The following is an 81,890-nucleotide window of genomic DNA, read 5'->3' as shown; positions in this document are numbered from 1 at the left end:
CCGCCGTGATCTGGCACAACTGGACCATCGGCGCCCCAGTCAAACGGTCCCTCATCGCCTACGACCACTGAATCTTCAAGGCATCAATCATCTAGGCGGTGCGGACCTTGCGCATGCGCTTGTCGTACGCCCGCTTGCCGAACAGGTTGTGCGCCAGCCGGGCCGCGGTCGGCAGCAGGGCCATGAAGCGCGCGGTCTCGTCCGGCGTGGCCTCCTCCAGCAGCGCGCCGAGCACGAACAGCAGCTGGTCCTTCGGGGTCTTCGCGCGGGAGTGTTCGCTCAGCTCGTTCCACTCCTCGACGGTGATGTGCTCGTGGATCAGCGGCAGGACGTGCTGTTCCTCCTCGTCGAGGTGGACGAGCAGGCCCGCGCGGTGCTGGTGCAGTTCGGCGGCCAGGGCGTCGCGTTCGGCCGCGCCGGCCGTGCGCGCCCATGCGGCCAGGGCGTACTCGACCCGGTCGAGTCCCTCGGCCACGACACGGTGCTGCTGCTCCATGCGCAGCACCATGTCGGCGTCGAGGTCGACACGGGCCAGCAGCTTGGGCCACAGCAACTCGTCCTCGCTGGTGTGGTGATCGTGCAGACCCGTGAGGTAGCCGCGGGCCATCTCGGCGAGGAAGGCGGCGCGCGTGGTGTCGCCGGGGCGGCAGGCGGCGACGGCGAGCGGCAGGTTGCGCGACTCCCGGCGGAAGACGCGGTGCACGACGACCATCTCCTGGACCCAGGGGCGTTCGACGGTGGTGGTCATATGGGTGGCTCCTCACGTTCGAAAGGTGACAGGCCAACCGTCGCCGGACTGTCTTGTAGTGGTCTTGGAACCGGCTTGGGTGCGGATACCATGGCGCGTCATGCTGATCCGGGTGCTCGGGCCGTTCGAGGTCGAGGTCGCACACGGCGGGCCGATCGACATCGGCGGGCCCCGCCAGCGCGCCGTGCTCGCGCGGCTGCTCTCGGCCCGGGGCGAGGTCGTCTCCGTGGACCGCCTGATCGAGGACCTCTGGCGCGGCGAGGCCCCACCACGGGCGATCGCCTCGCTGCAGGCCTACGTCTCCCACCTGCGCCGCCTGCTCGAGCCATCCCGTGAGCGCCGCGCCCCCGCGCGACTGCTGGTCAGCGCCGCACCCGGGTACGCCATCCGGCTGCCCGCCGAAGCCGTGGACGCGTGGAGCTTCGAGCGCCTGCTGGCCGACGCCCGCGCGGCCGCGGCGTCCGACCCGCACCGCGCCCGCCGGCTCGCTCACGCGAGCCTGCAGCTGTGGCGCGGCGACGCCTACGCGGAGTTCGCGGGGGAGTCCTGGGCCCAGCCGGAAGCGGTACGCCTGGAAGAGCTCCGCCTCGCCGCCCGCGAGCTCCTGCTGGACGTGACCCTGCGCACGGGCGGCGCGGCGGAGGCGGCAGCGGAGGCCGAGCCGCTGACTCGCCAGTACCCGCTGCGCGAGGAGGGCTGGCGCCTGCTGGCCCTGGCGTTGTGGACGATGGGGCGCCAGGCCGACGCGTTGGCGGCGCTGCGCCGGGCGCGCACGCTGCTCGCCGAGGAGCTCGGCCTGGATCCGGGGCGCCCGCTGGTCGACCTGGAGTCGGCGATCCTCGCCCAGCGCGTGGACCTCCTCCCGCAACAACGCCCACCCACAGCGGCGGCACCTGAGCCGGCGATGTTGCCGGATATGTCCGGCACGGAGGCACCGGACCGGGCCGCGCGCATGGCCGCCGCGATCGGCGGGAACACGCACCGAGCCGCGGGCACCGCGGTCCCGGCGGGCGAGGACGCCCGCCGGGACACCGCCGGGTCGAGCGGAGAGGCGGACAGGGAAGCCGGCGCGACGCGACCGGGTGACTCCGGGGCCGAGCTGTTCGTCGGGCGCGACGACGAGCTCGCCACCCTGCGCGTCGCCGCCGTCGAGCGGCCCCGCATCGTGCTGCTCACCGGGGAGGCCGGGGTCGGCAAGACCAGCCTGCTCGGTCGCTTCCGGCGCGAGCTCGAGGACGACGGCTGGCTCGTCCTGCTTGGGCGCTGCCCCGAGGTCGAGGGCGCACCGCCCGCCTGGGCCTGGGTCGAGGCGCTGCGCCGCCTCGAGGAGCACGCCCCGCCCGGCGAGCTGCGCCCGGCCATCGCCCCGCTGCTCGACGACGCCGGGGTCGCCGCGCGGCCCGGCGAGCAGGACGTCGCGGCCGGGCGGTTCCGGCTGCATCGGGCGGTGATCGCGTGGCTGCGCGCGGCCGCGGGCGGCGAGCGGCCGGTCGCGATCGTGCTCGACGACCTGCACGCCGCGGACGTCGAGACGCTCATGCTGCTCGGCAGCGTGGCCGAGCTGGTCGAGGCCGGCGGGCCGCGGGTGCTGCTCGTCGCCGCGCTGCGCCCCGCCGACAACCGGGAGCGGCTTGCCGGGGCGATGGCCGAACTGGCCCGCCGCTCGCCGGTGCGGGTGCACCTGGACGGGCTGGCCGCCGCGGACGTGGCGTGGCTCGTCGAGACGTTCGCGAGCACCAGCGTCGACCCGGCGACCGTGGCCGCGCTGGCCGAGCGGACCGGCGGCAACCCGTTCTATGTGCGCGAGTCCGCGCGGCTGCTCGCCTCCGAGGGCGCCCTGGTCGCCACCTCCGACGTGCCCGAGGGGGTGCGCGACGTGCTGCGCCGGCGGCTGTCCCGGCTGCCGCAGCCCGCGGTCGCGGTGCTGCGGCTGGCGGCCGTCGTCGGGCGGGAGGCCGACGTCGAGACGCTGGTCGAGGCGGCCGACGCCGACGAGGGCGCGGTGCTCGACGCGCTCGAGGCGGGGCTCATCGCGGGGCTGCTGACCGAGCCGGCGCCCGGGCGGGTGCGGTTCGTGCACGGGCTGGTGCGCGACACGATGTACACGGACCTCTCCCACCTGCGCCGCACGAGGATGCACGCTCGCGTGGCCGCGTGCACCCGCCGCCGCCGGCCCGACGACTACCCGGCCCTGGCCTACCACTACGCGCGCGCCGCGTCCTCGGACACCGCCGGGCTCGCCGTCGAGTACGCGATCCGGGCCGCCGAGCTGGCCGAGCGGCGCTACGCGTATGACGCCGCGGCCGAGCTGCTCGAGGGCGCCCTCGCGACCGCGGACGCGGTGCCCGGCGACCGCGACGCCCTGCTCGTGAACCTGCTCGGGCGCCTGCTGCGCGCCCAGGCGTCCGCGGGCGCGGTCGCCGCCGCCCGGGCCACCCGCGCCCGGGCCGTGGACGTCGCCGTCGCGTCCGGGCGGGAGGAGCTGCTCGTCGCGGCGTTCACCGCGTGGACCGTCGCGACGCCGTGGCAGATCCGGGAGTACGAAATCCGCGACGACCGGATCGTCGACCTGCTCACCCGGCTGCTGCGCCGCGGCGACCTCGCCGCCGCGGACCGCTGCCGGTTGCTCGACGCGCTGACCAGCGAGCTCGACGGCGACGCCGATCCGCGCGGCGAGCTTGCCGGCCGGGATGCGCTCGAGCTGGCCCGCGGCCTCGGCGACCCGGCGCTGCTGGCGCTCGGGCTGGCCGCGCGCCTGCGCACCATGCGCTACGACCGGGACGTCGAGAGCCGCGCGGTGCTCGGCGCCGAGCTGCGCGAGGTCGCGCAGGAGCACGGCCTGGTCTCGTACCTCTGGGTGGCCGAGCAGGTGCTCGGCAACTGCGCGGCGGCGGGCAACCGCCCGCAGGAGCTGTCCCAGTCGATCGCCCGGCAGCGCGCGATCGCGCGGACGTACCGGCTGGCCGAGCCCCTGGCGATCAACGCGGCCGCGCACGGCGTGCTGGCCCACGTGGCGGGCGACTTCGCCGCGGCGCAGGGCCACTACGACGAGGTCTGGGACCAGCTGCGGCGGACGGGCTCATTCCACGCCGACGGGTTCCACTTCCTGGCGACCGCGACGCTGATGATCAGTCAGGGGCGCATGGCCGAGCTCGTCGAGCCGACCCGGGTGATGCTCGAGCGGCTGGGCCCGCGCGCCGCCGACGCCCACGCGCTGGCGCTGGCCACGGCCGGGCGCCTGCGCGAGGCGGCGGCGGTGCCCATCGGCACGTACCCGATCCGGCCCGACTACTTCGAGATCGGCTTCTACACCGTCCGCGCGCTGGCGGTGTGCGCGCTCGGCCGCGCGGACCTGGCCCCGGCGGTGCTCGACGCGCTGCGGCCGGTGCGCGACCAGCTGGCCGCAGTGTCGAGCACCTCCATCGTCATGCGCCCGGTCGCGCTGACGCTCGGGGAGCTGTACGCCCTGCTGGGCCGGGCCGGGGAGGCGGCCGAGCACTACCGGCTCGCCGTCGAGGTCGCCACCCGGTGGGGCGCGCCGCACTGGCTGGCGGAAGCGCGGGCGGCGCTGGCCGGTGTCTGAACCCGGCTACCACGACAAGCCCGGCCGCGCCCGCGCGGCGAGGGCGGCGTTGCCGGCCGGGCGCACCGCCTCACCCGGCTCGGTGAGCCGGGCGACCGGCCGGCCGCTGCTCAGCTCGGCAAGGATCGGCCGGCTCCGCCTTCCCGGTGGTGGCGGCGGCGGGCCGGCGATCCAGCACGGCCGTGGTCAGGCTTCTCCGGTGAGTGCCGCGTAGGCGGTCGCGTCGAGCAGATCCGGCGTGCCGGTGATCCGCATCCGGAACAACCAGCCGGCTCCGAACGGGTCGGAGTTGATCACGGCGGGGTCGGCGACCGCGGCGTCGTTGATCTCGACGACCTCGCCGTCCGCGGGGGCGACCAGGTCGCTGACGGACTTGGTCGACTCGATCTCTCCGCAGGGCTCGCCGGCCTTGATCGTGTCGCCGACGGCGGGCACGCTGAGGTAGACGACGTCGCCGAGCGCGTCGGCGGCATAGGTGGTGATGCCGACGGTCGACAGGTCGCCGTCGGTCGCGAGCCACTCGTGGTCGCGGGTGTACTGAAGGTCTGCGGGCAGGCTCACGATGTGTTCTCTTCTCTTCTCGAAGTTGGGTCAGGCCTGGCGGCGGTAGAAGGGCAGCTGGACGACCGTGGCTTGCTGCTTGCTGCCCCGGATGTCGACGAGCACCTCGGTGCCGGGCTCGTTCCGGTCCGGCGGCAGGTAGGCCATCGCCACGGGGTGGCCGAGGGTGGGGGACAGGGCGCCCGAGGTGATCTCGCCGATGCGTTCGCCGGTGTCCGGGTCGAGCACGGCATAGCCGGTGCGCGGAGCTCGTCGCCCGGTGGAGGTCAGGCCGACCAGGACGCGGGCCGGGCCCTCGTCGCGCCGGGCGGCCAGGGCCGCCTCGCCGACGAACCCGCCCGGCTTTCCGAACGCCACGACCCGGCCCAGTCCCGCCTCGAACGGCGTGGTGCGAACGGTGAGCTCCTGGCCGTACAACGGCATGCCGGCCTCGAGGCGCAACGTGTCACGGCAGGCCAGGCCGCACGGGACCAGCGCGTGCCGGGCGCCTGCCGCGCTGATCGCCCGCCAGAGGGCAGCGGCGTCCTGCGGGCGGCAGTAGACCTCGAAGCCGTCCTCGCCGGTGTAGCCGGTGCGCGCGAGGAGCACGTCGCGCTCCGCCAGCCGCGCCGGGTCGACCGAGTAGTACTTCAGCGAGGGGACGTCGACATCGGCGAGTTCGCCGATGATCGCGGCGGAGTTGGGGCCCTGGACCGCCAGCAGCGCCCACTCGTCGGAAGCGTCCCGGATCGTGGCGGCGTAGCCGTCGATCCGGTCACGCAGGCAGGAGAACACGATCACCGCGTTGCTGGCGTTGGCGACGATGAGGTACCTGTCCTCGGCCAGACGGTAGACGACGAGGTCGTCGAGCACGCCGCCGGTCTCGTGGACCAGCATGGAGTAGCGGGCGCGGCCGACGGCGATCTTCGACGGCTGGCCGACCAGGGCGTGGTCGAGAGCCCGGCCCGCCTCTGGACCGGACAGCTCGATCTCGCCCATGTGGGTGAGATCGAAGATCCCGGCACTGGTCCGCACGGCGTGGTGCTCGGCCAGCTCGGACGTGTAGCGCAACGGCATGGACCACCCGGCGAAGTCGGTGAACGACGCGCCGAGTTCGGCATGAATGTCGTGCAAGGGTGTCTGTTTCGACATGGGAATACCTCTCAGCTCGTGACCGCTCGGGTCACGACTCGTACGACTCGATGGGCGGGCACGTGCAGACCAGATTCCGGTCGCCGTGCGCCTGGTCGATCCGGCCGACCGGCGGCCAGTACTTGTCGGGGGTGACGCCGGCGGGGAAGACGGCCAGCTCGCGCGAGTAGGCACGGGTCCACTCGCCGGTGATCGCGGCCGCGGTGTGCGGCGCCCGCCGCAGCGGGCTGTCCTGCAGGCTCCAGACGCCCTCGGCCACCCGGTCGATCTCAGCGCGGATCGCGATCATCGCCGCGCAGAAGCGGTTCAGCTCCCCGAGGTCCTCGCTTTCCGTCGGCTCGATCATCAGCGTTCCGGCGACCGGGAAGCTCATCGTCGGCGCGTGGAAGCCGTAGTCGATGAGCCGCTTGGCGATGTCGTCGACCGTCACGCCCGTGGCGGCGGTGATCGGGCGGACGTCGAGGATGCACTCGTGCGCGACCAGGCCCGCCGCCCCCGCGTACAGGACCGGGAAGTACGGTGCGAGCCGGCGGGCCACGTAGTTGGCGCTCAGCACCGCGGTGCGGGTGGCCTCGGTCAGCCCGTCCGCGCCCATCATCCGGATGTACGCCCACGGGATCGGCAGGATGCCGGCGCTGCCGAACGGTGCGGCGCTCACCGCGCCGATCCCCGCGCGGCGCCCGGCGTCGGGGTGCAGCGGGTGGGTGGGCAGATACGGGATCAGGTGTTCGGCCACCGCGACCGGCCCGACGCCCGGCCCGCCGCCGCCGTGCGGGATGCAGAACGTCTTGTGCAGGTTGAGGTGCGACACGTCGCCGCCGAACTCGCCCGGCTTGGCGACCCCGAGCAGCGCGTTGAGGTTGGCGCCGTCGATGTAGACCTGGCCGCCGTGCTCGTGCACCAGCTCGCACAGCCGGGTGATGCTCTCCTCGTAGACGCCGTGCGTCGAGGGGTAGGTGACCATGATCGCGGCCAGGCTGGCGAAGTGCTGCGCGCACTTGGCTTCGAGGTCGTCGAGGTCGACCGTGCCGTCGGGCAGGGACGCCACCACGACGACGCGCATCCCGGCCATGACGGCGGAGGCCGCGTTGGTGCCGTGCGCGCTGGCCGGGATCAGGCACACATCGCGGTCGGCCTGGCCGTTGCCGTGGTGATAGGCGCGGATCGCCAGCAGGCCCGCGAGTTCGCCCTGCGATCCGGCGTTGGGCTGGATGGAGACCTTCGCGTAACCGGTGACCTCGGCCAGCCACGCCTCGACCTGCTCGACCAGGGCCACGTACCCGGCCGCGTCCGCAGCCGGTGCGAACGGGTGCAGGTCCGCGAAGGCGGGCCAGCTGACGGGCTCCATCTCGGTGGTCGCGTTGAGCTTCATGGTGCAGGACCCGAGCGGGATCATGCCGCGGTCCAGCGCGAAGTCACGGTCCGAGAGCCGGCGCAGGTAGCGCAGCATCGCGGTTTCGGATCGGTGCTGGTGAAAGACCGGGTGGGTGAGGAAGGGGGAGGTCCGGCGCAGTGCCGGCGGAAGCGCCGCCGAGGTGTGCGCCGCCGGTTCGTCCGGGGCGTCACCGGCACAGCCGAAGGCCTTGAGCACGAGGCGGACGTGCTCCCGCGTGGTGACCTCGGAGCAGGAGACACCGACGTGGTCGCCATCCACCTGCCGCAGCCGCAGGCCCTCGCCGTGTGCGGCCGCGACGACCTCCTCGGCGCGGCCGGGGACGCGCACCAGCAGGGTGTCGAAGAACTCGGGGTGTACCACCGTGACTCCGCCGGCCCGCAGGCCGGCGGCGATGAGGGCGGCGTGCCGGTGCGTCCGCCGGGCGATCTCGGTCAGGCCGTCGGGGCCGTGGTAGACGGCGTACATCGACGCGACCACGGCGAGCAGCACCTGCGCCGTGCAGATGTTGCTGGTCGCCTTGTCGCGCCGGATGTGCTGCTCGCGGGTCTGCAGGGCGAGGCGGTACGCGGGCCGGCCGGCGTCGTCCACGGACACGCCCACGAGCCGGCCGGGCAGGTGACGTTCGAGCCCGGCGCGGACCGCGATGTAGCCCGCGTGCGGCCCGCCGTAGAACAGGGGCACGCCGAAGCGCTGGGACGATCCGACGACGATGTCGGCGCCCTGTTCTCCCGGCGGCGTGAGCAGGGTGAGCGCCAGCAGGTCGGCGGTCACGGTGACCAATGCCCCGCGCGCCTGTGCCGCGGCGGTCACCTCCCGAAGGTCGCGGACCGCGCCCGAGCAGCCGGGGTAGGACAGCACCACGCCGAAGAAGTCGTCGTCCGGCAGCGCTTCGCCGGGGTCGATGTCCACGACCTCGATACCGACGGCGGCGGCACGGGTGCGCAGGACGTCGAGGGTCTGCGGCAAGGTGTCCCGGTCGACCAGGACGCGGGCGGAGCCCTTCTTGGCCGCGACACGGCGCATGACCGTGACGGCCTCGGCGACCGCCGTACCCTCGTCGAGCAGCGACGCGTTGGCGGTCGGCAGTCCGGTGAGGTCGCCGATCATGGTCTGGAAGTTGAGCAGTGCCTCGAGCCGGCCCTGGCTGATCTCCGGCTGGTACGGCGTGTAGGCGGTGTACCACGCCGGGTCCTCCAGCACGTTGCGCCGGATCACCGCGGGCGTGATGGCCGGGTGGTAGCCCAGGCCGATCATGGGGACGGCCACGGTGTTCCGGCTCGCGAACTCCAGCAGTTCGGCACGTGCCTCGGCCTCGGTGGCCGCCGCCGGCAGGTTCAGGTCGCCGGTGCTGCGGATGCCGCTCGGGACGGCGGCGTCGATGAGCTCGGCCAGGCTCCGGTAGCCGACTTCCGCCAGCATCTTGGCCCGGTCCGCATCGCTGATGCCGATGTGCCGGGCGGCGAACTCGCCGTGAGCGGCGGGTATGGGAGAGGTCATTGAGGGAGGCTCCCTGCTGGGGGCACCGTGACGCGGCGCCGTGGACGGGTGACCTCCCCGCTCTGTCATCGGTACCTGAGAGGTTCACCACCGGTCGGGTGGTTTGCACCTTGGGTGCAGGACGTGACGTCCTGGCTTTCCAGAGTCGCCTCACCGGAGCGGTCGCTGGGCCTGAGAGATTCTGGGGAGTGTTGCTCCTTCGGCGCCTCGCCATGGATGGGCGAGGGCTCTCCCGCCCCGGTTCGAACAGCGTGATGTTGAGTTGTCAGGGGTGAGCGAACGGTCAGGCCGCGCTCCGCGGGCGGCCGCCCGTCATGACGCTGCGGCCGCGGCCGTCGACGGTGTGCTCAGCATTCGACGATGTTGACGGCCAGGCCACCACGGGAGGTCTCCTTGTACTTGGTGTGCATGTCGTACCCGGTCTGCCGCATGGTCTTGACCGCCTTGTCCAGGCTGACGCTGTGGTTCCCGGTGCCGTGCAGGGCGAGGCGGGCGGCATTGACCGCTTTGACGGAGGCGATCGCGTTGCGTTCGATGCAGGGGATCTGCACGAGGCCGCCGATCGGGTCGCAGGTGAGGCCGAGGTTGTGTTCGATGCCGACCTCCGCGGCGTTCTCGACCTGCTCCGGGCTGCCACCGGTCACCTCGCACAGCCCGGCGGCCGCCATCGCGCAGGCGGACCCGACCTCGCCCTGGCAGCCGACCTCGGCGCCGGAGATGGAGGCATTCTCCTTGATGATGATGCCGATGGCGGCGGCCGTGAGCAGGAACCGCACGATGCCGTCGTCGCTTGCGCCGGCCACGAAACGTACGTAGTAGTGCAGCACCGCGGGGATGATGCCCGCGGCGCCATTGGTCGGCGCGGTGACGATGCGGCCGCCCGCGGCGTTCTCCTCGTTGACGGCCAGCGCGTAGAGGTTGATCCAGTCGACGGCACGCAGCGGGTCGGTCGAATCGTGGCCCGTCGAGAGTTTGGTGAAGAGGCCGGGTGCGCGGCGCGGCACCTTCAGGCCTCCGGGCAGCACTCCGCTGCGGTGACAGCCGCGCTCGACGCACTCGGCCATGGCCTGCCAGAGGGACAGCAATCCGGCCCGGATCTGCTCCGTCGTTCGCCACGCACGCTCGTTGGCGAGCATGATCTCCGAAATCGGCAGGCCGGTCTCATGGCAGTGGGCGAGCAACTCGGCGGCCGTGGTGAACGGGTAGCGCACGACGGTGTCGTCCGGCACCAGGGCGATCGTGCCGTCCGCGGCGGCGTCGACGACGAAGCCTCCGCCGATCGAGTAGAACGTTCGCTGGTCGAGGATCGTGCCGTCATCCGCGTAGGCGGTGAAGGACATGCCGTTGGGGTGGGCGGGTAGCGTCCGCCTGCGGTGCAGGGTGATGTCGCGGTCGGGCTCGAAGGCGATGACGTGGCCGCCGGGCAGGGTCAGCGTGTGCCGCCTGGTGATGGTCTCCACGCGCTCGTCGATGTGATCGATGTCGACGGTTGCCGGGTCATCGCCTTCCAGGCCGAGGATGACGGCCTTCGGCGTTCCGTGCCCGCGACCGGTCGCGGCGAGCGATCCGTACAGATCGGCCCGCACGCGGTGCACGAGGGGCGTGCGCTGATCGCGGACCAGCGTGTCGGCGAAGATCTTCGCCGCGCGCATGGGTCCGACCGTGTGCGAGCTGGACGGACCGATGCCGACCGAGTACAGGTCGAAGGCGCTCAACGCCATGGCTGTTCCTCGGCTGAGCGTCGGCCGTCCGTGACGCTCATCAAGATCTTGTCGATGTTGCAGGGCACGACGGGAGGCTCCTCTCGACCCAGACCGAGGTCTGGGACAGGTCTGCCTCCCCGCTCTGTCATCTTTGCCTGAGAGCCTCACCGCCGGCTGGGACGGTTTACACCTTCGGCGCGGGAAGCTCCCGACTTTCCAGAGTCGCCTGTCCGAGCGGTAACTTGGGCCTGAGAGATTCTGGGGAGAAGTTGCTCCTACGGCGGCCGGCGTCAGCGACGTCGGCACTCTCCCGCCCGGCATAAACGGCGAATATTCACATGTGGCCCGAAGGATAGCGGCTCGGCGGGCACCTGTCCACCCGGTCACGGGCAGCTCGAGCAGGTCGGTCGTGGTCGCGACCGCGTAGAGCGGCGTCCGGCTACCGCGAGAGAGGGTCGGACAGCAGGGCCTCGAACGCCAGCTCGGCCGCGCCGACCAGCGGGGCGTCGTCGCCGAGCTGCGGGGTGCGCAGGCCGACGTGGTCCCGGCACGCCGGCAGGGCCATGGCGGAGAGGCGCTGGCGCACGTGGTCGGCGCCGGTGAGGTACAACTCCCGCAGCGTGCCGCCGAAGACCACGACCGTGGGGTTGAAGATGTTGACCAGGTTGGCCACGCCGAAGCCGAGCCAGTCGGCGGCGTGTACGACCGCGGCGAGGGCGTCCGGGTCGCCCTCGCGGGCGGCGCTCACGGCGCCAGTGACGGCGGCGCCGGCAGTTGGTACGGTGCGGCCGGCGAGGTGCAGCAGCGCCCGCTCGCCGATCTCGGTCTCCCAGCAGCCGCGCGAGCCGCAGCCGCACAGCCGGCCGGCCGGGTTGACGACCATGTGGCCGACCTGGCCGCTGTGGCTGCCGTAGCCGGTGATGCGCCGGCCGCCGGCGATGATGCCCGCGCTGATGCCGGCGTCGCCGTGCAGGTAGATGACGTTGGCGACGCCGGCCGCGGCGCCGCGGGTGTGCTCGGCGAGGGCGGCCAGGTCGGCGATGCCGCCCAGGATCGGCGGGCGGCGACCGCCCGGGCGCGGGTCCAGGCGGTGATCGTCGAGCGCGGCGGCGAGCGCCGGTTCGATCGTTTCGTCCGCCCAGCCGAGGTGGTGGCGCACGGAACCGGAGACGGCGACGCCGTAGCCGACGAACACGCCGTCGGCGGGGGCGGTGCGCCGCATGTCGGCGATGAGGGCGGCCAGGCCGGCGACGGTCGGGCCGGCGTCGGTGCCGGGCGGGCGGAGGGCGGCGCGGCCGTCGAGGACCTTGCCGCCGAGGCCGACGCGTGCGGCGCGGAGGCGGTCGAGCTCGATGCTCAGCGCGTATCCGTAGACGCGCGACGACCGGGGGCGCACGACGATGGAGGGTCGGCCGGCGCGGCCCGTCTCCTGCGGTACACCCTCGTCGATGAGGCCCGCGGTGGCCAGATCGGCCGTCAGGGCGCCGATGGTACTGCGGTTGAGGCCGAGCTGGCTGGTCAGCTCGGCGCGGGACGTCGCGCCGCGGACGTGGACATAGCGCAGCAGGGCCCCCAGGTTCTGCCTGCGTACGGACTCCTGCGGGCTGGTGGACACGCGCGGTCCCTTCGCCTCGAAACGATCGTGGGCCCCCGGAAAGCAGCTCCGGGGACCCACGACGTCGGTGCCGGTGTGTTACTTGGTGAGCGGGGCGAGCTTCGGGTCGTTGGCGTAGGCCTCGGCCGCGTTCGCCTTGGTCACGATGGCCGGAGCCAGCAGGTACGACGGGACGATCTTGGCCTGGTTGTCGTACGACTTGGTGTCGTTGATCTCCGGCTCGTTGCCGGCCTGCAGCGCCTGCACCATCTTGATGGTCTCGGCCACCAGCTTGCGGGTGTCCTTGTTGATGGTCGAGTACTGCTCGCCGGCCACGATCGACTTGACCGACTCAACCTCGGAGTCCTGGCCGGTGACGACCGGGACCGGCTTGCCGGCGGCCTTCACCGAGGTGATGATCGCGCGGGCCAGGGTGTCGTTCGGGGACAGCACGCCGTCCAGCGTCTTGCCGCCGCTGTAGGTCGAGGTCAGCAGGGCGTCCATGCGCTGCTGCGCGCCCTCGGCCTTCCAGCCCTGGATCGCGGTCTGCTTGACGTCCTTCTGGCCCGAGCCGACGATGATGTCGCCCTTGTCGATGGCCGGCTGGAGCACGTCCAGCGCGCCCTTGAAGAAGACGCCGGCGTTGTTGTCGTCCGGCGAGCCGGAGAACAGCTCGATGGTCCACGGGCCGGTCGGCTTCTTGGCCTTCAGGCCGTCCAGCAGGGCCTGGCCCTGCAGCTGGCCGACCTTGAAGTTGTCGAACGCGACGTAGTAGTCGAGGTCCTTGGTACCGGTGATGAGCCGGTCGTAGGCGATGACCACCGCGCCGGCGTCCTTGGCCTGCTTGACCTGGGTGCCCAGCTGCGCGGCGTCGGTCGCGCCGATGACGATGACCTTCGCGCCCTTGGTGATCATGGACGAGATCTGCGCCTGCTGGTCCGCGACCGTGGTCGAGGCGCCGGCGTACTGCACGTCGGACTTGAACCCGGCGTCCTTGAGGCCGTTGGTGAACAGGTCACCGGCGAGGACCCAGTTCTCCGAGGTCTTCGACGGCAGGGCGACGCCGATGAGCGCGTCCTTGGCGAAGCCCTTGGCGGGCGCGCCGGCCGACGGGTTGCTGGAGGCGTCGCGGTCGCTGCCACCGCACGCGGCGGTGCTCAGCGCCACCAGCGCGACAGCGCTGACCGCGAGGCTCCGGGTGAGGAACTTGCGCATGGCTGGGAAAGCCCTTTCTTTCAGGATGTTACGGGGAATAAGGGGGCGTCTGCCGCGGTAGCGGCGGGGTGGATCAGCCGGCGACCGGGGTCTTGATCGATTCCTGTCCGGCTTGGTTTCCTGCGTCCGGCGGGGTGGGTTCCTGCCGGCGGAAGGGCCTCGTTATCGATCCGATGATCGAGAAGCGACCCTGGCTCTTGTTGTAGACGTCCAGCGCGACGGCGGCGAGGAGGAAGAAGCCCTTGACGATCTGCTGGGTGTCGGTGCCGATGCCCTTGAGCTGCAGGCCGTTGTTGAGCACGGCCATGACCAGGCCACCGACGATGGCGCCGGACACCGTGCCGATGCCGCCGGAGACCGCGGCGCCACCGACGAACACGGCCGCGATCGCGTCGAGCTCCCAGCTCAGGCCGTCCTGCGGGCCGGAGGCGCCGGAGCGGGCCACGAAGATCATGCCGGCCAGTGCGGCCAGGATCGACATGTTCATCATGACGAGGAAGTTGACCCGCCGCAGCTTCACACCGGAGAGCTCCGCGGCGCGGGCGTTGCCGCCGACCGCGTAGATGTGCCGGCCACCCGCGGTGTTGCGGGTGTAGAAGGAGTACAGGATGACCAGCACGGCCAGGATGCAGCCCGAGATCGGGAAGCTGGTGCCGACGCGGCCACCGGCGAAGCGCAGCGTGGCGAAGACGATGACGGCGAGCATGATGACCAGGCGCAGCGCGGCGATCCAGACCGGGGCCGGCTCCGCGCCCATGTCGCGGCGGGTCTTGCGGGCCCGCAGCTCACGCCAGATCACGGCGAGACAGGCGACCACTCCGAGCAGCAACGTGGAGTTGTTGTAGCCGGTGTTCGGGCCCCACTCGCTGAGGTAGCCCGCGCCGATGTTCTTGAAGCCCTCGGGCACCGGGATGGTCTCGGCGTCGCCGATGAACTGGTTGCCGCCTCGGAAGAGCAGCATGCCCGCCAGGGTGACGATGAACGCCGGGACCCCGATGTAGGCGACCCAGAAGCCCTGCCAGGCACCGATGATCGCGCCGACGACCAGGCCGACCAGGATGCCGACCTCCCAGGGGAGGTCCCAATCCCGCATCGTCTTGGCGACGATGATGCCCGTGAACGCGGCGACCGAACCGACGGAGAGGTCGATGTGGCCGGCCACGATGACCATCAGCATGCCGATCGACAGCACTGAGATGTAGGCGTACTGCTGGGTCAGGGCGATCAGGTTGGTCGAATTGAGCGTCAGCCCGTCGGTCCACACTTGGAAGAAGATGATGATCGCCACGAGCGTGAAGATCATGCTGAACTGGCGGGCGTTGGAGGTGGTGCCCCCAAAGAGGTTCTTCTGCAAGTCTTTGATTCGGCTCATCGCGTCAGCATCTTCTTCGTAGAGGTCATCTGCTTCATGAGGAGTTCCGGGTTGGCCTCCGCGCGCGGGACCTCACCGGTGATGTTGCCTTCGAACACCGTGTAGATGCGATCGCACAGGCCCAGCAGCTCGGGCAGCTCCGAGGAGATGACGATGACGCCCTTACCCTGGTCGGCGAGCCGCTGGATGATGCCGTAGATCTCGTACTTCGCGCCGACGTCGATGCCGCGCGTCGGCTCATCGAGGATCAGCAGGTCAGGGTCGGTGAACATCCACTTGGCCAGGACGACCTTCTGCTGGTTGCCGCCGGAGAGCTTGTTGACGCCCTCGTCGACGGTCGGCGCCTTCACCCGCAGCATCTGCCGGTATTCCTCGGCGACCTTGTGCTCGGCGACCTTGTCGATGACACCGCGCCGGGTGATCTTCGACAGCTTGGCGGCCACCATCGAGGTTTTGATGTCGTCGAGCAGGTTGAGCCCGATCGACTTGCGGTCCTCGCTGACATACGCCAGACCGTGCTTGATGGCGTCCGCGACCGACTTGAGCTGGATCTCCTGGCCGTCCTTGAAGATCTGGCCGGACTGCCACACGCCGTAGGAGCGGCCGAAGAGGCTCATCGCCAGCTCGGTGCGCCCGGCGCCCATCAGGCCGGCGAAGCCGACGATCTCGCCCCGGCGGACGTTGAAGCTCGAGTTCTTGCAGACCAGGCGCTCCGCCGAGATCGGGTGGCGGACCGTCCAGTCGCGCACCTCGAAGAAGACCTCGCCGATGTGCGGGGTGTGGTCGGGGAAGCGGCTCTCCAGGTCGCGGCCGACCATGCCGCGCACGATCCGGTCCTCGTTGACGCCCTCGGCGCCGACCTCGAGGGTCTCCACCGTCTTGCCGTCGCGCAGGATCGTGATCGAGTCGGCGATCGCCTCGATCTCGTTGAGCTTGTGCGAGATCATGATCGACGTGATGCCCTGCCGCTTGAACTCGCGCAGCAGTTCGAGCAGATGCTTGGAGTCGTTCTCATTGAGCGCGGCGGTCGGCTCGTCGAGGATGAGCAGCTTCACGTCCTTGGCGAACGCCTTGGCGATCTCCACCAGCTGCTGCTTACCGACGCCGATGTCCTTGATCAGGGTGTCGGGGTCGTCACGCAGGCCGACCTTCGCGAGCAGCTCGTTGGCCGTGCGGTTGGCGCCCTTCCAGTCATAGGCACCGTTGCGCCTCGGCTCGTTGCCCATGAAGAGGTTCTCGGTGATGGACATGTGCGGCACCAGGGCGAGCTCCTGGTGGATGATCACGATGCCGGCCTTCTCGCTGGCCCGGATGTCGCCGAAGCGGCTCTCCGTGCCACGGTAGAAGATCTGGCCACTGTACGACCCGTATGGGTAGACGCCGCTGAGGACCTTCATCAGCGTCGACTTGCCTGCGCCGTTCTCGCCGCAGATCGCGTGGATCTCGCCCTCGCGGACCACCAGGTTGACGTCGCTGAGCGCCTTGACGCCCGGAAACTCCTTGGTGATCGACCGCATCTCAAGCAGGATCGGTGCGGTGCTCATGAAGCGAGCCGCCTTGTCACCGACATCACGTTGCCTCCGGGGGAGCCTTGCCGTCAGCCAGTTTGTTGTGACGACCAACTTATTCCAGTGTGGCGATCCTGCCCAGTCTCATCCCGTCGCTTCTCGGTAACAATCTGGCAATGATCTAGCGCCTGGGCGGTCGCCGAAGGCCCGGGGAAGCGCTCTCACGTGCCCGGGGTGTTAGGTGTTCGTTTCGAACTCTAAATCCAATTGCTTTACTAAGTCAACGCCGGGAGGCATCATGTAGGTAACGGACCGTAGGTGGGAGGCCGGGTGCGGCAGGTCGGGACAAATTTGCCCAAAGTGGGGCAATACAACCGTGCGGTGGTGCTGGACCAGATCCAGCTCGCCGACGGGACGAGCCGTGTGGAGATCGCGGAACTCACCGGGCTGACCCCGCAGACGGTCTCCGGCATCGTGCGCCGGCTGATCGACGAAGGCATCGTGCGCGAGGACGGCGCCCGCTCGTCCAGCGGCGGCAAACCGCGTACCGTGCTGCGCATCAACGCCGACGCCGGGCGGGCCGTGGGCCTGCACTTCGACCCGGTCGAGCTGGCCTGCGTGGTGGTCGACCTGCTGGGCCGGCCGCTGGTCACGAAGCGCCGGCCGACACCCCCCAGTATCGACCCGGCCGGGGCCACGGCGGCGATGGCCGGGCTGGTCGAGGAGGTTCTCGCTCAGGCGGGCGTCGGCCGGGACCAGGTGCTGGGTGTGGGCCTGGCCACCCCCGGACCGATCGACCAGTCGCTCGGCGAGGTCATCTCGCCGCCGCAGCTGTCGGACTGGACGCGGGTGCCGCTCAAGCAGATGGTCGCCGACGCCACCGGCCTGCCGGTCACGCTGGACAACGACGCCACGGCGGCGGCGATCGGCGAGCGCTGGGCGGGCGCGGGTCGCGGGGTGGCCAACTTCGCGTACTTCTTCCTCGGCACCGGCGTCGGCGGCGGCCTGGTGCTCGGCCACCAGGTCCACCACGGCGGGTCGATGAACGCCGCCGAGTTCGGGCACACGTCGGTTACGCAGAGTGGTCCTCCCTGCTACTGCGGCAATCGGGGCTGCCTTGAGGGCTACATCAACCCCGCCGCGCTCGTCGCCGACGCGCACCGTCGGCTGGCCGCCGGCACTGAGAGCGCTCTCACGAGGGCCTTCCGAAAAGATCCGTCCACTGTGGACCACGGGGCGCTGTGCCGGGCCGCCGCGGCGGGCGACGAACTCGCCTCGGGAGTGATCGGGCGGGCCGCGGAGCACCTCGCGACGGTGGCCGTGAACGTGGTGAACATCGTCGACGTCGAGCTGATCATCCTGGGCGGGCACGGGATCCGGCACGTGGAGTCGCAGTTCCGGCAGGCGGTGTTGCGGGCGCTGGGGGAGCGGGCCATCGCGCGGCGGATCCGGCGGGTGGACGTGGCGCTGTCCCCGCTGGGCGACGACGCGGCGGTGGTGGGCGGGGCGACGCTGGTGCTGCACTCGACGTTCTCGCCCCAGGTCTCGGCCCTGCTGGCCGGCTGACCGGGCGGCGGCCGGCGCCGGATAGGGGCCGCGAGTCGGACGCCTCGGCGAGTAAGTCCGAAGTCGTTCGGGGCGGCGGGTATGGGTGTTGAAGATCAGTTTGTGACGACTGACGGTTGGGCAAGGCCCGCAGGCCCGGGCGTCCACCCAGGCTGTCCGACGCTGCATTGCTCACCCTGGCCCGTGGCCCGGGTCCTGCTCGGCGTACGGTCTGAGGCGCGCGGGCTGCGGTACGTGCCCTGCCACCTGCCCGGACGATCCGGCTACGACAAACGCCTCCGATCGGCTCTGCCGTTGCTGCTACGCGCGATTCGCGCCCTGGCCCGCGACACCGGTCCGGCCGGGTCGCCGCCGCAACGATGCCGGGGCCGGTACTACGCCGGACCCGCATCGAGGACACCGTGCTGGACCTGACGGACCTGGCCGGTGACATCGAGACCGCGGTCGGCTGGATCACCACGGCATGCGCACGCCGGCTCACCACCCCGCGGCGGCTCGCAGAGGCCATGGCCCGGCGCAAACAGATACGGCGGCGACCGCTGCTCGCCGCAGTGCTCCACGACACCGCCACCCGGGGCGCACTCCGTGCTGGAACGGCGATACCCGCGCGACGTTGAGCGCGGACACGCCCCTGCCGCGCGGCAGGCGGCAGGCCAGGCGCGCCGGTGCCGGCGTGAGCTTCCGGGACGTCGAGTACGCGGCGTTCGACACCGTCGTCGAACCCGACGGCCACGCGTACCACCCCGCGGAGCATCGCCGCCGTGACAGGCTGCGCGACAACGAGTCGGCGGCGGAGGGGTACCGGACGCTTCGGTACGGCTGGACGGACGTGGCCGCGCCGTGCTCCACGGCGGCGCAGGTCGCCCGGGCGCTGCGAGCGGGCGGCTGGAGCGGCCGACCGCGGCGGTGCACCCGGCCGGGCTGCGCGGTCCGGCGCTCCACCCGCCGACGGACACCTTGATCACGGAGCGCTTGTGCACCCCCTGGTACACGAACACTCCGTGATCAAGGCGAACTGCGAAACGCCACGCTCCGGCCGGCCACTGCTCCGCGCCGTGCGGCAGAACATCGAGTCCGTCAACCAGACCCTCAAAGGCCAGCTCGACCTCGAACACCATGGCGGCCGGACCGCCGCCGGCGTCGCCGTCCGAATCCTGCAGCGCATCCTGGCCATGACCGCCGCGATCCGGCACAACTGGCACACCGGCAAACCCCGTCATGCGATCCCTGATCGCATACGACCCCTAATTTACGAGCAGGTCGGCATGGCAGCTCTCCTGCATGGTCCAGCCTACGAGCGCCACCACCGCTCAGTGGCGCATCCCACCTCGAAGTTCCACCAGCCGTTCGACTCGCCCTCCGCCAGCACCCGTTTGATCTCTACGAAGTCGGCGTTGGCAGGCACAGTCGGACCAACCGCCATCACCGAGAAACCGGCAGATCGGCAAAACCGAGGGCCGTGAGCCGGGCGCTACAGGAAGCGGCGTGCGCTCGCGGCCTTCGCGACGGCGTCGGACAGGGCCGCGGCCACCTCGTCGATCGTCGTGTCGGTCACCCGCGTGCGCGGGATCGACAGGCTGATCGCGTCCACGGCCGGGTCGCGCGTCGGGACCGTCCGGGCCACGCACACGATGCCCTCGGTGTTCTCCTCCCGGTCCACCGCGTAGCCGCGCTCGCGGATCGCAGCCAGCTCGGCCCGCAGCGCGGCGCGGTCGGTGATCGTGTGAGGCGTCAGTGCCGGCAGCGGGTCGGGGAGCAGGGCGTCGACCTCGGCGTCGGGGCGGGCCGCCAGCAGGGCCTTGCCCAGGGCCGTCGCGTGGGCCGGCAGGCGGCGGCCGATCGCGGAGTACAGCCGCAGCGGGTGCACCGACTCGCGCTTGGCCACATACGTGATGTCGGCGCCGTCCAGGCGGCCCAGGTGCGTCGTCTCGCCGAAGCGTGCGGCCAGGTCGTCCAGGATGCCGGCGAGCAGGCTCACCGTGTCGTCGGCGTCCAGGTATGCCGCGCCGATCTGCAGCGCGCGCAGGCCCAGGCGGAAGCGGGTCTCCTCGGCCTCGATCCAGCCGCGCGCGGCCATCGTGCGCAGGATGCCGTGCAGGCTGCTCTTCGGGATGTCGAGCAGCCGGGTCAGCTCGGAGAGGGTCGACGGGCCGGCGACGGCGAGGGTCTCGAGGATGTCGAGCGTCCGGTCGGCGGACTTGACGAGGTTGGTCACGCGGCTCCCATGCACTAGGGTCACATATGTGACCGTCGTTCATCATACTGAACAACCCGCCGTTGTCGAAGTCATCGCCGCCGGGAAGGTCGTTCCGGTGGTCGTGCTCGAGGAGGCCGCCGTCGCCGGGCGGCTCGCCGACGCCCTCGTGGAGGGCGGGCTGCACTGCGCCGAGGTGACGTTTCGCACCGCCGCCGCGGTCGACGCCATCCGGCGCATGGCCGAGCGGCCCGGCATGCTCGTGGGCGCGGGCACCGTGCTCACCGCCGCGCAGGTCGACCAGGCCGTCGACGCCGGCGCCCGGTTCGTCGTCAGCCCGGGCTTCAGCGCCGCCGTCGTGCGGCGCTGCGCCGAGCACGGCGTGCCGGTGTTTCCCGGCGTCGCCTCGCCCAGCGAGATCATGCAGGCCCTGGACGCCGGCCTGGACACCGTGAAGTTCTTCCCCGCCGAGCAGCTCGGTGGCGTACCGATGGTGAAGGCCCTGTCCGCCCCCTTCCGCTCGGTGCGGTTCATCCCCACCGGCGGCGTCAACGCCGGCAACGTCGCCGACTACCTGGCCGTGCCCTCGGTCCTGGCGGTCGGCGGCACCTGGATGGTCGCGCCCGACCTGCTCGCCGCTCGCGACTGGGACGCCGTCACCAGCCGCACCAGGACCGCATTGGAGAAGCTCGCATGATCACCGTCCGTCCGGCGGCCGAGTGCCGCTACGATCTGGTCTCGCTCGGGGAGGTCATGCTGCGGCTCGACCCGGGCGAGGGGCGGATCCGCGCCGCGCGGCAGTTCCGCGCGTGGGAGGGCGGCGGGGAGTACAACGTCGCCCGCGGGCTGCGCCGCTGCTTCGGCCTGCGCACCGGGCTCGTCAGCGCGTTCGCGGACAACGACGTCGGCCGGCTGCTGGAGGACCTGATCCTGCAGGGCGGGGTCGACACGACGTTCGTGCGATGGGTGAAGTACGACGGGATCGGCCGCACGGTCCGCAACGGCCTCAACTTCACCGAGCGCGGCTTCGGCGTGCGCGGCGCCGTCGGCGTCTCCGACCGCGGCCACACCGCCGCCGGTCAGCTGCGCGCCGCCGACGTGGACTGGGAGCACCTCTTCGGCGAGCTCGGCGTGCGCTGGCTGCACACCGGCGGCATCTACGCGGCGCTGTCGCAGACCACCCCCGACACGATCGAGGCCTGCCTGAGCGCGGCCCGCCGGCACGGCACCGTGATCTCCTACGACCTCAACTACCGGCCCAGCCTGTGGAAGGCGATCGGCGGCCAGGAGCGCGCCCGGGAGGTCAACCGCCGCCTCGCCGGCTACGTCGACGTGATGATCGGCAACGAGGAGGACTTCACCGCCTGCCTCGGCCTCGAAGTGCCGGACACGGACATCCACGCCGGGGCGCTGGACGCCGCCAACTTCCGCACGATGATCTCGGCGGCGGTCGAGGCGTATCCGAACTTCCAGGTCGTCGCGACCACCCTGCGCGGCGTGCGCACGGCGACGGTCAACGACTGGGGCGCCATCGCCTGGGCCGACGGGGACTTCGCCGAGGCGACGCACCGCCCCGGCCTGGAGATCCTCGACCGGGTCGGCGGCGGCGACAGCTTCGCCTCCGGGCTGATCTACGGCCTGATGACCTTCGGCGAGCTCAAGACCGCGGTGGAGTACGGCGCGGCGCACGGCGCGCTCGCCATGACCACGCCGGGCGACACGTCGATGGCCAGCCTGCAGGAGGTCGAGGCACTGGTCGCCGGGGCCGGCGCCCGCGTCCAGCGCTGACCCGGCGCGCGCTCGCCGCGACGGCGGCGGGGCCGGCGGTGACGGTCATCGAGTGCTGACCGGCTCGGCCGCGCCCGCGCCGAGGTCTGCCGGCAACGTCGCCGCCGGCGCGCTGCGGCTCACCGCGGGCGACCTGGCCGCCCTCGACGCGGTCCACGGTTGAGCGCTCAGGTCAGGCGGCGGATGTCCATGAGGTGGTGCTCGCCCTCGTGGACGGTGTGCCGGCCGAGCCACAGCATGGTCCGCTCGACCGGCTCCGGCCACGGGTAGCGGCCGACCCGGTCCAGCTCCCGCGGGCCGAGCGCGCCGAACGCGCCGGAGAGCAACGCGGCGTTCGTGCCGAGCGTCCCGAGCACCACGGCCGGGTCCTGGGCGTTGTACGCGGCGCTCACCACCAGCTCTTCGCGGCCCATCGGCGCGAACTCGGGGGCGTCCGCGCGCAGCGCCAGGTCGAGCCGCTCGGCCTGCACGCGCAGCACGTCGCGAAAGTGGCAGGTGTACTCCAGCGCCGACCACACGTCCGGGGCCGGCCGCCGCCGCACGTCGGGCACGGCGCCGAGGGCCTCGGCGTAGCGCGCGGCGAACCCGCCGAGCCGCTCGGGCACGTCACCGGCGCCCAGGCTCGCATAGACGAAGTCGCACTCCTCGCAGCGATCCACGCCGCAACGGTACCGCGAGCGTCAGCTGACCAGGCGCCCGACGAGACGGTCAGCCGCTAAATCGATCGACGTTCCTGTCCCGTCGTGTGATTCTGCCCGCAGGAGCGACGGTCTGAGGCAACGGCCGTCCAGTCCGTGAGGTCAGATCCGGCGTTCGCGCGACCTTCGAAAGGACGATCCGCATGAGCGGAGATGCGGTGGCCGCGGACGAACGCGAACCCGCACCACGGCACAGACCGGTGGGCGGGCTGCTGCGGACGCGGAACTTCGCCCTGCTGTGGATCGGGCAGTCCACCAGCGCGGTCGGCTCCGCGATGACGACGGTGGCGCTTCCGTTGGTGGCCCTCTCGACCCTGCATGCCGGTCCGGCCATGGTCGCCTTACTCACCGCCGCCACCTGGTTGCCGTGGCTGCTGATCGGGCTGCCGGCCGGTGTCTGGGTCGACCGATGGCCGCGTCGGCGCACACTCCTGATCGCCGACATCGCCTCGGCCGTGGTGCTCGTCGTGATCCCGGTCGCGGCCTGGACCGGCGTATTGACCATGACCATGCTGGTGGTGGCCGCGCTGCTCGCCGGGGTCGCCGGTGTCTTCGCCAACGTCGCGTTCAACGCGTTCCTGCCCCACCTCGTCGGCGCGGAAGACCTCATGGAAGGCAACGCCAAGCTGCAGACCAGCGCATCGCTCGCCCTGGTCGTCGGACCGGGCCTCGGCGGGCTGGTCGCCCAGGCGGCCGGCGCGGTCAGCGGAATCCTCATCGACGCCCTCACCTTCCTGGTGTCGGCGGCCTGCCTGCTCGGCCTACGGCCCGAGCCGGAGCCGTGCCCATCCGCGGGCGATCGCCCGGGCATGCTGCGCCAGATCGCCGAGGGCATCGGTTTCATCATGCGCGGACGCCTGCTGCAGGCCATGTTGGTGGTGGCGGCGGTGACCAACTTCGCGATGCTGGGCATCACAGCACTACGCGTCGTCTTTCTGGTGCGTACCGAAGGCACCGCGCCGGGAACCATGGGCCTGGTGATCAGCGTGGGCAGCCTCGGCGCCATCCTCGGCGCCGCACTCGCCTCGCGTGCGTCCCGGCGCTTCGGCAGCGCCCGCACCTATCTGGTGGCGAACGTCGCGGCCGCCCCGTTCGTGCTGCTGCTGCCGTTCGGCGGCCACGGCTGGCGCCTGTCACTGTTCGCGGCGGGCTCCTTCATCGCTCTGGCCGGAGCCACGATGTCGAACGTGATGACCATGACGTTCCGCGGCAACTTCGTTCCCGCGCACCTGCTCGGCCGGGTCACCGCGGCATCGCGGATCTTCGTGTTCGGCACCATCCCGCTCGGCGCGGCAACCGCCGGCCTCCTGGCCTCGGCGCTCGGAGTCCGGTCTGCCATGTGGGCGCTCGCCGTCCTCTACGTCATCGCCCCCCTGCCCCTGCTCGCCACCGAGGCCCGCACGCTGCGCGACCTCCCGGCCCAAGGCACGTGACATTGCCGGACCGGCGGTCGACCCCATCGGCGGTACGCTCGCGAAGTGCGGCCCCTTCGGTACTCCATCACGGGCCGGCGTTGTTCACCGGGCTGTCGAAGCATGTCGATTTGAAGCTCGTAAGCCGGCTGGAGTTCGACTCGGGGGCGGTGGTGATGCGGTACGAGCCGGCGCATGAGTGCGCGACGTGATCGATATATATCGATCTGTTACCAAGTCATTTGTGGGAAGGGCGGGACCGGGGCCGCGCGATGCAGCACAATCGGCCGGGTCCCTACCGGCCTTCCCTTTGGAGCGCTTGGCAGCATGACGGGCGATGAGACGATCGGGCGCGTCAACACCCTCGAAGACCACGCCGCCCGCCTCGGCGGCCTCGGGCGCGCACCGCACGTGCGGCAGCGCTGCCGCATCCTGTTCCTCAACACCCAGGAGCAGGGGCCGTTGCGGGAGATGGGCCTGACGTCGTACCGGGACTGGATCGCCGAGGTGACCCGCCTGCACCCGGACCAGATCCACGCGGTGAACGTGGCCGACGGCGAGGCGCTGCCCGACACTATCGAGGCGCACGGCATCATCGGCGGCGGCTCCGGCCACTCCTCCTACGAGGAACTGCCCTGGATCCGCCGGGTGAAGCAGTTCCTGATCGAGGCCCAGCGCCGCGGCGTGCCCGAGCTGCACATCTGCTGGTCGCACCAGGCGAAGGCGGAGACCGTGGGGGCGGTGTGCAAGGTCGGCCACCACGGCCGCCGGTTCGGCATCGAGCGGCTCACCCTCACCCCGGCCGGGCGCCGCGACCCGCTCTTCCACGGCCTGCCGGACGCGTTCGACGTCTTCACCTCGCACGTCGACGCCGTCTACGACCCGCCGGCCGTCTCGCCCTTCGGCCCGGTGACCGAGCTGGCCCACGGCGAGGTCTACCGCAACGAGTCCCTGGCGATCGGCGCGACGGCCCGCACGCTGCAGGTTCACCCGGAACTCACCTCGGGTATCGCCGCCGCCCTGGCCCGAGTGCGCCGGCCCCAGCTGATCGCCGAGGGCCACCTCGGTCCGTCCGAGGCCAACTACGCGGCGTTCCTCGAGACCCTGGACTGGGCCGACCGCGAGATCCGCGCCCGGATGCGCACGCTGCTGGACAACTGGCTGCGCTACTACGTCGCGCCGGGGATGTCACCGCAGGCGCAGGCCGCCGCCCACAACTGACGCCGAGGGGGTCGGCGGCCGAGCACCTCCAGGTTGTCCCGGACGACGAGGATCGCCGGCAGCGGCCCCGGCCCGCGTCAATCCAGGGCGAGGGCCTGGGTGACGACGAGGTCCTCGATGCCGAAGAGGAAGCGCTCCATGTCGGGGCGGGGCAGCACCGCGGCGTCGGCGGTCATCGCCAGTTCCAGGCTGCCCGGGGCGTCCTGAGCGTCGAGGGCGAACGTCGTGTTGTGGCGCGGGGCGTGCTCCAGCGGCCACGTCAGCGTGGTACGCGTGCGGGCGTGGTGGAGCGGCTCCGCCGGCGGCTTGGCGTAGCCGAGGATCGGTATCAGGCCGCGCGTGTCGTTGACGAAGCACGAGTGGTCGCACGCGGCGCGCAGGTCGGCGATGTCGCGGTCCAGGGCGAGCTTGTCGTAGTACGCGTGGCGCTGCGCGGAGAGTGCGGCGCCGAACGTCCGGCGGACCAGGGCGGCGAAGTCGCCGGCGGTGCCGGGCAGGTACAGCAGGCCCTCCTGGGCGATGGTGTTGACCGCGCCCGCCATGCCGGGCAGGAAGCGGTTGTTCACCACGATCTGGAAGACCGCGTCGGGCGCGCCGCCGAGCCGGCCGGCCGCGGCCGCCGCGGCGGCGAGCAGCACCGCGCCCTGGTTCACGGCCAGGCCGGTCGCGACCCGGTCCAGCGCGAGGGCGAGGGCGGGGGAGTTGAGTACCGCGTTGGGGAACGCGGTCGCGGCGGGGCGGCCGGCCCGGTCCGGGAACTGGCTCGCCGGGCCGCGGCGTAGCTTGTCGACCCAGGCCCGGCGCGCGGCCGCGTCGCGGCGGCGGCCGCGGTCCGAGGCCTGGTACGCCGCCTCCTCCAGGGGCTGCTGCCGCTCGTCACCGGGCGGCTCGCGGCCGGCGACGAGCGCGGCGCAGTCGGCGAGCAGGTTGCGCAGGCCCCAGCCGTCGGAGGCGGTGTGCGACAGCGACAGGATGACGTATCCGGCCCGGCCGTCCGCGACGACCACGCCGACACGGACCGGCAGCTCGCGCTCGGTGTCGAACGGGATCGCCTGCAGTTCGTGGTACAGCGCGTAGGCGGTCTCGGTCACGTCCGCCGGCTCGCACTCGCGCGCGTGCACCGGCACCGCGCCGGCGGCGTGCACGACCTGGGCGAGCCGCTCGCCGTCGGGCGCGAGGACGGTGCGCAGCGAGTCGTGGCGCAGCAGCAGTGCGCGGACCACGGCGGCGAGCCGGTCCAGGGGCAGCGGAGGATCCAGCGGCATACCGCCGGAGACGTTGTACCGCGCCGCGTCGTCACCCAGCCGTCGCACCACGTCCCAGATCGCGCTCTGTCCCCAGGTGGCCGGCCCGGTGCCCGGCCGCGCCCCCGCGAAGGCGAACTCGGACTCCACGCTGAGAGTCTCATGGAAACATGGATGATTGTCGACGCCAGCTGCGGCGCCATATAGCGTGTGCCGAAGTATGTCCCCGGTTGCGTCGCGGGCTTGGTCGCCTCGGCGTGACCCGATCTTAAGCTGTGGCCCTGACCTGCGCGGCTGGTTCGCCGGGCAGGTCGGGGTCTAGTGTGCGAGGAGCGGGGCACGTCGCGGTGTCGAGCCGGGAGGTTGGCATGCAGGCCCAGGACCGGCCCGATGTTCCGATCCCCGCGACCGCCGCATCACCCTCCGTGTCCGCTTCGACACCGGCGCCGCTGCGGCCCTCGTCGTTCCGCTCCCGGGTCTCGTGGGTGGGCCGCACGCTGGCGCCGCGCTCCAGGCGGGCCGCCGCGTCCGGCAAGACCTCCGGCACGACCGAGGTGTCCGCATCACCGGCGACCGCCGGACCCGGCACGCCTGCGCCTGGCACGGCGGCGGCGCACGGCGGACCCGAGGTGTTCGGCGGGCTCGCCTCGTCCGCTGCGTCCGGGCTGTCTGGGTCGTCTGGCGCGACCGGGTTGTTCAAGACGGCGGTGTCCGGTGCGGGCGTCGGGTCGGCGTCGCGGGGGCGGGTCACGCCGTGGGACGGGCCCGGCGGCGAGCTGATCCACCGGGTGATAGCCGAGCGGGCCGTCGAGCCATTCTTCCAGCCGATCGTGGAGCTGCGGTCGCTGCGGCCGGTCGGGGTCGAGGCGCTCGCCCGCGGGCCGGTCGGCAGCGAACTGTGGCAACCGCGGGCGCTGTTCGCGGCGGCGGTGGCCGCCGGGCGGCTCGCCGAGCTCGACACGCTGTGCGCCGAGCGGGCCCTTGAGGTCGCGCGGGGCGCGGACAAGCCGCCGCCGCTGGTGTTCGTCAACGCCGAGCCGGCCGTCGTCGACCAGCCGCTGTCGCCGCGGCTGCTTGAGCTGATGACGGGCGGGCCGCCGTTCCGGATCGTGCTGGAGTACACCGAGCGGGCCCTCGCCGCCCGGCCCGCCGCGCTGCTGCAGCTGGCCGCCGCGATCCAGTCGCACGGCAACTGCCTGGCCCTCGATGACGTCGGCGCCGACCCGATGTCGCTGGCGTTCCTGCCGCTGCTGGAGCCCGAGGTCGTCAAGCTCGATCTGCAACTGCTGCGCGCGCCGCACGCCCCCCGGACCGTCGAGATCGTCGCCGCGGTGAGCGCCGTCGCCGAGCGGACCGGCGCGGTGATCGTCGCCGAGGGTATCGAGACCGCCGCGGACCTCGCCAACGCCCGCGCGCTGGGTGCGCACTGGGGCCAGGGCCTGCTGTTCGGGGGGCCCGCCCCGATCGCGCGGCTGGCCCCGTTCGACAGGGACTGCAGCGGCGGGCAGGATCGCACGGCCGGCGCGGCGGCGTTGCGCCCGTCCAGTCCGGGGCTGCACCTGCCGGCGGGCACGCCGTTCGAGGCCGCGGCGGCGCTGGGGAAGGTGCGGGCCGGCACGCCGGAGGTGTTCGCGGCGCACCTGGAGCACCTGTTGCGGCGCGCCGGCACCGGCGCGGTCGTGCTCGCCTCGTGCACCCATCCCGCCGCCGCACGCTCCTGGCTGCCGTCGCTGACCGGCCTGGCCGAGCGGGTGGCGTTCGTCGGGCTGGTCGCCCCGCTGCACCCGGCCGCGATCGCGCCGGGTGTGCGCTTCGCGCCGAGCCCGGGCGCGGACTTCGAGGAGTGCGCGGCGGTCGTGGTCGCGCCGCGGTACACGGCGGCCCTGTGCGGGCGCGGTTCGCACGGCACGCTCACCTTCGCCCACACCGAGGACAGCGCCCTGGTCGCCTCGATGGCGCGCATGATCCTGCAGCAGCTGCCCCGCTGACGCTTTCGTTCTTGGCACCGCGGGCCTGACAGGGAGGCCCGCCAGGGCCGAGTGTTTCGCCCAGTCTGGCTCGATGAGGCTGCGCGGCGACCGACCCAGACCAGGCGCTCACGGGAGGAACGGTCCGCCGGTGGCGCGGACCCGAGTCATGGCAACGCCGCGCGCCGTCCGGCCCGGCGAGACGAGCCGCTATTTCAGGTGTTCGTTGAGCCCCTCGACGAACTCGAGCACGCCGGGCGGCCCGTCGACGATGAGGTCGGCCCGGGCCGCCAGCTGCGGCACCTCGTCGGAGCCGCTGCACACCTTCAGCCCGGCCGTGCCGGCCTCCCGCAGCCGCTCGACGGCGTCGAAGGCGGCCAGGTCGCCCAGGTCGTCGCCGAAGTAGGCGACCGACCGGGCCCCGTGCCGCTCGACGATCGCCCGCAGCGCTTGGCCCTTGTCGACGCCCGGCGGGCGCAGCTCCAGCACCATCCGCCCCGGCTCCAGCGCGAGTTCGTGCCGCCCGGCCAGCTCGCGCAGCGGGGCCCGCAGCGCCGCGAACGCCCGGTGCGGGTCGTCGGCGCGGCGGGTGTGCACGGCCACGGACATCGCCTTGTCCTCAACGGTCACGCCCGGCTCGCCGACCGCCTCCAGCAGCGCCGGCAGCTCCGCGCGCGCCCCCGCGACCCCGGCCGGCACCGGCTCCGACACCACCGCGCGGCCGGCCGGGTCCCAGCGCTGCATGCCATACAGCCCGAAGATCGAGAAGTGCTCGAGCGCGGCCAGTCCGCCCAGGTCCCCGAGCCGCAGCACGTCCGCGACGGGCCGCCCGGTGATGATCGAGACCGATCCCACCAGCTCGGCGAGGCGCCCGAGCGCCGCCACGACCCCCGGATACGGCCGGGACAGGAGGGGGTCGGCGACGATTGGCGACAGCACGCCGTCGAAGTCGAAGGCCAGGGACGCCTCCTGCGGGCGGTCCAGGATCGCGGTCAGCCCGGCGGCGCCCGCCGCCGACTCCGGGGTCCTCAGCACCATGTACCGAAGGCTACCGGACGCGTCCCGCCCGTGACGCGGCGCGCGGCGTCGCACACCGTTCGGCTAAGCGCACGAGAAGAAGGCGGGCGCCGTGTCCGGGCCCCGATCCACCCGGCCGGCCAGCAGGATCGTCGTGGACTCACCGGGGCGAAGCCGCGAGTGCCACGGGGTCACCTCGACCGACGCGGCCGTCTGCCGCGCCGTGGCGTTGAACGCCCAGGTGACCGTCTGCGTGCCGGTGTAGGCGTACCGGAGCTTCCAGTCGTGCAGCGTCTGCCCGCTCGTGCCGCGGACCGTGACCATCGCGAGGAACTCGTGTCCGAAGCCGAACACCACGCCGTACGACACCGAGCACGCCGGACGCGGGAGCGGGCCGGCCTCGCCCTGGTCGGCCAGGAACGACGCCACCCACGCGAGGGTCGCGTTCCAGTTGATCGCGACCTCGTTGGTCGACCATGCCTGGATGTCGTCGATGTAGCAGGACTGCGGCGCGCAGCCGCGCAGGCTGTTCGACGCCACCGGGTCCTGGATCGAGGAGTTCGGCCCGCCGGCGAGCGAGCCGGCCGGCGGGCTGGGCAGCGCGGCGTCGAGCTGGTGCGCGTACATGCGGGAGTGCTGGTTGTGCGACGAGCGCGCGCCGAAGCCGGTGACGTAGGACTGCTGCAGCGCGTTGCGGCCGAGCAGGTAGTCCATCCCGCGCACCACGCCGTCGCGCAACTGCCGGTCGCCGGTGATGTCGAACGCGGTCGCGATCACCATGAGGTTGCTCAGCACCAGGTCGTTGGAGCCCCAGTCGAACTTGCCGTCGAGCGGCGCGTAGGCGATGTCGTACGGGTTGGCGCGCATGATCGCCAGGTACTGCTTCGCTCCGTCCGCCACCGACTGCCGCACCCGGGTCCGGTCCGGCAGGGCGCTGGGCACGGTCGCCAGGTCGAGGCGGCCCGCGGTGGCGGTGAACTGCCAGCCGAAGCCTTGCGGCCGGAACACGTCGGCGGTGTGCCACGGCGAGGCCATGACCGCATCCCGATAGGCCTGTTCGCCGGTACTGAGGTACAGCTCGGCGGCCGCCCAGTAGAACTCGTCGGACACGTCGTTGTCGTCGTACGCGCCGCCGCCGACGTTGTCGGAGCTCGGGGCGTAGATCGCCGGGTGGGCGGCGGCCGCGGTCCAGGCGTTCCGTGCCGCGGCGAGGAGCCTGGCCGCGAACGCCCCGTCGTAGGGCTGGAAGAGGCGCGCGCCCTGCGCGGCGGTCGCCGCGAGGTCGAGCGTCGCCGCTGTCGACGGCGGGTGCAGCTCGCGTGGCTGCGGGTCGGCTGCCGGGTCGAGGGGCAGGGCGGTCCAGGCCCGGTCGTGGACCTTGTGGTGCACCATCCCGGCGAGCGGTTGCCCGGCCGGAACCCGCATGCGCAGCATGAACTCGAGCTCCCAGCGTGCCTCGTCGAGGATGTCGGGGACGCCGTTGCCGCGCTCGGGGATCCGCAGCGAACCGTTACCCAGCCGGCCCGGCTCGGCACGAGCCAGCTTGGTGTGCTCGAAGGTGCTCATCAGCTCGTAGACCGCGATCGCGCCGTTCACCACGTACTTGCCTTGATCGCCGGCGTCGTACCAGCCCCCGCGCACGTCGAGCCGGTAGTCGCAGACGCCTGGCTGGCAGGGTACGTCGGTGTCACCCCGGTTGGGCGGTACGCCCAGGTGGCCGGCGGCCCGGCCGTAGCCGGGCGCGATGCTGCCGAGGATCTTGATGCCGCTGCGCTGCGTGTAGAAGAACGACAGCGCGTCGACCCGCATCCGCTCGTAGGCGGCGTTGACCCCGACGTCGAACGGGACGCTGGTGTCACCGTCGGCGGCCAGGGTCAGCCCCGTGCCGGCGATGTGGTAGGCGCTGAAGTCGGCGGTCTGTACGTTCTGCCCCGAGGTCGCGTCCACGCCGCGCGGGGTGGTGCTGCCGCGCGCCACGACCGTGCCGGCGGCGTCGCGCAGCCGCCAGGGCAGCGGCGTGGTCTTCGTGGTGACAACCGTCGCCTCCTTCGGGCCGTCGGTGAGATAGCCGACCTGGTTGACCCGCACGCGGGAGTTGACGTCGCCGAGGCACAGCGTCCGCGCGGTGGTGCAGGGCGGGCCGGCTTCGGCGGGTGTGGCGATAGTGGTCACCGGGACGACGAGCAGTACCGCTGCCGCGGCGATGAGCAGAGAGCGCTTCACGAGGACCTGAGCAGGGAAATCATGGATTTGTGGGAGCGCTCTCACTATAGTCCGGGTAAAAGGGTACTTTCTATAAAAATCGGTATTTACTGACTCATGTACTGCGGTCTAGGGTCGAGATCAGGAACCGCTCGCCCCGCGAGGGGCGCCGCACGGCTCCAAGGTCCCCAGGCGCTCAAAGGGGGTCCGATGCGCAAGGCGGTAGTCATGCTGGCGCTGTGCTGCCTGGCGATCGGCACGGCGTTCGCCGCGTGCGGCTTCACCGGATCGGGCGGCAACCAACTCGTGGTCGAGACGTTCGGCGACTTCGGGTATCACGACCTGTACGCCCGGTACGAGCGGAGCCACCCCGGACTCAAGATCGTCGAGCACGTCGTCTCCTACGACGACCATCACAAGAACCTGCAGGCGCACCTGCTGGGCGGATCTGGGACCGGCGACGTCGAGGCGATCGAAACCGGCTACATGGCCCAGTTCAGGGTGATGGCGGACAAGTTCGTGGACTTCAAGGCCCAGGGCGTCGACCCGGGCCGGTGGCTGCCGTGGAAGGCGCAACAGGCGACCAGTGACGACGGGAAGCTGATCGGGCTGGGTACCGACGTCGGCGGGCTGGCGATGTGCTACCGCAGGGATCTGTTCGCGCAGGCCGGCCTGCCGACCGCCCGTGACCAGGTTTCGGCGCTGTGGCCGGACTGGCGGTCCTACATCGCGACCGGCAAGCGGTTCATGGCCGAGGCATCAAAGGACCCCAAGGGCCCCAGGGACCCCAAGGACGTGGCCTGGTTCGACTCGGGGGCCAACGTCTTCAACGCCATCATGGGCCAGGCGCCGGTCGCCTACACCGACCGTGGCAACAACGTGGTCGTGGCGAGCAATCCCGCCGTCAAGCAGGCGTTCGACCTCGCGGTCGACGCGGTGCGGGCCGGCGAGTCGGCGAAGCTGACGACGTTCAGCCAGCAGTGGAACGCCGGCTTCCAGCGGGGATCGTTCGCGACCGTGGCCTGCCCGGCGTGGATGACCGACACGATCAGGCAGAACGCGCCGCAGACCAGCGGCAAGTGGGACATCGCCACGATCCCCGGCGGCAGCGGCAACTGGGGCGGCTCATTCCTGACCGTGCCCAAGCAGAGCAAGCACCCCAAGGAGGCCATCGCGCTCGCCGAGTACCTGACCGCGCCGGAGCAGGAGAGCTGGATCTTCCGGACGCAGGGGCACCTGCCCAGCGAGCCCGCGCTCTACAGCGACCCGGCCGTGACCGGGTACACCAACCCGTTCTTCAGCGACGCGCCGACCGGCCGGATCTTCACCACGGCGGCCAGGAAGCTGCGGCCGCAGTACCAGGGCCCCAAGGACGGCGACATCGGTCCGCTCATCGGTCAGGGGATCAATCGGGTCGACAAGGGAAGGCAGGGACCCGAGAGAGCCTGGCGACAGGTGCTGAAGGACGTGGCAAACGCCACCGAGCCCTAGCGAAGCGGATTCGGAAAGGAGCCAGCAGCCCGATGGCAGTCCGCACACCGCCGCCGCCCGACCGGTGGTCCCGCCTGCGCTACAGGCTCGACGTGAAGGCCACGCCGTACCTCTACATCGCGCCGTTCTTCCTGATCTTCTTCGTTTTCGGGCTGTTCCCGATCCTCTACACCGGTTGGATGGCCACCACCCGGTGGAACCAGGACATGCCCGGAAGCGACGACGTCTTCGTCGGGCTGGGCAACTTCGTGCGGCTGATCCACGACGACTACTTCTGGAACGCGGTGCGCAACACCGCCGCGATCGGCCTGCTGGGCACCGCACCCCAGCTGTTGCTCGCCATGTGGATCGCTCACCTCCTGCATCGCCGCTTGCGCGCCCGCACGCTGCTGCGGATGGGTGTGCTGGTGCCCAACGTCACCTCGGTCGCCGCCGTCGGACTGATCTTCGCCCAGCTGTTCGGGCGGGACCTCGGCCTGGTCAACTGGGTGCTCAGCCTCGTCGGCGTGCACAAGATCGACTGGCAGGAGGGCACCTGGCAATCGTGGCTGGCACTGGCCGCCATGATCACCTGGCGGTGGACGGGCTACAACGCCCTGATCTACCTCGCCGCGCTGCAGGCGGTGCCGGACGATCTCTACGAGGCGGCGGACCTCGACGGCGCCGGCGAGCTGCAGAAGTTCCGCCACATCACCATCCCGGCGCTGCGGCCGACCATCATCTTCACCGTCATCATGTCGACCATCGGCAGCATCCAGCTGTTCACCGAGCCGCTCATGTTCAATCCGGGACTGAGCCCGACCGGTGGTGACTCCCGACAGTTCCAGACCCTGGCCATGTACGTCTACGAGCAGTTCTGGAGCCACGGCAAGTACGCCTACGCGGCCACGGTCTCCTGGGCCATGTTCATGATCATCATCGTGGCCGTCGGCGTGAACTACCTGCTCTCCCGGCGTATCCGGAGCGCCACATGAGCGTGACGCCGCATGTCCGCGCCCGCCGCGGGTCCCCGGCTCCGGGGCGGCGCCGCGCCGGGCCGGCGACCTGTCTGCTGCTCGGCGCGATCGTCGTGCTGTCGGTGTTCCCGCTGTACTGGTCGATGGTCGCGTCCTCGCAGGACGACTCCGCGGCGGGGCGCTGGCCGCCTCCGCTGCTGCCCGGAGCCCACCTGTGGACCAACCTGCGGCACGCGTTCGCTCAGGGCGCCTTCGGCCTGGCGCTGCTCAACTCGACGATCATCGCGAGCACGGTCACGTTGTCCGTGGTGCTCACCAGCACGCTGGCCGGTTTCGCGTTCGCGAAGCTGCGCTTCCGCGGCCGCGACGCGATGCTCGTGTTCCTGGTGGTGACGATGATGGTCCCGGCGCAGTTGGGCATCATCCCGCTGTACATCATGATGGCCCAGTGGCTGGGCTGGACCGGCCATCTGCAGGCGGTGATCGTCCCGGCGGCCACGTCCGCCTTCGGGGTGTTCCTGATGCGTCAGTACCTCTCCGAAGCATTGCCCGACGAACTGCTCGAGGCCGGCCGGGTCGACGGATGCTCGACGACCCGGCTGTATTGGCACGTCGTGCTGCCCGCGGCGCGGCCCGCCGCCGCGGTGCTCGCGCTGTTCACCTTTATGGGTGCCTGGAACGACTTCTTCTGGCCCCTGCTGGCCCTGGGGCAGAGCAACCCGACCGTCCAGGTCGCCTTGTCGAAGCTGGCCGGCGGCTATTACATGAGCTACACGCTCGTGCTCGCCGGGACCCTGATCAGCACCGTGCCGATCCTGCTGGTGTTCGTCGTTCTTGGCAGGCAGATCATCGGCGGGATCATGCAGGGCGCGGTCAAGGGGTGAGCGCCGTCGATGTATGACGCGGGCCGGCATACCGATAGAGGGTGACCCCGGGCAGCGAGAACACCTCCCACAGGTGCGGCGTGACGTGGACGAGGTTGCTGAACACCTCGACGCGCATCCCCCGGTTATCGCCGACGCGGGCACCGACACACGGCGCACCGCAAGGCCGCACGCCGGTCCAGCCGCGCGTAGTTCCCTTCGGCGAATTACCTATGTGTGCGTACTACCCGACAAGTAACGACCCCATCGTGCTCACACACGCGCGGGCGCTGCTGACCAGCGCGCCCGGGGGCGTCAACGCCTACCTCGACGCCGACCTGCGCGAGCCCGGCAAGATCCTGTCCCACCCGGACCTCGCCGCCACGCTCGACCTGTCCCAGCCGGTCGGGCTGCTGCTCGTCGCCGTGCTGCACTTCGTCCGCGAGGACGAGCACCCGCAGGAGCTCATCGACAAGCTCGCCGGCGCGCTCGCCCCGGGCAGCTTCGTCGTCGCGTCCCACGCCACCTGGGAGTTCCTGCCGGGCGAGGCCATCGCGCAGCTGACGGCCAACAACCCCGACGGGCGGTTCCAGGCCCGCACCGGCGCCCGCTTCGCCGAACTGCTGTCCGCGTTCGACCTCGTCGAGCCGGGCATCGTCTCGGTGGCGCACTGGCACGCCGAGGGCGTGCCGGGCCAGCGTCCATCAGCCGAGGACGTCGCCTGCTACGGCGCGGTGGCCGGCATCCGCTGATCCGCCCTTTCCCGCTCCGGCGGGCTTTCCCACTCCGCTGATTCGTCCGTCTCGGCTCCGGCGGGTCCTTATTCCTCGCGGGTATATACCGGGTGTATATCCGCGGTGTATGGTTGGCCCATGAGTGTTCCTCTCACCCTTCTCGGGCTCCTCGAGCGCGAGCCGAGCCACGGCTATGACCTCAAGCGCGACTACGACACGTTCTTCGGCCGGGGCCGGCCGCTGCCGTTCGGGCAGGTGTATTCCACGCTCGGCCGGCTCGCCCGCGACGGCAAGGTCGTGATCAGCGAGGTCGAGGCCGGCGACGGGCCCGACCGCAAGCGCTACGTGATCACCGAGCTCGGCGCCACCGAGGTCGACGCGTGGCTGACCCAGGCCGTCGAGCCGGAGCCGCACCTGCAGACCGTGCTCTTCTCCAAGGTCATGCTGTCGCTGATGCTGGACCGCCCCGCGGGGGAGTATCTCGACATGCAGCGCGCCGCGCACCTCAAGCGGATGCGCGAGCTGCACGAGATCAAGAAGGGCAACGACCTGATCGAGGCGATGCTCGCCGACCACGGCCTGTTCCACCTGGAGGCGGACCTGCGCTGGATCGAGCTGACCGTGGCCCGCCTGGACCACCTCGCCGGGCTGGTGCGGCGATGACCGGCCCGGTCATCGAGGCGCGCGACGCCGTGCTGTCCTTCGGCGAGACCCAGGCCCTGCGCAAGGCGTCGTTCGAGGCCGGACCGGGCGAGATCGTCGCCGTGATGGGGCCCAGCGGCTCCGGCAAGACCACGCTGCTGCACTGCCTGGCGGGCATCCTCGTGCCCGGCGAGGGCGAGATCCGCTTCGACGGCCGGCGCATCGACACGCTGAGCGAGCACGAGCGCAGCACGCTTCGCAGGGAGCGCTTCGGGTTCGTGTTCCAGTTCGGCCAGCTCGTGCCGGAGCTGACCGTCGAGGAGAACGTCGCGCTGCCGCTGCTGCTCGGCGGTCTCAAGCGGAGCGAGGCGCTGCGGCAGGCCCGCGGCTGGCTGGAACGGCTCGGCCTCGGCGGCATGCAGCGCCGCCGCTCCGGTGAGCTCTCCGGCGGGCAGGCGCAGCGGGTCGCACTGGCCCGCGGCATGATCAACCGGCCGCAGGTGCTCTTCGCCGACGAGCCGACCGGCTCGCTCGACTCGCTCACCGGCGAGCAGGTCATGGACCTCATGGTCGGCGTCGCCCGGGAGCAGGGCACCACGGTCGTGCTCGTCACCCACGAGCCGCGGGTCGCCGTCTACGCCGACCGCGAGGTCATCGTCCGTGACGGCACGGTCCACGCCCTCACCGCCGAGCGGAGCGGGTCGTGATCGGTTTCGGCCTGCGCCTCGCGGTCGCCAGTGGCCGCGAGGCGCTCGTGCGGTTCGTGGTCATCGCCGCCGCCGTCGCGCTCGGCGTCGGCCTGCTGCTGTCCACCGTCGCCGGGGTCCGAGCCCTCGACGCGCAGGTCGGCCGGATCGGCTGGCTCAAGCCGCAGCCGGCTGCCGGCGCCCCCGCGGCCGACCCGCTGGTGTGGTCGACCCGCTGGGACTACTTCGGCGGCAAGACCATCGACCGCGTCGACGTGGGCCTCACCGGGCCCCACCCGCCGGTGGTGCCCGGGCTGCCGCGGGTGCCAGCCCCGGGGGAGTACTACGTCTCCCCGGCCCTGCACGACCTCATCGCGTCACACCCCGCCGACGAGCTCGCCGCGCGGTTCCCCGGGCGCGAGGCCGGCATCATCGACGACTCCGCACTGGCCTCGCCCGACTCGCTCGTCGCCGTCGTCGGTCGCCCCGCGGACGAGGTCGCCGCGATCCCCGGCGCCCGCCGGGTCGCCTCGATCTCGACGGACGCGCCGCCGATCCCGGTCGCCGCGCTCGACCTGGTGTTGTCGGTGATCGCAGGCGGGCTGCTCTTCCCCGTGCTCATCTTCATCAGCACCGCGACCCGGCTCAGCGCGGCCCGGCGCGAGCAGCGCTTCGCCGCGATGCGCCTGGTCGGCGCGACCCCGCGGCAGGTCTCCACGCTCGCCGCCGTCGAGTCCACCGCCGCCGCCGTGATCGGCACCGCGGCCGGCTTCGCGCTGTTCCCGGCGCTGCGGGCCCTCATGGCGCAGTTCCCGTTCACCGGCATGCGCTTCTTTCCGGACGACCTCTCGCCCGGCTGGCTCGCGGCCGTGCTCATCGCGCTCGGCGTCCCGCTCGCCGCCGCCCTCGCGGCCCGGCTCGCGATGCGCCGCGTGCGGATCTCGCCGCTGGGCGTCGCGCGGCAGGTCACGCCCCGGCCGCCGCGAGCGTGGCGGCTGATCCCGCTGGCCGTGGGGCTCGCCGAGCTGACGTACTTCATCGGCCGCAGGCCCCCCACCTCCAACGGCCAGGTCGCCGCCTTCCTGCCCGGGTTCCTGGTGATCATGGTCGGCCTGGTGCTCGCCGGCCCGTGGATCACGATGGTCGGCGCCCGGCTCATGGCGCGCCGCGCCCGCCGGCTGCCGACGCTGGTCGCCGCCCGCCGGCTCGCCGACAACCCGCAGGCCGCGTTCCGCGCCATCAGCGGCGTGGTCCTGGGCCTCTTCGTGGTCAGCGTCGCGACCGGCGTGATCACCACGATCGTCGACCAGCGCGGCGCGCGCGAGAGCCCGCTGGCCGCGGTCACGATGCTGCGGCATTTCGACCGCGACAGCGACCAGGTTCCCGGCGCGCTGCTGGCCCGGCTGCGCGGCACGCCCGGCGTCACCTTCACGCTCGTGACGCGGGAGAACCCGGACGACACCCCCGACTCGCCGGCCGGCGTCGCCGAGTGCGCCGAGCTGGCGCGGATTCCGCAGTACGGCCGGTGTGCCCCCGGCGCCGTCGTGGCCGGGGTCCCGTACGGCCTGGCGTCCGTGTGGAATCGGGACGCCGAGCAACCGGGCCCGGACATGATGTGGCCCGCGTCCCCGGTCACCGTTGAGGAACTCGCCGCGCTGCCGATCCAGACGCTGGTCGTCGGCCTGGACGGCACGCCGGCGGCGCACGAGCGGGTCCGCACCGTGCTCGAGCTCGCCTATCCCGACCAGCGGGTCCCGCCGGCCACCGAGAACGACTTCATGGGCAACTCCCGGACGCAGCTCAACCAGTTCCAGCAGCTGGCGAACGTCGTCATGCTGTTCAGCCTGCCGATCGCGGGCTGCAGCCTGGCGGTGAGCGTCGCGGCCGGCATCGTCGACCGCAAGCGCCCGTTCAGCCTGTTGCGGCTCACCGGGGTACCGCTGCGGATGCTGCGCCGAGTCGTGGCCCTGGAGAGCGCCGTGCCGCTGCTGGCGGTCGCGGTGCTGGCCGCGGTGACCGGCTTCGCGGCGGCGCAGCTGTTCCTCAGGGCCCAGTTGGAGTACACGCTGACCCCGCCGGGCTGGAGCTTCTACGTGCTGACCGCGCTGGGCCTGGCGGTGTCGCTGGCGATCATCGCCTCGACCCTGCCGCTGCTGGAGCGCGTGACCGGACCGGAGACGGCCCGCAACGAGTGACCGGAACGCACGGCCCGTAAAGCCCCGGCGCGGGCCCAGGCCGGTGCGGCTGGTGCGGGAGATGTTCTCCCGGCATCGAGTGTCGTCCCGGCCGGCGCGGCGAAAACCGAGCCGGCCGGGGCGCGACGACCGCGACGGCGGGCGCAGCAGCCGGGACGGTCAGGCTTAGCGGGCGTCCGCGTCGGCGGCGCTGGCGCTGTCCGGCTGCGTCAGCAGGGACTCGGGGATCTGGCGGACCGCGACCTTCGGGTATTCGCCCGTGTCGGCGCCGCCAGCGGCCGCGGCCATGACGGCGGCGGCGGCCAGGTCGGCCACGCGCTTCGCCTCGCGCTGGACGCGGGCGCGGACCTCCTTGGCGTGCCGCTCGGCCGAGTCGGCGGCCTGGCGCGCGTGCTCCAGCCGGGTCAGCTCGCTGGCCAGGCTCTGCTTGGTGTCGGCCAGGCGCTGCTGCAGCTGGCTGACCTCGCGGCTCAGCGTCGTGGACTCGCGGCGGGTGTCGGCGAGTTGGGTCTGGGTCGCCTCGAGCTCGGTCTGCAGCTGGGCCAGGGCCTTCTGCCGAGCCTGGATGTCCTGCTGTACCACGGAAAGCTGCTGCTGGTGCCGCGTGTTCTCCTCGTCGGCGCGCTTGCGCAGGTCCGAGGCGTACTTCTGGGCGTCAGCGTGCAGCGCCGCGTTCTTCTGGTCGGCCGCCTGGCGCTGCTGGGCCAGCTCGCGATCGGTGGACGCACGCAGCTCGGCCAACTCCCGGTCGCAGGTGGCCTTGAGCTCCTCGATCTCGCGCTGCGCGGTGGCCTTCCACTGGTTGATCTCCTGCTGCGCCTGGGCGCGACCGGCCTTGACCTCCTGCAGCACCTGCTGGCGGGCCGCCTCGGCGAGCGCGTCGGCCTCGGCGCGGGTCTTCTCCATGTGCTCGATGCTCTGCTCATTGATGCGCTTGGCCTCGGCCTGGGAGCGCTCATGCGCGGCCTCGCCGTCGGCGATGAGCTTCTCGGCCCGCTCCTTGGCCTCGGCCAGCAGCTTCTCGGCGTTGGCCTGGTGCTCGGCCGCCTTCTGCTCGGTGTTGTCGATGATGACGCCGGCCTGCTTCTCGGCCAGGGCCAGAATCTGGTCGACCATCGGGCCGAGGTGGCGGAACGAGGCGCGGTCGACGCGGGCGGGGCGCTGGCGGGCCTCGGCGACCTCGGCCTGCAACTGCTTGAGCTGCGAGGTGAGGTCCTGGACCTGGTTGGCGAGGTCCTGGGCCTGGCCGGTGGCGCGCTTGCGCTCCGTGGTGAGGTTGTTGATCTGGCGGTCCAGCTGGTTGAGGTACTGGTCGACCTGGCGCTTGTCGTAGCCGCGGACCTGCTGGGTGAAGTTGGGGCGCGCGCCGGCGTCCTCGCGCTGCGTCAACAGGTCCCCGCCGTGGGTCATGGGTCGATCCTCCATAATCGGGAAGCTGGTGACGCCGGTGCTCACGGACGGTGGCGTACGGGTCCGCCAGCACATCCAAAACGCTACTGAGCCCTTGCGCAAGTCTGCGCTTTGCTAAGAGGCTGTTTCGGGCGGGATACGCGTTGAGCCAGTTTTAACCGGATTTTTCGTGACATGTCATGGTGAGCTCGGGCAATGAGCCCCGCCCGTGCCCGCCTGCGCCTGCCTCTGCCCATGGCTGCCGCCCGGCTGCCTTCCCGGCGCCGCCCGTCCGGGTGCTGGGGAAGGCACCGGGGAAGGCAGCCGGGAAGGCACCGGACCGGGGCGCCGCGGCCCCCGCCGGGGCCCTAGGCTGTTCGCCATGGCCGACCTCCCGGAACGCTTGGACCCACGGCAGCTGCGCGCCTCTGACGCCGACCGGGAGCGCGTCGCCGATGTGCTGCGCACCGCCGCCGCCGAGGGCCGGCTCGACCTCGACGAGGTCGACGAGCGCCTGCACGCCGTCTACGCAGCCCGCACGTATGCCGAGCTCGAGCCCCTCGTCCGCGACCTGCCCAGCGCGCAGGCCTCCCCGGTGCCCATGCAGGGCGTGCCGCCCCGCCCCGGCGAGGTGCCGGCCAGCGGCACCGCGATCGCCGTGATGAGCGGGTTCACCCGCCGCGGCCCGTGGATCCCGCCGCGACTGCTGACCTGCTTCGCGTTCTGGGGCGGCGGCACCATCGACCTGCGCGAGGCTCGGATGCTGCACGGCGAGATCAAGATCCGCGCGTTCGCCGTCATGGGCGGGGTGCAGGTCATCGTCCCCGAGGACGCCGAGGTGCACGTGACCGGCAGCGGGGTGATGGGCGGCTTCGGCCAGGACGCGGCGGGCCCGGGCCGGCACGGCGCACCGCGGATCGTCATCACCGGCTTCGCCTTCTGGGGCGGCGTCGCCGTCGAGCGCCGCCGCCGCAAGCGCCGCGCCGTCGAGGGGCCTTCGGCCGACCAATAGGCTGTTGCCATGACGACGGTCGCGGTGCGTGGGGAGTCAACCCGGGAGGCCGAGCCCGAGCTCGCCGAGTTCACGGTGGTCATCACCGCCCGGGACAAGGACCGGTCGGCGACGCTCGGCCGGCTGCGGGAGCGCGCCGACGCGCTGCGGCAGTTCCTCGACCGCTACGACCAGGCGATCGAGCGGCGGGAGACGGGCGGCGTGCACGTCTATCCGGAGAGCGGGCGGCGGGGCGAGCGCGTCACGGCGTACAACGGCAGCGTTTCGACGACGGTGACCGTGACGGACTTCGCGGCGCTCGGTGAGATGATGCTCGCCGTGGCCGGGCAGGACCAGACCCAGGTCCACGGCCCCACCTGGTCGCTGCGACCTGGCAGCCCGGTGCACCGGGAGGCGAGGCACGCCGCGGTCGCCGACGCGATCGCCCGGGCGCGGGAATACGCGGAGGCGCTCGGCGCCGAGGTCGTGGAGCTCGTCGAGCTGTCCGACCCGGGCCTGAGCCGCGGTGCGGAGGGGATCGTGTCCTTCCAGGCGTATGACGGGGGGATGCGGGGCAAGTCCGCCGGCGTGCCGGAGCTCGAGCTCGATCCGCAGCGCCAGCGGGTGTACGCGGCGGTCGAGGCACGGTTCACCATCACGAGCCCGACCCGCCTGTAGCCCCGCTCAGGAGAACGCCGGCTCCTGCTCGGCCTCGATCTGCGCGTTCCAGGCGCGCTTGGAGACCTGCCAGCCGTCCTCGTCGTGGCCCAGCCGCCAGTATCCGGACACGGACATCCGCTCGCGGGGCATGCCGCGCTCGACCCGCAGGTAGCGGCGCAGCTCCTTGACGAACGACGCCTCGCCGTGGACGAACGCGTGCAGGTCGGCCGGATCGGCGCCGGCCGGGAACGGGTGGGCGAGCACCGCCGGCACCAGCGCCGAGCCGACCGGCCCGGCGCCCCGGCGCAGCCAGGTGACGCCCGGGATGTGCTGCACGTCGGCGGGGTCGCCGACCTCGACGAACGCGGCGCACGTCGCGCCGGCTGGCACCCGCGGCAGGGCGGCGGCGATGGCGGGCAGCGCGCTCTCGTCGCCGGCCAGCAGGTGCCAGCCGGCGGCCGGGTCCGGCGAATACGCGCCGCCCGGCCCGCCGAAGTGCAGCACGTCGCCGGGCCGGGCGTGAACGGCCCACTGCGCGGCGAGCCCGGTGTCGCCGTGCAGGACGAAGTCGAGGGTGAGCTCGCGCGCCTCCGGATCCCAGAACCGCACCGTGTACGTCCGGGTGACCGGCCAAAGCTCGCGCGGCAGGGTGGCGCGCATCGCGGCCGGGTCGAACGTCGCGTCGAAGGGCGGCGGGTAGTGCACGCCAGGCCGCGCGAACATGAGCTTGACGTAGTGGTCGGTGTGCTCACCGGCGGAGAACCGGGACAGCCCGTCGCCGCCGAGCACGACGCGGTGCATGCTGGGGGTCAGTCGCTCGGTGCGGACTACCCGGCCGGCGTGGATCTGCGGTGCGGGCCGCTGCGGCGGCTTCGGCGGAACGGACACTCGATCAGCCTAGCCCGCCGCCGGGGCCGCACCTACCGGGTCCTGGGAGGCACGCCCGTCAGCGCGCCGATATCGCGGCCTCCAACTGCTCGCGCAGGTTCGCCTTCGGGCGGGCGCCCACCTGCTGCGAGACGACCTCGCCGCCGCGGAAGACCGTCAGCGTGGGCATGCTCAGCACGCCGTACGCGCGGGCCGTGCGCGGGTTGTCGTCGGCGTTGAGCTTCACGATCCGGACGCGGCCGGCGTACTCGGCGGACAGCTCCTCGAGCATCGGCGCGATGCGGTGGCAGGGCGGGCACCACTCGGCCCAGAAGTCGACGAGCACGGGCACGTCGCTCTTGAGCACCTCCGCCGCGAACGTCTCGTCGGTCACCTCGGTCGTCATGAAACAATCCTCGATTCCAGTTCGGCGGCCTCTTCGACCGCGTGGGCCAGCTCGCGCTCCACGACCCTGCGCACCGCCTGCAGGCGCGCGATGCACCCGTCCAGGTCGGCGAGCTTGCGGCCGAGCACCTCGATCGAGCCCGGGCACTCGGCGCCGGTCGCCCGCCCGGAGCGCAGGCACTCCACAAACGGGCGGGTGTCCTCGAGGTTGAAGCCGATTTCCAGCAGTGAGCGGATCTCGCGGACCAGCCGCAGGTCGGACTCGTCGTACTCGCGGTAGCCGTTGGAGGTGCGCCGGGCCGCGAGGAGCCCGTGCTGCTCGTAGTAGCGCAGCGCACGGGTGCTCGTCCCGGCCAATTCCGCCAGCTCGCCGATCCGCATGACGTCGACGGTAAACCTTGACGCCTGTGTCAACGCTAGTGGCGGACGCCCGCCGGCCCGGCCTCACGGTGGAGGCCGGGCCGGCGACGGGCGAGCATCGAGGTCAGGCGGCGCGGCGCAGCCGCTCGGTGAGGTGGTTCGCGGCCCGCACGGCGGCCAGGCGGCCGTGGCGGATCAGCATGAGGTCCTCGACCGTGCACGCCGGCGGCGCGTGGTTGAGCGCCGCGGCCAGCTGCGGGTTGGCCCGGGCCCACTTCAGCATCGCCGAGGTCACCTCGGCCTCCAACGCCTCCGGCGACGCCGGGCCGGCGTTCGTCACGGCGTCGATCATTTTCTCCCGGTACGGCCAGTAGGACCAGACCTTCGCCTCGTCGAGCAGCTGCGCGACGGCGTCGGGGCGGCGGTAGTACAGCGCCAGCTGGATGGAGTCCATGCGACCGTCGTCGATGAACGCCTCGATCAGCGGGTGCCGGGCGTGCGCGCCGGCGACCTCGTAGAACGTGCTGCGACTGCCGTGGGGCGCGGCGGCCTCGACGATGCTCTTCCACGTCAGCTGCGCGGCGGGCGTGCCGGCCACGAGGCTCGCGACCGCGCGGAAGTAGACGGTCTTGGTCCGCCAATGGCTGCGCTTGGCCGTCGGGTTGGCCGACAGCCGGCGATGCCACCGGCTTACGACGGTGTTGCTCAGGTTGTCCGGGTCCGGGGTGGCCGTCAGGGGCGCCAGGGTCGTCATGCTCTTCGGTCCTGTTCTGCCTGTCGGAGGGTTCAAGCGTCCATCGAGCCTCGCCGCACCCCGGGGGCGAGGACCATCACGTATTCACGTGGTCTTGCCACTGATCAGGTTGAGCACGGCGTCCCAGTCGCCCGGGACGGCGTCGGCGCACCACGCGACGTGCCCGTCGGGGCGCACCAGGGCCAGCGGCCGGTCCCAGCCGGCGCGCACCGCGGCGTCGGCGACCGGCAGGTGCCGCACCGGGATGCCGCGCTCCTCGGCCGCGGCGGCCAGCGCGGCGCCGGCCGCGTCGCCGGTGAGGTCGACCAGGGTCAGCCCGGGCCCGAACCGGTCGGCGAGCGGGCCGCCGTCCAGGCGCACGTCAGGGGCGCGCCCGCCCGGTCGTACCGCCGCCGTCGCGGGCGGCACCCCGTTGTGCCACACGACCGCCGAGGTGGCGTGCCGGGCCGGCAGCCCGCCCGCGTCCGCGCGGTGCGCCTCCTGCCGCAGCAGTCCGGCGAGCAGCTCGGGCGCGGCGCCGGCGGCGATGAGCCGGCCGAAACGTCGCCGGGTCTCCAGGTCCCGGGCCAGCAGCTCCCGGTCGAGCAGGGCGCGCGAGCGCCGCTCCGACTCGTAGCTGGCCAGCAGCGCCGGGCCGCCCCAGCCGTTGATCTCGGCGGCGAGCTTCCAGCCCAGGTCGACGGCGTCGGCCAGGCTGGTGTCGGCGACCTCGCCGGCCGGGTGGAAGCGGTGCGCGGCCTCGCCGGCCAGGAACACGGGCCCGCGCCGGTACGCCGTGGCCACCGTGAGGGCGTCGTCCCACTGCGCGACGCCGAGGATCTCCAGCACGTCAAGGTCGGCGCCGAGCCGGGCGCGCAGCAGTGCGACCGGGTCGGTGCTCAGCGGCTCGTCCGCGCCGACCGGCAGGCGGGCGACCCAGCTGTCGCCGGCGGCGCGGCTCACGCTGGTCACGCCGCCGACGACGACCGTTGCCCGGGCCTGGTCGCGGGCCGGCAGCCGCGGGTCGGCGCTGCGGAAGAACACCGAGCAGTGCGGCGCCGGGTGCCCGAGGCCGTCCATCGATACCTCGACGCAGCGCCGCACCGTGCTCTGCCCCCCGTCGCAGCCGGCCAGGTGCCGCGCCGCGACCGTGTGCCGCATGCCGTTGCGCACGTCCAGCAGGTTGGCCACGGCGCCGTCGGGCTCGATGCGCAGCCCGGTGAAGGTCCAGCCTTCGCGCAGCTCGACGAGCGGGTGTTCGCGCAGCTCGTCGCGCAGCCGGCGGGTCAGCTCGGCGGCGCCGATACGGTGGTCGGGCTCGTTCGCGGGCCGCGGCGACACCAGCACGGGTGCGCCGTCCAGGCTGGTGCGCCACTCGACGCAGGCCGGCTCCTCGGGGCCCGCGCCGTACTCGCGCACCAGGTCGGCGAGGCCGAGCCGGCGCAGCAGGTCCATCGCCGGCCCGGTCAGCAGTGCCATGCCGGCGTGGCGGGGCGGCGCGGCGGCGCGCTCGACGACCAGGCACGGCACGTTGTGGTGGGCCAGCTCGAGCGCGAGGACGGCGCCGGTCGGGCCGGCCCCGACCACGAGTACCTGCGTGCGCAGCGTCGGCGTCGTCACCGATCTCCCCCTCGTTCGACCGCGGCGACCGCTCGTCGCCAAGGGTCATGCTGGAGGCCCGGCGGCGCCTGGGTACATCACGTGTTCAAGCGATCCCGCATGACGAGGTTGGCGAGCTCCACCCGGCTGCGGAGGCCGAGCTTGGTGAAGATCTTGCGCAGGTGACTGTCCACGGTGTGCCGGGACAGGAACAGATCGCTGGCGACCTGCCGGTTGGTGCTCCCGTCGGCGACCCGTAGCGCCACGCCCCGCTCGGCCGGGGTGAGCTGATACAGCGGCGAGCCGGGGCGGAACATCGGCTCCTCCGTGGTGGTCTTCGGCCCGCCGAGGCTGAATTCGAGCCGGCGCCGGGCGCGTTCGGCCCGGCAGTCGGTGACGATGCCGATCGCCTCGGCGGCCCAGGCGCTGCCCTGCGCGGGGTCGGTGGCGCTGAGCGCGGCGTCCTCCAGGGCCGCGGCCAGGGCGAGGCGGCGCGGGGTGCGCCGGAAGCGTTCGACGGCGGCGCGCAGCAGCCACGGGTCCGCGGTGAGCACGCCTTCGGCGTGGTCGGCCGCGGCGGCCAGGGACACGACGCCGGGGTTGCGCTCGGCGAGCCGGCGGGCGACGGTGACCACGAGGCGGGCGCGGTCGGGGTCGTCGGCGCGGGTGGCGATGTGGACGAGGGTCGCGGCGGCCGACGGGTCCGTCGCGATGAGCACGGGCCGGTCGGGCAGGGCGTCGCACATGCCGGCGAGCGTGGCCAGGGCCGCCCCGGGGCCGGCGATCGCCTCCTGGAGCACGCCCTCGGGCCAGATGATGTCCTCGGGAGCGGCGCTGATGCCGGCGGCCGTCCGCCGGTGCATGTGGGTCAGGTGGGCCTGCGCCTGGGGCAGGTCGCCCTGCAGCACGGCGAGCCGGATCAGCGTGCCCAGCAGCGGCACGGCGAGCGCGTACGCGGTCAGGTTGAGCGCGACGGCCACCCCGGCCTCGGCCTCGGCGACGGCGTCGTCGAGCCGGCCGCGGGCGGTGAGCAGGTTGGCGTGGTAGTAGTGCCACAGCGGGGTGGACCAGGAGGTGCCGAGCCGCTCGGACTCGCGCCGGCCGCGGCGGTAGGTCTGTTCGGCCTCGTCGAAGCGGTCCAGGGCACCCTGGGCGTCGCCGAGCCAGATCCGGGGGTGGCGGTGGGCGGCCTCGCCGCGGACCGTGTCGGCGATGCCGGTGGCGCGCTCGGCGTGGCCGTAGGCGTCGTCGAGGCGCCCCTGGGCCTGCGCGACGAGGCTGCGCGCGGTCAGGCCGAAGACGGCGGCGGAGTGCTCGCCGGTGCCGAGCCCGGTGGTGGTGGCGGTCTCGCCGTCCTCGTCGGCGCCGGGCATGTCGCCGCAGTAGAAGCGGGCGTGGGCGCGGATGGCGCAGAGCTTCGCCCGCACGGCGCCGGGCACGTCGGGGATGGCCAGGCCGCGCCCGGCGTACTCCACCGCGGTGCGGTTCTGCCCGGCGTGCTTGAACGCCTCGGCCAGGCCGTGCAGCACCGTCGCCTCGGTGCGCGGGTCGAGCCCGGCCTGCAGCGCGGTCTCGCCGAGGTCGTGCGCCTGCTCCAGGCGGCCGGCGGAGGCGAGGAGCCCGACCGTGTCGGCGGCGAGGGCGACCCGGCCGGGGTCGTGCTCGCCGAGCGCGCCCAAGGCGTGCACGATCAGGTCGGCGGCGGTGCTGGGCGCGACCGGCGCGACCTCGAGGGCCGCCTCGTGCAGGATCGTGACGGCCTCGCGGCTGCCGGAGCGGCCGGTCTTGAGCAGGTGCCCGGCGACCTCGACGGGGGAGCGGCCCTCGGCGCGGGTGATGGCCGCGGCCTGGCGGTGCAGCATGGTGGAGACCGCGTCGCCGAGCGTGCCGTAGACGGCGAGGCGGACGAGGTCGTGCACGAACGCGAGCCCCTCGTCCTCGTCGACGAGCACGCGCGCCGTGGTCGCCTCCCTGACCTGCTTGAGCAGGGTCGCGGGGCGCACCTCCAGCAGCTGCGCGGCGGACTCGATGCTGAATGGGCGGCCGAACACCGACGCGGCCTGCAGCAGCTCCTGGGTGTCGCTGGACAGTCCGTGCAGCATCTGGTCGACGATCGTGATGAAGCTCGACGGCAGCTCCTCGCCGACGACGGTGGCGATGCCGTCGGCGACGACCAGCTGCCCGGTCAGGTGCAGGGTGTGGACCAGTTGCTCGACCTGCAGCGGGTTGCCGTCGCAGCCGCCGGCCAGCGCCAGCACGGTGTTGTCCACGTCGGCGCCGACGACCTGGGCGCACAGCCGGCGGACCGCGTCGTCGTCGAGGGTGCCGAGCGTGACCTGCTCGTGCCCGTCGCGGATGAGCCGCTCCATCAGCTGCTGGCCGGGGGTGCCCGTGGGCGCGGGCCGGTGCGCGAAGAGCCAGTGCACCGGCGAGGATGCCAGCGCCGGGACGAGCTCGGCCACGGCGAGGGCGGACAGCTCGTCCATCCACTGCGCGTCGTCGATCGCGATGACCAGCGGCCGCTGCGCGGCGTAGTCCTCAAGCGCCGCGCCGAGCCGCTCGATGGTGCGATACTGCGCGTCGTCCTCCTCGCGCACCCAGCCCACCGGCGGCTGCGGCGGTCGCAGCTGCTGCAGCGCCGAGGCGAGGGTGATCAGCGGCGCCGCGCGGTCGAGCTCGAAGGCGGCCCGGGTCGCGACCGACACCCCGCGCGCCTGCGCGCACCGGGTGGCCGCCCGCATCAGGTGCGACTTGCCGATACCGGCCGACCCGGTGACGATCGTGCAGCCGCCGATTCCGTCCGCCGCGCCGGACACCGCCCTGCGCAGGACGGCGAGTTCGCTGTCGCGCCCGAAAGTGTCCGTGCTCGTCAGAACGATCACCCTTGATGTCTGGAATTGGATTGGGGCCCGCGGTGATTCTCGCGGCCATTGAAGATCGACTTTAACAGCCTTTCGGGGGACCCGGACGAACCCGGACGGCATCGGCCGTCTCCCCGATGCGTTCCTGCTCCCGGCCCGCCCGGCGGCGCGGTGAGGATTTCGGTCAGCAGCCGGCGCAGAATCGCCGGACCGTGCTCGGTCATGACGGATTCGACGTGGAACTGTATTGACCGCACTCGCGCCAAACGCATGGCGTGCACTGCGCCGGTGCGCGCGTCCCGCGATATCCCGATCCGCTCTGGCATGCCGTCACGCGCCGTTGTCACCTGATGAGTATTCACTCTATGTCCCGGTGCGTCACTCACCGCGACGAATGTGTTATAAAAGCCGACCCGGCCGAATCCGGGAATGCGACGCGGCACGCCCTGGGCCGGACTCGGCAGGCGGCGGATCGGCAGGCCGAGCTCGTCGGCGAGCACCTGGTGGCCGAGGCACACGGCGAGCATCGGCGTCCGGTCGGCCAGCAGGCGCCGGGTGATCGCGTGCAGCCCGTCGATGCGCGGGTCGGTGCGGTCGCGCGGATCGCCGGGTCCGGGGCCGACGACGACCGCGTCGTAGCCGTCGCGCAGCTTCGTGTCGACGTCGACGTCCAGGCCGAGTGACTCGGTGAGGCGGGCGAGCATCGCGGTGAAGTCGTCCTCGGCGTCGACGATCAGCACCCGGCCGGACAGCGGCGGCAACGCCTGCGGGCGCCCGAGCCAGAACGGCGACAGCCCGGCGTTGCGCCGGCGCAGCGCGCGGGGCACGGCGGGGAGGGCTCTCGGGGGTACCGTCGCCGGGGCCTCGCCACCGAGGGCGGCGAGCAGGGCCGCGGCCTTGGACCGGGTCTCGGCCGCCTCCGCCGCGGGATCGGACTGGCGCACGAGCGTGGCGCCGACGCCGACGACCACGCCACCGTCCGCGTCGATCTCGGCGGTGCGGATGATCAGCGCCGCGTCCAGCGAGCCGGGGCCGAGCAGCGCGAGCGCCCCGCCGTAATAGCCGCGCCCGGCGCCCTCCCGGGCAGCCACGGTGCGGCAGGCGGCGGCGAGCGGGCTACCGGTCACCGTCGGCGCCGGCATGGTGCGCCGCAGCACCTCGCGCGGGCCGAGGCGGGTCGGCCCGTCGATCACGTACTCGGTGTGCGCCAGCCGCGACATCGGCCGCAGCCACGGCCCGCGCAGCCGGGCGCCGCCGTCGCAGACCTGGGCCATCATCTTGAGCTCCTCGTCGGCCACCATGAACAGTTCCTCGGTCTCCTTGCGGTCGGCCAGGAACGCGCGCAGCCCGCGGGCGGTCGGGCCGCCGGGCGGGTAGCGGTAGGTGCCGCTGATCGGGTTCATCGCCGCGATGCCGCCGGCCAGCCGCGCCTGGCACTCCGGTGTCGCACCGACGAGCGTCGTGCCGCGGCAGTGCACCAGGAACGTCCAGTAGGCGCCGCGCTCGGCGAGCAGCAGCCGCCGGAAGACCGCCAGGGCCGCGCGCCGCGAGAAGTCCGGGATCCGCGCCCGGTAGGCCCGCCGGATCACGAAGTTGGATCCGGTACCGCCGCCGATGTCCTCGGCGATCACCCGCCGCACGACGCCCTCGTACTGCGCGTCGGTGACGTCGAACGCGCCGCCGTCGATCCGCGTGGCGTCGCTGGGCAGCACCCGCAGCGCCTCCTCGATCGGCAGGTCCGCCCGCTCGGCGACGGCGAACGCCAGCAGCGGCGCGCCGTCGTCCACGCAGGGCAGGCCGCGCTCGGCGATCGTGCGGAAGGGCAGTGCTGCCATGACCTCGCCAGCCACCACCTCGCCCGGCTCGTCCGCCAGGTCGTCCGGCAGGTCATCCACCGGCACGCCCGTGCGCAGCTCCACCCGGCCACCGCGGCACAGCAGCGCGAACGCCTCGGCCTCGAAGATGCGATCCAGCAACGGTTGCGTCATGACGCAACCGTCGCAGCGCCCCCGCGCGGGCGGCCACTACCCATTGAGGTAGTGGGAGGCGCACCGGCGCGCGGCTAGCGTCCGAAGCGTGGCTCACAACGACACCTTCGCTCGCCGGGTGCGGCTGGATCGGCTGTACCGCAACGGATCCGGCGGCCTGCTCGTGGTCCCGCTCGACCATCCGGTCAGCGCCGGGCCGATTATCCACAGTGGACGCAGCGGCGGCCTCGACCGGCTCGTCGGCGAGCTCGCCGCGAACGGCGCCGACGCCGTGGTGCTGCACAAGGGCGCGCTGCGGCACGTCCAGGCCCGCCGGTTCCGAGACCTGTCGCTCATCGTGCACCTCAGCGCCGGCACCGGCCTGCCCGCCGACCCCGACGCCAAGGTGCTGGTGTGCACGGTCGAGGAGGCGCTGCGCCTCGGCGCCGACGCGATCAGCGTCCACGTCAACGCCGGTTCCCCGACCGAGCCCCGGCAGCTCGCCGACCTCGGCGCCGTGGCCGGCGCCTGCGAGCGGTGGGGTGTGCCGCTGCTGGCGATGGTCTACGCCCGCGGCCCCGGCGTCACCGACGGGCGCGCGCCGCGGCTCGTGGCGCACGCCGCCGCCATCGCCGCCGAGCTCGGCGCCGACCTCGTGAAGACGGCACTACCGCGCTCGGCCGCTGAGCTCGAGGCGGTCAGCGCCGCCTGCCCGATCCCGGTGCTGGCCGCCGGCGGCGACGCCGCGGACGGACCGGTGGCGCTGGCCCATCTCGCCGACGCCATGCGGGCCGGCGCCGGGGGGATCGCCGCCGGCCGGCTCGTCTTCACCGCCGCGGACCCGGCCGCGATGCTGCGCCGCCTCTCCGCCATAGTCCACGACCGCGCGGTCGTCCACAGCCCGGCGCACAGCCGGTGAGAAGGGAAACCGACATGAAGCAGTGCTGGCTCGACATCCGCGCCGCCGGCGCCCTGAAGTCCGCCCTGTGCCAGGAGGCGATCCACCGTGGCTTCGACGCGATCGTCGCCGCCGACCCGGCCGACCTGGCCGTACTGCCGCCGACCGTGACCCGGGTGCTGCTGCCCGGCCGGGACAGCGCGCAGCTGCCGGACGGGTTCGGCGACGCCGACCTCGTCGTGGTCGATCCGGCCGTGCACGGCGAGCCGGCCCGCCTCGCCCAGTGCCACCCGGGCACCCGCTTCGGCGGCTACGTCGAGGTGACCGACGCCGACACCCTCGCCGCCGCCTGCGCGAGCGTGCGCCACGACCCGTGCACGGTCCTGCGCTTCACCGACCCGACGAACATCCCGCTGGAGATCGTTCTCGCCGCGGCGGCCGACGCACACGGGCTCATCATCACCACCGTCGAGCGGGCCGACGACGCCCCCGTGCACCTCGGCGTGCTCGAGCACGGCCCGGACGGGCTGATGCTCGCGCCCGGCGCGCCCGGCGAGGCGGGCCGGCTCAAGGACGCCGCCGAGCGCCGCTCGCCGGACCTGGAGCTGACCGAGCTCACCGTCACCGCCGTCACGCACGCCGGCATGGGCGAGCGCGCCTGCGTCGACACCTGCACCTACCTGGCCAAGGACGAGGGGATCCTGGTCGGGTCGCGCTCCCGCGGGCTCGTGCTGTGCGTCAGCGAGACGCATCCGCTGCCCTACATGCCGACCCGGCCGTTCCGCGTCAACGCCGGCGCCATCATGTCCTACACGCTCGCCGACGCCGAGCACACGCGGTACCTCAGCGAGCTGCGGGCGGGCGCCATCGTGCTCGCCGTCGGGGCCGACGGACGCACCCGGCCGGTGGTCGTCGGGCGGGTGAAGATCGAGACCCGGCCGCTGCTGTCGATCGACGCCGTCGCCGAGACCGGCGAGCGGGTCAACGTGATCGTGCAGGACGACTGGCACGTGCGGATCCTCGGGCCGGGCGGCGCGGTGCGCAACTCGACCGAGCTGCGCCCTGGCGACCGCATCCTGGGCCACCTCCCGCAGCGCGACCGGCACGTCGGCTACCCCATCGACGAACTGTGCTACGAGCAGTGATGCTCTTCGACTTCCATGCGCGCCTGAGCCCGGGTGGCGCGGCCGATCTGCTCGCGGTGATGGACGTCGCCGGCATCGGCCACGCGGCGGTGTGCGCCGGGGGACTGGTCGACCTCGACCGGCTGTCGGAGCAGATCGTCGACGGCGGACGCAGCGAGGCGCGGGCCGACAACGAGGGGGTCCGCCGGGCGTGCACCGCGTCCGGCGGACGGCTCGTGCCCTTCTTCTTCGCCGACCCGCGGCGCGACGTCGCCGCATACCGCGCGGCGGCGTCGCGGTACCGAGGCCTGGAGATCTCCCCGGCGGTGCACGGCTTCCGGCTCGACGACCCCGGCGTCGACGCGCTCGCCACGCTCGCCGCCGGTGCCGGGCACCCCGTGTACGTCGTGTGCCTGGGCCGTCCCGGCACCCGCACCGAGGACCTCGTCGCCCTCGCCGCGCGCCACCCCGCCGTCACCTTCGTGTCCGGCCACTGCGGACACACCGGCCTCGACGCGGCCGGCCTGCACCGGATCGCGGCGCGGCCCAACATCGCCGTGGAGCTCTCCGGCTGCTTCACCGCCGTCGCCCGCCTCGCGGTGCGCCGCCTCGGCGCCGGCCGGGTGCTGTTCGGCACCGAACACCCGCTGCAGCACCCGGCCGTCGAGGTCGCCAAGCTGCACGCCCTCGGCCTCGCGCCGGACGACCTCGCGCTGGTCGCGGCCGCGAACGCGCGCCGCCTGCTCGCCTTGGAGGAGCTGTGAGACTCCCGCAGATCGGGGACTGGAACGACTTCGCCGGCCTCGCCCGGCTCCAGCAGGACCGGCTGCCGGCCGTGCTCGCCGCGGCCGAGCGCTCGCCGTTCTACCGCAAGCGCGGCGTCGCGCCGCTGCCGCAGCAGCCGCTGACCACCAAGCAGGACCTGCGCGACGCGTACCCGTTCGGGATGCTCGCCACCGCCCGCGCGGACCTGGCCACCTACCACGAGTCCAGCGGCAGCAGCGGGGACGCGACCGCGTCGTACTACACCGAGGCCGACTGGACCGACCTCGCCGAGCGCTTCGCCCGCAAGTGGGTCGGCATCACCGCCGCCGACACCATGATGGTGCGCACCCCCTACGCGCTGATGATCACCGGGCATCTCGCCCACGCGGCGGCCCGCCGCCACGGCGCCACCGTCGTGCCAGCCGACAACCGCTCGCTGGCCACGCCGTACTCCCGGGTCGTGCGGCTGCTGCACGACCTCGACGTCACGCTGACCTGGTCGCTGCCCACGGACACGCTGCTGTGGGCCGCCGCCGCCCGGGTCGCCGGCTACCGCGACTTCCCGGCCCTGCGCGCCCTGTTCGTCGGCGGGGAGCCGCTGGGCGCCGCCCGCAAGGCGCGCATCGGCCGCGTCTGGGGCGTCCCCGTCGTGCAGGAGTACGGTGCCACCGAGACGGGCAGCCTCGCCGGCGAGTGCCGGCACGGCACCATGCACCTGTGGGCCGACCGGGCCGTGTTCGAGGTGCAGGACCCGGCCACGGGTGAGCTGACCCCCGCCGGGCGCGGCCGGCTCGTCGTCACGCCGCTCTTCCGCGAGGCGATGCCCCTGCTGCGCTACGCCATCGAGGACGAGGTCGAGGTCTCGTACGCCGCGTGCCCCTGCGGCTGGCACCTGCCCACCGTGCGGGTGCTGGGCCGCACCGACTTCGCCGCCGGGGACCTCAGCCAGCTCGGCCTGGAGGAGCTGGTCTTCGGGCTGCCCGACGAATACGGGGTGTGGTTCTGGCGTGCCCGCGCCGACGGCGACCGGCTGCGCGTGCAGATCGAGGTCGCCGACCGCTGGCGCACCGACGCCGCGGGCGCGCTCACCGCCGCGATCCGGGGCGCGTACCCGGACATCGACGCGCACGTCGCCCCCGTCCCCGCCGGCGGCCTGGTCCCTTTCGGGCTGCTGACCGCGCGGGCCGAGGTGATGAAGCCGCGCGGCCTGTTCGCCGCCGGTGAGGACTGGGACACCGCCCTGCGGTACTACTAGGAACGGAGAACCTCGATGGCACAGCCGCGTGTCGCGGTCGCCGGCGCGGGCGTCGGCGGCCTCACCACCGCGCTCGCGCTCGCCGCCAGGGGCGTGCGCTGCACCGTGTTCGAGCGCTCCGCGCGGCTCGCCACGGACGGCTTCGGCATCCAGCTCCCGCCGAACGCGACCCGCGTGCTGCTCGGGCTCGGCCTCGGCCCGGCCCTGGACGCGGTCTCGCTGCGCCCGGCCGCGCGCGAGGTGCGTCGCTGGTCCGACGGCGCCCTGCTGGGCCGGGTGCCGCTCGGCGACGCGGCCGCGGCCCGCTACGGCGCGCCGTATCTCGCGCTGCGCCGCGCCGACCTGGTCCGGGTCCTGCACGAGGCGGCCGAGCCGGGCACCGTCCGCTTCGGCGCGCGCTGCACCGCCGCGACGCCGCACGGCGCGCTGCACCTGGCCGACGGTTCCGTCCACGAGGCGGACGCCGTCGTCGGCGCGGACGGCCTGCGCTCGGTCGTGCGCGCCGCGCTGCGCCGCGGCGAGCCCCGCTTCACCGGCTACACCGCCTACCGCGCCGTGCTGCCGATGCATTCCCCGATCACCGGCCCGGCGCCGGTGGTCACCGTCTGGCTGGGCCCGGGCCGGCACGTGGTCGCCTACCCGGTGCCCGGCGGCCTCAACCTCGTCGCCGTCACCGCCGGGCGCCTCGAGGGCGCCTTCGACGGCTGGCACGCCCCGGTCCGCGACCTGGTCCGCGCGGCCGGGCCGGCCGGGAGGGCGAGGGGGCACGCGCTGTTCGCCGGGCCAGCGCTGCCGGCCTGGCACCGCGGCCGGCTGGCCGTGCTCGGCGACGCGGCGCACGCGATGCCGCCCTTCCTCGCCCAGGGCGCCGCCCAGGCCATCGAGGACGCGGCCGCCCTGGCTGAGGCCGGCCCGGGCGGCCCGGGTGGCCTGGCGCGGTACGAGGCGCGGCGCCGGCCACGGGCCGAGCGCGTCACGGCGGCGAGCGCGGCCGGCGGGCGCGAGCACCACCTGCCCGACGGCGCGCGGCAGCGCCGCCGGGACGAACGGATCGCGGCCTGCGGGCTGCCCGAGCAGGATTGGCTCTTCACATGCTGCCTCTGATGCCCACCATCGACCCCTACCCGATGCCCGAACCCCCGCGCGACGGCCCCGCGCCGTGGCGCGTCGACCCGCGCCGGTGCGTGCTGCTGGTGCACGACATGCAGCGGTACTTCGTGGACCGCTTCCCGCCCGACCGCTCCCCGGGGCGGGAGTTGCTCGCCAACGTCGCCGCGCTGCGCAGCGCGTGCGCGGCCCGCGGGGTGCCGGTGCGGTACACGGCGCAGCCCGGGCGGATGACCCGGGCGGAGCGCGGCCTGCTGCACGACGTGTGGGGGCCGGGCATGACCGATGACGAGGACAGCCGCGGGATCGTCGCCGCCGTTGCGCCGGGGCCGCACGACGCGGTGGTGACGAAGTACCGCTACAGCGCCTTCCACCGCACGCCCCTGGCCGCGATGCTCGCCGAGCTCGGCCGCGATCAGCTCGTCGTGTGCGGTGTCTTCGCGCACCTGGGCTGCCTGCTGACGGCCGGCGACGCCTACGCGCACGACATCGAGCCGTTCCTCGTCGCCGACGCGGTCGCCGACTTCACCGCGGCCGACCACGCGATGGCCCTGGACTTCGCGTCGCGCAGCTGCGCGGTCACGCCGACCACCGCGCGGGTCCTGGCCTGGCTGGAGGCCTGATCGGCGCGTCGCGAGAGGCTTGCAAAGGCAAGTGCAAGTATTTCTGTATTTCAGTCAGTATCTTGCGTCGCGATGTCGGGCAAGTTACGGTTCCGTCGACCCTGGAGCCGCCGCCAACCTCCGGAGTCCCGTCGTCATTCCCCCGCCCCCTCGGGAGCAGTCATGTCCGCACGCCGGCTGACCGCCGCACTCCTACCACCCCTCCTCGCGATCGGCGCCGCCGTCGCGCTCGTCCACCCCGCCGCCGCCGACGTGACCACCGTGTCCGTCGACAACCTGCGCACGGGCTGGGACCCGAACGAGCCCGCGCTCGGGCCGTCCGCCGTCTCCGCAGCCGACTTCGGGCAGCTCTTCGCCACCAACCTCGACGGGCAGATCTACGCCCAGCCGATCGTCGCGGCCGGCACGCTCATCGCCGCCACCGAGAACAACTGGATCTACGGGCTCAACCCCCAGACCGGCGCGATCGTCTGGTCGCGCAACGTCGGTCCCGCCTGGCCCGCCTCGGCCATCGGCTGCGGCGATCTGGTACCGAACATCGGCATCACGAGCACGCCGGTCTACGACCCGGCGACCCAGTCGCTGTTCTTCACCTCGAAGGTCAACGACGGCCCCGACGCCAACCGCCCGCACTTCTACATGCACTCGATCAACCCGGCGACCGGCGCCGAGCGGGCCGGCTGGCCGGTGACGATCCAGGGCTCGCCGACCAACGACCCGGGGACCACGTTCAACCCGAAGACCGCCGCCCAGCGGCCCGGGCTGCTGCTGCTCGACGGCGTCGTCTACGCCGGGTTCGCCAGCCACTGCGACTACGGCCCGTACGTCGGGTACATCGCCGGCGTCAAGACCACCACGCCCGCCATGTCGACCCTGTGGTCCACCGAGGCCGGCCGCTCGACCGGCATGGGCGGCATCTGGCAGTCCGGCGGCGGCCTGGTCTCCGACGGGCCCGGCCGGATCATCGTGTCCACGGGCAACGGCGTCTCCCCGGCGCCCGGCCCCGGCAACAACCCGCCCGGGACCCTCGCCGAGTCCGTGATCCGGCTGCAGGTCAACGGCGACGGCTCGCTGAGCGCCAAGGACTTCTTCAGCCCGGCCAACAACGGCAAGCTCGACCAGGACGACACCGACTTCGGCTCCGGCGGGCCGGTCGCCCTGCCCGCGTCGTTCGGCACCCCGGCGCACCCGCGCCTGCTCGTGCAGACCGGCAAGGACGGCCGGGTGTTCCTGCTCGACCGCGACAACCTCGGCGGCATGGGTCAGGGACCGGGCGGCTCCGACGCGTCGATGGTCCCGCCGGCCGGGCCGTACAACGGCGTCTGGGGCCACCCCGCGGTGTGGGGCGGCGACGGCGGCTACGTCTACCAGGTCGAGAACCAGGGCTTCCTGCGCGCCTTCAAGTACGGCGTGAACGGCGCCGGCCTGCCGGTCCTCACCTCGGCGGCGACGAGCTCGTCGACGTTCGGCTACACCTCGGGCTCGCCGGTGGTGACCTCCAGCGGCACCACGTCCGGGTCCGCGATCGTCTGGGTCGTCTACAGCGACGGGTCCAACGGCGCCAACGGCCAGCTGCGGGCGTACGACGCGCTGCCCGTCGGCGGCCAGCTGAAACTGCGCTACTCGGCGCCGATCGGCACCGCGACGAAGTTCGTCGTGCCCGCCACCGACGGCGGGCGTGTCTACGTCGGCAACCGCGACGGGCGCATCTTCGGCTTCGGCCGGCCCACCACCGCCGCGCTGAACGCGTCGCCGACCGACTTCGGCAACGTCGCCGTCGGCAGCACCGGCAACGCGACGGTGACCGTGACCGCGACCCGCGCCGTGCGCATCACCGCCGTCAACGCCGCCGCCCCGTTCGGCGTCACCGCGCCAGCGCTGCCGGTCAACCTCAACACCGGCCAGACCCTGGCCGTGCCGGTGCGCTTCAGCCCGGCCGGGCCCGGCGGGGCCGCGGGCAGCCTCACGTTCATCACCGACGCCGGCAACGTCGCGTTCGACCTGCACGGCAACGGCACCCAGCCCGGGCTCGGCGCCACGCCCTCGGCGCTGTCGTTCGGGACCGTGCCGACCGGGGCGAGCAAGACGCTCGGCGTGAGCATCACCAATACCGGCACCAGCCCGGTGACGATCACCGGTGCCACGGCCCCGGTGGCGCCGTTCAGCGTGACCGGCCTGCCCGCGAACGGGACCACGATCGCGGCCGGCGCCTCGGTCTCGGTCTCGGTGAAGTACGCGCCGACCGCGGCGGGCGACCAGAACGGCTCGCTCGTCGTCGTCAGCAACGCCGGCTCCGTGACGGTGCCCGTCAGCGGCAACGCCGTCACCGGCGCCGCGCGTCTGACGATCACCCCCAACCCGCTCGCGTTCGGCTCGGTGGCGATCGGCACCACCGCCACCCAGACCTTCTCCATCGCCAACACCGGCAACATCACGCTGACGCTCACCAAGGCGGCCCCGCCGGTCGGCGCGTTCAACACCAGCACCCCGGTCTCCGAGGGCCAGCAGCTCTCGCCCGGAGACGTCATCCACCAGACCGTCACCTTCACGCCCACCGCGCAGGGCGCGCAGTCCGCCATCTACTCCATCACCGGCGACGACGGGCAGGGCGCGGTGCTCGTCCAGCTGACCGGCACCGGCGTGCCACCCACGAACACCACCAACCTGGCGGCCGGCAAGGCCGCGACGGCGCAGTCGACGCAGGGCGGCTTCCCGGCCGGCAACGTCACCGACGCCGACCCGAACTCCTACTGGGAGAGCGCGAACAACGCGTTCCCGCAGTGGGTTCAGGTCGACCTCGGCGCGTCGGCGAGCATCGGCAAGGTGACGCTGCGGCTGCCGCCGCAGGCCTCGTGGGCGACCCGCCGGCAGACCCTGTCGGTGCTGTCCAGCGTGGACGGCAACGCGTGGGCGACCACCGTCGGCGCCACCGACTACATCTTCGATCCGGCCACCGGCAACACCGTGAACATCGCCTTCCCGTCGGTCACCGCCCGCTACGTCCGGCTGAACATCACCGCGAACACCGGCTGGCCGGCCGGGCAGCTGTCCTCCTTCGAGGTGTACGGCACGAGCGGCGGCACGGCCACCCTGGGGCTCAGCGTCAACCGGCTGACGTTCGAGGACACCACCGTCAACACCAACAGCGAGTGGGAGACCGTCACGGTCACCAACACCGGCACCGCGCCGGCGACCGTGCAGTCCGTCACCGCCTCCGGTGACTTCACCGTCACCACCACGTGCGGCAGCTCGATCGCACCGGGCGCGAACTGCACGGCCACGGTCACGTTCCACCCGAGCGCGGCCGGGGCGCGGACCGGGACGCTGAGCATCCGCAGTACCGCGTCCAACGCGGAGGCCACCGTGGCCCTCTCCGGCACCGGCGTGCCGACCGCCGGGACCAACCTGGCGCTGCAGCGCCCGACGACGCAGTCGTCGAACGTGCAGGGCTACGTCTCGGCCAACGTCGTCGACGGCAACACGAACTCCTACTGGGAGAGCGCGAACAACGCGTTCCCGCAGTGGGTTCAGGTCGACCTCGGCGCGACCCAGCAGGTCGGCCGGGTGGTGCTCAAGCTCCCGCCGGCCACGGCGTGGGCGGCCCGCACGCAGACGGTCACCGTCACCGACGCCACCACCGGCGCGGTGCTAGTGTCCGCCCGCGCCTGCGCCTTCGACCCGGCGACGGGCAACAGCGTGACGCTCACCTTCGCCCCGGCCGGTGTGCGTAACCTGCGGATCACCTTCACCGCCAACACCGGCTGGCCCGCCGGGCAGCTGTCGGAGCTGGAGGTGTACTCGGCCTAGTGACCATCCGCCGGGTGGCGGCCGGTCCGGCCACCACCCGGCGGGTGAGGGCGTGTCACCCGCGTTGAGCGCACGTTGGTTCGGTGCATCGCTCGAGAATCGCGTTGCTGCTGGCCGCCGGGCTGCTTGCCGGATGCTCCTCGGCGCCGGCCGGCGCCTCCGGGCGGGAGCTGCCGCACACCGATCCCATCGACCCCACCGACTTCCACCACGGCGCCGCCGACCCGTCCGCCGCCGCGGACGACCTGGTGTCGGTCTCCACGGTCGCCAAGCATCTCGACGTGCCGTGGGGGCTGTCGTTCCTGCCCGACGGCAACGCGCTCGTCACCGAACGGGCCACGCAACTCATCAAGCGGGTCACACCGAAGGGGCAGGTCACGACGGTCGCCCGCATCACGCAGGCCGTCTCCGACAACGAGGGCGGACTGCTGGGCATCGCGGTGTCCCCGTCGTACCGGACGGACCACACCGTCTACATCTACTACACCACGCGGGACGACAACCGGGTCGCCCGCCTGCGCCTCGACGGGCGCTCGAAGCCGCGGCCGATCGTCACCGGCATCCCCAAGAGCGGCATCCACGACGGCGGCCGGCTCATGTTCGGCCCCGATGGCTACCTCTACGCCAGCACCGGCGAGGCCTCGCACACCGACGCGTCGCAGGACCTGAACAACCTCGGCGGCAAGATCCTGCGGATGACCACCGACGGCAAGCCCCCGCCCGGCAACCCGTTCCCGCACTCCCTCGTGTGGTCCTACGGGCACCGTAACCCCGAGGGGATGGCGTGGGCCGCGGACGGCACGATGTACGAGTCCGAGATCGGCCAGGCGGTCTGGGACGAGCTGAACATCATCCGCCCGGGCACCAACTACGGCTGGCCGCGGATCGAGGGGATCGGCCAGACCCCCGGGTACGTCGACCCGATCGTGGCCTGGCATCCGGAGGTCGGTGTCAGCTCCGGCGTGGCGGTGGTGGGCGATACCGCCGTCGTGACGTGCCTGCGGGGCCAGCGCATCTATCTCGTACCGCTGGGCAAACCCCCGGCCGCCGCCGGCCGCCGCCCGCCGGCCATCGCTCCGACGGACCCGACCGCGAGCGTGCGGTGGCGGCCCGAGGCCGGCGTGGCCGCGCGCCCGCGGGAGGCACTGTTCGAGCGCTACGGCCGGCTGCGCACCGCGCTCGCCGCCCCCGACGGCAGCATCTGGATGACCACGTCGAACCGGGACGGGCGCAGGCCCGGCGGCCCCGAGCCCGACGACGACCGCATCCTGCGCCTGACCCTGCGCGACCGGTGAGGCGCCGGCCTTGCTGACGCGGGCACGGTGCATCCGGACGCCGGTGGCGCCCGGATGCACCGCTCACTCATGTCAGCGCAGGTAGGGGCCGTCCACGCCGACCTTGCCGGGGGCCGGGTTGCCGGGCAGGGACAGCACGTACGCGCGCAGGTCGCCCTTCGCGTTCACCGTCGCGGTCAGCGTCCCGTCGCTCACCACCTTGACGTCGCCGGTCACGGCGTCCTTGTAGGTGCCGTTCGGGATGCCGGTGAACGTCGCCGACGACGAGATCGTCACGAGGACGAAGCTGTCGACGGAGCCGGCGGTGTAGCGCCGCTTGAACGCGATCTGGCTGCCGCTCACGCCGGCCGTGGAGTACTGCCCCATCTGCAGCGCCGGGATCGCGCGGCGGATCTGGTTGAGCCGCTGCAGGTGCTTCACGAGGGGCTGGTTGAGTGTCGAGGCCACGGCGCCCGAGCTGCTCGACACCACGCCGTAGTCCGAGGCTACGACGGTGCCGGTGATGCGGTCGCCGAAGTAGGCCCGGCCCGTCGTGGCGAGCGGGCAGGAGGGGCCGCAGTCGATCTGCTTGCCCGCCTGGAACTCGACCTCGGAACCGTAGTACAGCACCGGCACCCCGCGGAACGTCCACATCAGCGCCATGTTCTCGGCCCAGGCGTCGGTGCCGCCGGCGTACCGGTTGGAGCTCTTGTTCGGGCCGTAGTCGTGCGAGTCGACGTAGACGGCGTTGTAGGTGGCGTCGTTGGTCGAGTCGTCGGAGTCGGCCCCGTTGCGGAACGCGTTCCCGGCGTCGCCGAAGTTCATGTGCATTCGCATGTCGATGATGTTCATGCCGGAGAACTTGCTGCGGTCCGGCGTGTGGTAGTCGTTGCCCACGAGGAAGGCGTTGGTGCTCGTCGGCTGGTTGCCGGTGCCCAGCTGCTCCTCGTAGTTGTACTGGTCCAGCGCGGCCTGCACGTCGTCGTCCACATAGGAGCGCCGCTCCTGCCACGTGTAGAACTGCGCGGAGTGGTTGACCGAGCCGCGGTTCCACTTGTCGTTGACGAAGGCCGCGACCTCGCCGAAGACGTAGAAGTCCTTGGCCTTCTCCGCGCCGTACTTCTGCACCAGGTGCTGCTGCAACGCGGGCAGGAAGCGGCGGTTCCACGTCACGCGCGGGATGTGCACGGCGGTGTCCACGCGGAAGCCGTCCACGCCCATGTCGATGTAGTTGTTGTACGCGCCGATGAGGTACTGCTGGACGACGGAGTTCTCGGTGTTGAAGTCCGCCAGGTCGTCGGCGAGCCAGCAGGAGCGGGCGTCCTCGCCCTCCCAGTTGCCGATCCAGCACTGGTGGTAGAGGTTGGCGGGGAACATCTTCGCCGTCGGGCTCGGCCACTGGCAGCTGTGGATGGTGTACCCCTCCGGGCTGTACTGCCCGTTGGGCAGGCCGTAGTTCGGGCAGGTGTTGCCCGGCGGTGCCGTGCTCGACCACAGGTCGCCGTTGTACGCGCGGCCCAGCGAGTTCTCCTGCATCGGGTCGTACACGGCGCCGGGGACCTTCTGGCTGTACATCCAGTCCCACTGCCCGTCGCGCGCGCCCCACACGGTCGGCACGAACAGACCCTTGGCGCCCCACCGGGAGCTGTGGTTGTACACCACGTCCTGGTAGATCTTCAGGCCCTTGGCGTGCGCGGCGTTGATGAGGTCCTGGTACGTCGCGCCCGGCGACTCCAGCCGCGGGTCGACGCGGTAGAAGTCCCAGCCGTGGTACCCGTGGTAGTCGTAGTCCGAGCGGTTGAGGATCACCGGGGTGATCCAGATCGCGGAGAACCCGAGGCCCTTGATGTAGTCGAGCCGGTCGACGAGCCCCTTGAAGTCACCACGGAACATCGGGTCGTTGTTGGCCGCGTTACCGGAGCGCACGTGCTGGTTGCCGCCGCGGTCGTTGGACGTGTCGCCGTCGAAGAACCGCGCGGTGAGCACGAAGTAGATGCTCTCCTTGCGCGGGTCGCCGCCGAGCATCGTCCCGCCCGGTGGCAGCGGCGGCGCGTCGCCGGTCGTGACGCTCACCGCGGCGCTGGCCGCCGAGAGGTTTCCGGCCGCGTCGACGGCGCGCACCGTGTACGAGTAGGTCGTGCGCGGCGCCAGGCTGCCGTCGATGTAGGAGTTGTAGGCGGTGGTGAGCACGTTCCCGCCGGGGTTGCGGGTGATCTGGTATCCCGTGACGCCGCGGTCGTCGCTCGACGCGCTCCAGGAGAGGTTGACCGTGACGTGGTCCACGGTGGCGGTCACGTTCGCCGGCACCGTCGGCGGCGTCGTGTCCGGCGGCACGGCCGTGCACGGGTCGGTCGCGTTCCCGGTCGCGGTACCGCCGCTGACCCGCGTCGTTCCGGCGGAGATACGGTAGTTGGCGCCGCGGTTGTTGTCCCACACCCCGGAGCCGTTGTTGAACACCGCCTGCATCGCGGTCGCGGCGCCCAGCTGGACGGTCCGCTTCACCCAGCCGGCGCAGGCGGTCTCGTTCATCGGCACGCCCGGTACCGCCGTCCACGCCTCGCCGTCGGGGGCGTAGTGGATGTTCACCGTGGTCCAGTTGGTGCCGGTGGTGGCGTAGAACACCGTCGCGGTGTTCCCGGTCGGCGGTGAGGACGGTGGCGTGCCGCCGCACGGATCCGTGCTGCTCATGGATCCGTTGCTGACGGCGACGATCCCGGTGCCGACCGAATAGTTCGCGCCCGAATGGTTGTCCCAGACGCCGGAGCCGTTGTTGAACGTCAGCTGGGCGCCGTTCGCGGAGCCGAGGTCGAGCGTCTTCGTGTACCAACCGGCACAGCTCGCCGCCGACATGGCGACGCCCGGCACGTTGGTCCAGGCGCCGCCGTTGGGCGCCCAGTGGATGTTCACGGTGCTCCAGCCGCTGGGCGGCCGGTAGAACACCGTCAGCGTGTTGCCGGTGGCCGCGAGGGCGCGGGCCGGCAGCAGCGCGGCGAGCAGGGACAGGACGAGGATCAGGATTTGTCTACGCCTGGACATGGTGGGGTGCTCCTTGCACTCATCGACACGGTGGCGGCCGTTCGTGACACAAGGCGTTGCAACGCGTGCAGGAAGAGTGATCGCACCCATTCACTCTTGTCAAGCTTCTTGCAGGAATTCCTCCCAGGTCAGCGCCGCTCAACCCGGCTTAGCTGCGTAAACCCGCTGGAAGAGCAGCAAGTTCTTGCAATGATCAACTAGGGTGAACCGCGGTCACGGTGCGAGACCGCGCCATTGCGTGAGGGTGACGGGCTCCGCCGGCCGGTACGACGCCGGCGTGGTCGACCCGCGGCGTGCTGTGCGTGATGCGGTACTCCAGGCGCAGCAGCCCCTTGATCGCCGCCCGCGCGGCGTGGCAGTCGCGCCGCTGCGCCACCAGCACGTGTGCCGACAGCGCCGGCTCGCCCGAGGTGATCTGCCGGACGTGCGGGTCGTCGCACCTCGACGACGTCCCGCACTCCCGCCGGCCGCGCGCCGAGCGCGGGCGGGTCGATGCCGCTCGGCGCCGCCTCCAGGAAGATCCGCCAGCACGATGGCACCGGCGTCGGCCACCCGGTTCGAGCCTTCCATGATCACGGAGTGAACGTGCTGGTCCTGGTACGTGTTCACCCCGTGATCATGACGAACCGAGCGTTCGCCGCCGCGCCCGCGCGAGGGGTGCGCGGGTTAATGCTGCAGCGTGCCGGCCAGCAGGCCCCGCATGAAGAAGCGGCCGAGCAGGACGTAGATGGCCAGCGTCGGCAGGCTTACCAGCAGGGCGCCGGCCATGGCCTGGCCGAAGGGGACGGACTGGCCGCCGGCCACGTTGTTCAGGGCGATCGTCACCGGCCACGAGTCGCGGCTCGTCATCATCGCGCCGAACATGAAGTCGTTCCACGAGGACGTGAACTGCCAGATGACGGCCACGGCGAAGGCCGGTTTCGACAGCGGCAGCGCCAGGTCCACCCACGTGCGCAGCACCCCGGCGCCGTCCAGGCGGGCCGACTCCAGCAGGGCGTCGGGCATCGACACGAAGTGGTTGCGGAAGATCAGGGTGGTGATCGGCAGGCCGTAGATGATGTGGATGAGCATGAGGCCGAGCAGGCCGCCGGTCGCGTCGCCCGCGCCGCGCAGGCCGACGGCGGTCATGGTCTGCGAGACCGGGATGATGACGGCCTGGTACGGCACGAAGATGCCGAACAGGATCAGCGGGAAGATCGCGTTGGAGAACGGGAAGCGGAACTTCGACAGCACGAACCCGTTGGCGCAGCCCAGCAGGGCCGAGACGAGGCTGGCCGGGATCGACAGCGCGATCGAGTTGCGAAAGCCCGAGGACAGCTTCGGCAGCACCGCGGCGAAGTTGTCGAAGGAGAAGCTGGTCGGCAGCTCCCAGATGCGGGTCACGCTGACGTCGGCCGGGTTCTTGAACGCCGTCACGACGAGCACGTAGACCGGCATCAGGAAGAACGCCGCCAGCCCCCAGAGGACGAGGTACCGCAGCGTCGTGCGCACCGGCCCCGGACGCTGCCAGCGCGGCGTGTTCGACGGGCCGGGCGTGGGTGGTGCGGGCAACGCCGGCGGCTTGGGCGGCGTGGGTGACGCGGGCTGGGAGAGGTTCTGCCGTGGGACGGGGGCGGTAGCGCGGACCATCTGACGACTCACCGCCGTTCCGTGCGCAGGCTGTACCAGACGTATGGGCCGACCACGAGGGCCACCCCGATGAGCAGGACCGTGGCGATCGTGGCGCCGCGGTCGTAGAAGCCGCCGTCGAACGTGGTGAACCACATGTACAGCGACGGCGTGTCGATGCGCAGGTTGCCCTGGTCCAGCGCGTACAGCAGGTCGAAGGTCTTCAGCGAGATGTGCACCATGATGAGCAGCGCGCTGAACGTCACCGGGCGCAGCGCGGGCCGCACGATGTACCAGAAGATCTGGACCTCGCTCGCGCCGTCCATCCGCGCGGACTCGCGCAGCGTCTCGTTCACGCCGCGCATCCCGGCCAGGAACAGCGCCATGACGTAGCCGGACAGCGCCCAGCCGGCCGGCAGGGCCACGGCGGAGATCGCCCAGATCGAGTCCGACTTGTGCCAGTCGCTGCGCAGGAAGCCCAGTCCGACGCCGGCGAGGAGCTTGTTGATGCCGGCGGTGTCGGCGCCCGAGCCGTTGTCCAGCAGCCACCGCCACACGATCGCGGTCGCGATGAACGAGATGGCCATCGGGAACAGGTACACGCCGCGCAGGAAGGCCTCGCCGCGCACGCCCCGGTCCAGCAGCATCGCCATGAGGAACCCGAGCAGCATCGCGCCCGCGACGAACACGAGCGTGAAGATGACCAGGTTGCGCATGTCGGCGCGGAAGCGCTCGTCGCGCAGCAGCGCCGTGTAGTTGGACAGGCCCACGAAGTGGTACTTGGGGGAGAGCCCCCGCCAGTTCGTGAACGACACGCGAACGTTCCAGCCCAGGAACCCGTACACGAACACGCCGATGAGGATCAGCGACGGGGAGACCAGCACCAGGCCGGGCAGCCAGCGTGGGCCGCGCTGCTTGCGGGGGCGGCGCCGCGGCGGCACGAACACCGGCCGGGCCGGCTCCGAGGAGTGGCGCGCCACGTGGGCGGCCGGGCCGGATCGATCAACCGAGGTCACTGCGTCTCCCGGAACTGCTGCTCGACGGTCCGGGCGAACTTCCCCTGGTCGCCGTGCTGGACGAACAGGCCGAGCGCCGAGTCGATCTCCGCGTTGTAGGCGTTGTTCGCCACAACGCCGTGGGTCAGCGAGCCGACGATGCGGGTGTTGGGGTCGCGCCACTGTTGCAGCGCCCAGCCGAGGTAGCCCTTGTAGAGGCCGGCGTCGGCGTCGGTACGCGCCGGGATGGAGCCCTTCAGCGGGTTGAACAGGTTCTGCCCGGCGGTCGAGCCGCACTCCACCAGCCACTTGCGGGCCAGGTCGGGGCGGCGCGCACCGGTCGGCAGGGTGAAGGAGTCGGAGAGGAAGTCGTAGACGCCGTCGGTACCCGGCGACGCGGCGACGTCGTAGTCGGTCTTCCACCGCAGCTTCTTGGACTGCTCCAGGTAGGACGAGGACCAGTCGCCCATGACGGCGTAGACGGCGGAGCCGGAGAGGACCTTGTCCAACTGGGGCTGCCAGTCGCCGGCGGAGGACTTGACGTCGGAGGCGGCCAGGACCTTCGCGAACGTGCCGAGCGCGGCGGTCACGTCCGGTGACAGCCAGCTGAGCCCGCCGTTGAAGAGCCGCTCGTACTTGTCCGCGCCGAGCTCGCCGAGCAGTACCGTCTCCAGCAGGTGCTTCTGCGACCACTCCGGGCCGACCGCGAGAGGCGTCCGGCCCTTCGCCTTGATGGCCTCGGCCTGCTGCAGGAACTCCGCCCAGGTCTTCGGCGGCCCGGGGAGCCCGAGGTCCTTCAGGGTCTTGAGGCTGTACCACATGAGATTGGCCCGGTGGATGTTCACCGGCACCGCATAGATCCTGCCGTCGATGGTCAGGTTGTCGACGAGCCCCTTCGGGAACACCTTCGTCCAGCCCTGCTCGTGGTACAGCTCGGTGAGGTCCTGGACCTTGCCGGAGCGCACGTCGTCGAGCAGCTCGAGGCCGGCGTGGCGCTGGTAGGAGTCCGGCGGGTCGTTCGCCAGCAGCCGGCTGGCGAGGATCGCCTTGGCGTTGGAGCCCGCGCCGCCGGAGACCGCGGCGTTGACGAACCGCACGCCCGGGTTGGCGGCCTCGAAGGTCTTGGCCATGGCGGCCAGGCCGTCCTCCTCACCGGGGCCGGTCCACCACGAGTACACCTCGAGCTGGTTGTTGCCGGCACCACGCACGGCGAACATCGACAGCCCGGCGAGCACGGAGACGACCAGGATCGTCAAGATCGCCAAGCGGCCCTTCCACACGCCAATCCTCCTGGGATCACCGACGCGGCGCGGCGACTCCGTCCGGCGGGGCGGCGCACGCATGTCTGGAGGACCGTATTGCGCATACATATCGTTTGGTGATTGAACCTTAGGTCGCTACCGAGCGTCGATCGGCCACTTACATCCGACGAATGGACGATCTTCTATCACGGTGTAATGGAAGCGTCGCTCCGGGTGTTGTCTGATGATTGGTGCTGGCCACCGGGCCTGCGGCCGTCCGCCGGCAGATCCATGGGCGCTCCCATCGTCATCGACCTGCGCGGCGCCACCCGGCTCGACCCGCGGGTGGTCGGCGCCATCCTCGCCACGGTCGAGGCCGCCGACGACCTGGACGTGCCCGTCGAGGTGCTCCTCGGCCCGGCCGACCCCACGGAGGGTCTGCTGGCGGCGACGCGGTGAACGCCTACCTGACGCGCGAGCGGCTCGCCCGGCCCGCCGTCACGCGGCCCGGGATATTCGCCACGACCGAGACTCTGCTAACAATGTCGGCATGAATCGTCTCGGATGGGCAATCGGCGCCGCGGCCGCGGCCGTCCTGGTATGCGTCGGCGGCCCGTTCGCGCTGGGCTTCCCGCAGCGCTCGGCCTTCCTCGCCCGGCAGGAGCCGCAGGCCTGCGGGCTGATCGCCAGGTCGTCGCCGTTCGGCGAGGTGACCAGCTGCATCGACCTGGGCCGGCGCACCCCGCCGCTGCCCGCCGACGGCCAGGTCTTCCTGCTGCTGGAGACCGGCACCGGCACGGCGGTCGTCCGAGTCGACTACAGCGGCACCGACGACGAGAAGGTCCGCGCCACCGCGGTCGAGGTGCCGACCTGGCAGGCCCCGGGCATCTCCCACGAGACGGGCGAGCGCATCAAGACCGGCATCGACGGCCGCGGCGGCCTGAAGACCCAGCCCTGGGCCGTACACCCCGCCTGACCGTAGTGGTAGGGCCGGGGTGCCGAGCTGATCCCCCTCAGTGCAGCACGGCGCCCTCCGGCAGGAACGACAGCGCCCGCGCGCCCTCCAGCGGGGCCGCTTCGCCGAGCGCGGCCGGGACGACCCGCACCGGCTGGTAGGTCGCCACGCGCGCCAGCTCGGCCCGCAGCACCGGCCATAGCTCCGCCCGGCGCAGCGCGACGGCGCCGCCGATGGCCACCGCCGCAAGGCCCGCCGACAGTGCGAAGTTGGCGACGCCGAGGGCCAGGCTCCCGGCGTACGCCCGCCAGAAGGAAGCGTCCTCGACGGACTCCAGGGGCCGGCCGAGCCGCCGGCGCAGCGCGTCGCCGCCGGTGAGGGTCTGCAGGCAGCCGGTCTGGCCGCACTCGCACGGCAGGTCGTTGCCCGCGACCAGCTGGTGGCCGGCCTCGGTCGTGAGGTACACCCCGCCCAGGCGCAACGCGGCGCCCACGCCGGTGGACAGGGTGAGGTAGCCGCAGCGCTCGACGCCGCGCAGCGCGCCGGAGGTGGCCTCGCCCAGCAGCCCGCACGTCGCGTCGTGGGCCACGCGCACCGGGCGGCCCAGGGCCTCGGCCAGGTCGCGGGCGAGTGGGCGCCCCTCGTACGCGCGCAGGTTCAGCGCCACCCGCACCGTGCCGTCCGGCGTGACCCGGCCGCAGAACGAGACCCCGGCGGGCTCCGGCCCGGGCGGCACGGCGGCGGCGATCGCCGCCAGCTGCCGGTCGTAGTCGGGGTCGGTGCGCAAGCGCGCGGCGGACCCGATGCGCGTCCACGTCCCGCCGATGTCCAGAGCCAGGCTCGTCACGCCGCCGTCCTCGCCGAGATCAGTAGCGCTACCGTACCGCCGCCGGGGGCCTGCACGCCGCCGTGGCGGAGGCGGCGTGCAGGAGCCCGGGATTCCGGGCGGCCCAAAACATCGATTATCGGCGATGCGAGCCGGTTCGGCCAGTCCTGCGGGCCGCCCGCGCGCCGAGTGGTACCGCTGGTGATCAGCGCGGCTTTTTCGCGGTCGGTGCGGCGCGCGTCGGGCGCGTGCCGCACAATCCACCGGGTGGTGAACACGCTGACGATCGACTGTGGCGGCGGCGGCCTCAAGGCGGCCGTGGTCGACGACTCCGACGCGTTGGTCGGCGGGCCGATCCGGGTCCCGACGCCGTATCCGTTTCCGCCCGGCCGGTTCGTGAGCGCCCTGCTCGACATCGAGGGGCAGCTGCCGGCGGCGGACCGCGCCACGATCGGCCTGCCTGGCATGATCCGCCACGGGGTGGTGGTCGCCACCCCGCACTACGTCACGAAGGCCGGACCGCACACCACGGTCGACCCCGAGCTGTACGCGGCGTGGACCGGCTACGACGCGCGCGCCGCGCTCAACCGCGCCTTCGGCCGGCCCGTGCTGGTGCTCAACGACGCCGAGGTGCACGGCGCCGGCCTGGTCGTCGGCACCGGCCTCGAGTTGGTGCTCACGCTGGGTACCGGCCTGGGCAACGCGCTGTTCGACGACGGGGTCCTCGCCCCCCACCTCGAGCTGTCCCACGGGCCGATCCGCCGCAAGCGCACCTACGATACGTACATCGGCGAGATTCAGCGCCGCGAGCTCGGCAATGCCCGCTGGTCGCGCCGCGTGCGGCGGGTGGTCGACGGGCTGCGCCCGGTGTTCCGCTGGGACCGGCTCTACATCGGCGGCGGAAACTCGGCGCTCATCGACGCGCCCACGCTCGAGCGGCTGGGCCCCGACGTGACGATCGTGCCGAACACGGCCGGCGTGCTGGGCGGCTCCCGCGCCTGGAAGCTGATGGGCGCGTGAGCGGCGTTGCACCGGGCGATCCGGTCTTCGTGCGGTCGCCGACCGAGCTGCGCGATCCGGCCACGGTGGACCTCGACCTGCTGGACACGCCCGAGCTGCTGGCCCGCATCCACGCCGCCGACGCGACCGTGCCGGGCGCGGTGGCCGCCGCGCTGCCGGACCTGGCCCTGGCGGTCGACCTGACCGTCGCCGCCCTGCGCCGCGGCGGCCGCGTCCACTACGCCGGGGCCGGCTCGTCGGGCCGCCTTGCGGTGCTGGACGCGGCCGAGATCCCGCCGACGTTCGGTGTGCCCCCGGACCGCTTCGTGGCCCACATCGCCGGCGGCGACGCCGCGCTGCGCGCCGCGCTGGAGGCGGTCGAGGACGACGCCGGGCGCGCCCGCGCCGAGCTTGCCGCCGCCATCGCCGCCGGCGACGTGCTCGTCGGGCTGGCCGCGAGCGGGCGCACCCCGTATCTGGCCGGCGCCTTCGCCGCGGCCGCGGCCGCCGGCGCCGCGACCGTGCTGGTGACGTCGAACCCGGCCGCCCCGCTCGCCGCCGGCCGCGACGTGTGCGTGGTGGTGGACACCGGCCCGGAGGTGATCACGGGCTCGACCCGGATGAAGGCCGGCACGGCCCAGAAGCTGGTGCTGCACACCTTCTCCACCGCGGTCCTGGTGCGCCTGGGCCACACGTACTCGAACCTCATGGTCGACCTGCGCGCCACCAACGCCAAGCTGCGCGGCCGCACGCTGGCGATCCTGGCCGAGGCGACGGGAGCCGCGCCGCAGGCCTGCGCCGCCGCCCTGAGCGCGGCCGGCGGCGAGCTGAAGACGGCGCTGGTCACCCTGCTCGCCGGCACCGGGCCGGGGGAGGCCCGCGCCGCGCTCGCGGCCGCGGACGGCCACACCCGGGCCGCGCTGGCCGCCCTGTCGCGGCAGACGTAACCGGTCCGTGTCGCCCGACGGCGCCGACGGGCGACACGGACCCCCGGGCCTGCTCCGGTGCCGGGCGGGCGAAGGACCGTTTCATCCGGGCCAACCTGCGGCCGATGTGGTGCGAGCGTGCCGTACAAGATCGCCCGCACGGTCCTCGACCAGGTCGCGGCGGGTTTTCCGTGATCCCGGAGCGAACGTGCTGCTTCTTGTGCGTTTTCACTCCGTGATCACGGCGAACCGGGCACTCGTTCCCGGGGTTTGGTCCTAGCCTCCTAGGATGCCGAAACGCGGTGTTGCTACCTGCCCGGCGGCGACGCCGAGCCTGAAGTCCGCGTCGCCGCCGTCCGCGCCGCCCTGGCTGCCGGCCGGCCAGGCTCCTGCCTGCGCCTTGTCCTGCTCGGCCGACGACGTCGGCGAGGCCGGCGATCCAAGCCAGGGCCGCCCAGGCCTCCGGCTCGCCGGGGAAGGAGCGTGGACCGTGGCGGTGCCGCCCAGGGTTGAGCAACGGCGGCTGGGTCGTCGCCATCTCCGCCACCGGTACGAGCCTGACCGAATCACCATAAATCGCTCGGCGTCGCAGTCCCGTTGTCACGCTCTTGCGAGCGCGAGTAAGAATCAAACAGGGATGCGTCTGGATATTGCGCGCGGGTGTCGGCGGGGCTACCGTCCCTCTTGCACCGACAATCCGCCGACCCGGTGCACCCAAGCGGCCGATCCAACGGCCCTGTCCCCGCCCCCGCCGCACCGACCCGCGACAAGACCCACCGACGCGCCTCGAAACCGCCGACCGCGGGCCGCCGGGCGATGGGTCGTGTGCCGGCTCGTCGAAAGTGAGCACCCATGCTCCGGCATACCCGAACAGTGCGACCTCGGGCGCGAACCGCCGCCCTCGTCGCCGGTACCGCGCTGGCCGCCGCCGGCGTGGCCGTCGCCGTGGCGACACCGGCCCTCGCGGCCGCGACCGGCGGCGTCGGCGCGACCCTGCCCTACGTCGAGGTGCAGGCCGAGAACTCCCCCACCAACGGAACGATCATCGGGCCCAGCGCCGCCTACAACACGCTGGCCGCCGAGGCGTCTTACCGCAAGGCGGTGACCCTGCAGGGCACCGGCAAGTATGTCGAGTTCACCACCCCCGTCGCGACGAACTCGATCGTGTTCCGCTACAGCATCCCGGACACCGGCAACGGCTCGGTGTACACGGCGCCGCTGTCGCTGTACATCGACGGCACCCGCAGCACGAACTTCACCCTGACCAACGCCTACAGCTGGTTCTACGGCGGCTACCCGTTCACCAACACGCCGGGCAGCAACGCCCACCACTTCTACGACGAGGTGAACCGGCTCTTCCCGACCACCTACCCGGCCGGCACCAAGTTCCGGCTGCAGGTCGACGCCGACTCGACCGCGTCGTCGTACACCATCGACTTCGCCGACTTCGAGAACGTCGGGCCGGCGCTGTCCCAGCCCAGCGGCTCGGTCTCGGTGACCAGCAAGGGCGCGGACCCGACCGGCGCGGCCGACGCGACGGCGGCGTTCAACTCGGCGATCGCCGCAGCGGGTCCTGGTGGCACCGTGTGGATTCCGGAAGGCACCTTCCGGATCCCTGGCAGCAACCCCGGCTGTGGCATGTCGTGCAGTCACATCATCCTGAACAACGTCACCATCAAGGGCGCCGGCATGTGGCGCTCGAAGATCGTCGGCAACGCGCCTGGCTTCTACGGCGGGTGGGCGCCCAACGGCGGCACCAACGTCCATCTCTCCGACTTCGCGATCTTCGGCAACGTCCAGGAGCGCAACGACGGCGACCAGGTCAACGGCATCGGCGGCGCGCTGAGCAACTCCACCGTGGACCGGCTGTGGATCGAGCACCTCAAGGTCGGCGCCTGGATGGACGGGCCGTTCGACAACCTGGTGTTCAACCAGATGCGGCTGCGCAACTACACCGCCGACGGCGTGAACTTCCACAACGGCGTGACCAACTCGAAGGTCACCAACTCCGACGTGCGCAACGCCGGCGACGACGGCCTGGCGATGTGGGCGGAGCAGAACGCCGACGCGAACAACTCGTTCGACCACAACACGGTGCAGTACCCGATCCTGGCCAACGGCATCGCGATCTACGGCGGCCACGACAACTTCGTGACCGACAACCGGGTCATCGACTCGGGCCTCAGCCAGGGCGGCGGCATCCACGTCGCGCAGCGCTTCGCCTCGACCCAGCTGGGCCGCACCGACGTGTTGCGCAACACGATCATCCGCTCCGGCAGCCTCGACCCCAACTGGAACTTCGGCGTCGGCGCGCTGTGGTTCGACGCCCGTGACGGCGGCATGACCGGCCTGACCAACGTCGACAACATCCTGATCCAGCAGAGCCCGTTCGAGGCCATCCAGTTCGTCTCCGGCTCGAACATCTCCAACGTGAAGATCAACAACGCGACGATCCAGAACACCGGCAGCTGGGCGATCCAGTTGCAGGTCGGCGGCGCGGCGACGATCAGCAACTCCACCGCCACCGGCGTGCAGGCCCCGGCCGCGATCTACAACTGCGGCGTCGGGTTCACCCTCACCGACGGCGGTAACAACAGCGGCCTGTCCGGAAGCGCGTGCCAGAACATCTCCAACCCCGCGTTCCCGCCGTATCTGCCGGACAACGGCTCGAACATCAACGTCAGCCCGAACGCCCTCGGCTTCGGCAGCGTCGTCACCGGCTCGACCAGCGCGGCCCAGGCCGTCACGGTCACCAACTCCGGCACCGCCGCGGCCCCCGTCGGCACGATCGCGGTCAGCGGCGACTTCGCGCAGACCAACACCTGCGGCAGCAGCATCGCCGCGGGCGCGTCCTGCACCGTCAACGTCACCTTCCGGCCGACCGTGGCGGGCTCCCGCACCGGCAGCCTGACGATCACCGCCTCCGGCATCACCAACACCGTGCCGCTGTCGGGCACCGGGGTGGCCCCCGGCCCGATCGTGAGCGCCAACCCGGGCAGCCTGAGCTTCGGCGGTACCGTCGTCGGCAGCTCCGCGGCGACGCAGACCGTGACGCTGTCGAACACCGGCACCACCGCGGCGGCCGTCTCCGGCATCGCGGCGTCGGGTGACTTCAGCCAGACGAACACCTGCGGCAGCAGCATCGCGGTCGGCGGGTCGTGCACGGTGACGGTGAAGTTCACGCCGGCGGCGTCCGGCGCGCGCACCGGCTCGCTGACGGTGACCAGCAACGCCAACAACAGCCCGGCCGTCGTCAGCCTGTCCGGCAGCGGCATCGGCACCGACACCAACATCGCGCTCAACCGGCCGGTCACCGCCAGCAGCCAGGTCAACGGCACGCAGGCGGCGGCCACCGCCACCGACGGCAACGCCGCCACCTACTGGGAGAGCAACAACAACGCGTTCCCGCAGTGGATCCAGGTCGACCTGGGCGCGGCGACCAGCATCGGCAAGGTCACGCTGAAGCTCCCGCCGGCCACGGCGTGGGCCACGCGCACGCAGACGCTGTCGATCCAGGGCAGCACCGACGGCAGCAACTTCAGCACGCTGTCGGCGTCGGCGGGCCGCACGTTCAACCCGGCGACCGGCAACACCGTGGAGATCACGGTGCCGGCGACGAGCGTGCGCTACGTGCGGGTCAACGTCACCGCCAACACCGGCTGGCCGGCGGCCCAGCTCGCCGAGTTCGAGGTGTACCCCGGTGGCGGCGGCACGGTCAACGCCCCGGTGCTCGCCACGAGCGCGTCCTCGCTCACCTTCGCCTCGCAGGCGCTGAACACCACCAGCGCGTCGCAGGCCGTGACGATCACCAACACGGGCACCGCGGCGGCCTCCGTCTCGGCGGTCACCACCTCGGGCGACTTCAGCCAGACCAACAACTGCGGCTCCGTCGCGGTCGGCGCGTCCTGCGTCGTCAACGTGAGCTTCCGGCCCACGGCGTCGGGCACCCGCAGCGGCACCCTGACCGTCACCAGCAACGCCAGCAACAGCCCGGCCACGGTCGAGCTGTCCGGCACCGGGGCGGGCACGACGTCGACCAACCTGGCCGCCGGCCGGCCCACCAGCGAGTCCAGCCACAACCAGGGGTACGCCTCCGGCAACGTGACCGACGCCGACCAGAACACCTACTGGGAGAGCGCCAACAACGCCTTCCCGCAGTGGGTCCAGGTCGACCTCGGCTCCGCGCAGAGCGCCTCCCGGATCGTGTTGCAGCTCCCCGCGAACTGGGGCGCGCGCACCCAGCGCATCCAGGTCCAGAGCAGCACCGACGGATCCACGTTCACCGAGATCAAGGCGGCGGCCGACTACTCGTTCGCGCCGGGCGCCAACAACACCGTCACCATCACGTTCGGCGCGACGAGCCAGCGGTACTTCCGGCTGAACATCTCGTCGAACACCGGCTGGCCGGCTGGGCAGCTGTCCAGCTTCCAGGTCTGGAACAGCTAGTGGGGTGACCTCTGCCCGCGCCCGGGTCTCCGGGCGCGGGCAGAGGTTCGGTAAGGCCTTGACATAACTCTTGACGGACATGCAGGATTACGCGCCGTGGCGGCGCGGCAGACGCATCCCCGCGACCTGTGGCGCCGCGATCTGGGCGGGACGGCCGGGCGGGTCGCGCAGACCCTGCGCCTGTATGGGCCACGCACCCGGGCCGAGCTCGTCACCCTCAGCGGCCTGTCGCGCCCGACCGTCTCGGCCGTGCTCACCGACCTCGGCGGCGCCGGGCTCGTCAGCGAGCGGGTCGGCGCGGCCGCCCGGCCCGTCGGCGGGCGCCCCGCCTCCGTGGTGCGGCTGACCCGCCGCGCCGGCATCGCCGTCGGCGCCGACATCGGCCGCCGGCACGTGCGCGTCGCCGTCGCCGACCTGGGCCACGCCGTCCTCGCCGAGCGCGCGGCCCGCACCGACTTCGACATCGACGACCGGCCGCTGGACGCGCTCGAGCTCGCCGTCTCGCTCGTCGACGCCGCGCTGGGCGACATCGGCGCCACCCGCGACGAGGTCATCTGCGTCGGGCTCGGCGTGCCCGCCCCGATCACCCGCGACTGGCGTATCGGCTCGCCGCCGATGCTGCCGGGCTGGGCCGACCTGCGCCCCGCCGACGAGCTCGGCGCCCGGCTGGGCCTGCCGGTGCGGGTCGACAATGACGCCAACCTCGCGGCCCTCGGCGAGGCCGTCTGGGGCGCCGGCCGCGGCTGCACCGACCTCGTCTACGTCAAGCTCGCCACCGGTATCGGCGCCGGGATCGTCCTGGACGGCCGGCTCTACCGCGGCGCCGCCGGCACCGCCGGCGAGCTCGGCCACGTCACGCTCGACGCCCGCGGCGCGGTGTGCCGGTGCGGCAACCGCGGCTGCGTCGAGCTCGCCGTCGGCGGTCGGGTGCTGCTCGCCCACGCCCGCCAGACCCACCCGGAGCTGCACGACCTCGGCGGCCTGATCGAGTACGCGCACGCCGGTGACCCCGGCTGCCGGCGGCTCATCATGGACGCGGGCACGCAGCTGGGATATGCGCTGGGCAACCTGGTCAACCTCATCAACCCGCAGCGGGTGCTGCTCGGCGACGAGCTCGGTGCCGCCACCGACCTGCTGCGCGAGCCGCTGCAGCGCGGCCTGGCCGAGACCGCGCTCGCGGCCGCCGCCGAGGCCGTCGAGGTCGTGCGGAGCGCGCTGTCGCTGCGCGCCGCCGCGCTCGGCGCCGTCGCCCTGGCCCTCGGCATCGACACGGTGCCGTTCGCCGCCGCCGGCCACCAACGTTGACCGGAGTCACCCTCGTCTATCTTGCAGTTGTGGTGCCGAGACACTCCGTGAATGCCGGGTTTGTCAGGCACCACAAGTGCAAGATCGATGCGTAGTAAGCCCCGGCCAGGGCCCGCCCGGCGACCTGGCCGGAACGGCTCGTCGGTTAGGACGATGACGGGTCACCCCCGCCGGTACACGGTTCGGCGGGGCTGTTGCCTTGGACGTTGATCTATATAATGAAGTTTCAGGGGGTCGAATCCGTCATGCCCGCGGAGGACGTGTGCTGTATTTTTTTCTCAGCTACGCCCGCGGGCCCGACGATCTGTTCGTCAGGCGCTTCTACAACGATCTGTGCAGCGAGGTCCGCGTCCACGCCGGGCTCGACCGGGACGCCGAAGTCGGTTTCCTGGATAATCACAACATCGAGCCGGGTCAGAACTGGCCGCAGGCACTCGTCAATGCGATCTCCGAGTGCTCCTGTTTCCTCGCGCTGTATTCCCCGGCGTACTTCCTCAGCCAGCCGTGCGGCAAGGAATGGACGATGTTCGAAATGCGCTCGCGCGCCGCGCCGCGCGATGACGGCATGCCGGTCAACGGACTGATCCCGGTGGTGTGGCTGCCGCCGCGGGAGCTGCCCGACGTGGCCAAGGTGGTCCACTACGACCTGGACGTGCAGGAGGAGGACTACCGGCGGCGCGGGCTGCGGCAGCTGCTGCGGCTGCAGCGCATGCACGACGCCTACATCGACTTTCTGTCCACCGTCGCCGAGCGCATCGTCGCCGCCGCGGGCACGCCACCGCCGCGCGGGTCCACCCAGCTGGACTTCGAGCGGCTGGAGAGCGCGTTCCACCCCGTCAAGACCGGCCCGGACGCCGGCGGCGAGCTGCCGCCGCGCTTCGGCACCGGCCAGACGATCCACTTCGTCATCGCCGCGCCGTCCAGCACCGACGCCGCGGGGATCGAGCGCGACGCCGGGTTCTACGGCGAGGACCCGCTGGACTGGGCGCCGTTCCGGCCGGTGCAGGCGCGGCCGCTGCGGGAGTACGCGCAGAAGGTCGCCTCCGAGCTCGGCTTCGAGTCGCTGTTCACCGGCCTGGAGCACCTCGGCGACCGGGTCAAGGTGGCGCAGCAGCACAACCACGTCGTGGTGCTGCTCGTCGACCCGTGGAGCGCCGACGTGCCGGCCCACCGGGACCTGCTGCTGGAGTACGACCATCATCGCGAGCACGTCTCGGCGATGCTCGTCGTGATGAGCGCCGGCGACGTGCAGACCCAGGAGCACAGCGGCCGGCTGGCCGGGCTCATGCACGACACGCTCGGCAACAGCGAGCGCCGCCTCGACGAGGTGATGCTGCGCCGCAGCGTGCTGACCGGCCCGTCGTTCGAGGCCGACCTCGCCGTCGTGCTCGCCGAGGCGCGCAACCGCCTCGTCGCCGACGGCCGAGTCTTCCGCCGCCCGCCCCCGGGCCACTACGCCCCGCGCCCCATCCTCGAAGGACCGTAGGAGGCACGATGACCGAGACAGACGAGGCCCGGGCGTCCGGCCAGATCGTGACCTTCTACTCGTACAAGGGTGGCTCCGGCCGCACCATGACGCTGGCCAACGTCGCGTGGATCCTGGCCAGCAACGGCCATCGCGTGCTCGCCGTCGACTGGGACCTGGAGTCGCCGGGCCTGCATCGCTACTTTCACCCGTTCCTGCTGGACAAGGAGCTGCGCAACTCCCCGGGCGTCATCGAGATGCTCACCGAGTTCGTCACCGCCGCGCTGCAGCCCGACCGCGACGACGACCTCGAGTGGGTCGACGAGCAGGCCCAGGTGCTCGACCACGCCGTGTCGCTGGAGTGGGCGTTCCCGGACGGGGGCGGCATCGACCTGCTGCCCTCCGGCCGGCAGAACCGCTCGTACGCCCCCGCGGTGAGCACGTTCGACTGGCCGAAGTTCTACGACCGGCTGCCGGGCGCCGCGTTCATCGACGCGCTGGCCCGCAACATGCGCGAGCACTACGACTACGTGCTCATCGACAGCCGCACCGGCCTGTCCGACGCCGCCGGGGTGTGCACGGTGCTGCTGCCCGACACGGTTGTCAACTGCTTCACGCTGAGCATCCAGAGCGTCGACGGCGCCGTCGCGGTCAGCGAGTCGATCCGCCAGCAGCGCCGCGGCCGGCCGATCCGGTTCCTGCCGGTGCTGATGCGGGTCGAGGACGCCGAGCAGGTCAAGCTCGACATCGGCCGCGACCACGCCCGGCAGCGGTTCCGGCCGTTCCTGGAGCACCGCAGCCCCGACGAGGCCAACCGGTACTGGGGCGACGTCGAGGTGCCCTACAAGCCGTACTTCGCCTACGAGGAGATCCTCGCGACCTTCGCCGAGCGGCCCCGGCTGGAGACCTCGCTGCTGGCCGCGTTCGAGCGGCTCGCCGGGGTGCTCACCGACGGCGCGGTGCGCGAGATGCCGGCCATCGACGAGGCCAAGCGCCGCCACTGGCTGTTCGAGTTCGAGCGGCCCCGCCCCAGCAGCGCCTCCGACGTGCTCATCAGCTACGCCGCCGTGGACCGCATGTGGGCGGAGTGGATTCAGCAGCGGCTCGTCGACGCCGGGATGCGCGTCGCGCTGCACGACATCGACTCCGTCACCGGCCAGCACTTCACCACCGAGCTGGAGCGGCGCCTGGCCAGTGTCGGCCGGACGCTGGTGCTGCTGTCCAAGGACTACGTCTCCTCGCCGCAGGCCCCCCAGCTGTGGCAGCTGCTGGACAGCCGCGCCGCGGCCGGGGCGCCCGCGGTCGTGCCGATCCGGCTGGACAGCACCCGCCTCGCGGCGCCGTTCACCGAGCGGCTGCCGGTCGACCTGGCCAACCTGCCCAAGGAGCGCGCCCACGAGTCGGTGCTCACCGCGGTCGGCGCCACCCTGCACACGGTCGGGCGCCCCGCCGAGGCCGAGGACACCGGCGGGCCGCGCTTCCCCGGCGCGCTGCCGCCGATCTGGAACCTCCCGCAGCGCAACCCGGCCTTCACCGGCCGCCGCGACACCCTGGAGAGGCTGCGCGACCGGCTGTCCGCGAGCGTCACCGTGGTCGTGCCGCAGGCGCTGTACGGCCTCGGCGGCGTCGGCAAGACGCAGGTGGCGATCGAGTACGCGTACCGCTTCGCCGCCGACTACGACCTGGTCTGGTGGATCTCCGCCGAGCAGGTCTCGCAGGTCCGCTCCGCGCTCGGCGAGCTGGCCAAGGACCTGAAGCTGCAGGAGGCCGACACCCTCGGCGAGAGCGTGCGGATGGTCCGCGACGCGCTGCGCCAGGGCCGGCCGTTCAAGCGCTGGCTGCTCATCTTCGACAACGTCGGCGATCCGGAGACGATCCGCGAGTTCGTCCCGCAGGGCAGCGGCCACGTGCTGCTCACCTCCCGCAACCAGGAGTGGACGCAGGACGCCCACGTCGTGGAGATCACCACGTTCACCCGGGCGGAGAGCATCACGTTCCTCACCCGGCGGGTGTCGGGCCTGGCCATCGCCGATGCTGAGGCGGTCGCGAACCGGCTCGGCGACCTGCCGCTGGCGATCGAGCAGGCCGCGGCCTGGCTGTCGGAGACCGGCATGCCGGTGAGCCGCTACCTTGAGCTGCTGGACACCCAGCCGCTGCGCATCCTCGCCGAGAACCCGCCGGTCGGCTACGAGCAGACCACCGCGGCGACCTGGCAGCTG

General features: G+C 72.4%; 63 protein-coding genes and 3 riboswitches (1 of these 66 running past the window's edge). Of the genes, 35 read left to right on the top strand and 28 right to left on the bottom strand.

Going from position 1 to position 81,890, the window contains the following annotated elements:
* Positions 1-91: 91 nt before the first annotated feature.
* Complete coding sequence (locus AB0367_RS06315; protein ID WP_366225113.1) at positions 92-748, bottom strand: hemerythrin domain-containing protein; 657 nt, start codon at positions 746-748, stop codon at positions 92-94.
* A 100-nt stretch (positions 749-848) separates the two neighbouring features.
* Between AB0367_RS06315 and AB0367_RS06310 the strand changes: the two genes are divergently transcribed.
* Positions 849-4,331 (top strand): BTAD domain-containing putative transcriptional regulator, encoded by a 3,483-nt coding sequence (locus AB0367_RS06310; protein ID WP_366225112.1) that lies wholly within the window; start codon positions 849-851, stop codon positions 4,329-4,331.
* A 186-nt stretch (positions 4,332-4,517) separates the two neighbouring features.
* On the opposite strand, the gene gcvH is transcribed toward AB0367_RS06310, so the two are convergent.
* From gcvH to mmsA, 8 genes are all read right to left on the bottom strand, one after another.
* Positions 4,518-4,892 (bottom strand): glycine cleavage system protein GcvH, encoded by a 375-nt coding sequence (gene gcvH, locus AB0367_RS06305; protein WP_366225111.1) that lies wholly within the window; start codon positions 4,890-4,892, stop codon positions 4,518-4,520.
* A gap of 30 nt (positions 4,893-4,922) precedes the next feature.
* Positions 4,923-6,023, bottom strand: a complete 1,101-nt coding sequence (gene gcvT, locus AB0367_RS06300; RefSeq protein ID WP_366225110.1) for a glycine cleavage system aminomethyltransferase GcvT — start codon at positions 6,021-6,023, stop codon at positions 4,923-4,925.
* Positions 6,024-6,054: 31 nt separating this feature from the next.
* Positions 6,055-8,916, bottom strand: a complete 2,862-nt coding sequence (gene gcvP / locus AB0367_RS06295; RefSeq protein WP_366225109.1) for an aminomethyl-transferring glycine dehydrogenase — start codon at positions 8,914-8,916, stop codon at positions 6,055-6,057.
* Between the two features lie 149 nt (positions 8,917-9,065).
* Positions 9,066-9,161, bottom strand: a riboswitch (glycine riboswitch).
* Positions 9,162-9,263: 102 nt separating this feature from the next.
* Positions 9,264-10,637, bottom strand: a complete 1,374-nt coding sequence (locus tag AB0367_RS06290) for an L-serine ammonia-lyase (protein WP_366225108.1) — start codon at positions 10,635-10,637, stop codon at positions 9,264-9,266.
* Between the two features lie 114 nt (positions 10,638-10,751).
* Positions 10,752-10,844, bottom strand: a riboswitch (glycine riboswitch).
* Positions 10,845-10,942: riboswitch (glycine riboswitch) on the bottom strand.
* A 116-nt stretch (positions 10,943-11,058) separates the two neighbouring features.
* On the bottom strand, positions 11,059-12,234 hold the full coding sequence (locus AB0367_RS06285) for an ROK family protein (RefSeq protein WP_366225107.1): 1,176 nt from the start codon (positions 12,232-12,234) through the stop codon (positions 11,059-11,061).
* A 78-nt stretch (positions 12,235-12,312) separates the two neighbouring features.
* Entirely contained in the window at positions 12,313-13,428 is a 1,116-nt protein-coding gene (locus tag AB0367_RS06280) for a sugar-binding protein (protein ID WP_366225106.1), read from the bottom strand.
* A gap of 73 nt (positions 13,429-13,501) precedes the next feature.
* Positions 13,502-14,800 (bottom strand): multiple monosaccharide ABC transporter permease, encoded by a 1,299-nt coding sequence (gene mmsB, locus AB0367_RS06275; protein WP_366225105.1) that lies wholly within the window; start codon positions 14,798-14,800, stop codon positions 13,502-13,504.
* Positions 14,797-16,344, bottom strand: coding sequence for a multiple monosaccharide ABC transporter ATP-binding protein (gene mmsA / locus AB0367_RS06270; protein WP_366225103.1), 1,548 nt, complete (start codon positions 16,342-16,344; stop codon positions 14,797-14,799). The genes mmsB and mmsA overlap by 4 nt, the downstream gene beginning before the upstream one ends.
* A 345-nt stretch (positions 16,345-16,689) precedes the next feature.
* Here mmsA and AB0367_RS06265 point away from each other — a divergent pair, with 345 nt between their 5' ends.
* The 4 genes from AB0367_RS06265 (at position 16,690) to AB0367_RS06250 (ending at position 19,337) form a co-directional block, all read left to right on the top strand.
* A complete protein-coding gene (locus tag AB0367_RS06265; RefSeq protein ID WP_366225102.1) occupies positions 16,690-17,874 on the top strand; it encodes an ROK family transcriptional regulator in 1,185 nt (394 codons plus the stop codon).
* A gap of 401 nt (positions 17,875-18,275) precedes the next feature.
* Positions 18,276-18,491: a hypothetical protein gene (locus tag AB0367_RS06260; protein ID WP_366225101.1), complete on the top strand. Its 216-nt coding sequence runs from the start codon at positions 18,276-18,278 to the stop codon at positions 18,489-18,491.
* 56 nt (positions 18,492-18,547) lie between these two features.
* The gene (locus AB0367_RS06255) at positions 18,548-18,835 is read left to right on the top strand and encodes a hypothetical protein (protein WP_366225100.1); all 288 of its coding nucleotides are present in this window, start codon (positions 18,548-18,550) and stop codon (positions 18,833-18,835) included.
* Between the two features lie 40 nt (positions 18,836-18,875).
* The gene (locus AB0367_RS06250) at positions 18,876-19,337 is read left to right on the top strand and encodes a hypothetical protein (RefSeq protein ID WP_366225099.1); all 462 of its coding nucleotides are present in this window, start codon (positions 18,876-18,878) and stop codon (positions 19,335-19,337) included.
* 8 nt (positions 19,338-19,345) lie between these two features.
* Here AB0367_RS06250 and AB0367_RS06245 read toward each other — a convergent pair whose 3' ends face one another.
* On the bottom strand, positions 19,346-20,089 hold the full coding sequence (locus AB0367_RS06245) for an IclR family transcriptional regulator (protein WP_366225097.1): 744 nt from the start codon (positions 20,087-20,089) through the stop codon (positions 19,346-19,348).
* 28 nt (positions 20,090-20,117) lie between these two features.
* Here AB0367_RS06245 and eda point away from each other — a divergent pair, with 28 nt between their 5' ends.
* Together eda and AB0367_RS06235 are read left to right on the top strand one after the other, a co-directional pair.
* Entirely contained in the window at positions 20,118-20,765 is a 648-nt protein-coding gene (gene eda, locus AB0367_RS06240) for a bifunctional 4-hydroxy-2-oxoglutarate aldolase/2-dehydro-3-deoxy-phosphogluconate aldolase (RefSeq protein ID WP_366225096.1), read from the top strand.
* Positions 20,762-21,856 carry a sugar kinase gene (locus AB0367_RS06235; RefSeq protein WP_366225095.1) on the top strand — a complete coding sequence of 365 codons (1,095 nt, stop codon included), beginning with the start codon at positions 20,762-20,764 and terminating at the stop codon, positions 21,854-21,856. The genes eda and AB0367_RS06235 overlap by 4 nt, the downstream gene beginning before the upstream one ends.
* A 167-nt stretch (positions 21,857-22,023) precedes the next feature.
* On the opposite strand, the gene AB0367_RS06230 is transcribed toward AB0367_RS06235, so the two are convergent.
* Positions 22,024-22,515: a DinB family protein gene (locus tag AB0367_RS06230; RefSeq protein ID WP_366225094.1), complete on the bottom strand. Its 492-nt coding sequence runs from the start codon at positions 22,513-22,515 to the stop codon at positions 22,024-22,026.
* Between the two features lie 182 nt (positions 22,516-22,697).
* Between AB0367_RS06230 and AB0367_RS06225 the strand changes: the two genes are divergently transcribed.
* Positions 22,698-23,987, top strand: a complete 1,290-nt coding sequence (locus AB0367_RS06225; protein ID WP_366225093.1) for an MFS transporter — start codon at positions 22,698-22,700, stop codon at positions 23,985-23,987.
* A gap of 306 nt (positions 23,988-24,293) precedes the next feature.
* Positions 24,294-25,187: a hypothetical protein gene (locus AB0367_RS06220; protein ID WP_366225092.1), complete on the top strand. Its 894-nt coding sequence runs from the start codon at positions 24,294-24,296 to the stop codon at positions 25,185-25,187.
* Between the two features lie 77 nt (positions 25,188-25,264).
* On the opposite strand, the gene AB0367_RS06215 is transcribed toward AB0367_RS06220, so the two are convergent.
* Positions 25,265-26,581, bottom strand: a complete 1,317-nt coding sequence (locus AB0367_RS06215; RefSeq protein ID WP_366225091.1) for a condensation domain-containing protein — start codon at positions 26,579-26,581, stop codon at positions 25,265-25,267.
* A 218-nt stretch (positions 26,582-26,799) separates the two neighbouring features.
* On the opposite strand from AB0367_RS06215, the gene AB0367_RS06210 reads away from it, so the two are divergent.
* Entirely contained in the window at positions 26,800-28,419 is a 1,620-nt protein-coding gene (locus AB0367_RS06210) for an EAL domain-containing protein (RefSeq protein WP_366225090.1), read from the top strand.
* 189 nt (positions 28,420-28,608) lie between these two features.
* On the opposite strand, the gene otsB is transcribed toward AB0367_RS06210, so the two are convergent.
* Together otsB and AB0367_RS06200 are read right to left on the bottom strand one after the other, a co-directional pair.
* The gene (gene otsB, locus AB0367_RS06205) at positions 28,609-29,436 is read right to left on the bottom strand and encodes a trehalose-phosphatase (protein ID WP_366225089.1); all 828 of its coding nucleotides are present in this window, start codon (positions 29,434-29,436) and stop codon (positions 28,609-28,611) included.
* Positions 29,437-29,499: 63 nt separating this feature from the next.
* The gene (locus tag AB0367_RS06200; RefSeq protein ID WP_366225088.1) at positions 29,500-31,638 is read right to left on the bottom strand and encodes a glycoside hydrolase family 9 protein; all 2,139 of its coding nucleotides are present in this window, start codon (positions 31,636-31,638) and stop codon (positions 29,500-29,502) included.
* A 189-nt stretch (positions 31,639-31,827) separates the two neighbouring features.
* On the opposite strand from AB0367_RS06200, the gene AB0367_RS06195 reads away from it, so the two are divergent.
* Genes AB0367_RS06195 through AB0367_RS06185 form a run of 3 tightly spaced genes read left to right on the top strand, consistent with a single transcriptional unit; the run spans position 31,828 to position 34,948 of the window.
* Positions 31,828-33,108, top strand: a complete 1,281-nt coding sequence (locus tag AB0367_RS06195; protein WP_366225087.1) for an ABC transporter substrate-binding protein — start codon at positions 31,828-31,830, stop codon at positions 33,106-33,108.
* A gap of 32 nt (positions 33,109-33,140) precedes the next feature.
* Positions 33,141-34,082, top strand: coding sequence for a sugar ABC transporter permease (locus tag AB0367_RS06190; RefSeq protein WP_366225086.1), 942 nt, complete (start codon positions 33,141-33,143; stop codon positions 34,080-34,082).
* Positions 34,079-34,948, top strand: a complete 870-nt coding sequence (locus AB0367_RS06185; protein ID WP_366225085.1) for a carbohydrate ABC transporter permease — start codon at positions 34,079-34,081, stop codon at positions 34,946-34,948. Before AB0367_RS06190 ends, AB0367_RS06185 begins: the two co-directional genes overlap by 4 nt.
* Here AB0367_RS06185 and AB0367_RS06180 read toward each other — a convergent pair.
* A complete protein-coding gene (locus tag AB0367_RS06180) occupies positions 34,938-35,066 on the bottom strand; it encodes a hypothetical protein (RefSeq protein WP_366225084.1) in 129 nt (42 codons plus the stop codon). The genes AB0367_RS06185 and AB0367_RS06180 overlap by 11 nt on opposite strands.
* Positions 35,067-35,160: 94 nt before the next feature.
* Here AB0367_RS06180 and AB0367_RS06175 point away from each other — a divergent pair, with 94 nt between their 5' ends.
* The 4 genes from AB0367_RS06175 to AB0367_RS06160 all read left to right on the top strand — a co-directional run bounded on the left by AB0367_RS06175 (position 35,161) and on the right by AB0367_RS06160 (position 39,184).
* A complete protein-coding gene (locus AB0367_RS06175) occupies positions 35,161-35,679 on the top strand; it encodes an SAM-dependent methyltransferase (RefSeq protein ID WP_366225083.1) in 519 nt (172 codons plus the stop codon).
* A 120-nt stretch (positions 35,680-35,799) separates the two neighbouring features.
* Positions 35,800-36,324: a PadR family transcriptional regulator gene (locus AB0367_RS06170; RefSeq protein ID WP_366225082.1), complete on the top strand. Its 525-nt coding sequence runs from the start codon at positions 35,800-35,802 to the stop codon at positions 36,322-36,324.
* The gene (locus tag AB0367_RS06165; RefSeq protein WP_366225081.1) at positions 36,321-37,010 is read left to right on the top strand and encodes an ABC transporter ATP-binding protein; all 690 of its coding nucleotides are present in this window, start codon (positions 36,321-36,323) and stop codon (positions 37,008-37,010) included. The genes AB0367_RS06170 and AB0367_RS06165 overlap by 4 nt, the downstream gene beginning before the upstream one ends.
* Positions 37,007-39,184, top strand: coding sequence for an FtsX-like permease family protein (locus AB0367_RS06160; RefSeq protein ID WP_366225080.1), 2,178 nt, complete (start codon positions 37,007-37,009; stop codon positions 39,182-39,184). Before AB0367_RS06165 ends, AB0367_RS06160 begins: the two co-directional genes overlap by 4 nt.
* A 165-nt stretch (positions 39,185-39,349) precedes the next feature.
* Here AB0367_RS06160 and AB0367_RS06155 read toward each other — a convergent pair whose 3' ends face one another.
* Entirely contained in the window at positions 39,350-40,594 is a 1,245-nt protein-coding gene (locus tag AB0367_RS06155; protein ID WP_366225079.1) for a hypothetical protein, read from the bottom strand.
* 361 nt (positions 40,595-40,955) lie between these two features.
* Between AB0367_RS06155 and AB0367_RS06150 the strand changes: the two genes are divergently transcribed.
* Both AB0367_RS06150 and AB0367_RS06145 read left to right on the top strand, forming a co-directional pair.
* Positions 40,956-41,585 carry a DUF1707 domain-containing protein gene (locus tag AB0367_RS06150; RefSeq protein ID WP_366225078.1) on the top strand — a complete coding sequence of 210 codons (630 nt, stop codon included), beginning with the start codon at positions 40,956-40,958 and terminating at the stop codon, positions 41,583-41,585.
* 9 nt (positions 41,586-41,594) lie between these two features.
* Complete coding sequence (locus tag AB0367_RS06145; protein ID WP_366225077.1) at positions 41,595-42,242, top strand: SIMPL domain-containing protein; 648 nt, start codon at positions 41,595-41,597, stop codon at positions 42,240-42,242.
* Positions 42,243-42,248: 6 nt separating this feature from the next.
* Here the strand turns inward: AB0367_RS06145 and AB0367_RS06140 are convergent, their stop codons facing one another.
* The 7 genes from AB0367_RS06140 to AB0367_RS06110 form a co-directional block, all read right to left on the bottom strand.
* Entirely contained in the window at positions 42,249-43,112 is an 864-nt protein-coding gene (locus tag AB0367_RS06140; protein WP_366225076.1) for a siderophore-interacting protein, read from the bottom strand.
* 58 nt (positions 43,113-43,170) lie between these two features.
* Positions 43,171-43,497, bottom strand: coding sequence for a thioredoxin (trxA, locus tag AB0367_RS06135; protein WP_366225075.1), 327 nt, complete (start codon positions 43,495-43,497; stop codon positions 43,171-43,173).
* Positions 43,494-43,877, bottom strand: coding sequence for a MerR family transcriptional regulator (locus AB0367_RS06130; protein ID WP_366225074.1), 384 nt, complete (start codon positions 43,875-43,877; stop codon positions 43,494-43,496). Before AB0367_RS06130 ends, trxA begins: the two co-directional genes overlap by 4 nt.
* Positions 43,878-43,980: 103 nt before the next feature.
* Positions 43,981-44,610, bottom strand: a complete 630-nt coding sequence (locus AB0367_RS06125; RefSeq protein WP_366225073.1) for a hypothetical protein — start codon at positions 44,608-44,610, stop codon at positions 43,981-43,983.
* An 84-nt stretch (positions 44,611-44,694) separates the two neighbouring features.
* Positions 44,695-46,209 carry an FAD-dependent monooxygenase gene (locus AB0367_RS06120; RefSeq protein WP_366225072.1) on the bottom strand — a complete coding sequence of 505 codons (1,515 nt, stop codon included), beginning with the start codon at positions 46,207-46,209 and terminating at the stop codon, positions 44,695-44,697.
* Positions 46,210-46,286: 77 nt separating this feature from the next.
* Complete coding sequence (locus tag AB0367_RS06115; RefSeq protein ID WP_366225071.1) at positions 46,287-49,070, bottom strand: AAA family ATPase; 2,784 nt, start codon at positions 49,068-49,070, stop codon at positions 46,287-46,289.
* Positions 49,067-51,037 (bottom strand): anthranilate synthase family protein, encoded by a 1,971-nt coding sequence (locus AB0367_RS06110; protein ID WP_366225070.1) that lies wholly within the window; start codon positions 51,035-51,037, stop codon positions 49,067-49,069. The genes AB0367_RS06115 and AB0367_RS06110 overlap by 4 nt, the downstream gene beginning before the upstream one ends.
* Before the next feature lie 88 nt (positions 51,038-51,125).
* Here AB0367_RS06110 and AB0367_RS06105 point away from each other — a divergent pair, with 88 nt between their 5' ends.
* From AB0367_RS06105 to AB0367_RS06070, 8 genes are all read left to right on the top strand, one after another.
* Positions 51,126-51,935 carry a 2-amino-3,7-dideoxy-D-threo-hept-6-ulosonate synthase gene (locus tag AB0367_RS06105; protein WP_366225069.1) on the top strand — a complete coding sequence of 270 codons (810 nt, stop codon included), beginning with the start codon at positions 51,126-51,128 and terminating at the stop codon, positions 51,933-51,935.
* Positions 51,936-51,949: 14 nt separating this feature from the next.
* A complete protein-coding gene (locus AB0367_RS06100; protein ID WP_366225068.1) occupies positions 51,950-53,059 on the top strand; it encodes a 3-dehydroquinate synthase II in 1,110 nt (369 codons plus the stop codon).
* Positions 53,059-53,802, top strand: a complete 744-nt coding sequence (locus AB0367_RS06095; RefSeq protein WP_366225067.1) for an amidohydrolase family protein — start codon at positions 53,059-53,061, stop codon at positions 53,800-53,802. The genes AB0367_RS06100 and AB0367_RS06095 overlap by 1 nt, the downstream gene beginning before the upstream one ends.
* Entirely contained in the window at positions 53,799-55,058 is a 1,260-nt protein-coding gene (locus tag AB0367_RS06090) for an AMP-binding protein (RefSeq protein ID WP_366225066.1), read from the top strand. Before AB0367_RS06095 ends, AB0367_RS06090 begins: the two co-directional genes overlap by 4 nt.
* Positions 55,059-55,073: 15 nt before the next feature.
* Positions 55,074-56,162 carry an FAD-dependent monooxygenase gene (locus AB0367_RS06085; RefSeq protein ID WP_366225065.1) on the top strand — a complete coding sequence of 363 codons (1,089 nt, stop codon included), beginning with the start codon at positions 55,074-55,076 and terminating at the stop codon, positions 56,160-56,162.
* Positions 56,162-56,788 (top strand): isochorismatase family protein, encoded by a 627-nt coding sequence (locus AB0367_RS06080; RefSeq protein ID WP_366225064.1) that lies wholly within the window; start codon positions 56,162-56,164, stop codon positions 56,786-56,788. The genes AB0367_RS06085 and AB0367_RS06080 overlap by 1 nt, the downstream gene beginning before the upstream one ends.
* A 162-nt stretch (positions 56,789-56,950) precedes the next feature.
* A complete protein-coding gene (locus AB0367_RS06075) occupies positions 56,951-60,595 on the top strand; it encodes a choice-of-anchor D domain-containing protein (RefSeq protein ID WP_366225063.1) in 3,645 nt (1,214 codons plus the stop codon).
* Between the two features lie 83 nt (positions 60,596-60,678).
* A complete protein-coding gene (locus tag AB0367_RS06070; protein ID WP_366225062.1) occupies positions 60,679-61,890 on the top strand; it encodes a PQQ-dependent sugar dehydrogenase in 1,212 nt (403 codons plus the stop codon).
* 72 nt (positions 61,891-61,962) lie between these two features.
* Here AB0367_RS06070 and AB0367_RS06065 read toward each other — a convergent pair whose 3' ends face one another.
* From AB0367_RS06065 to AB0367_RS06050, 4 genes are all read right to left on the bottom strand, one after another.
* Entirely contained in the window at positions 61,963-64,905 is a 2,943-nt protein-coding gene (locus tag AB0367_RS06065; protein WP_366225061.1) for a carbohydrate binding domain-containing protein, read from the bottom strand.
* Positions 64,906-65,571: 666 nt separating this feature from the next.
* Positions 65,572-66,546: a carbohydrate ABC transporter permease gene (locus AB0367_RS06060; protein WP_366225060.1), complete on the bottom strand. Its 975-nt coding sequence runs from the start codon at positions 66,544-66,546 to the stop codon at positions 65,572-65,574.
* Positions 66,543-67,529: a sugar ABC transporter permease gene (locus AB0367_RS06055; RefSeq protein WP_366225059.1), complete on the bottom strand. Its 987-nt coding sequence runs from the start codon at positions 67,527-67,529 to the stop codon at positions 66,543-66,545. Before AB0367_RS06055 ends, AB0367_RS06060 begins: the two co-directional genes overlap by 4 nt.
* Complete coding sequence (locus AB0367_RS06050) at positions 67,526-68,773, bottom strand: ABC transporter substrate-binding protein (RefSeq protein ID WP_366225058.1); 1,248 nt, start codon at positions 68,771-68,773, stop codon at positions 67,526-67,528. Before AB0367_RS06050 ends, AB0367_RS06055 begins: the two co-directional genes overlap by 4 nt.
* A gap of 267 nt (positions 68,774-69,040) precedes the next feature.
* Here AB0367_RS06050 and AB0367_RS06045 point away from each other — a divergent pair, with 267 nt between their 5' ends.
* Together AB0367_RS06045 and AB0367_RS06040 are read left to right on the top strand one after the other, a co-directional pair.
* Positions 69,041-69,208 carry a hypothetical protein gene (locus tag AB0367_RS06045; RefSeq protein WP_366225057.1) on the top strand — a complete coding sequence of 56 codons (168 nt, stop codon included), beginning with the start codon at positions 69,041-69,043 and terminating at the stop codon, positions 69,206-69,208.
* 91 nt (positions 69,209-69,299) lie between these two features.
* Positions 69,300-69,725 carry a hypothetical protein gene (locus AB0367_RS06040; protein WP_366225056.1) on the top strand — a complete coding sequence of 142 codons (426 nt, stop codon included), beginning with the start codon at positions 69,300-69,302 and terminating at the stop codon, positions 69,723-69,725.
* A gap of 37 nt (positions 69,726-69,762) precedes the next feature.
* Here AB0367_RS06040 and AB0367_RS06035 read toward each other — a convergent pair whose 3' ends face one another.
* Complete coding sequence (locus AB0367_RS06035) at positions 69,763-70,551, bottom strand: ROK family protein (protein WP_366225055.1); 789 nt, start codon at positions 70,549-70,551, stop codon at positions 69,763-69,765.
* Between the two features lie 246 nt (positions 70,552-70,797).
* Between AB0367_RS06035 and AB0367_RS06030 the strand changes: the two genes are divergently transcribed.
* The 6 genes from AB0367_RS06030 to fxsT form a co-directional block, all read left to right on the top strand.
* Positions 70,798-71,550 carry an ROK family protein gene (locus AB0367_RS06030; protein ID WP_366225054.1) on the top strand — a complete coding sequence of 251 codons (753 nt, stop codon included), beginning with the start codon at positions 70,798-70,800 and terminating at the stop codon, positions 71,548-71,550.
* Positions 71,547-72,476: an N-acetylmuramic acid 6-phosphate etherase gene (locus AB0367_RS06025; RefSeq protein ID WP_366225053.1), complete on the top strand. Its 930-nt coding sequence runs from the start codon at positions 71,547-71,549 to the stop codon at positions 72,474-72,476. The genes AB0367_RS06030 and AB0367_RS06025 overlap by 4 nt, the downstream gene beginning before the upstream one ends.
* A gap of 852 nt (positions 72,477-73,328) precedes the next feature.
* On the top strand, positions 73,329-76,901 hold the full coding sequence (locus tag AB0367_RS06020; RefSeq protein ID WP_366225051.1) for a choice-of-anchor D domain-containing protein: 3,573 nt from the start codon (positions 73,329-73,331) through the stop codon (positions 76,899-76,901).
* A 96-nt stretch (positions 76,902-76,997) separates the two neighbouring features.
* The gene (locus AB0367_RS06015) at positions 76,998-78,206 is read left to right on the top strand and encodes an ROK family protein (RefSeq protein WP_366225050.1); all 1,209 of its coding nucleotides are present in this window, start codon (positions 76,998-77,000) and stop codon (positions 78,204-78,206) included.
* 262 nt (positions 78,207-78,468) lie between these two features.
* Positions 78,469-79,692 carry a TIR-like protein FxsC gene (locus AB0367_RS06010; protein WP_366225049.1) on the top strand — a complete coding sequence of 408 codons (1,224 nt, stop codon included), beginning with the start codon at positions 78,469-78,471 and terminating at the stop codon, positions 79,690-79,692.
* Between the two features lie 8 nt (positions 79,693-79,700).
* Positions 79,701-81,890: the 5' portion of an FxSxx-COOH system tetratricopeptide repeat protein gene (gene fxsT / locus AB0367_RS06005; protein ID WP_366225048.1), read on the top strand. Its footprint extends 1,752 nt past the window's final position; 2,190 of the gene's 3,942 nt are visible here — the first part of the coding sequence; it begins with the start codon at positions 79,701-79,703; its stop codon lies off the right edge, out of view.

It is taken from the genome of Dactylosporangium sp. NPDC051484 (assembly GCF_040689395.1).
Lineage (GTDB): Bacteria > Actinomycetota > Actinomycetes > Mycobacteriales > Micromonosporaceae > Dactylosporangium.
This window is presented reverse-complemented; position numbering and strand designations above follow the sequence as displayed.

Excerpts from the sequence above, each read along its gene's own strand:
- AB0367_RS06315 (WP_366225113.1), bottom strand. The coding sequence starts at position 748 with ATGACCACCACCGTCGAACGCCCCTGGGTCCAGGAGATGGTCGTCGTG.
- AB0367_RS06310 (WP_366225112.1), top strand. The coding sequence starts at position 849 with ATGCTGATCCGGGTGCTCGGGCCGTTCGAGGTCGAGGTCGCACACGGC.
- gcvT (WP_366225110.1), bottom strand. The coding sequence starts at position 6,023 with ATGTCGAAACAGACACCCTTGCACGACATTCATGCCGAACTCGGCGCG.
- gcvP (WP_366225109.1), bottom strand. The coding sequence starts at position 8,916 with ATGACCTCTCCCATACCCGCCGCTCACGGCGAGTTCGCCGCCCGGCAC.
- AB0367_RS06290 (WP_366225108.1), bottom strand. The coding sequence starts at position 10,637 with ATGGCGTTGAGCGCCTTCGACCTGTACTCGGTCGGCATCGGTCCGTCC.
- AB0367_RS06280 (WP_366225106.1), bottom strand. The coding sequence starts at position 13,428 with ATGCGCAAGTTCCTCACCCGGAGCCTCGCGGTCAGCGCTGTCGCGCTG.
- mmsB (WP_366225105.1), bottom strand. The coding sequence starts at position 14,800 with ATGAGCCGAATCAAAGACTTGCAGAAGAACCTCTTTGGGGGCACCACC.
- mmsA (WP_366225103.1), bottom strand. The coding sequence starts at position 16,344 with ATGAGCACCGCACCGATCCTGCTTGAGATGCGGTCGATCACCAAGGAG.
- AB0367_RS06235 (WP_366225095.1), top strand. The coding sequence starts at position 20,762 with ATGATCACCGTCCGTCCGGCGGCCGAGTGCCGCTACGATCTGGTCTCG.
- AB0367_RS06225 (WP_366225093.1), top strand. The coding sequence starts at position 22,698 with ATGAGCGGAGATGCGGTGGCCGCGGACGAACGCGAACCCGCACCACGG.
- AB0367_RS06220 (WP_366225092.1), top strand. The coding sequence starts at position 24,294 with ATGACGGGCGATGAGACGATCGGGCGCGTCAACACCCTCGAAGACCAC.
- AB0367_RS06210 (WP_366225090.1), top strand. The coding sequence starts at position 26,800 with ATGCAGGCCCAGGACCGGCCCGATGTTCCGATCCCCGCGACCGCCGCA.
- otsB (WP_366225089.1), bottom strand. The coding sequence starts at position 29,436 with ATGGTGCTGAGGACCCCGGAGTCGGCGGCGGGCGCCGCCGGGCTGACC.
- AB0367_RS06195 (WP_366225087.1), top strand. The coding sequence starts at position 31,828 with ATGCGCAAGGCGGTAGTCATGCTGGCGCTGTGCTGCCTGGCGATCGGC.
- AB0367_RS06190 (WP_366225086.1), top strand. The coding sequence starts at position 33,141 with ATGGCAGTCCGCACACCGCCGCCGCCCGACCGGTGGTCCCGCCTGCGC.
- AB0367_RS06185 (WP_366225085.1), top strand. The coding sequence starts at position 34,079 with ATGAGCGTGACGCCGCATGTCCGCGCCCGCCGCGGGTCCCCGGCTCCG.
- AB0367_RS06180 (WP_366225084.1), bottom strand. The coding sequence starts at position 35,066 with ATGCGCGTCGAGGTGTTCAGCAACCTCGTCCACGTCACGCCGCACCTG.
- AB0367_RS06175 (WP_366225083.1), top strand. The coding sequence starts at position 35,161 with ATGTGTGCGTACTACCCGACAAGTAACGACCCCATCGTGCTCACACAC.
- AB0367_RS06170 (WP_366225082.1), top strand. The coding sequence starts at position 35,800 with ATGAGTGTTCCTCTCACCCTTCTCGGGCTCCTCGAGCGCGAGCCGAGC.
- AB0367_RS06165 (WP_366225081.1), top strand. The coding sequence starts at position 36,321 with ATGACCGGCCCGGTCATCGAGGCGCGCGACGCCGTGCTGTCCTTCGGC.
- AB0367_RS06155 (WP_366225079.1), bottom strand. The coding sequence starts at position 40,594 with ATGACCCACGGCGGGGACCTGTTGACGCAGCGCGAGGACGCCGGCGCG.
- AB0367_RS06150 (WP_366225078.1), top strand. The coding sequence starts at position 40,956 with ATGGCCGACCTCCCGGAACGCTTGGACCCACGGCAGCTGCGCGCCTCT.
- AB0367_RS06145 (WP_366225077.1), top strand. The coding sequence starts at position 41,595 with ATGACGACGGTCGCGGTGCGTGGGGAGTCAACCCGGGAGGCCGAGCCC.
- trxA (WP_366225075.1), bottom strand. The coding sequence starts at position 43,497 with ATGACGACCGAGGTGACCGACGAGACGTTCGCGGCGGAGGTGCTCAAG.
- AB0367_RS06130 (WP_366225074.1), bottom strand. The coding sequence starts at position 43,877 with ATGCGGATCGGCGAGCTGGCGGAATTGGCCGGGACGAGCACCCGTGCG.
- AB0367_RS06125 (WP_366225073.1), bottom strand. The coding sequence starts at position 44,610 with ATGACGACCCTGGCGCCCCTGACGGCCACCCCGGACCCGGACAACCTG.
- AB0367_RS06110 (WP_366225070.1), bottom strand. The coding sequence starts at position 51,037 with ATGACGCAACCGTTGCTGGATCGCATCTTCGAGGCCGAGGCGTTCGCG.
- AB0367_RS06100 (WP_366225068.1), top strand. The coding sequence starts at position 51,950 with ATGAAGCAGTGCTGGCTCGACATCCGCGCCGCCGGCGCCCTGAAGTCC.
- AB0367_RS06095 (WP_366225067.1), top strand. The coding sequence starts at position 53,059 with ATGCTCTTCGACTTCCATGCGCGCCTGAGCCCGGGTGGCGCGGCCGAT.
- AB0367_RS06085 (WP_366225065.1), top strand. The coding sequence starts at position 55,074 with ATGGCACAGCCGCGTGTCGCGGTCGCCGGCGCGGGCGTCGGCGGCCTC.
- AB0367_RS06080 (WP_366225064.1), top strand. The coding sequence starts at position 56,162 with ATGCCCACCATCGACCCCTACCCGATGCCCGAACCCCCGCGCGACGGC.
- AB0367_RS06075 (WP_366225063.1), top strand. The coding sequence starts at position 56,951 with ATGTCCGCACGCCGGCTGACCGCCGCACTCCTACCACCCCTCCTCGCG.
- AB0367_RS06065 (WP_366225061.1), bottom strand. The coding sequence starts at position 64,905 with ATGTCCAGGCGTAGACAAATCCTGATCCTCGTCCTGTCCCTGCTCGCC.
- AB0367_RS06045 (WP_366225057.1), top strand. The coding sequence starts at position 69,041 with ATGGGCGCTCCCATCGTCATCGACCTGCGCGGCGCCACCCGGCTCGAC.
- AB0367_RS06040 (WP_366225056.1), top strand. The coding sequence starts at position 69,300 with ATGAATCGTCTCGGATGGGCAATCGGCGCCGCGGCCGCGGCCGTCCTG.